The following is a 111,998-nucleotide window of genomic DNA, read 5'->3' as shown; positions in this document are numbered from 1 at the left end:
CCGGCACCGACGTCGTGGATCGCCAGGATCGGATTGGCATCGCCCTGCTGCCAGCAGTGGTTGATGACTTCCTGTGCCCGGCGCTCGATCTCGGGGTTGCCGCGCTGGACCGAGTCGAAGTCGAGCTCGGCCGCGTTGGCGCCGGTCGCCATCGAGCTCGCGGCACTGCCGCCCATGCCGATGCGCATGCCCGGTCCGCCGAGCTGGATCAGCAGCGCGCCGGCCGGAAAGCGGATCTTCTTCGTCTGGCCGGCATCGATGCTGCCGAGGCCGCCGGCGATCATGATCGGCTTGTGGTAGCCGCGCTGCACCGTGCCCTGATCGCTTTCGATCGCCTGTTCGTATTCGCGGAAGTAGCCCAGCAGGTTGGGCCGGCCGAACTCGTTGTTGAAGGCGGCGCCGCCGAGCGGGCCCTCGGTCATGATCTGCAGCGGGCTCGCGATATGGCCGGGCTTGCCGTAGCTGCCGTCGGCGGGCCACAGCGTCGAGACCGTGAAGCCGGTCAGGCCGGCCTTGGGCTTGGAGCCGCGGCCGGTGGCGCCCTCGTCGCGGATCTCGCCGCCGGCGCCGGTCGAGGCGCCCGGAAACGGGGAGATCGCGGTCGGATGGTTGTGGGTCTCGACCTTCATGAGCACGTGGCTCAGCGCATCCTGCTTCCGGTAGCTGCCCGATTCGGAAGCCGCCACGAAGCGCTCGATCTGCGTGCCCTCCATCACCGAGGCGTTGTCGGCATAGGCGATGACCGTGTGCTGCGGGTTCTGGCGCTCGGTGTTGCGGATCATCGAGAACAGGCTCTGCGGCTGCGCCACGCCGTCGATCACGAAGTCGGCGTTGAAGATCTTGTGGCGGCAGTGCTCGCTGTTGGCCTGCGCGAACATCATGAGCTCGACATCGCTCGGGTTGCGCCCGAGCCGGGTGAAGGCCTCGACCAGGTAGTCGATCTCGTCCTCGGCCAGGGCCAGGCCGAAGCGCTTGTTGGCATCCACCAGTGCGGTGCGCCCGCCCCCGAGCACGTCGACCTGCGCCATCGGCTGCGGCGGCAGTTCGGCGAACAGGTCGGCCGCCTGGTCGATCCGGGCCAGCACCGATTCGGTCATGCGGTCGTGCAGCAGGTCGGCCACCGCGGCCAGCTTGTCGCCTTCCAAGGTGGGGGCCTTGCCCAGGGCCTTGTCCAGCAAGGGCGCCTTGAGCACCAGGTGGTATTCGGTCACGCGCTCGACCCGGCGCAGCGCCAGGCCGCAGTTGTGGGCGATGTCGGTGGCCTTGGAGGCCCAGGGCGAGACGGTTCCCAGCCGCGGCGTGACGATCACCGTCGGCCCGGACCTGGCCGGTGCGGTGAATGGCTCGCCGTAGCCCAGCAGCGCCGCGTAACGCTCCTGCTCGGCCGAGTCGAGGGCGTGGTCGGTAACCACCAGATGCACGAAGCGGGCGCTCAGGCCCTCGATGCGGGGGTCGACCGGCTGCAGCCGGGGCAGCAGTTGCCGGGCCCGGAAATCGCTGAGGGCGCTGCCGCCCTCGAAGAAGCTCACCACGGGGGCGGCATGGACAGCACGATGGGAAGGCGGGTTCACGGGCAGCGTCACGTTCGGGTCGGCCGCAGGGGCCGCGTTGGGATTCATGAGAATGAGGCGAAGGCCGCTGACTGGGGCCATCCGCGCTAACCCTGAATTTTAGCGGCCTCAATGGGATAATTCCGGCCATGAGCATTACCTACAAAGACGCCGACGGCGTTGCCGGCATGCGCGTGGCGTGCCGTCTCGCCTCCGAGGTGCTGGATTACCTGACCCCCCACATCCTCCCCGGCGTGACCACCAACCAGATCGACAAGCTGGCCCACGACTACATCACGCAGGTCCAGGGTGGCATCCCCGCGCCGCTGAACTACATGGGCGCCAGCAGCACGCCCTACCCCAAGTCGATCTGCACCTCGGTCAACCACGTGGTCTGCCACGGCATCCCGAACGACAAGCCGCTCAAGAAGGGCGACATCATCAATTGCGACATCACGGTCATCAAGGACGGCTGGCACGGCGACACCAGCCGGATGTTCGTGGTCGGCGACGCCTCGATCGCGGCCAAGCGCCTGTGCGCCCTCACCTATGACGCCATGTGGCACGGCATCGTCAAGGTCAGGCCCGGCGCCCGCCTGGGCGACATCGGTTTCGCGATCCAGCGCTTCGCCGAGAGCAACGGTTTCTCGGTGGTGCGCGAGTTCTGCGGCCACGGCATCGGCCGCGGCTTCCACGAAGAGCCGCAGGTGCTGCACTACGGCCGGCCCGGCACGCTCGAGGAGCTCAAGCCCGGCATGACCTTCACGATCGAGCCGATGATCAACGCCGGCAAGCGCGAGATCAAGGAAGACGCCAAGGGCGGCCAGTACGACGGCTGGACCATCGTGACGCGCGACCACTCGCTGTCGGCACAGTGGGAGCACACGGTGCTGGTCACCGAGACCGGGTACGAGGTGCTGACGCTCTCCGCCGGCAGCCCGCCGACACCGGCCTTCGTCGACGCCCCCGCTTGAGGGGACGCCGCCTGCTCGAGGCTCCCATGGTGGATATTCCATCATTGCGCGATGCCTATCGCACGCACAAGCTGGCGCTGTTCGACCAGCTGCGCAGCGCGCGTGCGCCGACGCGCAGCGTCCACACCGTGCTGCGCCAGCTCGCCGCGCTGGCCGACGAGACCCTGACCGCCCTGTGGGACGACGCCAGCTTCGGCAACCAGCTGGCGCTGGTCGCGGTCGGCGGCTTCGGCCGCGGCGAGCTGTTTCCGTATTCCGACGTCGACGTGCTGCTGCTGCTGCCCGAGGACCATGGGACGGACATCGAGCCGGCGCGCATCGAGGCCTTCATCGGCCGATGCTGGGATGCCGGACTGGAGATCGGCTCCAGCGTGCGCACGGTCTCCGAATGCCTGGCCGAGTCCGACAAGGACGTGACGGTCCAGACCTCGCTGCTCGAATCGCGGCTGGTGATCGGCGACAAGAAGCTCTACACGGCCTTCCGCAAGAACTTCCTCGCGGCGATCGACCCGCAGGCCTTCTTCACTGCCAAGTCGCAGGAGATGCGGCACCGGCACCAGAAGTTCGACAACACGCCCTACGCGCTCGAACCGAACTGCAAGGAATCGCCGGGCGGCCTGCGCGACCTCCAGATCATCCTCTGGATGACCAAGGCCGCGGGCTTCGGCAACCGCTGGGACGATCTCGCGAAAAATGGCCTCGCAACGGCCTTCGAGATCCAGCAGATCAAGCGCAACGAGGCCTTGCTGAGCCTGATCCGCGCGCGCCTGCACGTCACGGCCAATCGTCGCGAGGACCGTCTGGTGTTCGACTTGCAGACCGCCGTGGCCGCCACGTTCGGCTATGTCGGCGAGTCGCGGCGCTTGGCCAGCGAGGCCCTGATGCGGCGCTACTACTGGGCCGCCAAGGCGGTCACGCAGCTCAACCAGATCCTGCTGCTCAACGTCGCCGAGAAGCTGCAGCCGCAGGCCGAGCAGCCGACGCCGATCAACGAGCGCTTCTTCGAGAAGGCCGGCCTGATCGAGGTCGCGAGCGACGATCTCTACCTGAAGGATCCGCACGCGATCCTCGAGACCTTCCTGCTCTACCAGAAGACCATCGGCGTCAACGGCCTGTCGGCGCGCACCCTGCGCGCGCTCTACAACGCGCGCCACGTGATGGACAGCAAGTTCCGCAACGACCCGGTCAACCATGCGACCTTCATGCGCATGCTGCTGGAGCCGCGCGGCATCACGCATGCGCTGCGGCTCATGAACCAGACCTCGGTGCTGGGGCGCTACCTGCGGGTCTTCCGCAGCATCGTCGGGCAGATGCAGCACGACCTGTTCCACGTCTACACGGTCGACCAGCACATCCTGATGGTGCTGCGCAACGTGCGGCGTTTCTTCATCGCCGAGCATGCCCACGAATACCCGTTCTGCTCGCAGCTCGCGGCCGGCTGGGACAAGCCCTGGATCCTCTATATCGCGGCGCTGTTCCACGACATCGCCAAGGGCCGCGGCGGCGACCATTCGACGCTGGGCGCGCGCGACGTGCGGCGCTTCTGCCGCCAGCACGAGATCCCGCGCGAGGATGCCAAGCTGATCGAGTTCCTGGTCGCGGGGCATCTGGTCATGAGCCAGGTCGCGCAGAAGCAGGACCTGAGCGACCCCGAAGTGATCGGCGCCTTCGCCAGGCGCGTGGGCAACGAACGCTACCTGACGGCGCTGTACCTGCTCACGATCGCCGACATCCGCGGCACCTCGCCGCGGGTCTGGAACGCCTGGAAGGGCAAGCTGCTCGAGGACCTCTATCGCCTGACCCTGCGCGCCCTGGGCGGCCGCATGCCCGATCCCGGCGCCGAAATCGAGGCGCGCAAGCGCGAGGCGCTGGTGCAGCTCGCGCTGCATGCCGAGCCTTTCGAATCCCACAAGTCCCTGTGGGAGACCCTCGACGTCGGCTACTTCATGCGCCACGACGCCTCGGAGATCGCCTGGCATGCCAAGCAGCTCTCCCGCCATGTGCCGCACGCGGGCGTGCCGCTCGATCCGCGCGCGCTGCCGATCGTGCGCGTGCGGCTGTCGCCGGTCGGCGAAGGGCTGCAGGTGGTGGTCTACACGCCCGACCAGCCCGACCTGTTCGTGCGCATCTGCGGCTACTTCGACCAGTCGTCCTTCAGCATCCTGGACGCCAAGGTGCACACCGCGAGCAACGGCTTCGCGCTCGATACCTTCCAGGTCGTGACCACCTTCATCCCCGAGCACTACCGCGACCTGATCAACATGGTCGAGACCGGCCTGGCCAAGACGCTCAGCGAGGCCGGCCCGCTGCCGCCGCCGAGCAAGGGCCGTGTGTCGCGCCGGGTGCGCAGCTTCCCGATCAAGCCGCGCATCAGCCTCCTGCCCGACGAAAAGGCGCAGCGCTGGCTGCTCAGCATCTCGGCCAGCGACCGGACGGGCCTGCTCTATTCGATCGCGCGGGTGCTGGCGCGCCACCACCTGAACCTGCAGCTGGCGAAGGTCACGACGCTTGGCGAGCGCATCGAAGACACCTTCCTGATCAGCGGGCCCGAGCTGCAGGGGCAGCGGGCGCAACTGGCGATCGAGACCGAACTGCTGGAAGCGCTGGCGGCCTGAATAGCCCCCACGCTCCCCCACTTCGTGTGGGTCGCTGCCCCCCGAGGGGGCCGCAGGCCGCCTTGGGGCGGCCCGGCGCCGGCCTAGCCTAGCCCGTGCTCAACCGTCGCTCCAGCCAGGCGCTGTAGCGCGCCAGCCCGAAGCACAGCAGCCAGTACACCAGCGCGATGAAGAGATAGCCCTCGAGGTAGAACGGCCGCCAGGTCGGGTCTCCGCCCAGCGCCAGGCCGAGCGCGCCGGTCAGCTCGAACAGCCCGACCACGGTGACCAGCGAGGTATCCTTCAAGGTCCCGACCACGCTGTTGGTCAGCGCCGGCACCACCAGCCGCAGCGCCTGTGGCAGCACGATGTCGCGCTGCACCGGCCAGCGGCCGAATCCCAGCGCCATCGCGGCGTCGATCTGGCCGTGCGGCACCGCCTGCAGGCCGCCGCGGATGATCTCGGCCAGGTAGGCGGCGACGAACAGCGACAGCCCGGCCAGCACCCGCACCAGCACGTCGGGCTGCCAGCCGGCGGGCCACAGCAGCGGCAGCAGGAAGGAGGCCATGAAGAGCACGGAGATCAGCGGCACGCCGCGCACCAGCTCGATGTAGGTGGCGCACAGCGTACGCACCACCGGCCACTGCGAACGCCGGCCGAGTGCCAGCGCCAGCGCCAGCGGGAAGGCCAGCGCGAGCCCGACCACCGCCAGCCCGATGGTCAGCGGCAGGCCGCCCCAGCGATGGGTCGCCACGCCCTCGAGCCCGAAGACGCCACCGCGCATCAGGATCACGAACGCGCCCAGCGACACGACCCACAGCGGCAGCAGCCACCAGCGCCAGCTGCGCGGCCAGGCGCTCAACAGCGTGGTCAGCGACAGCAGCGTGACCGCGACCGCGGGCCGCCACTGGTCGTCGTAGGGGTAGCGGCCGAACAGGATGGGCCGCCACTTCTCGGCGATCACGCCCCAGCAGGCGCCATGCCGCACGGCGCGGCAGGCCTGCGCATCCGGATGAAACACGGCATGCAGGACGGCCCAGTCCAGGGCGTGGAAACCTGCCCAGACGAACAGCAGCGACAGCCCCAGGGTGAAGCTCGCGCGCAGCGGCGACCCCCACAGCTCCTTGCGCCACTCGGTCGGCGGCCGCGTCGCCCCGCTCATCAGGCAACCTCCGTGCTTCGCACTGCGGTGCGAGCTTGCTTGGGGCGGCCCGGCGCGGCGCTCATCGCCAGCCCCTCAGCGCGACGCGCGCGTTGTAGCGGTTCATGGCCCACGAGATCACGAGCGACAGCCCAAGGTACACCGCCATGATCACGGCAATGCACTCGAAGGCGCGGCCGGTCGAGTTCAGCGAGGTGTTGGCGATCGACACCAGCTCCGGATAGCCCACCGCCACCGCCAGCGAGGAGTTCTTGGTCAGGCTCAGCAGCTGGTTGGTGAGCGCCGGGACGATCACGCGCAGCGCCTGCGGCAGCACCACGATGCGCAGCTGCTGCCATGGCGAAAGGCCGAGTGCCTGGGCCGCCAGCTTCTGGCCCGCCGACACGGAGACGATGCCGGCGCGCACGATCTCGGCGACGAAGGCGGCGGTATAGAGCGCGAGCGCGATCACCACCGCGAGGTATTCCGGGCTCAACGCCGCGCCGCCGCTGACATTGAAGCTGCCGCGCTCGGGCCATTCGAGGTGGCTGGGCCAGAATGCGCCCTCCTCCCGCACCGGCCAGGGCAGCGAGAGCCCTCCCTTGCTGAGCCAGACATCGGGCAGCAATTCGAGCGGTTCGGTCGAATCGGGCAACAGTTGCGTGAGCGCGAAATAGAACATCAGCAGCTGCACCAGCAGGGGCACGTTGCGGATCGTCTCCACGTAGGCGCCGCACAGGCCGCGCACCAGCACGTGCGGTGCGAGCCGGCCGATGCCGAGCAGCGTGCCGAGCACAACGGCCATCACCGCGGCAGGCATGGCGGCCCGCACGGTGTTGATCAGCCCGGCCAGGAAGGCACGCCAGAAGGGCTGGCCGGCATCGAAGTCGAGCCAGCCTTCGGAGATCTCGAAGCCCGCCGGCTGCAGCAGGAAATCGAAGCCCGAATGCACGCCGCGGCTGCGCAGCACCTCCAGCGCATGCTGGACCAGCCAGAAGACGCCGAGCGCGATCGCCGCGATCAGCAGGGCCTGCAGGGCCCAGGCGAACCAGACGGCACGGCGCCGCTCGGGCGGCCGTGCACTGCTCATCGCACCGGCAATCCGTACATCAGCCCGCCCTTGTTCCACAGGTTGTTGGAGCCGCGCGGCAGCTTGAGCACCGACTTCGGGCCGACATTGCGCTCGAAGACTTCGCCGTAGTTGCCCACCGCCTTGATGGCCCGGTAGGACCAGTCCTTGTCGAGGCCCAGCAGCTTGCCGAGGTCGTCGCCGCTGCCGACCAGGCGCTGCTGCGCCGGATCCTTGCTGCTCGCCTTGAGTTCGTCGATGTTGGCTTGCGTGATGCCGGACTCCTCGGCCTCGATCAGTGCGTTGGGCACCCACTTGGCGATCGCGAACCATTCGTCGTCGCCGCGGCGCACCAGCGGCGCCAGCGGCTCCTTGGAGATCAGCTCGGGCAGGATCACGTAGTCGTCGGGGTTCGGCGCTTCCTTGTTGCGCAGGCCCGCGAGCGCCGAGGTGTCGGTCGTGAAGGCCTGGCAGCGGCCGGCGAAGAAGGCCTTGAACGAGGCCTCGAAGCTCTCGAACACGACCGTCTTGACCGGAATGCCCTGGGCCTTGAACCAGTCGGCAACGTTCTTCTCGTTGGTGGTGCCCGACTGGGTGCAGATGGTGGCGTTCTTGAGCTGCTTGGCGCTGGTGACCTTGATCTTCTTCGGCACCAGGAAGCCCTGGCCGTCGTAGTAGGTGATGGTCGTGAAGTGGAAGCCGAGCGAGGCGTCGCGGGTCATCGTCCAGGTGGTGTTGCGCGCCAGGATGTCGATCTCGCCGGCCTGCAGTGCCGAGAAGCGCTGTTGCGAATTGAGCGGCACGAACTCCACCTTCTTGCCGTCGCCGAGCACCGCGGCCGCAATGGCGCGGCAGGTGTCGACGTCGAGGCCCGACCAGTTGCCCTGGGTGTCGGGCGCCGAGAAGCCGGCGACACCGTTGGTCACGCCGCACTTGACGGTGCCGCGCTGCTTGACGGCGTCGAGCGTCTTGCCGGCGAAGGCCGGTGCGGTGACGAGGGTCATGACAGCGGCAGCGCAAGCAAGCGCCGGACGAATGCGTTGGATCATTGGGGAAACCTCTTTTGTTCGAAATGCGGCAGCGGGCAGTTTACGGGGCGAGGCCGGGGTCTGCCAAAGAACGCGGCAAGGCAAGCATATTCAGCGAAAAGTCGTTCTTATCGACCACAATCGCGCCTGTTTTTCAAATCAGAAAGGTTTTCTCATGATCCGTTCCGACGACACCGGCAAGCTCATCCTGCGATTGGCGCTTGGCATCCTGATCCTGCTGCACGGCATCGCCAAGCTCAGTGCGGGTGTCGGCTTCATTGCCGGCACCCTCGAATCGCACGGCCTGCCGAGCGCCCTGGCCTACCTCGTCTTCATCGGAGAGATCGTCGCGCCGGTGCTGCTGATCGTCGGCGTCTACACGCGTCCGGCCGCCTGGATCACGGTCATCAACATGCTGGTCGCGATCTGGCTCGTTCACCTCAAGGACCTGGGGGTGATCGGCAAGACCGGCGGCTGGGCGCTGGAGCTGCAGGGAATCTTCCTGTTCAGCGCACTGGCGGTCGCCTTCCTGGGTGCCGGTCGCTTCAGCCTCGGCGGCAGCAGCGGCAAGCTCAACTGACCTCAGTTCTCCAAAAATGCCGGCCGGCGCAGCCAGGCCCGTTGTTGAAACACCGCGGAACCGGCTTCGCCGGGGCCGCTGGTGTTGCCCCCGGTAGGGGGTGGGCGGGCTACACGAAGTGAGCCCAACCTGGGGCGAGTTTGATCAATCGTCCGCGCCCGCATCGAGGCCTGGAAACAGAACCTCCGTGAAGCCGAAGCGCGAGAAGTCGCGCACCCGCATCGGATAGAGCTTGCCCAGCAGGTGGTCGACCTCGTGCTGCACCACGCGGGCGTGGAAGCCGCTCACGGTGCGGTCGATCGGGTCGCCGTAGGGGTCGAAGCCGGTGTAGCGGATGCTGGCGAAGCGCGGCACCACGCCGCGCAGGCCCGGCACCGAGAGACAGCCTTCCCAGCCCTCTTCTTCCTCCTCGCCGATCGGGGTGACGACCGGGTTGAGGAGCACGGTGCGCGGCACGATGGGGGCATCGGGGTAGCGCGGATTGACGGTGTCGGTGCCGAAGATCACGAGCTGCAGGTCGACCCCGATCTGCGGCGCCGCGAGGCCCGCGCCGTCGACCGCGTGCATGGTCTCGAACATGTCACGCACCAGCAGGTGGAGTTCGTCGGTGTCGAAGGCGGCCACCGGCGGCGCGATGCGCAGCAGCCGGGGATCGCCCATCTTGAGGATTTCGCGGATGGCCATCTCGGGATTATCGTGGTGACCGCGCTCGCGCAGCGCTATCTCCAGCCCCTGCTAGCCGGGGCCCCGGCCCGTCCGTAGTAGCCCGGGCGCCCATGGTAGCCAGACCGTCCGTAGAAGCCGGAACGGCCATAGTAGCCGCCGTGGTAGCCGCCGTAGTACCCCGGGCGCCCGTAGTAGCCGCGGTAGTACCCCGGCCATCCGTAGTAACCGTAACCGCCCCATCCGTAGTAGCCGTTGACATAGAGCGACGGCGACACGACGACAGGGCTCGCGTCGCCGTAGTAAGGGTAAGACGCCGCGTAGTACGGGCCCGGCGCGACGCAGCCGCCCAGCAAGGCGGCGCCACCGATCGCGATGGCGGCTGACACGGAACGAATTCGCTTCATCCGGACCTCCTGAGGTCATCTGTCCGTTCAACGGCCGGCACGCGCCGGTTGTTGACCGGACAAGCCCGAAAAACTCAGGAAAGACCCAGCGCGAGGATCTCGAGCATCCGAGCTTCGTCGATCACGGCCACACCCAGGTCGCGCGCCTTGTCGAGCTTGCTGCCGGCCTCGGCGCCCGCCACCACGTAGTCGGTCTTCTTGCTCACCGAACCGGCAACCTTGGCGCCGGCTTCTTCCAGTTTGTCCTTCGCTTCATCGCGGCTCAGCGTAGGAAGAGTCCCTGTGATGACGAAGGTTTTTCCCGCCAACGGCTTCGGGGCGCGGGCAGCGGGCTCGCTTTCCTCCCAGTGCACCCCGCAGGCGCGCAATTGCTCGACCACCTCGCGGTTGTGCGGCTGGTCGAAGAAGGTCCGCAGGCTGGTCGCGACCACCGGGCCGACGTCGTTGACCTCCAGCAACTGCTCTTCGCTGGCATCCATGATTGCGTCGAGCTTGCCGAAGTGCTTCGCCAGGTCCTTGGCCGTGCTCTCGCCGACATGGCGGATGCCCAGGCCGAACAGGAAGCGCGGCAGGGTGGTCTTCTTCGATGCCTCGAGCGCTTCGACGATGTTGTTCGCCGATTTGTCGGCCATGCGGTCCAGCCCGGCCAGGGTCGTGAAGCCGAGCTTGTAGAGATCGGGCAGCGTGCGGATCAGGTCGGCGTCCACGAGTTGCTCGACCAGCTTGTCGCCCAGCCCTTCGATGTCGAGCGCGCGCCGGGCCGCGAAATGCAGGATCGCCTCCTTGCGCTGCGCGGCGCAGAACAGGCCGCCGGTGCAGCGGTAGTCGACCTCGCCCTCCTCCCGCAGCGCGTCGGAGCCGCAGACCGGGCAGTGGTGCGGCATCGTGAACACCGCGCCGCGCTCGGCCTCGGGCCGCGCCGCGCTCTCGGGCAGCACGCCGACCACCTCGGGGATCACGTCGCCGGCGCGGCGCACGATCACGGTGTCGCCCACGCGCACATCCTTGCGCCGGGTTTCGTCCTCGTTGTGCAGCGTGGCATTGGTCACGGTGACGCCGCCGACGAACACCGGCGCCAGCTTGGCCACCGGCGTCAGCTTGCCGGTGCGCCCGACCTGCACCTCGATGGCCAGCACCTCGGTGAGCTGTTCCTGCGCCGGGTACTTGTGGGCCACCGCCCAGCGCGGTTCGCGCGAGACGAAGCCGAGCTGCCGCTGCAGCTCCATGCTGTCGACCTTGTAGACCACGCCGTCGATCTCGTAGGGCAAGCCGTCGCGCAAAGCACCGATCTCGCGATGGAAGCGGGCCAGCGCCTCGCCGCCTGCGCAGGTCCGGGTCTGCTCCGCCACGGGGAAACCCCAGGACTTGAGCGTCAAGAGGGTTTGCATCTGGCTGTCGAATCGCGGCCCGCCCTGCTCCGCCGGCGTGACTTCGCCCAGGCCGTAGGTGAAGAAGCTCAGCGGCCGCCGCCGCGCGATGGAGGGGTCGAGCTGGCGGATCGCGCCGGCTGCCGCGTTGCGCGGATTGACGAAGGTCTTCTCGCCCTTGATCCCCTTCTCGATTCGGCGCCTTTGCGTCTCGTTGAGCTGCTCGAAATCCTTGCGCCGCATGTAGACCTCGCCGCGAACCTCGAGAACAGGCGGCGCATCGCCGGGGAGCTGGACGGGCACGTCGCGGACCAGCCGCACGTTGTGGGTCACGTCCTCGCCCACCTCGCCGTCGCCCCGGGTCGCCGCCTGGACCAGCAGGCCATCCACGTAGCGCAGATTGATCGCCAGCCCGTCGAACTTGAGTTCGGCCGTGTAGTCCACCGGCGGATCGGTGTCGCCCAGGCCAAGCTCCTTGCGGATCCGGGCGTCGAACAGCGTGGCGCCCTCGGCGCTGATGTCGGTCTCGGTGCGGATCGAGAGCATCGGCACCTGGTGGCGGACCTTGACGAAGCCATCGAGCGCCTTGCCGCCGACGCGCTGGGTCGGCGAATCGGGCGTGCGCAGCTCCGGGAACTCGGTTTCGAGCGCCTGCAGGCGCTGGAACAGGCGGTCGTATTCGGCGTCCGGCAGCTCGGGCTCGTCGAGCACGTAGTAGAGATGGGCGTGCCGGCGCAGCTGCTCGCTCAACGCCGCAGCTTCGCGGGCCGCGTCCTGGCGTGTGGTCATGCGGGCTCCTAGCTGAACAATCGGCGCGCCAGGGGCGAGCCGGCCGACAGGTCGCGCGAATCGAGGGTGTCGTAGAGCTGTTCGAGGTCGACGCCGATCACGTCCATGGTCTCCTCGCGCAGCGCCTGGCCGTCGCTGTCGGTGACCACGCCGTCCATTTCGCGCGCCAGCGCTGCGGCCGCCTCGCGCATGCGCCCGAAGGGCCGCTCGCCGCGGTCGACCTGCGGCACGTCGAGGCTCAGGGTCAGCTCGCGGATCGCCGATTGGGCCGGGTCGTCGGCCAGCGCGGCCTGGGTGTCGAAAGACAGGCCCAGGATGGCGGGCAGCCCCTGCTCACCTGCGGGCAGCACCATGCGGCCAGGGATGATGCCGGCCACGAAGCCGAGGCGCGAGGCGTTCTGCTGCACGTAGCCGGGGCTCCAGGCCGCGTGGCGCGCGCGCAGCACGAAGCTCAGCTGGGCATCGTGCGAACTCGCGAACTGGTCGAGTTCGCGCGCCCGCGCCACTTCGTCGAGCATTTCCGGGAACTCGGGCGCACCGTTGAGCGCATCGGCGAAGGCCTGGGCCTTGACGACGAACTCGGAGTATTCGATCTCGTTGAGCGCGCCGGTGCGGTTGGCCATCTGCACGCCGACCTGGAAGGCGCCATAGCGCTGGCCGGCGACCGCCGGCTCCCATTCGCCGGTGAATTCGTTCAGGCCCTCGACCGCCACCGGCTTGCTGCCGGCGCGCCGGGTGGACGGCATGGCCGCGATCGCGGCATCGCCGGACGCCAGCCCGTCGAGCGACACCGGGGCGATGACGTCGATCAGCGGATCGAGGCCGCCGCGCCGATCGGCCGAAGGCGTCGCGAGCGCCGCCGGCGCCGGCAGGTCGGGGTCGAACAGCGGCTCGTGCCGTTCGTTGCCGGACACCTGGTGCGGGTCGATGTGCAGCACCGGTTCGAGTTCGCCCTTGGGCGCGGCGTCGACCTCGGCCGGCCCGCTGTCCGGCGCGTCGGGCTGGCGCGGTGCGTTGCGGCGCGACATCCAGGTGTTGTAGCCGACCACGGTGGCGAGGACCAGTCCGCCGAGGATGGCGAGGGCGACGGTGAGATTGCTCATGGACACGAAGTGAGGAGCGTGGGGGTCATCCAGGCCGGCGCCGGGCCGCCCCAAGGCGGCCTGCGGCCCCCTCGGGGGGCAGCGACACACGAAGTGAGGAGCGTGGGGGTCATCAAGCTGCCTCGACCATCGACACGGCCGACTCCATGTCGACCGCCACGATCCGCGAGACGCCCTGCTCCTGCATGGTCACGCCGATCAGCTGTTCGGCCATTTCCATCGCGATCTTGTTGTGGCTGATGAAGAGGAACTGCGTTTCACGGCTCATCGCGGTGACCAGCTTGGCGTAGCGCTCGGTGTTGGCGTCGTCCAGCGGCGCGTCCACTTCGTCCAGCAGGCAGAACGGCGCGGGGTTGAGCTGGAAGATGGCGAACACCAGCGCGATCGCCGTCAGTGCCTTCTCGCCGCCCGACAGCAGGTGGATGGTCTGGTTCTTCTTGCCCGGCGGCTGCGCCATGACCTGCACGCCGGAGTCGAGGATCTCGTCGCCGGTCATCATGAGCTTGGCGTTGCCGCCGCCGAAGAGCTCGGGGAACATGCGGCTGAAGTGCTCGTTGACGATCTTGAACGTGCCGCCGAGCAGGTCGCGGGTCTCGGCGTCGATCTTGCGGATCGCGTCCTCCAGGGTACCGATGGCTTCGTTCAGGTCGGCCGACTGGGCATCGAGGAAGGTCTTGCGCTCGCTCGCCACCGCGAGTTCGTCGAGCGCCGCCAGGTTGACCGCGCCGAGCGATGCCACCTCGCGGTTGAGCCGGTCGATCTCGCTTTGCAGGCCGGTGAGGCGCACCTTGTCGGTCTCGATCGACTGTGCGACCGCCTCGAGATCGGCCTCGGCGTCGGCCAGCAGTTGCTGATACTGCTCGAAGCCCAGCCGCGCCGCCTGCTCCTTGAGCTGGAAGTCGGTGATGCGCTGGCGCAGCGGGTCGAGCTCGCGCTCCAGCTGCAGCCGGCGCTCGTCGCTGGCGCGCAGCTTCAGCGTCAGGTCGTCGTACTGGCTGCGCGCGGCGCCCAGCGCGGTCTCGCGCTCCAGCTTGAGCGACAGCGCGTCCTGCAGGCCCGCCTGCGCCGCCGCGTCGGACAAGCGGCCCAGTTCGGCGCGGGCGCGCTCGTCTTCCTCGGCCAGCGCCACCGTCTGCTGGGTCGCGGTTTCGATCGCGCGGCTCAGCTCGCCCCGGCGCGCTTCGAGCGTGCGTTGCGCGAAGGTCGCTTCCTGGGCCTGGCGCTCCAGGCTGCGGTGCTGTTCGCGGCTGGCGGTGAGCGCGCGGCCGGCCTCGATCACGCGTTCGTCGAGCTGCGCGTGACGCTCCTGGCTGTCGGCGAGCTGCATGTCGAGCTCTTCGAAGCGCGACTCGGCGGCGACGCGCCTTTCCTGCAGTTCCTCGAGCTGGGCCACCACTTCGCCGAGGTCGTTGGACAACTGCTCGCTGCGCGCGCGGGTCTGCTCGGCCAGCTGCGACAGGCGCAGCGTCTCGACTTGCAGTTCATGCGCGCGCGACTGGGTGTCGGCGGCCTCGCGGCGCGCCGTCACGAGCCGTTGTGCGGCGTCGCCGTAGGCGGCTTCGGCGCGCGCCAGCGCGGTGCGCGACTCGTCGGCGATCAGGGTCTGGGCGCGCAGCTGGCGCTCCAGGTTTTCCATTTCCTGCTGGCGCGCCAGCAGGCCGGCCTGCTCGGAGTCCGGTGCATAGAAGCTCACGCTGTGGGCCGTCACCGCGTGACCGCTCTGGACGTAGATCACTTCGCCGGGTTGCAGCTTGTCGCGCTGCGCCAGCGCCTCTTCGAGCGTCGCGGCGGTGAAGCAGCCATGCAGCCATTCGGACAGCAAGGCCTGCTGGCCGGCATCGCCCAGGCGCAGCAGGTCCGCCAGCCGCGGCAACGTCGCCGCACCCTGCGGCACGCCGGCCAGCGGCGGGCTGTAGAAGGCCAGCTTGGCCGGCGGCGCATCGCCACCGAAGGCGCGGACCATGTCGAGCCGACTGACTTCGAGCGCGCCCAGCCGCTCGCGCAGCGCGGATTCGAGCGCGTTCTCCCAGCCCTGCTCGATGTGGATGCGGCTCCACAGTCCCTGCAGGCTGTCGAGCCCGTGCTTGGCCAGCCAGGGCGCGAGCTTGCCGTCGGTCTTGACCTTTTCCTGCAGTGCCTTGAGCGCCTCGAGCCGGGCCGAGAGCTCAGCATGGCGCGCACCTTCGGTGTTGACCGATTGCTGGCGCGTGCGCCGATCGTCGTCGAGCTGCGGCACCGTTTCCTGCAGGTCCTGCAGCCGGGCGTCGGCCTCGGCGGCCGCCTCCTGCGCGGCGGCGAGCTGCTCCTGCTGGTCGCGCAACCGCGCCTCGTCGGGCGCGGCGAGCGCGTTCTGGTCGACCCGCAGCCGCTCGGCGCGCTGGTTGAGCTGGCGGCTCTGCTCCTCGATGTTGCGCTGGTCGGCCGCCAGCACCTGGATCTGCTGCTGCACCTGCACCACCGTGGCGCGCTGGGCGTTGGCTTCGTTCTGGGCCCGCTGCTGCGCGTCCTCGAGCTCGGGCATGCGGGCGTCGTGCTCCTCGAGTTGCGCCGCCAGCAGTTCGGCCTGCTCCTCGGCGTTCACACCCTGGCCGGCCAGCGTTTCGATCTCGGTCTCGGCGTCTTCGCGGCGCGCCCCCCATTGGGCCATCTGCTCGCGCAGCTGCACCAGGCGCTGCTCGACCCGCTGGCGGCCTTCGACCACGAAGCGGATCTCGCCCTCGAGGCGGCCGACTTCGGCGCTGGCCTCGTACAGCTTGCCCTGCGCCTGGTTGACTTGGTCGCCGGCCGCGTAATGGGCCTGCCGCACGGTCTCGAGGTCGGCCTCGACGTGGCGCAGGTCGGCGGTGCGCGATTCGAGGTCGTTGATTGCGCGCTCGGCGTCGGCCTTGACCTTGGCCTGGTCGGCTTCGCTTTCGGTGCGCTTGAGGAACCACAGCTGGTGCTGCTTGCGCGTGGCATCGCCCGTGAGCGCGTTGTAGCGCGCCGCCACCTCGGCCTGCTTCTCGAGGCGCTCGAGATTGCTGTTGAGCTCGCGCAGGATGTCCTCGACCCGGGTGAGGTTCTCGCGCGTGTCGCCGAGCCGGTTCTCGGTCTCCCGGCGGCGCTCCTTGTACTTCGAGACACCGGCGGCCTCCTCGAGGAACAGGCGCAGTTCCTCGGGCTTGGATTCGATGATCCGGCTGATCGTGCCCTGGCCGATGATCGCGTAGGCGCGGGGCCCCAGGCCGGTGCCGAGGAACACGTCCTGCACGTCGCGCCGGCGCACCGGCTGGTTGTTGATGTAGTAGCTCGAGTTGCCGTCGCGCGTCAGCACGCGCTTGACCGCGATCTCCGCGAACTGGGCCCACTGGCCGCCGGCGCGGTGGTCGGCGTTGTCGAACACCAGTTCGACGCTGGATCGGCTGGCCTGCTTGCGCGTGGTGGTGCCGTTGAAGATGACGTCCTGCATCGACTCGCCGCGCAGTTCGGAGGCGCGCGACTCGCCGAGCACCCAGCGCACGGCATCCATGATGTTCGACTTGCCGCAGCCGTTGGGACCGACCACGCCGACCAGCTGGCCGGGCAGGAGGAAATTGGTGGGTTCGGCGAAGGACTTGAAGCCCGAGAGCTTGATGGAATTGAGACGCACGTCAGGTCGGCCCTAAGCCAGTTGTTTTGCCAAGGTTGGGTGCCAAGGTGTTGATTTGTAAGCAGATTCCGACGGCCGGCACCCCCAGGCCAGGCCGCCCCCTGAGGCGAGGATGATAACGTGAGGACCATGCCCGTTTCTCCTCTTTCCGCGTCTCTCGGCCGCCGCGCCTGGCTCATCGGCGGCGGCGCGGCGGCCCTGGCCCTGGCGGGCTGTGCCTCGACCGATCGCGCCGAGCCCTACGCCAACAACGAATGGCTCCAGAGCGGCGCGAACCGCATCGCCAACCTCGCGCTGCGCGACAACCTCCAGTCGGTGCGACGCGTGCAGCTGTCGCTCTACCGCCGCAATCCGCGCGAATGGCGCAAGTGGTGCGGCAGCGCCGACGAGGCGATCCAGCGCACCTGGGACGCGGTCTCGCACAACGCGCCGCTGCCCCAGCTCCAGGGCGCCTACGGCATCGACGCCATCCGGCTGGCCTTCGAAACCGCGCCCCGGCCCTACGAGGGCGACCGGGTCGCGGCGCTGGTGGTCGGCTGGGCGGCGCTGCTCAAGCAGGCCAACGGCGACACCTGGGAGCAGAGCATGCTCGACGGGGTGAACGCCGAGAACAGCTTCCGGGCGGCGCGCAATTTCGAGATCTCGCTGTGGCTGATCGGCTCCAAGACCGGGCCCGACGGCCAGCCGCTGCTGCTGGCCACCGAGATCAGCGGGCGCGGCCGGAATCTGCTGGTCGATCGCGAACTCTCCAAGGTGGTGGCGCGGCTGGACCTGCTGGCGGCGCAGGCCGACGAGAAATACCGGCGCGCCGCGCTCGACTTCAGCCAGAACTGGTTCCTGGGCAGCCTCGGGCCGTTCTTGTCGATGGTGCCCAAGTGATGGGCCCGATTCGACCGTTGGCTCGCCGCTGACAACCGGCGGCCGGCACGGCCGGGAAGGGCAAGTGGCGAGCGCCCGCGTGCAGAGATTCCCCCTTCGCCGCTAGACTCCACGCCGTGGTGCGCCGCTCGCGCACCAAACTGCTGATCGCTGAAGGCAAATGCCCCATGGCTGAGTCCCGGTCTCGACCCCTGTCGAAACACGCGCCCCGCGCGGGCAGCACACTGCGCGAACCGGTCGAGCGGCGGGCCGACCCGGGCCTGCGGCTGAACGCGCTGAGCACCACGAGCGAGGTGTGCGACCTGGTGGTCGACGAAGCCGCCCGGCTCGTTGGCGCCCAGCGCCTGCTGCTGGTGCTCGATACCGAAGCCGGCTTGCGCAGCGCCGGCGCGAGGCTGCCGCCCACTGAAGACGCCGCCGCCCTCCTCTGCGCCATCACGCCCTGGCTCGCCGACACCCGCCGCAGCCGCAAGGCGAGCCTGCGGCACGGGCCCGAGGGCGCCGAGCCGGCCGACCAGCGCTCATGCCTGATCGCGCCGCTGGTCGCGCAGGGAGAACTGTGGGGCTACCTCTATGCCGACACCGAAGGCACGCTGGGTCGCTTTGACCGCAAACACCGCGACTTGCTGGCCGCTCTGGCACGCCAGGCCGCCGGGGTCCTGGCCAATCTCCGTGTCCGCGAGAGCCTCCAGCATGAGTTGACCGAATGCAAGGGCGCGCTCATGCAGCGCACCGACGAACTCACGCTCATCAACGGGATCCAGCAAGGCATCGCGGCAAAGCTGGGATTCCAGGCCATCATCGAACTGGTGGGCGACAAGTTGCGCGACCTGTTCCACACCGGCGACCTGAACATCGTCTGGTGGGACGACAAGACCGACCTGGTCCAGGTGCTGTACCGCTACGAACACAACATGCCCCTGCCGCAGCCACCGGCAAGGCCGCTGAAGCCCGACGAGCCCATGGCGCGCATCCTGCACACGCGCCAGGTCGGCGTGGCCCATACGCGCGAGGAGCAGACCCGCGCCGGCCTCCATCCCGCACCGGGAACCGACTGGGCACATTCGATCGCCGCGGTCCCGATCATCGGCAGCGACCGCGCGCTCGGCATCATCGCGCTGCAGAACCACGAACGCGAATACGCCTTCGGGGCGCACGAGATCCGGCTGCTCGAGACCGTGGCGGCGAGCCTGGGCCTGGCGCTGGAGAACGCCCGCCTGTTCGACGAGACGCAGCGCCACGGCCGTGAGATGCAAGAGGCCCTGTCCCACCAGCGCGCCGCCGCCGAGGTGCTGCAGGTCATCGGCAGTTCGGTGGCCGACCCCGGTCCGGTGTTCGACAAGATTCTCGAGTGCTGCGAGCACCTGTTCGACGGCAGCTCCTTCGCCCTGTTGATGGTCGACGCCGAGGGGCACCTTGCGCTGACACGCTGGTTGATGACGGCAGCCGGCCGCGCCACGATCAGCGAAGAACGGCTGGCCGACCTCAGTGCGTCGATGCAGTCGAACTACCCGATGCCGCTGGCCGGCACCTCGGCCGAACTCTCCTTTCGGACCGGCGAACTCGTGGAATTCGCCGATGTGCTGAGCGATCCCGCGGCGCCGCTGGTGCTGCGTCGCAACGCCGAGCTTGCGGGAATGAGCTACGCGAACCTGGCGGCGCCACTGATCTGGGAAGGCCGCGGCATCGGCATCCTGAGCATGCAGCGCACCAGGGTCGGTCCGTTCAGGCCCAGCGAGCGTGCGCTGCTCAAGACCTTCGCCGACCAGGCCGTCATCGCGATCCAGAATGCGCGGCTCTTCAACGAGACCCAGGTGGCGCTGCACAAGGTCGAGGAGCGCACCGCCGAGCTGACCGAGTCGCTCGAGTACCAGACCGCCGTCAGCGACGTGCTGCGCGTCATCAGCGAATCGCCGACCGAAGTGACGCCGGTGTTCGAGGCCATCCTGGACTGCACCATGTGGTTGTTCGAAGGCCCGGCTTCCGCGATCTTCAGCTTCGATGGCCACCTGGTCCACCTGGCCGCGACCCGCAACTGGTCCGCGCAGGCGCTGGAAGCGGCGCGCACGGTGTGGCCGGCGCCGCCGGACCCGCGCCAGATGAACGGCCGGGCCATCCTCGAGCGACGGGCCCTCAGCACCGACGACGCGTGGTCGGATCCGGACTACGACCGCAGGCTGGCGAACAGCGGAAACCGGCGCCGGTTGATCTGCGCGCCGATGCTCAAGGACGGCGTGCCGATCGGCGCGATCACCACCGCCTGGCCGGACCCCGGCAAGACGCCGCAACGGCAGATCGACCTGCTCCAGCTGTTTGCCGACCAGGCCGTGCTCGCGATCGAGAACGTGCGGCTGATCCACGAGACCCGCGAGGCGCTCGAGCGGCAGACCGCCACGGCGGACGTGCTCCAGGTCATCAGCGAATCGATGGAAGACGCGCAGCCTGTGTTCGACAAGATCCTGGAGAGCTGCCAGCGCCTGTTCTCCGGCACGCAGCAGGGCATTTCGCTGGTCGACGACGACGGGCTGGTGCACCTGAGCGCGCATCGCGGCCCTGCCCGCGAAGTGCTCGAGCGCTTCTATCCCCGGCCGATCGTGCCCGCGGGCGCGGCCATGCCCGGCCCCGACGTCCTCCATGTTCCGGATGCGCTCGCCGCGCAGCACTTGCCCGCATTCATGCGCGAGATCGCCGAGTTGCTGGGCAACTACGCGATCATGATCGCCCCCCTGATGTGGGAGGGCCGCTACATCGGCTCGATCCACGTCACGCGCCAGCCGCCGCAGGCGTTCGCCGACAAGGAGATCAAGCTGCTGGAGACCTTCGCCGACCAGGCCGTGATCGCGATCCAGAACGCACGCCTGTTCAACGAGACCAAGGAGGCGCGAGCCGCCGCCGAAGCCACGAACGAGGCCAAGAGCGCATTCCTCGCGACGATGAGCCACGAGATCCGCACGCCGATGAACGCGGTGATCGGCATGAGCGGCCTGCTGCTCGACACGCCGCTCGACGCCGAGCAGCAGGACTACGTCTCGACCATCCGCGATTCGGGCGATGCGCTGCTGACCATCATCAACGACATCCTCGACTACTCGAAGATCGAGGCCGGGCGCATGGACATCGAGTCGCATCCGTTCGATCTGCGCGACTGCGTGGAGTCGGCGCTCGACCTGATCAGCACGCGCGCGACCGAGAAGAAGCTCGACATCGCCTATGTGTTCGAGTGCGGCGTGCCGATAGGCGTGAGCGGCGACCTCACGCGGCTGCGGCAGATCCTGCTGAACCTGCTGAGCAACGCGGTGAAGTTCACCGAGACCGGCGAGGTGGTGTTGACGGTCAGCGCCAAGCCCCAGGCGGCCGAGCGGGTCTCCCTGACCTTTGCCGTGCGCGACACCGGCATCGGCCTGTCGCCGGAGGGCATGGGCCGGCTGTTCCAGTCGTTTTCGCAGGCCGACTCGAGCACCACTCGCAAGTACGGCGGCACCGGCCTCGGCCTGGCGATCAGCAAGCGGCTGGCCGAGCTGATGGACGGAACCATGTGGGTCGAGAGCGAGGGCCCGGGCAAGGGTTCGTCCTTCTTCTTCACCATCGAAGCGTCGATCTCCGATGCGCCGCCGAGCAAGCGCCGCGTCGTCACCGGCGTGCAGGTCGAGCTGCGCGACAAGCGGCTGCTGATCGTCGACGACAACGCGACCAACCGGCGCGTGCTCGCGCTTCAGACCGGCCGGTGGGGCATGGATTCGCTCGACACCGAATCGCCGGCCGAGGCCTTGCGCTGGCTCGCGCAAGGCGAGCGCTTCGATCTCGCGATCCTCGACATGCACATGCCCGAGATGGACGGCATCGACCTGGCGCGCCGCATCCGCGCGAATCACGCCGCCCTGCCCCTGGTGCTCTTCAGCTCACTGGGCCGGCGCGAGGCCGGCGACGCCGAATCGCTTTTCAACGCCTACCTGTCGAAACCGATCCACCAGTCGCAACTGTTCGACACGCTGGTCAGCCTGCTCGCGCGCGAGTCTGTTGCCAAGCCCGTGGAGGGCGGCAGCGCCAAGCCGCAGATCGACCCGACGATGGGGGCACGCCACCCCTTGCGGATCCTGCTGGCCGAGGACAATGTGGTCAACCAGAAGCTCGCGATGCGCCTGCTGCAGCAAATGGGCTACCGGGCCGACCTGGCCTCCAACGGCATCGAAGCCGTCGAGTCGGTGCAACGCCAGACTTACGACGTGGTTCTGATGGACGTTCAGATGCCCGAACTCGACGGGCTCGACGCGACGCGGCAGATCTGCACGCTGCTCGAGGCCGATCGACGGCCGCGCATCGTGGCGATGACCGCCAATGCCATGCAGGGCGACCAGGAAATGTGCATCTCGGCCGGCATGGACGATTACCTGACCAAGCCGATCCGCGTTGATCGGCTGGTCGAAGCCTTGATCAATGTGCCTGCACGCAGGGACCGCTGACGGGGCCCATCCCTTGGCCTGGGGATGGCGGGTTGTCGACGCGGTTGCAATTTGGGCGTAAGCTAGAAAAAGGTTCTACTTGTTGCTCGCAAACCGCTTTTGTTTTGTTTTACGAACAAGAAGAGGACCGATTCAGAACCCATCGATATCGCACTGCGGAGAGCGTATGGACCTGAGAAGCGAGCACCTGGCCGACGGCGTCGAAAAGATCAGTCTGGTCGGGCGCATGGACAGCATTGGCGGGCATGACATCAACGTGCGCTTGTCCGCGCTGGTGTCGACCCGAAAGCTTCTCGCCGTCGTCGATCTGTCCGAAGTGTCGTTCCTGGCATCCATCGGCATTCGCACCCTCGTCGTCAATGCGAGGGCCCAGTCGTTGCGCGGCGGCGTGATGGCCTTGGCCAGCCCGCAGCCCCTTGTGGCGGAGGTGCTCAAGATGGCAGGCATCGATACGATCATTCCGGTGTACCCCGACGTCGATACCGCCTGCAGCGCGCTGATGGCGGGAGCCGGGAGTCGCTGATGGCCTCCTCGGACGGGGAACCGCAGGCATCCCTCATCGTCGGTAGCGAGCTGCGCGAACTCTCGCGCGTCAGCGCCTGGGTGCACGACTGGGCCGAGGGCCAACGGCTTCCGGCACGGGTCGCACTGAACCTCGATCTTTGCTCGACCGAGGTGGTCACGAACATCATGACCCACGCCTGCACCAGCGGCGCTCAGAGCATCTTCCTGCGCCTGGGTTGGCAAGGCGAAGACGTGGCACTGGAAGTCGAGGACGAGGGAAGCGAGTTCGATCCGCAGAAGGTCCCGGAACCGAGGCCACCCACGAGCATTCAGGACGCGCGAATCGGCGGCTGGGGCATCCCCATCGTGCGGCGCTTCTCCGATGGCGTGCGCTACCGCCATGAAGACGGCCGCAATTGCCTGACGCTCCTTTTCCGGGCGACCGCCCCACCCTGACCAGGCTCGACACCCCACATTCGCATCGCGGCGCCGATGTCCATGTCGGCACCCTTCAATTCACAACCGAGGAGATATGTCGATGGGAACTGCAGCCAAATCCATACCGAGCATCGATGCGCAAACCGCATTGGCGGCCCAGGCGGTGCTCGCCAGCCAACCGAACGGCGCGGGCGAGACATCCGGGGTCGACAAGATGCGCGAGTTGCTGTTCGGCAACCAGATGCAGGATTACGACAAGCGCTTTTCCATTCTCGAGGAGCGCTTTCAGCAAAGGATGCGCGACCTGGAAGCGGAGTCATCCCGCAGCCTGAGCAGCCTTGAAGGCACGATCAAGAAGCAGCTCGAGTCGGTGGCCGGCCAGTTCCGCGAGGAAAAGGACCTGCGTGCCGATGCCGACAAGGAGCTGGAGCGCAGCCTGCGGGATCACACCCAGGCACTGGAAAAGCGCCTCGCCCAGGTTTCCGACCAGCTCGCACGCCAGGAGCGCGACTTCACGGATCGCCTGAGCCACGAGGTTCAGGGCTTGCGCGAAGAGATGCGCCGGCGCCAGGACGACCAGCGCGCCACCACCGAGCGGATGTTCGCCGAGCTCAGCAACGTCAAGACCGATCGCAATCTGCTCGCCGGTCTGTTTGTCGAGATCGCCAAATGCCTGAATCAGGACGTATCGCCCAAGGGCGTCAACGCCGGCGAGCGCGGTTGAGTCGCGCAGCCAGCGCACCAGGTCAGCTCGCGCGACGCGATGCCGGGGTGGGGGCGCGGTGAACGCGCGCCTGTCGCTGACCGCGACGCGCGCGCCCGGCAGCGCTTCCGAAGAGGATACGAACAGGCGACTCGCCGGCCTTCTTCTGGAGTTGGCCCGGTGCGTCAACCCGGACGTGGCCGCGACGCTTCCGAGCCGCCTGGAGGCCGATCCGCGGATGGACGCGCTGCGCGGCGTGCTGATGGAACGCGAGCAGGTGGCGCTGGCGAGACTGCAGCAAAAGTTCGACGACCCGCGCGAGTTCGCCGATGCGGTGGGCGCCGTGCTCCCCGCCGCCTTCGTGCTGGCGACGCAGGACGAGCGCCTCGGCCACGCGATCGCGCCGACCGTCGAGCGTGCCACCCAGGCGTCCATTCAGAAGAACCCGGGTACCATGGTCGATATCCTGTATCCCGTCATGGGACCGGCGATTCGCAAGGCCATCGCCGAGACCCTCGAGGGCACGCTTCAATCGCTCAATCAGGCGCTCAAGCACAGCTTTTCCTGGCGCGGCCTCAAGTGGCGCATCGAGGCATGGCGCAGCGGGAGCACCTTCGCGGACGTGGTGCTCAAGCACACGGCCGTGTACCGGGTCGAACACCTCTTCCTGGTCCATCGCAAGACCGGTCTGCTGCTGGCGCACGTGGCCAGAGAGGACGCGACGACGCGCGATCCGCAACTGGTCTCGGCCATGCTCTCCGCGATCCAGGACTTCGTGCGCGATTCCTTCGACGAGGCAGGGAGCGGGGCCACGAGCGGCCGCAGCATCGACAGCCTGCGCCTGGGCGACTTGCTGCTGTGGTGCGAGGAAGGGCCGTCGGCCTTCCTCGCCGCCGTGATCCACGGCAGTCCGCCTGCGATGCTGCGCACCCGCCTGGGCGAGGCGCTGGCGGCCGTCCACGCCGAATGGCGCACGCCGCTCGAAGGATTCAACGGCGACGTCGAACCCTTCTCCGACGTCGGGCGACGGCTGCAACCCTGCCTGATCTCCCAGGAAGCCGAGACGCGAAAGAAGCTGACCCCGCTGTTCTGGCTGGCCCTGCTGGCGCTGCTGCTGGCGCTGGGCTACTGGATGTCCCAACGGATCATCGAACGCCAGCGCGTCGACGCCTATGTCGCGGCGCTGCAGGACCAGCCCGGCATCGTCGTGACGGGCGCCGAGCGCCGCGACGGGAAGTGGCTGGTGTCCGGGCTGCGCGACCCGCTGGCGACGCATCCGGAATCGCTGCTGGCTCAGGCCCGACTGGATCCGGCGCGCGTCGTTGGGCGCTGGGAACCCTACCAGGCGCTGCATCCGGCCATCATTCTGAAACGGCTGCAGGCGACCCTGAATCCGCCGCCCACCGTCAGCCTGTCACAGGATGCGGGCGGCATTCACGCCACCGGCAGTGCGCCCCAACGCTGGATGGACAAGGCGCGCGCCTTCACATTGACTCTTCCTGCCGGCGCTCCGAAGGTCGATCTCAGCGCCCTCCAGGACGTGCAGGATCCGGACTACGTTCGCCTGCGCGACGCCATTCAGGCCCAGCTCATTCACTTCGATTTCAGCGTCCCTCGGCCCGCGGCGGACCAGGAAGGCAAGCTCGACGCCGTGGCCGCCGACATGCGCGAGCTGGTGCAGGTGGCGCGCACCCAGGGGTTCCCGGTGAAGGTGACGATCGTCGGCCACGCCGATGCGACCGGCAAGGACACGTCGAACCTGGCCCTCAGCGTGGGCCGCGCGGAGGTCGTGCGTTCCATGCTGCGGGCCCGTGGCGTGGATCCGACCTTGCTCGCCGTGCGTGGCGCCGGCCCGCTGGAGCCGCTGCGCCCCGGCGCCAGCGAGGATGAACTGTCGATGAACCGGCGCGTGTCCTTCGGCGTCAGCACCGGCGACTGACCATGCTGCAAAAGAAGATCTGTCTGCTCGGCGCTTTCGGCGTAGGCAAGACCAGCCTGGTACGCCGCTTCGTCGACACCATTTTCTCGGATGCCTACCTGACCACGGTCGGGGTGAAGATCGACAAGAAGCTGCTGACCATCGGCACCGAGCAGGTGGCGCTGATCCTTTGGGACATCGCCGGCGAGGACGAAGTCTCGGCCGTCCGGGTGAGCTACCTGCGCGGCGCGGCCGGCTATCTCCTGGTGGTGGATGGCACGCGGCCCGAAACCCTGGACACCGCGGTGTCGATCCAGGCGCGGGTCGGCGCGGAGGTCGGCGACGTTCCCTTCGTCGCCCTGCTCAACAAGGCGGACCTCGAGGAGGATTGGACGATTCCGCCGGAACGGATCGAGCGCCTCGAGGCGGCAGGCTGGGCCTTTCGCCGCACCAGCGCCAAGACGGGCATGGGCGTCGAGGAGACCTTCCAGGAACTGGCGGCGCGCCTGGCGCGATAGCCATGCTCGACCTGCCGACGCGGATTTCCGACTCGCTGCTCCTGCTGCTCCATGCGCAGCGGGTTCTCGCGCATCTGGTCATCGATGGCTCGCAGAAGCTGACGCAGGCCGGCGGGCACCTGGCGCACTACGGCCTGGAGGGCCTCCAGCTCGGCGTCCTTGCCAGCGACCAGATCCCGTTCCTCGAAGGCCTGCTGCCACTGGCGGAGACCCCCTTCCTCATCCGCTCCATGGAAATGCCCAGCGGGCGCGTGGCGGACGTCCATTTCTTCGCCGATGACAGCACCGTCTGGGTTCTTCTGCTCGACGTGACGGCGGAATACGAGGAGGCGCGGCTGGTGCAGCAGAAGGCCTATGACATGACCTTGCTCAGCCAGCGCGAGGCCAGGCTCATCGCGCAACTCGAATCGGCCAATCAGGAACTGACGCGCGCCCATCGCGATCTCGCCGCCTCCCGCGAAGACCTGCAACGCACCCACGACCGGCTGCAGCAGGAGTTGCGCGACGCCGAGCGCTACGTTCGCTCGATGCTGCCGGCGCCGCTGTCGCAGCCATGGGTGATCGACTGGCGCTTCGTTCCGTCGACCGAACTGGGCGGCGATTCGTTCGGCTACCACTGGATCGACGAGGAGCATTTCGCGCTCTACCTGATCGACGTCTGCGGCCATGGCGTGGGCTCGGTGCTGCTGTCGGTGGCGGTCGCCGACACGCTGCGCTCGGAGGCCCTGCCGAGAACCGACTTCCGCAATCCCGGCGAGGTGCTCACCGCGCTCAACCAGGCCTACCAGATGGAGCGCTACGGCGAGCTGTTCTCCACCGTCTGGTACGGCGTCTACCACCGCGCCAGCGGACGCCTGCGCTACGCCTCTGCCGGCCATCCTCCGGCCATCCTGGTGAGCGGCCCCTGCGAAGCCGCCGGGGAGGGCCGGCCCCTGGAAGCATCGGGCCCCTGCATCGGCATCATGCCGGCGGCCAGCTACCAGGACGCGCAGTGCATCGTGCCCTCGCCTGCGCGGCTTTTCGTCTTCAGCGACGGCGCCTACGAGATCAAGAGGACGGATGGCTCCATGCTGGAGTTCTCCGCATTCCTCGAGATCCTCACCCGGCCGGTCGACGACGGTCAGTCCGAGCTGGACCGCGTTCTGGACTGGGCGCGCGAGGTGCATGGCCCCGGCGTGCTCGAGGACGATTTCACCATCATCAAGATGGTGCTTTGAGCCGAACTGCCTGCGACTTGCAAAGTAAAAAAAGCTACCTTTCAGTAGCACGCTTTTCGCGACCTGATTTACATCGAGCCGGCCCTGAATGGATTGGCTTTGAATCGGCTACGGACAGCACGAATGCGTCTTCACGCAATTGGGTTGCACCCAAACCTGCGCGGCGTCATTGGTGTAGTTAGGCATTCTTTCGAACTCCTTGAGGTCAAGCACCAATTTGGGAGCAGCGACCCCGCTCTCAACTTCAAGCAAGTGGCTGACGTTGGCAATACGCTCGCGGGCCAAGTGCATGCTCTTTTCACTTCCCCTTGCAGCCTTTGCATAAATTCCAAACTCTTGGATTCCCCCTGTTTGTTCGGCTGGGTGCGGGATTGGGCCTATCACCCGGCGCGGCGACCATGACCGACCCCAAAGCAATGCAAGGGCGACTTCCGCTGATGATGGTCGCTGGTGGCTATCTCGGCATGGACTGAGGCGCTTGGGGCGTTCGAGTTGGAGGCATCACGGGGCCAGTGGGTGGGCCGAACATAGGCTTCGTGGTCGCAGGCGGCGGGTTCGTCATGCGCGCCTCGATCTGGTCCGCTAGTTGCGCCATGAAGGTGTTGCTCGGATTCTGGTTGGACTGGAGCCGGGCGATCGCTGCCAACTTCTGCACCTGCGAATTCGGCGCCGCGTCTGCGAGCAGCGGTGTTGCGTCGGGGGTAGACAGATAGGCCATAACCTTACGAGGGTCGGTGCCCGGCTCGCTCAACTTGGCAACGATGATGTCGTCAGCGCTGCGCCCCGTCTGCTGGCTTTCGATCGCGGCGCTCGCTCGGACCCACTCCGCATAGCGCAGGGCGTCCACCCCGCCATACAAGCCGACTGTGTTACCGAATTGAGGCTCAGTGTCCCGTAGTAGCTTCGCCATGTCATCGGAGGATTTAAGAAAAGGCGCGGCATTGTAGTCTTGGCCGCTATTGAGCGCCGCCGCCAGAATATCGGAAGCGACTAGATTAGAGGACGTGCGAATTTCGGCCAGAAACTCCTTTTGCTTGTCTGGTGGCGCACTAGTAACAAGATGAGCAAGCTCACAAAAATAGGAGTCGCTATCGAGAACGCCTCTTTTCAGAGCGTCTTTTAGTACGTACTCAGTATCCGGCTGGTATTCCAGTCCGGCGTAGTACGTTACAGCGTTGGCTGCCACTTGCCTATCCGGATTTGCGACTAGATTTTTTAACTCAAGCGCGATTTCAAGGTTCGCACCGGTCGTATTTTCTCGATTGTGAAGTCCATAAAGAATAGCCGAAATCGCTATTTTTTCCTGAGTAGTCAACTTGCCTTCACGCAAGAGCCCAAGGGCTAGTCTTGCTGATTGAGGGGTCGCTGGAATTCCTTTCCCATACATCTCTTCCAGTGCGATTCTCCCTGCTATCCCCGCACCGGGCTTATAGGAGAGCAAAGGATTTTGTTCGTCGATCTTCGACGCCGCAATCGCTAGCTTGGCCTGATAGTCGGCAGCGCCGTCCGGCCGAGGAGCGGTCATTCCAGTGAACGGAGCGCCGATTTTCGTCGCCGAGATGCCGGCCTGCGATTTGTCATCTGGATACAGCGCAAAGACCAATACTCCGGCGCCACAAATGCTGCCAAGCAGCGTCCAATGAATTTTATTCATCCGAATTACCCCTTATCCCGCGTACGTCTTTAGAAGCTGGAACACGACTGTCGGAAGAACAGTTTGTCGCAAGGTGGAATTTACGAAAAAAATCCATCGGTCGTACGCCGCATTGTAGTTCATCTGAATTGGGTTTCCTTTTATATCCGTCTGACCGCCCGCGTTAGCGTTATAGATGCTGTAGATATCCAGCACGTATGTGTCACAGCGGTACTAACCCTTTCGCCCGCGTTCAGCTGCCGTTTTTGGAAGAGAAGGAGTCGCCGTAAAGGCAAGCGTGTAAGTCGCACCCAGCCTGAAAATCTGCAGCGCACGCAGATTCATGGCGTTGAAGTTATCCCACACTTGACCGGAATTGTTCGTGCAATCGGTCTCAAAGCACCCCTTGACGAAAAAAGACGGAATATTCGGATGGCCTGCACCCCAGTAGGCAGTAGGCCCCTGCGATGCCACCGCTGCTTTGAAATTATCGACTGTCACGTACTGAACGACCTGCGCCTCATTCATTACTTGATAGATGTTTTTCCCATCATAGAAGCCCAAATGCCCAGGGAAAGCAATGAAGCTCGCAAGGGTTCGCCCTACCACGTCGCCCGGCCGACTCGGCGGCGACTTAATTAGATCGGGGTCTTTTCCAATATTCCATAGGGCCTGTCCGTTCCAGTAAATTACAAGATTGCCATCATTCTGAGCCGAGAGATAGGCGCCGAGGTGATTCTGAGTAGCTGCATTCCAAAGCGGCGCCCATCCGCTGTTGTACACAACAAAATTCCCGTCCCCTTGCATCGGAGCAACGTACCCGCCTTTGCCATTGGTGTAGGAGGCCCAGCGGACTGCCCAGTCGGAAGTCCTGTAGTACACAAGATTGCCGTCACCCTGCATGATGAGTACATATTGCCGATCGTCCGAATAGATGCCTTGACCTGGATATAGGGAATAGCCCGGTGGCAGATTGGCGGCGCTGCAAAAACTGGTGAAGAATAAAAATAGGACCGTGAGCAACCTTGAAATAGACAATCTCATTCTCTCCTCCAGAGTGTAAAAGAATCGTTACTATTTCCTCCGTGCTCGCGGGATTCAATCAGATTTGTCTGAAAATTATTAGTCGGCCTTGCGAATTTCGTCTCCCGACGTGCGCGACGGCCGCACGCCGCTGATTTCTGGCCACGGCCCCCGCGAGCGGCGCGTTGGCGAGCGCGGCCAGGGCTGTTGTTGAAGGAGGCGACAGCCTAATCCCGGCAGGGGGGAGGCTCAGCGCCCGAAAGCGTGTCGGCGACCTTTCAGACAAATAATTCAGTGGCGCGCGCCGCGCTCAATCGGGCGTGCCAGATGGCTCCATGGAGTTCTCCGCATTCCTCGAGATCCTCACCCGGCCGGTCGACGACGGTCAGTCCGAGCTGGACCGCGTTCTGGACTGGGCGCGCGAGGTGCATGGCCCCGGCGTGCTCGAGGACGATTTCACCATCCTCAAGATGGTGCTCTGAGCCCGCCGGAGGTGTCGAACCAGGGCGCATCGGGATGGCGCTTGCGCCACGCCGCCGCGCTCGCATTGCTCTGGATGTGCTCGGCGAGCCGGGTGCGATGCGCAGCCGTCAAGGGCAGCGTCTTCAGCAGGCCGGGCCAGCTCGCCATGGCCTGGTCGACGCAACGGGTCACGACCTCGCTCAGCTGCTTCTCGGGAATGTCCCAGACGTTGCCGAGTTCGCGCAGCGTCCTGGGCGTCAGCAGCGTGCGCGGCGGCTGCTCGGGGAAGAACTTCAGGCCATGCCCCGCGCCCGCGAAGTACACGCCATAGGCGACGATGTCATAGGCCGGGGAAAGCTCGGGCCGGGTCTGGCCGCGCGGGTAGACGAGGCTGAAGTTCTTCAGATGCGCGTCGTAGTTGCCGAGCAATTCCGAGACCTTGATGCGGCGCAGGAGCTCGGCCACATCGGCCTCGCCCCTGGCCGAGCGCCGCTTGAGCAGCAGCCCGATCGCCGCGTAGGTGCCCAGGTACTTGTATTCCGACGGCGTGCCCGTGACCTGGGCGAAGTCCTCCATGTGCAGGCGCCGGGTCTCGGTCGGGACGTCGCGGTCGAAGCGGGACACCAGCAGGAAGTTCCGGCCGTCTTTCTGCAGCGCATACGGCAACTGGTCGGCGATCGATGACAACGGTTCCAGCGCGAACTCGCAGGTGTTCACGCCCGCCGCCGCCGCCAGCGTCAGCGAGCTGTACTCCACTTCGGGCAGTTTGTCGTACGCGCCGGTCGGCAGCTTGCCGATGAAGTGCTTCTGGTCCGAGTGCTTCGAGCGCATCACGTAGCGCCCCGGGCTTCCCAATATCAGCGCGACCTTGGGCTGGACACCCGAAATGGACGTTTGCTGGGGCGTCGGCACCTGGCCCGAACTCATTTCGTAGCTGTCGCGGCTCTGGCCGATCAGCCGGCCCAGCGCGGGCTCATCGAGCGTTTCGGCATCGGCCCGGACATCGCCTGGCAGGTCGCCGCCGCAAGCCGCGAGCAAGCCGAGTTCGTCGTTCACGTCGAGGCCCAGGTCGCCGATCAGCTGCTTGCGCAGAGGGCCTTCGGGCAGCAGATTCTGGAAGAAAGGCGGCAGACCGAACTGGCCGTCGCCCCGGTTGACGTCCAGTGCCGGGTCGAGCAGCTGGGCCACCGTGGCGGCCTCGGCCTCCGCGAGGGCCTGGGCCAACCTTTCGGCACTCCCCGAAGTGACTGGCGCGACCACGTAGAGCTGGGACAGGACCGGCCGCGCAGAGTTTTTCGCATAGTCGTCGTCGAAGCGGAAATACACCCGCCCGTCGTCGAGCCCGAACAGCGAGCCGACATCCGTCGTGCCGAGCCGGATGCGCAAGGACCGCACGATGCTCATGCGAGTACCTTCGTGCTTCGCACTGCGGCGCTCATGACGCACCGCGCCGAGGCGGCTTCGGCATCAGCCCGCTCACTTCGTCCTGCAGGCCGGTCGATTTGGTGTCGGCGCCGAACCGGGTCAGGTCGGCCACCGCCTCCGGCACGAACTGCACCTCGAGTTGGAGGCACTTGAGCAGCGCCAGCAAGGTGTTCAGCTCGACGTTGCCGCGCCCTGCTTCAAGGGCGCCCAGGGTGTTTCGGGAAATGCCGGCCTTCAGGGCCAGTTCCGAAGCGGTCATGGCGCGATCCTTGCGCGCCTGGCGCAGGAAGGTGCCGATGGCGGCGAGGGTCGTCATGTGCAGCATGCTATGCATATTAATCGAATGCAAAACATACTGTGCAAACCTGGATATCAAGCCGAGTTTTTGCATATTTTAATGAGCATATTTTCATATCACACACTTTGTTGGGCGATCCAGCCTCACCCATCTTCGGGAGGCGGCTCACGCGTCGCCTCGCTCCACTCGACCCCTAGAATGATTTTCAGTTTTCATCCCACTCTGGCAGGAACCACATGAGCTCCATCAACTTCATTGGCGGCGAAAAGGGCGGGGTCGGCAAGTCGGTCACGGCGCGGGTACTGGCGCAGCACTTCATCGACCACAGCCGGCCCTTCGTGGGCTTCGACACCGATCGATCGCACAGTTCCTTCACCCGTTTCTACGAGGGATTCGCCTCGCCCGTGGTGGTGGACAGCTTCGAGGGGCTCGACACGGTGGTGAACGGCTTCGAAACCAACCCGCAGCAGAGCGTGATCGTCGACCTCGCGGCCCAGACGCTGGCACCGCTGTCGCGCTGGATCAAGGAGTCCGACCTGTTCGACGTCTTCGCCGACCTGGGCGTGGCCGTCAATTTCTGGCACGTGCTCGACGACGGCAAGGATTCGAGCGACCTGCTGGGCACGCTGATCGACACCTTCGGCAACCGGCCGAACTACATCGTGGTGCAGAACTATGGGCGCGGCAGCGACTTCGGCCTGCTGCTCGGCTCACAGTCGCTCGGCAAGGCGACCGCGAACGGCGCCCGCGTCATCGCCCTGCCCCGGCTGCATGACGCCAGCATGCGCAAGATCGATGCGCGCAACAGCAGTTTCTGGAAAGCCGTCAACGACCGTGACGGCCCGCACGCGCTGGGGCTGCTCGAGCGCCAGCGCGTGAAGACCTGGCTGGCGACCGCCTACGCCGCCTTTGACACACTTCCGCTCTGAGTCGCGCGGCGGAACAGCAGGATCAGCAGCAGCACCGCGAAGCCGGTGAACACGATGAAGGACCAGTTCGCGATCGACAGGCCGAGGAAGGTCCAGTCGACCTGCGAGCAGTCGCCGGCACCGCGGAAGATCATCGGCAACGCGCGCTGCAACGGAAAGGTCTCGATCATTCCGTAGATGTCGCGGCCGCAGGACACCACCTCCGGCGGATGCCATTGCAGCCAGCTCTGGCGCGCGGCCGTGTAGGCGCCGCCGACGGCCATGACCAGGCCCAGCAGCATGCCCACGACCTGCAGGCCCCTGCGGCTGCTGGCCGACGCCAGGCCGGCAAAGACGGCCACCAGCACCAGCGCATAGCGCTGCACGATGCACATCGGGCACGGCTCGAGGCCGACCACATGCTGCAGGTACATGCCGAAGGCGAGCATCGCCACGCAGGCGATGCAGATCAATGCCAGGGCGCGACGCGGCGCACCAAAATACCAGTCGATCACGGTGAAACCCAATCTTCTACGAACACGCGGGCCTTGCGCGGCGTGGCGACGACCTTGTCGCCCTCGTGCAGGCCGAGGTCCCGGAACTGTTGCGCAGGGAGTTGCGCTTCGATGATGGCTCCGGACCCTGGATTATCTGGATTCGATTCGACCGGTTCTAGTTCCAGGCGCGCGATCGGTCCGACCACAATCGCGCGGCTCAAGGTCGCGACGATGCCGCTGGCGCCTGGCGCATAGCGTTCGACGCTGAGGTCGTGCGGCCGCACGTAGGCCAGCGCCTTGCCGTCGCGCAGCCCGCGCTGCTCCGGCGTGTCGAGCCGGATGCCCTCGACATGCACCTCGCCCTCATGGGCGCGGCCGTGGAACAGGTTGACGTCGCCCAGGAAGCCATACACGAACGGGCTCGCCGGGTGGTCCCACACATCCTGCGGAGATCCGACCTGCTCGATGCGGCCGCTGTTCATCAGCACCACGCGGTCGGCCACCTCCAGCGCCTCTTCCTGGTCGTGGGTGACGAAGATGCTGGTGACATGCAGCTCGTCATGCAAGCGGCGCAGCCAGCGGCGCAGTTCCTTGCGCACCTTGGCGTCGAGCGCGCCGAAAGGCTCGTCGAGCAGCAGCACCTTGGGCTCGACCGCCAGCGCCCGGGCCAGCGCGATGCGCTGGCGCTGGCCGCCGGACAACTGCGCCGGATAGCGGTCGGCCAGCCAGTCGAGCTGCACCAGCTTCAGCAGCTCGTGCACCTTGGCCTTGATCTGCGTCTCGCTCGGACGCTGGCCACGCGGCTTGACCCGCAGGCCGAAGGCCACGTTCTCGAACACCGTCATGTGGCGAAACAGCGCGTAGTGCTGGAACACGAAGCCGACCTGCCGCTCGCGCACATGGACGTCGGTGGTGTCCTCGCCCGAGAACAGGATGCTGCCCGCGCCGGCGGTTTCCAGGCCCGCGATGATGCGCAGCAGCGTGGTCTTGCCGCAGCCCGAGGGCCCCAGCAGCGCGACCAGTTCGCCCGAGGCGACATCCAGGCTGACGTCGCGCAAGGCGTGGAAATCACCGAACTGCTTGCTGACGTTTCTGATTTCGATGCTCATGGTTTTTCTCTTTCAGGGCGTCGGCCGCTCGGGCGGCAGCTCGGCGATCGCCTTCATCTCGCGCTCGTGGCGCCATTCGATGATCGACTTGATCACCAGCGTGACGAGCGCCAGGATGGCCAGCAGCGAGGCCACCGCGAAGGCGGCGACCGACTGGTATTCGTTGTAGAGCACTTCGACGTGCAGCGGCATGGTGTTGGTCTGGCCGCGGATGTGGCCCGACACCACCGACACCGCGCCGAACTCGCCCATCGCGCGTGCGTTGCACAGGATCACGCCGTAGAGCAGACCCCACTTGATGTTGGGCAGCGTCACGCGCCAGAAGGTCTGCCAGCCGGTGGCGCCGAGCACGATCGCGGCCTGCTCCTCTTCCGTGCCCTGGGCCTGCATCAGCGGGATCAGCTCGCGCGCGATGAACGGGAAAGTCACGAACACGGTCGCCAGCACGATGCCGGGCACCGCGAAGATGATCTTGATGTCGTGCGCCTGCAGCCAGGGACCGAACCAGCCCTGGGCCCCGAACACCAGCACGTAGATCAGGCCCGCCACCACCGGCGAGACCGCGAACGGCAGATCGACCAGGGTGGTGAGGAAAGCCTTGCCGCGGAACTCGAACTTGGCGATGGCCCAGGCCGCGGCAACGCCGAACACCAGGTTCATCGGCACCGCGATCGCGGCCGTGAGCAGGGTCAGGCGGATCGCGCTCCAGGCGTCGGGCTCCTTCAGCGCCTCGACGTAGGCGCCGAAACCCTTGCGCAGCGCTTCGGCCGCGACCGCGGCCAGCGGCAGCACCAGGAACAGGAACATGAAGGCCAGCGCGACGCCGATCAACGTGCGCCGGACCCAGGCCGACTCGGTGGTGCCGGCCTGGGCGCGGAGGACGGTTCTCGAAGCCGCGCTCATCGAATGACCTCCGTGCTTCGCACTGCGGTGCGAGCCCCCTTCGGAACGGCCGGGCGGGGGCTCATGCCGATGCCTCCGAGCGGCGCCGCTTCCAGCCCTGCAGCCCGTTGATGACCAGCAGCAGCACGAAGGAGATCACCAGCATCACCAGCGCGACCGCGGTGGCACCCGCGTAGTCGTACTGCTCGAGCTTGCCGATGATGATGAGCGGCGTGATCTCCGAGATCATCGGCATGTTGCCGGCGATGAAGATCACCGAGCCGTATTCGCCGATCGCGCGCGCGAAGGCCATCGCGAATCCGGTGAGAAGCGCCGGCGTGATCGAGGGCAGGATCACCTTGGTGAAGGTCTGCAGCCGGGTGGCGCCGAGGCTGGTGGCCGCTTCTTCGAGTTCCTTCTCGGTGTCTTCGAGCACCGGCTGCACCGTGCGCACCACGAACGGCAGCCCGATGAAGATCAGCGCGATCACCACGCCCGCGGGCGTGAAGGCCAGCTTGATGCCCAGCGGCTCGAGGAACTGGCCGACCCATCCGTTGCCGGCCAGGAGTGCCGTCAGCGAAATGCCCGCGACCGCGGTGGGCAGCGCGAACGGCAGATCGACCAGTGCATCGATGATCCGCTTGCCCGGAAACTTGTAGCGCACCAGCACCCAGGCCACGAGCAGGCCGAACACCAGGTTCACCAGGGCCGCGATCAGCGAGGCGCCGAAGGTCAGGCGGTACGAGGCCATCACGCGCGGCGAGGTGACCGCCACCCAGAACTGATCCCAGCTCATGCCGACGGTCTTGATCACCAGCGCCGACAGCGGGATCAGCACGATCAGGCTCAGGTAGAGCACCGAGAAGCCGAGCGTCACGTGGAAGCCCGGCAGCACGCGCCGCGACACGCCGGCGGCGCCCGCACGCGCAAGCGGCGCCGCCGCGGACGGCAGCGCCGAAGTAGCAGCACCGCTCATCGTGCCCCCACGCTCAGCGCTGGCGCGTCATCGCTGCCCCCCGAGGGGGCGTTCGCTCGCTTGAAGCGGTTCTGCGCCGAGCTCATTACTTGGCGCCGGGCGTGTAGAGCTTGTCGAACTGCCCGCCGTCGTTGAAGTGCACCTTCTGCGCTTCGCCGAGGCCGCCGAACAGTTCCTGCACCGTGAAGAGCTGCAGCGGCTTGAAGGTCGCGGCATTCTTCTTGAGCACCGCTTCCGAACGCGGGCGCAGCGCATGCTTGGCTGCAATCTCCTGCCCCTCGTCCGAGTACAGGTAGTCGAGGTAGGCCTTGGCGAGTTCGCCGCTGCCCTTCTTGTTGACCGTGCGCTCGACGATCGCGACCGGGTTCTCGGCCAGGATGCTGATCGAGGGGTACACAGCGTCGACCTTGCCCGCACCGAACTCGCGGTCGATCGACAGCACTTCGGATTCGAAGGTGATCAGCACGTCGCCGATGCTGCGCTGCAGGAAGGCGGTGGTCGCGTCGCGGCCGCCACGGGCCAGGATCGGCACGTTCTTGAACAGCTTGCCGACGAACTCGGCCGCCTGGGCGTCGGTGCCGCCCTTCTTCTTCACGTAGCCCCAGGCCGCGAGGTAGGCGTAGCGGCCGTTGCCACCGGTCTTGGGGTTCACGACCACCACCTGCACGCCCGGCTTGATCAGGTCGTCCCAGTCCTTGATGCCCTTCGGGTTGCCGTTGCGGGTCAGGAACAGCATGGTCGAAGTGGTCGGCGATGCGTTGTACGGGAAGCGCTTGGGCCAGTCCTTGGCGACCACGCCGGCGTTGGCCAGGAAGTCGATGTCGGTCGAGGTGTTCATGGTCACCACGTCGGCATCCAGGCCGTCGGCGACCGCGCGCGCCTGGGCGCTGGAGCCGCCGTGCGCCTGGTCGATCTTGACGTCCTTGCCCGTGGTCTTCTTGTAGTGCGCCACGAAGGCCGGGTTGTAGTCCTTGTAGAACTCGCGCGCGACGTCGTAGGAGGCGTTGAGCAGCGTCGACTGTGCGGAAGCCACGCCGCTGACAGCGAGCACCAGGGTGCCGATGAGGGTCTTGATTCTGGAAGTCATAGGTTCACGAAAGGTTCTAGTTCTCGGTGGGCGGCCATCAGCGTGGTCGGCTCGTCCGTCAGCGATTGGAGCAGCGCCAGGCCCAAAGGCCAGTCGCCGTGCCCGGATTCGATGTTGATGTGGCCGGCATTCTGCATCCGAACGAATTCGCTGCCCCAGGCCCGGGCATAGGCGCCCGCCAGCCGCACCGGGCAGAACGGGTCGTTGCTGCTCGCCACGAGGATGCTGCGGTAGGGCAGCTTGGCGAACGGCACGGGAGCGAAATCGGTGAGCGCGGCGCGCCGCTCGGGGTCGGCCGGCGCCACCAGCAGCGCGCCGCCGATGCGCGCCGCGGCCGCCTCCGGCAGGTGCGTGGTGGCGATGCAGCCGAGGCTGTGGGCGACGATCACCACCGGGCCCGGGCACTCGACCACCAGCCTCTCGAGCGCGCCCACCCAGGCGGCCCGGCTCGGCGTGATCCAGTCGTCCTGCACCACGCGCACGGCGCCCTGCATCCGCTCGGCCCAGAGGCTCTGCCAATGGCCGGGGCCGGAATCGCGCCAGCCCGGCACGATGACAATGGTCGGCTTGGTCACGCAGGCTTATTTGTTCGGCTGCGGCGTCAGGCGCAGGTACGGGCGCACCGCCTTGAAGCCCTTCGGGAAGCGCTCGGCCAGTTCGGCCGGGTCCTGCAGGCTCGGGATGATGACGACGTCGTCGCCGTCCTTCCAGTTCACGGGCGTGGCCACCTTGTGGCTGTCGGTCAGCTGCAGCGAATCGATCACGCGCAGGATCTCGTCGAAATTGCGGCCGGTGCTCGCCGGGTAGGTCAGCGTGGTGCGGATCGTCTTCTTCGGATCGATGATGAAGACGCTGCGCACGGTCGCGGTGGTCGACGCGTTCGGATGGATCATGTCGTACAGGTTCGCCACCGTGCGGTCGGGGTCGGCCAGGATCGGGAAGTCGACGGTGGTGTTCTGCGTCTCGTTGATGTCGCCGATCCATTCCTTGTGCTTGTCCGCCGGATCGATGCTGATCGCGATCGGTTTCACGCCGCGCTTGGCGAATTCGCCCGACAGCGCCGCAGTCTTGCCCAATTCGGTGGTGCACACCGGTGTGAAGTCGGCGGGATGGGAGAACAGCACCACCCACGAATCGCCGGCCCACCGATGGAAGTCGATCGCGCCTTCGCTGGAGTCCTGGGTGAAATTGGGGGCGGTGTCGCCGAGTCGCAGGGTGGCCATGTTCGTTGGTTCTTGCTGGGATGGGCCGCCATTCTGCAAACCATCGCTTAAATGACAAACGAATATCTACTTGTTTGAATATGAGCTTTTGGACATAAGCGTCTTATTCCGCGAGGTGGTGCGGCTCGGCGCCGTCCAGGTTTTCGACCAGGAAATCGATCAGACGGCGCACCGCCGGCACCAGGGCGCGCCGCGCGGGGAACACGGCGTGGCAGACCCCGGGCGCCGGCCCCCAGCCCGGCAGCACCTCGAGCAGCTTGCCGGCATTGATTTCCCGGCGGCACATGTAGTCGGGCAGCACCGAGGCGCCGGTCCCCTGCACCACCGCGAACTTGAGCGTCAGCAGATCGTCGGCCACGTAGCGCGGCGTGTGGGTGTGGACGAGCACCTTGCCGTGGGGGCCCTCGAGCCGCCAGCTGGCGCGGCCATCGCCGGTCGACATCGCGACGGTGTCGAGCTTTCCCAGGTCCGCCGGCGTCGCCACCGGTCCCTGGCGCTGCAGCAGATCCGGGCTCGCCACCAGGATGCCGCGGCTGACGCCGAAGTTCTTGGCCACCAGCGTCGCGCTGTCCTCGATCGCCGGGCGCACGCGCAAGGCGAGGTCGACCCCCTCCTCGACCGGGTCGACCGGCCGGTTCAGCACGCGCATCTCGACCCGGACTTGCGGATTGCGCCGAAGGAACTCGGGCAGCAGCGGACCGACGCTGCTCTGCGCCAGCGTGACCGGACAACTCAGGCGCACCGTGCCGCTCGGCTCGGTCTGGATCTGTGCGACCGCCTCGGACGCCGCCTGCGCCGCGTCGCGCATCGCGGCGCAATGCTTGAGGTAGATCTCGCCCGCCGGCGTCAGCGACAGCCGCCGGGTGCTGCGCTGCATCAGCTGGACACCGAGCTGGGCTTCGAGCTCGGCCACCCGCCGCGACAGGCGGGACTTGGGGATGCCGAGCGCCCGGCTGGCGGCCGCGAAGCCGCCGCGCTCGGCCACTTCGGCGAAGAACACCATGTCGTTCAGGTCTTGCACGGGGTGACTGTCCTATATTTGGAACGAAGTAAGCCATTTTTACAGACTTATCATTCAATCGCCACAAAAATAGAATACTCCCAACGCCGACCGATTTCAGTGCCGGCGCTTTCAAGGAAAGCATTGATCATGAAGCTCCTGCACGTCGATTCCAGCGTCCTCGGTGGCCATTCCGTCTCCCGCCAACTCACGGCCGAAGTGGTGGCCGACTGGCGCAAGCTCCACCCGAACACGACCGTCGATTACCTCGACCTCGCGGTGGACACCCCCAACCATTTCGGCGCCGATGCGCTCGGCATCAAGGTCGGCGTCCAGGCCGAGCCCACCGAAGCCCAGCGCCGCGAGAACGAAGTCTCCGAGCGCCTGGTGAGCCAGTTCCTGGCGGCCGACGTGATCGTCGTCGGCGCCCCGCTCTACAACTTCACGGTGCCGACCCAGCTCAAGGCCTGGATCGACCGCCTGGCGCAGACCGGCCGTACTTTCAAGTACACCGACAAGGGCCCCGTCGGCCTCGCCACCGGCAAGACCGTGATCGTGGCTTCGAGCCGCGGCGGCATGTACTCGACCAGCGAAGGCGGCCAGGCGATGGAGCACCAGGAGAGCTACCTGAAGGTGGTCTTCGGCTTCTTCGGCATCACCGACGTGCGCTTCGTGCGCGCCGAAGGCGTCGGCATGGGCGATGCGGCCAAGGCTGCGGCGCTCGCCGCCGCGCGTGCCGACATCGCGGTGGCGACCGGCCAAGCGGCGAATCAGGACCAGGCCACCCTGGCGGCCTGATTCGGATCGGACGCCTTGCGCGTCCGCATGAAGGAAGGGGCGGTCCGCATCGAGCGGCCCGCCCCTTTCGGCTTTTACTTCCCCGTGTGGGTTTTGATCCAGGCCACGTACCTGTCGACCCAACCCTGCAGGAACTGCTTGCTGCCTTCGGCGATGTGGCCCTTGTCGTCGAACAGGCCCTCCTTGTTCTGCAGGAAGACTTCGGGCTGGCCGAGCGTCGGCACGTCCAGGTAGGCCAGGATGCCGCGCAGATGCTGTTGCGCCACGGCGGTGCCGACGGCGCCGACCGACACGCCGACCACGCCCGCCGGCTTGCCGGCCCAGGCGCTCTGGCCATAGGGCCGCGAGGCGTTGTCGAGTGCGTTCTTGAGGACGCCCGGAACCGAGCGGTTGTATTCGGGCGTGACGAACAGCAGGCCGTCCGCCGCGGCGACCTCGGTCTTCAGTCGCTTGACCGCAGGCGCCTGGTTGCCGTCTTCGTCCTGGTTGTACAGCGGCAGGTCGTCGATGCGCACATGCTCGAAGGTGAAATCCTCGGGCGCAAGGTGCGCAATGGCGAGCGCGAGCTTGCGGTTCAGCGAATCCTTGCGCAGGCTGCCGATGACGACGGCAATTTTTTTCTGGCTCATGAAGACTCCTAGAGAGCGGGTTGAGGGAATGGGACGATAGCTCAGGGCCCGCGCCGCTGCGGCGCATTCTGCAGGCTGGCCTGCGACACGCTGGCCCCGGGCGGCACGTCGTCGGTGATCCAGACGTTGCCGCCGATGGTCGCGCCCTTGCCCAGCGTGACTCGGCCGAGGATGGTCGCGCCGGCATAGATCACGACGTCGTCTTCCACCACCGGATGGCGCGGCAGTCCCTTCTGCAGATGGCCTTCGACGTCGGTCGGGAAGCGCTTGGCGCCGAGCGTGACGGCCTGGTAGATGCGCACCCGCTTGCCGATCACGGCGGTCTCGCCGATCACGACGCCCGTGCCGTGGTCGATGAAGAAGCCGGCGTCGATGCCGGCGCCCGGATGGATGTCGATGCCGGTCTGGCTGTGCGCAAGTTCGGCCACGATGCGCGCGAGCAGCGGCAGGCCCAGGCGATAGAGCTGGTGCGCGAGGCGGTGGTGGATCATCGCCAGCACGCCCGGGTAGCAGAGCAGCACCTCGTCGACGCTGCGGGCCGCAGGATCGCCCTGGAAGGCCGCGAGCACGTCGCCGTCGAGCAGGCGCCGGATGCCCGGCAGCGCTGCGGCGAACTCGCGCACGGCGCTGCCGGCCTGGGCGTCGATGTCCTCGATGGCGCGCGGCTGCTGGCGCGCCGTGTAACGCAACTCCAGCGTGGCCTGGGCCAGCAGCGAATTCAGCGCCGAATCCAGCGTGTAGCCGACGTAGAAATCCTCGCTCTCGTGGCGCAGGTCGGGCGGCCCGAGCCGCATCGGGAACAGCGCGCCCTTGAGCGATTCGACGATCCGGGCCAGCGCATCCCGCGAAGGGAACTCACGACTCCCCGGCTCTCGGGAGCGCCGCTGCAAATCGCGCCATTCGTCGCGCGCTTCATGCAGCGCGCTGACAATGGCATCGACATCGAACAAAGACATGCGAACTTCTCCTGTCGTGGGGCTCCGACGATGCACCATCGCGCAAGACCCCACGGCGGCCGGGTTTCTTGCCGTCAGAACTGCTTCCTCACTCTGGGCCCATCGATTTCTGCCAATGTGGTGAGAGGAATCTCTTTCCCCCTGACGAACTTCCAGTAAACGATCGACATCAGGGCGATCCACACGACCCCACCGTATAGCGCTGGCCGGGAGGCTTCGTTGACACCGAGCAGGACAATGGTGCCGACCAGGAAGCCAATGGCAGTCACCGGCGCGACGGGCCACCATGGCACCGGGAACTCGAGCCCCTTCACTTCCTCCTTCGACATTTTCCTGCGCATGCAGTAGTGCGACAACAGGATCATCAGCCACACCCAGACCGTGGCGAAAGTCGCCATGGCGGCGACGATGAAGAACAGTCCTTCAGGATAGAGCCTGTGCAGCACCACACCGAGCAGCAGGGTCGCGAGCATCACGATCACGGGGATGACGGGCACACCGGTCCGTGAAACGGTGCCAAGCGCGTCGGGCGCATGCTTGTGCTTGGCCAGGCCATACATCATTCGGGCGGCGCCGAACAGATCGCTGTTGATCGCCGATACCGCGGCGGTGATCACCACCACGTTCAGGATATGGGCGGCCGAAGAGACGCCGATGCTGCCGAAGATCTGTACCAGCGGGCTGCTCGCACCGGTGATCTCGTTCCATGGGTAGATCGACATCAGGACGAACATCGTGCCCACGTAGAAGATCAGGATCCGCGATGGAACGCTGTTGATCGCACGGGGGATGGTCTTTTCCGGCGCCTGTGCCTCGGCGGCGGTCAGGCCGATGATCTCGATGCCGCCGAAGGCGAACATCACCACAGCGAACGCCGAGACGAATCCGAACAAGCCATTCGGGAACCAGCCGCCGTGCGACCACAGGTTCGAGATGCCCGTGGCCGCATTCCGGACCGCAGTGCCATCGGAATCCGTCGAGGTGAAACCGAAAAAGATGATCCAGGCCCCGCCAACGATCATCGAGCAGATCGCGACAACCTTGATCAGCGACAACCAGAACTCCATCTCGCCGAACATCTTCACCGCACAAAGGTTCAGGCCGGCAATGATCAGTGTGATGCCGAGCGACCATATCCACGGCGGAACGTCCGGAAACCAGAGCCCCATGTAGATCGAGAACGCAATCACGTCCGCGATGCAGACCAGCACCATCTCGATGATGTAGGTCCAGCCGGTCAGGAAGCCCGCGAGCGGGCTCATGTAGTGGCTGGCATAGCCGCCGAAGGACCCGGGAAGCGGCTTGTGGAGGATCATCTCTCCCAGTGCCCGCATCACGATGAAGACCGCGGCGCCGGCCAGCAGGTAGGCGAAGATGACCGAAGGCCCCGCCAGTTGAATCGCTTTGGCAGAGCCGTAGAAAAGCCCTGTGCCGATGGCCGAACCCAGCGCGATGAACAGGATGTGGCGGCGATTCAGCCCCTGCTTCAACTCTTTGTCTTGTGTAGCTCTCATTTTTTGTTTCTCCCTTTGTTGACTCACAGTGCGGATCAGACAGTGCGCATAGGCTTCCTTTCGATTCGAAGTGGACAGAACGCCGGGTGCGGGGGGCGCAACGGCTGCGCCGAGTTTCATTTCAATGGATATACATGTATATACAGGTTAACCCGGAAGAAGAATCCGAACGAGACTCTCCTCCTGCGCGTTGCCTTCGTGGACCGGGGCTCAGAGCTTGGCGATCGACACCTCGGTCGACTTCACCAGCGCGACGACGTCGGAGCCGGGCTTGAGTTGCAGCTCGTCGACGGACCGCGTGGTGATCACCGAGGTCACGATGCCCCACGCGGTTTCGACGTCGACTTCGGAGACGACATCGCCGCGAATGATCTCGCGAACTTTGCCCTTGAACTGGTTGCGCACATTGATGGCCTGGATGGACATGGAAAACTCCTTCGGGTTGATGGGGAAAACAACGGGGTCAGACGGCCCAGCGCAGCACGTGCGCAGGTCCGTCGGCCCAACGGGTGTCGTTGGCGGGTTCGGCTTCGCCTTCGTCAGGCTTCTGCAGCACGCGGTCGAGGATCCGCTTCTCGATCGCCGCGAAGGCCGGATCGCCCTGCGACCGTGGCCGTGCCAGCGCGATGTGTTCATCGAGCGCGATGCGGCCGTCCTCGATCAGGATCACGCGATCGGCCAGCGCCACCGCTTCCTGCACGTCGTGCGTGACCAGCAGCGCGGTGAAGCGGTGGCGCAGCCACAGGCGCTCGATCAGGCGATGCATCTCGATGCGGGTGAGCGCGTCGAGCGCACCCAGCGGCTCGTCGAGCAGCAGCAGCCGCGGCTGGTGCACCAGCGCCCGGGCCAGCGCGACCCGCTGGCGCTGGCCGCCCGACAGACGTGCCGGCCACTCGCCGCGGCGCTCGGCCAGGCCCACCTGCGCCAGCACCTCCTCGCCGCGCGCCCGGCCCGCCTCGGGCAGGCCCAGCGTGACGTTGTCGAGCACGCGCCGCCACGGCAGCAGGCGCGCTTCCTGGAACATGATCCGCGTGTCGTCGTGCAGGCCGTCGATGGCCTGGCCGTCGACCTGCAGCGAACCTGCCGTGGCCTCTTCGAGACCGGCCACCAGGCGCAGCAAGGTGCTCTTGCCGCAGCCGCTGCGGCCCACGATCGCGATGAACTGGCCGGGTTCGATGGCCAGCTGCGTGTTGCGCAGCACCTCGCGCTCGCCGTAGCGTTTGCTCAAGGATCTGATGTCGAGGCGGACACCGCCTGCATCGCCGGCGTGTGTTTGCTGAAGCAGCGCACTCATTTATTCACTCCGTAGGCCGGATGCCAACGCAGCCACCAGCGTTCAAGACCGCGTGCGAACAGGTCGGCCAGCTTGCCGAGCAGCGCGTACAGCAGGATGCCCACCAGCACGATGTCGGTCTGCAGGAACTCCCGCGCATTCATCGTGAGGTAGCCGATGCCCGACTGCGCCGAGATGGTCTCGGCCACGATAAGGATCACCCACATGAGGCCCAGCGAGAAGCGCAGACCGACCAGGATCGAGGACATCGCGCCCGGCAGGATCACTTCCCGGTAGAGCTGCCAGCGCGTGAGGCCGTAGGTGCGGCCCATCTCGATCAGGTGCGGATCGACATTGCGGATGCCGTGGAAGGTGTTGAGGTAGACCGGGAAGAACACCGACACCGCGATCAGGAACAGTTTGGCCGATTCGTCGATGCCGAACCACAGGATCACCAGCGGGATCAGCGCCAGCGCCGGAATGTTGCGCACCATCTGCAGGGTCGAGTCGAGCAGCGTCTCGGCGAATCTCACCGAACCGGTCAGGAGGCCCAGCGCGAGCCCGAGTCCGCCGCCGATCACCAGCCCGATCAGCGCCCGTGCCGCGCTCACCTTGACGTGGGTCCAGAGTTCGCCCGAGGCCGTGAGCCGCCACGCGGCCTTGACCACGTCGATGGGCGCCGGCAGCACGCGGGTGGAGAGCCAGCCGAGCGACGACGCAGCCTGCCACGCGACGACCAGCGCGACGGGCACCAGCCACGGGACCAACCGCCGGGCGACGCCGATGGCGAAGCCCCTGACGGCATCCAGCGAGGGCGCGGCCACGGGCAAGGCCTGTACTTGTTGATTCATGCGTGTCCTTCAGCTCTGGGAGACGAGCCGCGAAGGCGCATCGAGATTGGCGACCACTTCGCCGAATGGCCCGCCCGGCCCCGGGCCCGGCAGGCCCGGGCGGTGCTTGCGCGGCAGCAGCGGGAACACCAGCTCGGCGAAGCGATAGGACTCCTCCAGATGCGGGTAGCCCGAGAGGATGAAGTGGTCGATCCCGAGCGCTGCGTATTCCTCGATGCGCGCCGCGACGGTCTTCGGATCGCCCACCAGCGCGGTGCCTGCGCCGCCGCGCACCAGCCCGACGCCGGCCCACAGGTTGGGGCTGATCTCGAGCTCCGCACGGGTGCGCCGGGCGCCGCCGGCGTGCAGCGCGGCCATCCGGCGCTGGCCTTCGGAATCCATGCGCGCGAAGGCGGCCTGGGCGCGGATCACAGTCTGGTCGTCGACCCGGCTGATCAGCGATTCGGCGGCCCGCCAGGCTTCGTCCTCGGTCTCGCGCACGATCACATGCAGGCGGATGCCGAACTTCACCGCCCTCTCCTTGCGATGGGCGCGCTCTCGCACGTCGGCGATCTTCTTCGCCACCTCGGCCGGCGGTTCGCCCCATGTGAGGTAGGCATCGACCTGCTCGGCCGCCAGGTCGTGCGCCGCAGCCGACGAGCCGCCGAACCATACCGGCGGATGAGGCTTCTGGACCGGCGGGAACAGCAGCTTGGCGCCCTTCACGCGCAGGTGCTCGCCGTCGTAGTCGAAGCTCTGGCTGTCATGGCTGCGCGTGATGATCTCGCGCCAGATGCGGATGAACTCGGCCGACTGCGCGTAGCGTTCGGCATGGCCGAGGAACACGCCGTCGCCCTCGAGTTCGGCCTGGTCGCCACCGGTCACGAGGTTCACCAGCAGGCGCCCGCCCGACAGCCGGTCGAAGCTCGCGGCCATGCGCGCGGCCAGGCCCGGCTGATGCAGCCCGGGCCGCACCGCGACCAGGAACTTGAGCCGCCGGGTCGCACCGATCAGGCTCGAGGCGATGACCCAGGGGTCTTCGCACGAGCGGCCGGTCGGAATCAGCACGCCTTCATAGCCGAGCGAGTCGGCCGCGCCGGCGATCTGCTGCAGGTAGTCCAGGTCGACCGCGCGCGCGCCCTCGGTGGTGCCGAGGTAGCGGCTGTCGCCGTGGGTGGGCAGGAACCAGAAGATTTGCATGGGAATTCTCAAGTCTTAGTCAGTTGAGGACAGAGCAAAAACTGCTGCGCAGTTTCTTGGTCTGTCCCGCAAGGTCTCAGGACGTGCCCGCGGCCGCGGCGTCGAGCAGGTTGATCTTCTTGGGGATCAGCCCGAGCGCGAGGAAGGTGTCGGCGATCTGCTGCTGCTCGGCCAGGATCGCCCTGGTGATCGGGCCGGTGCCGAACCGGGTGCGCGACACCGAGAGCTCGACCACCGGTTGCGGCAGGCCCCACAGCGCCGCGAGTTCGGCCGCGAAGGCACCCTTGTTGGCCTGGGCCCACTGGTCGACCTTGTCGAGCTCCTCGATCAGGATCTTGATCACGTCGGTGTTCCTGCCGGCATAGTCGAGCGACGAGAAGTAGAAGGCCCGGTTGCCCACCACGCCGGCCGCGTCCGCGAGCAGCCTGGCGTCGAGCGTCTTCTGCGCCGCCGCGAGGAACGGATCCCAGATCACCCAGGCGTCGATCGAGCCTTTCTCGAAGGCCGCGCGTGCATCGGCCGGCGGCAGGAAGACGACGTTGACGTCGCCATAGGCGAGGCCGTGCTTCTCGAGCAGCTTGACCAGGAAGTAGTGGACATTGCTGCCCTTGTTGAGCGCGACCTTCCGGCCCTTGAGGTCCTTGACCGACTGGAGGGTCGAGGCCTTCGGCACGATCACCGCTTCGGATTGCGGACGCGGCACGGTCGCCGCCACATAGGCCAGCGGGGCGCCCGCGGCCTGCGCGAAGATCGGCGGCGCCTCGCCGACATCGCCGAAGTCGATCGAGCCGACATTCAGCGCTTCGAGCTGCACCGGCCCCGCGGTGAACTCGGTCCACTTGATGCTGACGCCCAAGGGCGCGAGGCGTTTCTCGAGCGTGCCGCGGCCCTTGAGCAGGCTCAGGTTGCCCTTCTGGTTGCCGATGCGCAGCGTGCGCGCGGGAGCCTGGGCGAAGGCGGCGAACGCCGGCAGCGCAGCGGCTGCGGCTGCGCCCTGGATCAGTCGTCGGCGGATCGATGAATGCGAGGTCATGGTGATGCTTTCGTTCGGAGGGCAGGAGTTACAGGGGAGCAGCCGTGGTCGCGAGGAAGCCGGTGATCAGCGCGACCGCGGCCACCACCAGCAGGCTGATCGCGAGGTCGGCCAGGATCCAGCGCAGCGGGCGCGAATCCTGGATGTCGTCGGTGAAAACGGGCGGCATGTGCTTCTTTCAGGCAAAGGAAGTCCCGCGCCGCTGGGCGGCGAGTTCGTTCGGGACGGGGTTCTGGGTGAAGGGGCGCCGCGCAGGACGCCAGGCGCGTCAGACGCTACATCGCACGCGCGCGAAGTCGATCGCCTCGAAGCCCCAGGCCGGCGGCAGCCTGAGCCCCTCGCTCGCCAGCGTCTCGACCGCGTCGTCGAGGCGCTGCGCGAGCTCGGCCTGCAGCTGGTAGGCGCCCTCGGGCTGCAGCGTCACCTGGCCGTCGGTCGCATAGACGCCCGGAAGGATGTGCCGTGCCGCCAGCGACTGCAGCACCGGGCGCAGCGCATAGTCGAGCGCCAGCATGTGATGCGGACTGCCGCCGGTGGCCAGCGGCAGCACGGTCTTTCCCTTCAGCGCGGTCTGCGGCAGCAGGTCGAGGAAGACCTTGAGCACGCCGCTGTAGGCCGCCTTGTAGACCGGCGTCGCGATCACGACCACATCGGCGCGTCGCAGCTGGTCGACCGCATGCTGCACCGACGGGTGCGAGGCCTCGCCGAGCAGCAGGGCATGCGCCGCGAGTTCGCGGATCGCGAGCCGCTCGACCGGCACATGCCGCTCGGCGAGCCGCGCGGCCACCGCATCGAGCAGCACCGCCGAACGCGAGGGCGCTGAGGGACTGCCGGCAATCAGGAGAACGGACATCGTGGCCTTGCGCGTGCGTTACTTCTGCTTGCTCAGGTAGATCTGGTCGAAGGACCCGCCGTCGGCGAAGTGCGCCTTGTCGGCCTTGGCCCAGCCGCCGAAGGCCTCGTCGATCGTGAACAGCGTGAGCTTCGGGAACTGCGTCGCGTACTTGGCCTTCGCCTTGTCGGAGGTCGGGCGGTAGTAGTTGCGGCCCGCCACATCCTGGCCCTCGTCCGAATAGAGGTACTTGAGGTATTCCTCGGCCACGGCGCGCGTGCCCTTCTTGTCGACCACCTTGTCGACCACGGTCACGGTGGGTTCGGCCAGGATGCTGATCGAAGGCACGACGATGTCGAACTTGTCGCGGCCGAATTCCTTCAGCGCCAGGAAGGCCTCGTTCTCCCACGCGAGCAGCACGTCGCCGACGCCGCGCTGCACGAAGGTGATGGTCGAGCCGCGCGCGCCGGTGTCGAGCACCGGCACGTTCTTGTAGAGGCTGCCGACGAACTCCTTGGCCTTGGCCTCGCTGCCGTACTTGCGCTTGGCGAATTCCCACGCTGCCAGGTAGTTCCAGCGCGCGCCGCCCGAGGTCTTCGGGTTCGGCGTGATCACCTGCACGCCCGCCTTGGCCAGGTCGTCCCAGTCCTTCAGGCCCTTGGGGTTGCCCTTCTTCACAAGGAAGACGATGGTCGAGGTGTAGGGCGCCGAGTTGTGCGGCAGGCGTTTCTGCCAGTCGGGCTTGACCAGGCCGCCGTGCGTGACCAGCGCGTCGGTGTCGCCGGCCAGGGCCAGCGTGGCGACATCGGCGTCGATGCCGTCGATGATCGAGCGCGCCTGCTTGCCGGAGCCGCCGTGCGACTGCTTGACCGTGACGTCCTGGCCGGTCTTGGCCTTCCAGTACTTGGCGAAGGCCTGGTTGTAGTCGACGTAGAGCTCGCGGGTCGGGTCGTAGGAGACGTTGAGGAGTGTCACGCCCTGCGCGAACGACGGCATTGCCGTCAGGGCGATGCTGGCGGCAGCGGCGGCGCCGAGGGAAAGCTTGATAAAGTCGCGGCGAAGGCGCATGGTCTTGTGCTCGTAAATGGCATAAAGCTGAAGCCACGTATTCTGGATACGGCATATGGAATCGAGAACGACCGAGTTCTCAGTTCCAAATAACGAAATCAACTAAGACATCCACAAAGGCATCCAAAATGGCACGTATGGTCCAGTGCATCAAGCTCGGCAAAGAGGCCGAAGGCCTCGACTTCCCGCCCTACCCCGGCGAGCTCGGCAAGCGACTGTGGGAAAACGTCAGCAAGGAGGCCTGGGCCGCCTGGCTCAAGCAGCAGACCATGCTGGTCAACGAGAACCGCCTGAACCTGGCCGATGCGCGCGCCCGCCAGTACCTGGCGCGGCAGATGGAAAAGCACTTCTTCGGTGAAGGCGCCGACGTCGCGCAGGGCTACGTGCCGCCGCCCGCCGCCTGAGCCTTTCGGGTTTCCGTCCCCATGGCCGAGCCCGTCGATTGGCGCGCCGACGGCAATCCGCGCAGCGCGCGATTCGACGACATCTACCACTCCGAAAGCGGCGCACCGGCGCAGGCCCGGCAGGTGTTCCTGGGCGGATGCGGCCTGCCCGCGGCCTGGGCCCGCCAGCCGCAATGGCGGATTCTCGAAACCGGATTCGGTTTCGGACTCAGCTTCCTGACCAGCTGGCAGGCCTGGCGCGAGGATCCCGAGCGCCCGCGCCTGCTGCACTTCGTCTCGATCGAGGCCTTCCCGGTCTCGCGCGACGATCTGCTGCGCGCCGCCACCGCCTACCCGGAGCTTCTTCCCCTGGCCGAGTCGCTGGCGGCGCAGTGGCACGGCCTGCTGCCCGGCTTCCACCGCCTGTCGTTCGACGAAGGACAGGTGCTGCTGACGCTGTGCATCGGCGACGTCCAGCCCATGCTGCGGGCCCAGCGTTTCGAGGCCGACAGCATCTTCCTGGACGGCTTCAATCCCCAGCGCAATCCGGCCATGTGGTCGGCCGACACGCTCAAGGCGGTGTCGCGCTTCGCCCGGCGCGGCACGCGGCTCGCCACCTGGACGATTGCGCGCGCGGTCTGCGACACGCTGGCGCAAAACGGCTTCCAGCTCACCAAGGCGCCCGGCCTGCCGCCCAAGCGGGACCGCCTGCAAGGCGTGTTCGAGCCGGCCTGGCAAATCCGGCAGCGCGGGCCCGGACCGACCCAGCCGGCGACGGCTGGCCGTTGCGCGGTCATCGGCGCCGGCCTGGCCGGCGCGGCGGTCTCGGCCAGCCTGGCGCGCCGGGGCTGGGAGGTGCAGGTGCTCGAAGCAGCCGATCATCCGGCGGCCGGCGCATCCAGCCTGCCGGCCGGGTTGCTGGCGCCGCATGTCTCGCCCGACGACGCTCTGCTCTCGCGCCTGACGCGCGCCGGCATTCGCGCCACCTGGCAGCAGTTGGCGCAGTGGCTGGTGGAAGGCTCGGACTGGCGCGCGAGCGGCGTGCTCGAGCGGCGGGCCGCCGGCGACGATCGCCTGCCGGCCGGCTGGTCCGCCGAAGGGCCCAACGAGTCGTGGCATGCCGGTGCGGACCGGCTTCGCGCGTCAGGCCTGCCGGCCGGTTCCGCGGCCCTCTGGCATGCGCGCGCCGGCTGGGTCCGGCCGGCGCGGCTGGTCGAGACCTGGCTCGCCCGGCCCGGCATCCGCGTGCAGACCGGCTGTCGCGTGGCACGGATCGAGCGCATCGGCACCGACCGCCCGCAATGGGCCCTGCGTGACGCGAGCGGCAAACTGCTGGCCGAGGCCGACCGGGTCGTCATCGCGGCCGGCTTCGAGAGCCGCGCGCTGGCGCCCGACTATCCCCTGCAACCCGTGCGCGGCCAGGTCGAGTGGGGCCGCATGACGGGCGACCTGCGCCTGCCCGACGCGCCGGTGAACGGCGACGGCCACCTGATCGCGGGCGTGCCCGGGGCCGGGGGCGCCCTGTGGTGCGCAGGCGCCACCTTCGACCGCGACAGCATCGATGCCTCGCCGCGCGCCGCCGACACCGCCTTCAATCGCGAGCGGCTGGCGCGGCTGCTGCCCGAGGCCGCGGCGCAGCTCGATCGCGCATTCGCGGACGGCGCCACCCAGGCCTGGACCGGCGTGCGCTGCGCCTCGGCGGATCGACGGCCGCTGGTGGGCCCGCTGTCGCCCGAACTGGCCGACGGCATCTGGCTCTGCACCGCCCTCGGCTCGCGCGGACTCAGCTTCGCGGCGCTGTGCGCCGAGCTGCTTGCCGCGCGCTGGCACGGCGAGCCATTGCCGCTGCCGCTCAAGCTGGCGCAGGCGCTGGACAGCGTGCGAGCGGTCGATCAGAGGTTGGCCAGCGCCATGTAGTCGAGCAGGGTCGAGCCGCCCAGCGTCGCGAAAGGCAGCAGCACGGCCTTCAGCAGCGGCTGTTGCCAGAACGGCGCGAAGGCGCCTTCCTGGAGCCCCTCCACCCGCGCCTGAAGCAGCTTGAGCTGCTCGACCGTCGGTTCATCGGCAGCCGGCGACGTGCTCGAAACGAGGTCGGCGCGGCCGGCATGGGCCCGCATCAGCGCATCCCGGATCTGGTCGAGCGCGCTGCGGCGCGAGGCCTCGGCCCCCAGCCTCAGCGCCAGCGCACAGCCCACCGCGATCGCCGCACCCGCGGCGGCCAGCACGATGGTGCTGGTCGGCATGAACCAGTCGTCGAAGGCGGCACTGCGCGACAACAGCAGCAGCGACAGAACGATGAACGGGAAGTAGATCAGGCGGGTGACGCAACGCGTGCGCAGCGCAATGAACCGAAGGTCGATCCAGCTGTCGAGGAACTCGCTGGGAATGCCGAGTCGGCGCTGGAAGGCTTCCTTGGTGGAAGTCGGCCAGTTGGCTGCCTGCTGGCGCAGGCCGGTGACGAAGCCGACACACAGCGTGGTGGCGTCGACCACGAAGAACTCCAGGTAGTACATCGCCACCACGGCCGGGACCAGCAGCGCCCTGTGCACCTGGCGCGAGAGCTCGCCGCGCTGCGGCACGAACAGGTCTTCGCCGAGGGCCTGCATCAGCAGCCAGCTCAGGCCCAGCATCAGCGCGACGAAAACCGTGGTCCGCACCAGCCGCGCGCTCAGGCGGTTCTGCACGATGTGCCGCTTCCAGAAGTCGAGCGCCACCGCCGGCATCCCAAAGCCCGGCAGGGTCTGCGGCGCCGATCGGGGCACGAACTCGAGCCAGAACATGCACAGCAGCCGCTCCCACCAGGGCAAGCCGGCATCGACCGCGCGCTGCTCGGCCACCAGCTCGCGTCGCGTCGGGCCCAGGCGAAACTGGCCGCTGATCTCGTCGAGATTGCGGTCCAGCATGGTCCAGCCGCGCAGCAGCAGGTAGAGACACAGCAGCAGCGCGAACAGGCGGATGCCTTCGGTGGGCCAGAGGCTGATGCCCTCGAAAGCCACCAGCGGCTTGCCGTCGCGCGTCAGCCAGTCGGCGAAGGGCAGCCACTGCGACGCCAACCACCAGGGCAGCGCGAACTGCAGCAGCCCCAGTGCCAGGGCGAGCGCACCGTACCGCAGCAGCCGCCCGGGCGGACCCGCGGCGCCGGCGACGAAGCCCGCCAGTGCGCGCCGCGCCGCGCGGCTGAGCCACAGCGCGGGTGCCCACAGCGCCAGCAGCGCCGCGCTCAGGATCAGCGCCAGCATCGCTCGGCGAGGCTCCGGATAGCGCGGCGAGCCCGGTGGATGGATGTGCTCGCAACTCATCCAGTCCCGCTCCCTGCACGGCTTGACCTGGGCCTCGCCGTCGCTGAAGTCGAAGGCCATGGTTCGCCCGATCTCGAAGATGCGTGGTGTGTCGAACCAGCTGCTCCTGATGTCCGCCTGGGTCACCGATCGGCGGGCGCCGTCGTCGTGCGCCGCCGAGAAGCCGGCACGCTGCGCATCGTCCATCGCGATGCGTGTCGAGAAGAAGGCCGAGGTCTGGTAGCTGTCGCGAAACGGCGGTGCACCGCCCTGCAGCCGGCTGTCGAGACTGAGTCCGAAGTTCGATACGACGATCAGGTTCCGGCTCCAGGCCTGTTCGCGCGGATGCAGGAAGCGGGCGTCGAGATCGGTGGTGAAGAAGATCGCGTTGGGAAACTCGGGCTGCAGGGCCTGCAGCACCAGCAGCTTGTCGTGCACGTCATTGCCAAGCACCCCGATCGCGCGCAGGCCGCGTCCGTCGGGACTGGACTTTCGCACCCTCCGGTCCTGCGCATGCATCTGCACGGCCAGCCGGCGCAGGTAGTCGAACTGGCTCTGGCCTTCGGCGCGCTCGACGAAGGTGCCGTCCTTGCGGCGGGCCGCATCCTTGTCGTTCGGCGCCGGCTTGCCGTTGTCGCCGGCACCCGCGGCGCTGTCGGTGCCGCCGGCGGCAGGCAACTGGCCATCGAGCCCGCGCACGTAGTTGAAGCGGTCGACGCAGAAGCCCGGCTCGCCCTTCTTCGCCATGAAGGCGCGCCGAAGACTGCGACCGTACAGCGTGTCCCATTCGGCGACCACCGCGATGTGGCTCGGCGAGCCCGGCTGCGCATCGCCCTGGGGACGGCAGGTGGCCGCGTAGCCGCCCGCGATCTCGGCGCCCTCGTTGGCTTCCAGCGGGCGCGCGACCAGGCCGCGGCGCACCAGCTCGCCGACCAGGCTGGAGACCAGTTGCTGGTCGCTGCCGATGGTCCTGACCAGCGACACGCCCTTGGCCGCCAGGAAGTCGGACAGGTTCGATTGGCCGTCGTCGTCGGCCTTGTTCTCCAGCAACGTGCCGTCGGGCACCGTCGCGTAGTGCGAGTAGTAGCTGACCCGCTTCAATCCGAACGATGCGGGCTGGAAGTCCCGCGCCACCGTCTCCTCGACCATCGCCTTGAGGCCGTCCGACCCCCACGGGCCGAGCACCCGCCAGTTCACCCGCGCCGGCTCGAACGCGCGGGTCAGGTCCTTCATGCGTTGCAGCGGATGGTCGGCGAAGGCCTCGCTCTGCAGCCACATCACGAGCACGGCCGGGCGGGGCCGGTCGCCCTCGCGCGGGCGCATGTCGGCGGCGGGCTCGAACCACTCGTAGGGCACAGCCTCCTGCAGGCGGGTCATCGCCGAACTCGCGGGCGGCGGTATGAAGTAGCCCAGATGCTCGTTGTCCACGGGCGCATAGCCGCTGACGTTGAGGCCGGCCAGCACGGCATAGCGCGTACGGCGACGACTTTCCACGCTGTCCGAGTACGGACCGCCGCCGAGCATGACGGCGAGGATCTCCACGCCCTCGCGGCCCCGGACGGCCTCGGCCAGTTTCTCCGCGCTGCGCTGCTGCGCTTCGTCTTCGGCCGTCTTGGGCGGCATCTTCTTGCGGGCCTCGGCCCGCCCCTTGGCAACGGCGCCGAAGGGGTCCTGCCACAGGCGCGCATCGATGTCCTGCAGCGAGAAGTGCTGTTCCATCCGCTGATCGCCCGCCGGCGGGCGATGGGTCTCCAGCGGGATCTCGCGCACGAACAGTGCACCGGTGGCCAGCAGCAACACGGCGATCAGGCCGTTTCCGGAGAGCCCTCCGGCGCCGGATTTCGACTCCTTGTCCATGCGGCCCCCTGTCTCGCTGCCCGGGATGCGGCAGGCCTGCTCATTTCACACCCTGGTCCCGGTCCGACGCATCCCCAAATGGAACGAAAACGCCGGCGCGGCCACAATGTCCCATGGTCATCCAGTACAACATCACCCACACCACCGTCTACCGCTACCGGACGCCCGTCACCTTCGGGCTGCATCGCGTGATGTTCAGGCCGCGCGACAGCCACGACCTGCGGGTGCTCGCGACCGACCTGGAAGTCAGCCCCAAGGCCTACGTGCGGATGATCCAGGACCCGCATTCCAACTCGGTGGCGCTGGTGCAGCCGATGGGCGAGGCGACCGAGCTGCGCATCGTCTGCTCCTTCACCATCGAGCACGTGCCCGCGCGGCTGGATGAACTGGCGCTGGAGCCTTCGGCGGAACTGCTGCCCTTTGCCTATTCGCTACAGGACCGACTCGATCTCGAGCACTACCTGCGACCGCACCACGACGACCCCGACGGCACGCTGATCCGCTGGGCGCACCAGTTCCTCCATACCGACCAGCCCAACAGCACGCGCGAGGTGCTGACGCGCATGAACGCGCACATCGGCCAGAGCCTGGGCTATGTCGCGCGCGACGAGGAAGGCACGCAGACACCGCTGCAGACACTGGCGCTGGGCAGCGGCAGCTGCCGCGACTACGCGCTCCTGATGATGGAGGCCGCGCGCCGCCTGGGCGTCGCGACACGCTTCGTGTCGGGCTATCTCTACGACGCGGCACTCGACACCGGCGAAGCGGAGCCGGGACAGGCAGTCACCGGTTCCGGCAGCACGCATGCGTGGCTGCACGCCTACCTGCCGGGCGCCGGCTGGATCGCCTTCGATCCCACCAACAATCTCATGGGGAGCACCCAGTTGATTCGCGTCGGCGTCGCCCGCGACCCGGCCCTGGCGGCGCCGATCTCGGGCAGCTGGTACGGCGACGCCGAGGCCTATGAGGGGCTGGAGGCGAGCGTGGTGGTGCGGCGAGTGACGAGCTGAGCCCCCGCAGGAAGCGTCGCTTGCAGGCGCCTCATGACATTCGCGTGTCGGTCGCATGAAGCTTTCATGAAGTTGCCGGCACGCGAATTGCGTTGCCGTGGGCGGGCCGGGCCGCCGGATTCGGAATTAGGATCCACCCCAGCCAACAAAAACCGCACGTCCCGTGCGCCACAACGCCTGAGGAGGGCCCATTGAAGATCGTTCCCATTGACCTTGCCTTGCAGGGTGGCGGTTCACACGGTGCATTCACGTGGGGCGTTCTCGATCGCATGCTGGAGGAGCCATCGGTGCGTCTCGACGGCATCTCGGGCACCTCGGCGGGCGCGATGAATGCCGCCGCACTGGTGTCCGGCCATGCGGCGGGCGGCGCCGAGGGCGCCCGTGAATCGCTTGACAAGTTCTGGCGCGGCGTTGCCGATGCGGCCAAGTACAGCCCATTCAAGCGGGGCTGGATCGACATGATCACCGGCACCTGGAGCCTCGAGAACTCGCCGGCCTTCATGGCCGCCGAGCTGGCGACGCGCCTGTGGTCGCCCTACGACCTGAATCCGCGTGGCATGAATCCGCTGCGCGGCATCCTGGCCGAGCTGATCGACTTCGACCGCCTCGCGGCCTCGCCGATCAAGCTTTTCGTCACCGCGACCAATGTGCGCACCGGCCGCGGCCGGGTGTTCCGCAATGCCGAAATGACGCCCGAGGTGCTGATGGCGTCGGCCTGCCTGCCGACGATGTTCCACGCGGTCGAGATCGATGGCGACCCTTACTGGGACGGCGGCTACTCGGGCAATCCGACGATGACGCCGCTGATCCGCGAATGCCAGGCGAGCGACACGATCCTGGTCCAGATCAACCCGATCGAGCGGGCGGGCGTGCCGCGCAGCGCGAGCGAGATCAACGACCGGCTCAACGAGCTGTCGTTCAACTCCCCTCTCTTGAAGGAACTGCGCATGATCGCCCTGCTGCGCCAGGTGGCGGACCCGGGCAAGGGCGAAGGCGCGGCCTGGGCCCGCATGCGCATCCACCGCGTCGCCACCGACGCGATGCTCGAACTTGGCGCCTCGTCGAAGATGATTTCGGAGTGGCCCTTCCTGTGCAAGCTGCGCGACGAAGGTCGACGGTCGGCGCAGGCGTTCATCGACGCACACAAGGGCGACATCGGGAAGCGCTCGACGCTCGATCTCGACGCTCTGCTCGAAGGAGTCTGAACGATGGGACTCCTTGGCATCTTCCTCGGCCTGGGTCTGCTGATCTGGCTCTCGTACCGCGGCTGGAGCGTGCTCGTGCTGGCACCGGCGGCCGCGCTGATCGCCGCCCTGTTCGCCAGCGAACCGCTGCTGGCGCACTGGACTCAGACCTTCATGGGCGCGGCGGCCGGTTTCCTGGCCCAGTTCTTCCCGCTGTTCCTGCTCGGCGCCGTCTTCGGCAAGCTGATGGACGACAGCGGCTCGGTGCAGACCATCGCCCGCTTCATGACCGAGAAGCTGGGACCCAAGCGCGCGATGCTCGCCGTGGTGCTGGCCGGCGCGCTGGTCACCTACGGCGGCGTCAGCCTGTTCGTCGCCTTCTTCGTGCTCGCACCGATGGCGCAGGCGCTGTTCCGCGCCGCCGACATACCGGCGCGCCTGATGCCGGCCGCGATCGCGCTGGGCACCTCCACCTTCACCATGTCGGCGCTGCCCGGAACTCCGGCGATCCAGAACGCGATCCCGATGCCCTTCTTCGGCACCACCGCCTTCGCGGCGCCGGGACTGGGCGTGATCGCCTCGGCCATCATGCTGGGCTTCGGCATGTGGTGGCTGCGGCGCGCCGAGTCCCGCGCGCGCGCCGCCGGCGAGAGCTTCGGCACCCTGACGTCGGACGCGCACATCGATGCCGCCGTCGATCCGGTGGTGCGAGAGCGCGCGACCACGGCCGGCAGCTTCGACCCGGCCGAGGTCCGGCACGGCGAACACGGCGCCGGCCAGCCCGGCATCGTCGTGGCGCTGGCACCGCTGGTGGTGGTGGTGCTCGTGAACCTGCTGATGGCGCTGGTGGTGCTGCCGAGCATGGACACCGATTTCCTGGCCGAGCCCCGCTTCGGCGGCATCAGCCTGGCCAACGTGGGCGGTGTCTGGGCGGTGCTGGTGGCGCTGGCCGCGGCGATGGCGGTGCTGGTCGCGCTCAACTGGAAGCGCCTGCCCTCGCTGCGCGCCACGGTCGACGCCGGCGCCAATGCCTCGGTGCTGCCGGTGGTCTGCGTCGCCAGCCTGGTGGGCTTCGGCGCCGTGGTGGCCGCGATGCCGGCCTTCGAGATGGTGCGCGAATGGGTGCTGGGCATCGGCGGCGGACCGCTGGTGTCGCTGGCGCTGTCCACCAACATCCTGGCCGCCCTCACCGGCTCGGCTTCGGGTGGCCTGACGATCGCGCTCGACGCGCTGGGCGGCACCTTCATGCAGCTGGCCGCCACCACCGGCCTCGATCCGGCGCTGATGCACCGGGTCGCCGTGATCGGTGCCGGCACGCTCGACAGCCTGCCGCACAACGGCGCGGTCGTGACGCTGCTGGCGGTCTGCGGCACCAAGCACCGCGAGAGCTACTTCGACATCGTGATGGTCGGCATCGTCGGCGCGCTGATCGCACTGGTCGCCGTGATCGTGCTCGGCTCGGCCGTCGGCTCGTTCTGAGCCGCCGGCTCAGCTCACTTGCCGCTGCAAGCCGGCGAAGTGCGGCTCCGGCGGGGCCGCGAGGCGGCGCGCATAGGCCGCCTCGGCCTCCTCCAGCGCTTCGCAGAGGCGGTCGAGCGCCCGGATGTCCTGCACGCCCGGCGGCACCCCGCTGCCGCACATGAAGTCGCCGAGCGACTCGATCATCGCCTCGCGCGCGGCTGCCACCGCCAGCCGGCAGCGCACCGTTTCGCCCCGCAGCCTGGCCAGTTGACCTCTTTTCGACCGATGCACGGCATCTCCCCGGTTGTTATTCGACGACTTCGGAAGCGACGAACCTTAGGGCCTGGGCGGCGCCGGGTCCATATGACTTAGGCCCTATCCACTCCGCGCAGTCGCAATCCGATTCAATCGGCGGCCAGGCTGCGCGACGCTGCTGCTGAATGCTCGGGACCTCCGGCGGGGGGCTAACATCCGGGCCCGAAAGCAGGCCCCGTGAAACCCCAGAACTTCGACTTCCACCATCCGCTCGCCTTCTGGGCCGGCTGTGTCGCCATCATCGGCGGCGTGCTTGCGCACCTGCCGATGTTCATGATGGGACGAAACACCGGGTATCAGATGGTCGGCATGGAAATGGACGCCACCATGCTGACCGGCATGGCGATGATCCCGTTCGGCGTGCTGCTCGCGGCCTATGGCCTGATGCCGCGGATCGCCGGCATGCGCAAGAGCCTGCACGGCGACAGCCACCTGCAGTTCCACGTGGCCGACGGCGTGCCGCTCAACCGCGAGCACTGGAAGCTGGTGCTCGTGCTGGTGGTTGCGCTGGCGGTCGACGTGCTGAAACCGGCCACGCTGGGCTTCGTCATGCCGGGCATGACGCACGAATACGAGATCAGCCGCGAGCGCGCCGGCGTGCTGGCCCTGGTGGCGCTCACCGGCACCACCGTCGGCTCGGTGCTCTGGGGCCGGCTGGCGGACCTGTTCGGGCGCCGCTCGGCGATCCTGCTGTCGGCCCTGATGTTCATCGGCACCGCGATCTGCGGCGCCATGCCCAGCTTCGAGTGGAACCTCGTCATGTGCTTCCTGATGGGCGCATCGGCCGGCGGGCTGCTGCCGATCACCTTCACGCTGATGGCCGAGACCGTGCCCGCGGCGCACCGCGGCTGGCTGCTGGTGGCGTTGGGCGGCATCGGCACCTCGGCCGGCTACCTGCTGGCGGCCGGCTCGGCGGCCCTGCTGGTGCCCGAGTTCAGCTGGCGCGCGCTGTGGCTGCTCGGCCTGCCGACCGGCCTGCTGATCGTGTTCCTCGGCCGCTACATCCCGGAGTCGCCGCGCTTCCTGTCGAATGCCGGGCTGGCCGACGAGGCCCGCGCCGTGCTTGCCCGCTTCGCAGGCGGGCAGCCGTCAGGCACTGGCGCCGCGGTCGCCGCCGCGGTGGTGGCCGAGGAGGAGGTCCCTGCCGGCGGCATCGCCCAATTGCTGCGCGGGGGCCACGCGCGCGTCACCTGGGGCCTGGCGGTCTGCGGCGTGGCCTGGGGACTGGTCAACTTCGGCTTCCTGCTGTGGCTGCCGACCAACCTCGGCAGCATGGGCATGGACGCCAGCGCCGCCAGCGCGCTGCTGGCCCGCTCCGCCCTGCTCGCCCTCCCCGGCATCGCGCTCGTGATCTGGCTGTACCACCGCTGGAGCAGCATCAAGGCGCTGGTGCTCTTCATCGGCCTGACGGCCGCCACGCTGCTGGTGTTCTTCGCACTCGGCCTGGCGCAGGTGCATTCGGCCCTGGCGATGGTCGTGACCACCGCCCTGCTGCTGGTGAGCTCCAGCGGCGTGATCGCGATGCTGATCCCCTATGCGGCCGAGATCTACCCGGTGCACCTGCGCGGCACCGGCTCCGGCGTCATCGCGGCCAGCTCGAAGTTCGGCGGCATCCTCGGCGCCGGCTTCGGCGTCGCCGGCGTGTTCGAGCACTTCACGGCCTCGGCGCTGCTGATCGCGCTGCCGATGGCCGTGGCCGCCCTGATGCTGGTGCGCAGCGGCATCGAGACCCGCGGCCGGCGGCTCGAGGATATCCAGGCCGCCTTCGCGGCGGCACGAAGGCCGCTCCCCTGACATCCGGACGCGCGCGTCCCTGGCTTCGCTCGCCTTCCGACCCGGGTTCGCCTTATCCGGAAAAGCCGCCGGATCGCCCCGAAACCCGCATGGCGACTGGTGAATATGCTTATCCGCATAAGGCGCGAACCAAAAAATAGTTTGTTTCCATAAGCCTCGCTTTTACATTCCTCGCTCGCTTCGACGGGCGGTGGACGCACCGCTTTCCAGCTACTGACACACGATGTACCAATACACAGATTTCGACCGCCAGTTCGTGCACCTGCGTGCCGCCCAGTTCCGCGACCAGCTCGAACGCTGGCAGTCGGGCAAGCTCGCCGAGGACGAATTCCGACCGCTGCGCCTGCAGAACGGCTGGTACGTGCAGCGCTATGCACCGATGCTGCGCGTGGCCGTGCCCTATGGCGAGTTGTCGAGCCGCCAGCTGCGCGTGCTGGCGAAGATCGCGCGCGTCTACGACGAGCCCGAGGCCGAGGTCTACAAGAACGCGCTGGCCACCCAGGGCAAGCTCGGCACGCACAAGCTGCCGACGCACTACGCCCACTTCACGACGCGCCAGAACGTCCAGTACAACTGGATCCCGCTGTCGAAGTCGGCCGACGTGATGGACCTGCTGGCAACGGTCGACATGCACGGCATCCAGACCAGCGGCAACTGCATCCGCAACATCACGAGCGACGAGCGAGCCGGCGTCGCGGTCGACGAGATCGCCGACCCGCGCCCGTTCGCTGAAATCATGCGGCAGTGGAGCACGCTGCACCCCGAATTCGCCTTCCTGCCGCGCAAGTTCAAGATCGCGATCACGGGTGCCACCGAGGACCGGGCCGCCACCGGCTGGCACGACGTCGGCCTGCACCTGATCAGGAACGCGGCCGGCGAGCTGGGCTTCCGGGTCCAGGTCGGCGGCGGCATGGGCCGCACGCCGATCATCGGCACCGTGCTGCGCGAGTTCCTGCCGTGGAACCAGATCATGAACTACCTCGAAGCGGTGGTCCGGGTCTACAACCGCTACGGTCGGCGCGACAACATCTACAAGGCCCGCATCAAGATCCTCGTGAAGGCCGAAGGCCAGCGCTACATCGATGACGTCGAGGCCGAGTACAAGCAGGTGATCGAGCACGACGGTGCGCCGCACACCATCACCCAGGCCGAGCTCGACCGCGTGAGCGCCTCCTTCGTGCCGCCGACACTGGCGACCCGCGTGTTCCGCAGCGCCGAGGAGACCGATGCCGACCTGCGCGCCCAGGCCGCCGACGACGTGATGTTCGCGCGCTGGCTGCAGCGCAACGTGGCGCCGCACCGCAATCCCGCGCTGCGCGCGGTCACGCTGTCGTTCAAGCGCCTGCTGCAGGCGCCCGGCGACGCGTCGGCCGACCAACTCGACACGGCGGCCCTGCTGGCCGACCGCTTCAGCGCCGGCGAAGTCCGCGTCACGCACGACCAGAACCTGCTCTTGCCCTGGGTCCATGCGGAAGACCTGCATGCGCTGTGGCTGGCGGCGCGCGAGGCCGGCTTCGCGAGCGCCAATGTGCACCTGCTGACCGACATGATCGCCTGCCCCGGCGGCGACTTCTGCGCGCTGGCCAATGCACGCTCGATCCCGATCGCCGAAGCCATCACCGAGCGCTACCAGGACCTCGACGAACTCGACGACCTCGGCGAGATCGATCTCCACATCAGCGGCTGCATCAACTCCTGCGGCCATCACCACAGCGGCCACATCGGCATCCTCGGCGTCGACAAGGACGGCAAGGAGTGGTACCAGGTCACGCTCGGCGGCTCCGACGGCTCCACGCTCAGCGGTGCGGCGCAGGCCGGCAAGGTGGTCGGCCCGTCGTTCTCGGCAGCCGAAGTGCCCGACGTGATCGAGGCCGTGCTCAACACCTACCGCGACACCCGCGAAGCGGGCGAGACCTTCATCGACGCGCTGCGCCGGGTCGGCATCGAGCCCTTCAAGGCCGCCGCCAATGGCGCACGCTTCAAGGTCGAGGAGGTGGCCGCATGAACAAGACGCTTCGACTCATCGCCGCCGAGGACCACGTCGACAACGGCGAGCCGAATGTGCTGCAGCTGCCCAACGACGCCGACCCGCTCGCGATCGAGGTGTGCCTCACGGACGTCGAGCGCATCGACCTGAACTTCCCGAAGTTCACCGACGGCCGCGCCTACAGCCAGGCCTTCCTGCTGCGCCGCCGCCTGGGCTTCCAGGGCGACATCCGCGCCACCGGCGACGTGCTGATCGACCAGCTGGTGCAGATGCAGCGCACCGGCTTCTCGAGCGCGGTGCTGAAGGAAGGCGTCGACGCCTCCGCCGCACAGCGGCAGTTCGACCGCTTCGCCGCCTTCTACCAGGGCGACGCAGTGCAAGCCACCCCCATCTTCAAACGGGCATGAAACCCACCCCCGTTGCTTGCTCACTGCGTGTAGCCGCCTCCCCCCTCAAGGGGGCAACGCCAGCGGCCCGGCAAAGCCGGTTCCGCGGCGTTCCCCGAAAAGACTGATATGAACGCCATCTCGCTCTACGCCAAGCCCTCTGCCGATTTCGACGACAAGCTCGCCGAGAGCGTGGCGCTGCTGCGCGGCGCAGCGACCGAATTCGCGCCGATCACGCAGGCCTCCAGCCTCGGCGCCGAGGACATGGTCGTGACCGACCTGCTGCACCGCTTCCAGGTGCCGGCGGGCGTCTTCGTGCTCGAGACCGGCAAGCTGCACGCCGAGACGCTGGACCTGCTCGACCGGCTGCAGGTGCATTACGGCCGCCAGGTCGATGTCTACCGTCCGATCGAGGCGGATGCCGCCGCCTTCGTCGCCGAGAACGGCGAAGAGGCGATGTACCGCAGCCTCGAACTGCGCAAGGCCTGCTGCCACATCCGCAAGATGGAGCCGCTCGAACGCGCGCTGGCCGGCAAGCGCGGCTGGATCACCGGCCTGCGGCGCGAGCAGTCGGGCGCCCGCGCCGAGGTCGAGTTCATCGAGGAGCAAGCCGAGCGCGTCAAGGTCAACCCGCTCGCGCGCTGGACCTGGGGCGACGTCTGGCACTACATCTCGTTGCACGAAGTGCCCTACAACCCGCTGCACGACCAGTTCTATCCGAGCATCGGCTGCGCGCCCTGCACGCGGGCCGTGACCCTGGGCGAGGACTTCCGCTCGGGCCGCTGGTGGTGGGAGCAAGAAAGCGCCAAGGAATGCGGCCTGCACGTGGCGGCCGACGGCAGCCACGAAGGCGAGGAGCCCGCGGCCTTCGAACCCTTGTCCGCAGTCTCCGCCGTCTCTCCACTGCCGAACCGCGCCATCCCCATCCGTGCCATCCCGAACTGAACCCCGCCTCATGAACGCCCGTACCGAACCCGATCTGCTGCTGCCGACCACGCAGTCGCTCACGCGCCTGTCCAACACGCAGCTCGATGCGCTCGAGGAGGAAACCATCTTCATCCTGCGCGAGGTGGCGGCGTCCTTCGAGCGGCCGACGTTGCTGTTCTCGGGCGGCAAGGATTCGCTGGTGCTGCTCAAGTGCGCCGAGAAGGCCTTCGGCATCGGCCGGATTCCCTATCCGCTGCTGATGATCGACACCGGCCACAACTTCCCCGAAGTGACGGCCTTCCGCGACGCCCGCGCCAGGGAACTCGGCGCCGAGCTGATCGTGCGCAACGTCGAGGACTCGATGAAGCGCGGCACGGTGCGCCTGGCCCATCCGGAAGAGTCGCGCAATGTGCACCAGTCGGTCACGCTGCTCGAAGCCATCGAGGAGTTCCGCTTCGACGCGTTGATCGGCGGCGCCCGCCGCGATGAAGAAAAAGCGCGCGCCAAGGAGCGCATCTTTTCGCACCGCGACAGCTTCGGCCAATGGCAACCGAAGGACCAGCGCCCCGAGTTGTGGACGCTCTTCAACACGCGTCTCGCACCGGGCGAACATTTCCGCGTGTTCCCGATCTCGAACTGGACCGAGCTCGACGTCTGGCAGTACATCGACCGCGAGCGCATCGCCCTGCCCTCGATCTACTACACGCACAAGCGCGAAGTGATCGAACGCCGCGGCCTGCTCGTGCCCGTGACCGCACTCACGCCGCCGCGCGACGGCGAGCAGGTCGAAGTGCGCGACGTGCGCTTCCGTACCGTGGGCGACATCACCTGCACCTGCCCCGTGGACAGCCTCGCAGCCCATGCGGCCGACGTGGTGATCGAGACGCTGGCGGCGGACGTCAGCGAACGCGGGGCCACGCGGATGGACGACAAGACTTCCGAAGCCTCGATGGAAAAGCGCAAGAAAGACGGGTACTTCTAGCTCGCCCCCAGGTTGGGCTCACTGCGTGTAGCCCGCCCACCCCCTACCGGGGGCAACACCATCGGCCCGGCGAAGCCGGTTCCGCGGTGTTTCACGAACAGGACAGCGCATTGCAGAGAATGAATATGAACGCGACGATTTCAACCCTTGAACAGCATGCCGAGACCGGCGCCGCATTGCGCTTCATCACCTGCGGCAGCGTCGACGACGGCAAGAGCACCCTGATCGGCCGCCTGCTGGTCGACAGCAAGACCGTGCTGCAGGACCAGCTGGCCGGCGTCCAGCGCGGCGGCGAAACCGATCTGGCCCTGCTGACCGACGGCCTCTCGGCCGAGCGCGAGCAAGGCATCACGATCGATGTCGCCTATCGCTACTTCTCCACGGCGCATCGCAAGTTCGTGATCGGCGACGCGCCAGGCCACGAGCAATACACGCGCAACATGGTCACGGCCGCATCCAGCGCCGACGCCGCCGTGGTGCTGGTCGACGCCACCAAGCTGGCCTGGGCCGCCGAGGTCGGCGACGGCGAAGTGGTCAAGCGCGACCTGCTGCCGCAAACCCGCCGCCACACGCTGCTGTGCCATCTGCTGCGCGTGCAGTCGATCGTCTTCGCGGTCAACAAGCTCGATGCGATCGACGACGCCGAACTCGCGTTCGAGCGCATCGCCGCCGCGCTCTCGAATTTCGCCGAAGCCGCCGGCGTGCAAGTGGCCGCCACGGTGCCGATCTCGGCGCTCAAGGGCTGGAACGTGGCCTCGCGCCATCCCGCCTGGGCCGGCTACGAAGGCCCCAGCCTGCTCGAACTGCTCGAGCAATTGCCGGTCACCGCCCAGGACGAGGCCGTCCCCTTCGCCTTCCCGGTGCAGTGGGTCGAGAAGTTCTCCGCCTCGGCCGACACCTCGCGCGGGCGCCGCGTGTTCTGGGGCCGGGTCGCCAGCGGCCATGTCGAGCCCGGACAGCGCATCACCGTGCTGCCGAGCAACCAGCACGCCACCGTGGCGCAGGTACTGAGCCACACGCGCGATCCGAAGGCCGTGCATGCGGGTCACAGCGCCGGCATCGTGCTGGACCGGGAACTCGATGTCTCGCGCGGCGACTGGCTGCTGGCGCCCGACGCCTTCGAGCCGGTTCGCGAGATCACCGCGACCGTCGCCTGGCTCGACGACGAGCCGCTGGTCGCTGGCCGGGTGTACTGGGCGCTGCAGGGCCACCGATGGGTCAAGGCCAAGGTGGCGCGCATCGTCGACCGGCTCAATATCACGACCCTCGATGCCGAGCCCACGGAGCGGCTCGAAGCCAATGCCATCGGTGACGTGGTGCTGGCACTGCAGCAGCCGCTGGCCGTGCTGCCTTTCACGCAATCGCGCGCTTTGGGCTCGCTGATCCTCGTGGACACCGCTTCCCATCGGACCTCCGCCGCAGTGCTCGTGCGGCCCGCCGCCACAAAGGCCTAAAATTCGGGGTTTCCCCGATCATTCCCCTCGCTTGCCAAGACCATGACCCACGTCGTCTCCGAATCCTGCATCCGCTGCAAATACACCGATTGCGTCGACGTCTGCCCGGTCGACTGCTTCCGTGAAGGGCCGAACATGCTGGTGATCGACCCCGACGAATGCATCGACTGCGCGGTCTGCATCCCCGAGTGCCCGGTCAACGCGATCTACGCCGAGGAAGACCTTCCGGCCGACCAGCTGGCCTTCATCAAGCTCAACGCCGAACTGGCGCTGGCCGACGGCTGGAAAAGCATCACCAAGCGCAAGCCGGCGCTGCCCGACGCGGAAGAGTGGAAGGACAAGACCGGCAAGCTCTCGGAGCTGGTGCGCTGAAGCATGCGCCCCCCACGCTTCGCGCTGCCTGTCATCGCTGCCCCCCGAGGGTGCCGCAGGCCGCCTAGGGGCGGCTCGGCGCCGGCCTGATGCCACCGGTCGAAACCGACGCGCTGATCATCGGCGCCGGACCGGTCGGCCTGTTTCAGGCCTTCCAGCTCGGCCTGCTCGAGATCTCCTGCCACATCGTCGATGCCCTGCCGCGTGCCGGCGGCCAATGCGTCGAGCTCTACGGCGACAAGCCGATCTACGACATCCCGGGCACGCCGATGACCACCGGACGCGGACTGGCGGAATCGCTGCTGCAGCAGATCGCACCGTTCAAGCCGCAATTCCATTTCGGCGAGCAGATCGCGACCCTCGCCCGCCAGCAGGATGGTCGGCTGCTGCTGGCCACGTCGCGCGGCAGCTCCTTCCTGGCCAAGACGGTCTTCATCGCCGCGGGCGTCGGCGCCTTCGTGCCCAAGCGCATCGCCGTCGAGGGCATCGAGCGACTTGAAGGCACCAGGCTCTTCTACCACCCCGACACGCTCGATCGCTTCGCGGGGCAATCGCTGATCGTCCAGGGCGGCGACGAGGCCGCGCTCGACACCGCGCTCGCGCTCGCGCCCCTGGCGAAGAAGGTCACGCTGCTCCACCGCCGCGACGTCTTCCAGGCCGACGAGCAAACGCTGCGAACACTGCGCGAGCGCATCGCAGCCGGCGCGATCCACCTTCAGATCGGCCAGCCCATCGGCTTCGATGACACGCAGCTCCAGGTCGCCACGCCGGACGCGCAGACCGTGGCGCTGCCCTTCGACGCCTTGATCGGCTGCCTCGGCATCTCCCCACGCCTCGGACCGGTCGCTGAATGGGGCCTGGCGCTCGAGCGCAAGCAGGTGCCGGTCGACACCGAGAAGTTCGAGACGCGCGAGCGCGGCGTCTTCGCCGTCGGCGACATCAACACCTACCCCGGCAAGAAGAAGCTCATCGTCTGCGGCTTCCATGAGGCCACGCTGGCGGCCTGGGGCGCCACCGCGATCGTCTTTCCCGACAAGGCGATTCCGCTGCAATACACCACCACCAGCACGCGGCTGCACACGCTGCTCGGCGTCGCGCACTGACCTTCGGCTGCGGCCGGCGCTGCCACTTCGATGGCGCGGATGGCGTCCTCGCCTCGAGGACGACGATCGCATCCCCCGGTTCTAATTGCTCGCCGCCCCGATACGCAGGTGCTGCGGCGCGACCTGCGTGGTGGCGGTGCCCAGGTCAACGGGCTCTTCATCAGCGAAGAAGTTGTACACCAGCGTTCCGACCGCCACGAGGATCACGGCGACCACACCCCAGCGAAATGCAATGTCACTGGCGCTCTCGCCCATCTCTGCCTGCTCGGATTTCATGGCGATCCTCCATCCTGACGAGGTCGAAGGCGTGAAGCTACGCCTGACCGTTGCAAAGGTCTGTCGGACAAGAGCGCAGCGCGCTGTCGTGAAAAAAGCGCAAGGCCACTGCCGTTGCCTGCGCGGCGCTCGGGCGAGGTGCGCGCCGCTCTATCCCGGCGAAGCGGCTGCCGACCGGCGCCATTCAAGACGCAGTCTGATGGGGGAACGCCTACATCAAGACAAATCGAAAACCTATGCGGGCCTCCCTGCGTTGAGGCCATACATCGATTGCTGGGCTTTGCACACCCGCCGGTAGCCCCAGCCATCCCGGCATGGAGAAACTCATGGCTTCTGATGTCATTTCTTCCGACCGCGTGGAAAACACGAAGGTCTACAACGTCACGGGCGACAAGCTCGGCACGATCGACGACCTCATGATCGACAAGGTATCAGGTCAAGTGCGTTATGCCGTCTTGGAGTTCGGCGGTTTCCTGGGAATGGGAACGGATCGCTATCCCATTCCATGGAGCATCCTCAAGTACGACACATCGAAGGATGGCTACGTGGTTCCGCTTGACAAGGCCCAGCTGGAAGGCGCGCCGCGCTATTCGACAGATGTCGTGCCTGACTACGACGAAATCTACCGGGCGAACGTCGACAAGTACTACGGCTCCTAGCCGCTTTGGGCCTGCGACACGTTGTTGAGAACCCGCCCCGCGCACGCCCGGCGGGTTCTTTTTCGTACGGCGCCAGATTGCAACTGCTGCGTGAACTGCATTTCAAAACGCGACCCCTTCAGAGCCCGCGCAGACGCGGGCTTTTTTCGTCCGGAACTACAATGCGCGCATTCGCTGGGGGTGCTGGCCCGATCACTCGGGCCGGCTGAGATCACACCCTTTGAACCTGTTGTGCCACTGAGTGACTTTGGTGACTTGAGGTAATCCTCGCGCAGGGAAGCTGGTCCGGCGGCCGCCACGTTTCTCGCGCGGCGGTTCTGCTGCCGGCCTCGCCCACCTGCCAAACAATTTGCATGGGAGCAAATGGATGGCAAGAACGAACGACCCGACTGCGCCGCCCGGGGCCAATGAGGCACTGACGCCGCTGCGCGAATCCAGCCGCGTCTTCCAGTGGCACGACCACATGGCGCTGTGGTTCAGCCTCGGCGTCGGTCTGCTGGTGATGCAGATCGGCGCCTACCTGGTACCGGCGGTCGGAACCCGCGACGCCGTGCTCGCGATCGCGCTGGGCTCCTGCATCGGCGCCGGCCTGCTGGCCTGGACCGCGCGGCTGGGTTGCGAGAGCGGGCTGGCCAGCGCCGGGCTGATGAACGCAACCTACGGCAGCGCCTTCGCGCGCCTGCCGGTGATGCTCAACATCGTGCAGCTGATCGGCTGGACCACCTTCGAAATCGTGATCATGCGCGAAGGCACCCAGGCGATCGGCGGCCAGGCCTTCGGCGGGTCGCTCGGCGGCCCCCTGGGCACGGTGCTCACCACGCTGCTGTGGGGCGCGGTGCTGCTGGCCCTGCTCGCAGGCTCGATGGTCAAGCTGGTGAGGCGCTTCGTGAGCCGCTTCGGCCTGCCGCTGGTGGCGCTGTCGCTGGCCTGGCTGACCTGGCAGTTCGCGACCCGGCTCCATGCCAAGGGGCTGGAGGCTTTCTGGTTGCGGCCCGGCGACGGCAGCATGGGCATGTTCGGCGCCCTCGACCTGGTGATCGCGATGCCGGTCTCGTGGCTGCCGCTGGTGGCGGACTACGCGCGTCACGGCAAGCGCAGCACGGGTGGTCTGGGCGGCGCCTTCAATGGCACCTGGATCGGCTACGTGCTGGCCAACATCTGGTGCTATGCGCTCGGCGTGATGGTGGTGAGCGTCGCCGAACCCGGCACCAACCTGGTCGCGGCCCTGCTGCTGGCGCAGGGGGGCCTGGTGGCGCTGGGGCTGATCCTGATCGACGAACTCGACAACGCCTACGGCGACGTGTACTCAGGCTCGGTCTCGGCCCACAGCCTGCAGCCGCGCTGGAGCGTGCGCCGCTGGGGCCTGCTGCTGGCCTCGATCTGCATCGCCTTCGCACTGGTGCTGCCGATGCACTCGCTCGAACCCTTCCTGCTGCTGCTGAGCTCGGTCTTCGTGCCGCTCTACGGCGTGATCCTCGGACGGCTCGGCACCGGCAACGCACCGGTGCCGGTCGGCACGCGCCGCGTGGACCTGCCGGCGGCCGCGATCTGGATCTCCGGCATCGCGATCTACCACGCCTGCGCGGCCTGGGCCCCTCAGTGGGGCTCGGCGCTGCCGACCCTTGCGATCACCTTCGCGCTGGGCTGGATCACGCGCCAGTCGACGGCAGGCGGACGCTCGGCACTGGCGCAAAGCCGTGGTTGAGGGGACCGTGCCCCGCGCCGACTTTCACATCCGCCCCCGCCGCCATGGCGGCGACCACGTAGCCGCGCGCGCGCTCCACCGCCTGCGACAGCGCGAATCCGAGCGCCAGATGGGCGGCGATGGCCGACGACAAGGTGCAGCCGGTGCCGTGCAGGTTGCGGCTCTGGATGCGGGTCGAGGCCAGCTGCAGCCGCTCGCCGTCGGCCTCGGCCAGCAGGTCGACCACGTCGTCGCCCGGCAGGTGGCCGCCCTTGAGCAATACCGCGTTGGCACCGAGTGCGAGCAGTTCGGTGGCTGCATCGTCGAGCGCATCGACGCCGTCGATGGCATGGCCGATCAGCAGCGCCGCCTCGTCCAGGTTGGGGGTCACGACGGCCGCCCGCGGGAACAGTTCGCGCACCAGCACGGCCACCGTCTCGGCGGCGATCAGGCGGTCGCCGCTGGTGGCGACCATCACCGGATCGAGCACCACGTTCGGCAGCTTGTAGTGGTCGATCGCCCAGGCCACGACCTCGACGATCTCGGGCGCGTGCAGCATGCCGAGCTTGACCGCGTCGACGCCGATGTCCTCGACCACCGCCTGGATCTGCGCTTTCAAGAAAGCCGGCGGCACGCCATGGATGCCCGACACGCCGAGCGTGTTTTGCGCCGTCAACGCAGTGATCGCGGTCATGCCATAGCAGCCGAGCGCCGAGAAGGTCTTCAGGTCGGCCTGGATGCCGGCGCCCCCGCCGCTGTCGGAACCGGCGATCGAGAGTACGCGTGCGTAGCGAGAGAATGCAATGGTCATGTCCAAAATTATCGAGCAGGAAGGCTCCCCCCCAGGTTGCCCGCACTTCATGTCGGGCGCCCACCCCCCGCCGGGGGCAACACCGGCGGCCCGGCAAAGCCGGTTCCGCGGTGTTCCTGGAACGGGCAGCGAGATGGCGATGCATGAAGCACTGCCCTTCCGCTCAGCCGCCGTGCTCGGCGCCGGGCTCATGGGGCGCCTGCTCGCGCTGACGCTGGCGCAGGCGGGCTGCGAGGTCGACCTGTTCGAGGCCGGCGGACCGGAGGCCGAAGGCGCGGCCGCGCGGGTCGCCGCCGCCATGCTCGCGCCGCTCGCCGAATCGGCCGTGGCGCCGCCCGCCGTGGTCCGAATGGGGCACTACGCACTCGACCGCTGGCCGGCGTTGATCGCGCCGCTGGCCGCGCCCGTGTTCTTCCAGCGCGAGGGCACGCTCGTGCTGTGGCACCGCCAGGATGCCGCCGAGGCCGCCCGGCTCAAGCGCGTGCTCTCGCACACCGGCGAGCTGGTGCCCGAGCTGCCCGCCATGCAGGTGCTCGACGCTGCCGGCATCGAGGCCGCCGAGCCTTCGCTGGGCCGGCGCTTCGCGCAGGGCCTGCTGCTGCCCGATGAAGGCCAGCTCGACAACCGCGCGCTGCTCGCCTCGTTGCTCGCCACCTTGCAGGTACTGCCGAAGGTGCGCCTGCACTGGCATTCGCCGCGCACCGTCGACGACTTCGCGCCCGGCGGGCCGGGCCAGCCCGAGCGCGTGATCGACTGCCGCGGCCTCGGCGCCAAGCCGCAGTGGAATGCCCTGCGCGGCGTGCGCGGCGAAGTCATCCGCGTGCACGCACCCGAAGTGACGCTGCGCCGGCCGACGCGCCTGGTGCATCCGCGCTATCCGCTCTACATCGCGCCCAAGCCCGACCACCTGTTCGTGATCGGCGCGACCGAGATCGAATCGGACGACATGTCGCCGGCCAGCGTGCGCTCCACGCTCGAACTGCTGAGCGCCGCCTACGCAGTGCACAGCGGCTTCGCCGAAGCGCGCATCGTCGAGATCGCGACCCAATGCCGGCCGACCCTGCCCGACAACCTGCCGGCCGTGCGCCAGTTGCGCCCGAAGGTGATGCAGATCAACGGCCTCTACCGCCACGGCTTCATGATCGCGCCGGCGATCCTCGACGTCGCAATGGAACTGCTCGCGACCGATTGCTCCGCGCTCGCCGGCCGCTTCGGCCTCGCGACCCGCCTCGAATGACATCCATGAACCTCCGGATCAACGACACGCCCTGCACGCTGCCTGCCGACGCGAAGGTGGTGGACGCCCTCGCGCTCATCGACGCCAAGCCGCCGTTCGCGGTGGCCGTCAACCGCCAGTTCGTGCCGCGTTCGAACTACGCCTCGCATGCACTGCAGGCCGACGACCGCATTGAAGTGATCCGCCCCGTGACGGGCGGCTGAAAGAGAAGACCATGACCCTTGCCTCCGCCAACGACCCGCTCGTCCTCTACGGCCAGAGCTTCCAGAGCCGACTGCTGCTGGGCACCGCGCGCTATCCATCCCCCGACGTGCTCGAGGCAGCCGTCCGGCGCGCGCAGCCCGCGATGCTCACGGCGTCGCTGCGCCGCCAGACCGCGACCCCGAACGGCAGCGGCAGCGACAACGGCTTCTGGGACCTGCTGCGCCGGCTCGGCGTTCCGGTGCTGCCCAACACGGCCGGCTGTCACAGCGTGCAGGAAGCCATTGCCACGGCCCAGATGGCGCGCGAGTTGTTCGACACGCCCTGGATCAAGCTCGAACTGATCGGTGACGACTACACGCTGCAGCCCGACACGCTGAACCTGGTCGACGCCGCATCGCAACTGATCCGCGACGGCTTCCAGGTGCTGCCCTACTGCACCGAGGACCTGGTGCTGTGCCAGCGCCTGGTCGATGTCGGCTGCCAGGCCGTGATGCCCTGGGCCGCCCCGATCGGAACCGGCCGCGGGCCGGTCAATCCGTATGCCTTGCAGGTGCTGCGCGAGCGGCTCGCGGTGCCGCTGCTGGTCGATGCCGGCCTCGGCCTGCCGTCGCATGCCTGCCAGGTGATGGAGTGGGGCTACGACGGCGTGTTGCTCAACACCGCGGTGGCGCTGGCGCAGGACCCGGTCGCAATGGCCGGCGCGTTTGCCGATGCCGTGCAAGCCGGTCGCTGCGCGCATCACGCCGGCGCGATGGCGGCGCAGGATTCGGCCCAGCCGAGCACGCCGGTGCTGGGCACGCCGTTCTGGCATCACGCGTCTTCCCAATGATCCCGATGACCGACTCCCCTTCCATCGCGCGCGCCATCGTTGCGGCGCATGGGTCGCGCTTCGGCGAAGCGCCGAATGCAACCGCATCGTTCTCCTCGGACGACGTGCTCTACCAGGGCGTGAAGCAAGCCTGCGCAACGCTGGGTTTCATCGACATCGACGCCGAGTGCCTGGCACGCGCGTGGCGGGCGCAGACCGATCGCAGCGGCAGCTTCGATCCGCAAGCCTGGCCCGAATCGGCAGCCGATTTCGGGATGCGCCCCTTTCCGCCGACGACGCGCGACGATGCGTTTCCGCCCTGCCCGACGAAGCTCGGCCTCTATGCGGTACTGCCCGATGCGCAGTGGGTCGCACGCATGGCGCGCGCCGGCGTGCCGACGGTGCAGTTGCGCTTCAAGTCCGACGATGCAGCAGCCATCGAGCGCGAGGTGGTCGCGGCGGTCGAGGCGGTGCGCGGCACCGGCGCCCTGCTCTTCATCAACGACCATTGGCGCAGCGCGATCGCGGCGCGCGCCTACGGCCTGCATCTCGGACAGGAAGACCTCGATGCGCTGACACCCGAGGAACTGAAGACGATTCGGGCCTCCGGCCTTCGCCTGGGCGTCAGTACCCACGGCTACGCCGAGATGGTGCGCGCCGATGGCGCCAGCCCGAGCTACATCGCGATGGGCGCGGTGTACCCGACCACGCTCAAGCGGATGGCCACCGCACCACAAGGCATCGCGCGACTTGCCGCTTACGCGCGCCTCATGCACGGCTATCCGCAGGTCGGCATCGGCGGCGTCGACGAGCAGCGCATGCCCGAGGTGCTGGCGACCGGCGTCGGCTCGGTGGCCGTGGTGCGTGCCCTTGTGGCCGACCCGGAACCCGAAGCGGCGGCGGCCCGCTTGATGGCGCTCTGCATCGGCGCTTGAGCCCCCGCGCGTCACGACCCTCAAAAAAAGTTGAAGAAAAATATCGATTCGATCGGCGTCGACCAAAGAGCCCAAAAAAGGACGCTATAATCTGAGGCTTGTTCCTCGATAGCTCAGTTGGTAGAGCGCCGGACTGTTAATCCGTAGGTCCCTGGTTCGAGCCCAGGTCGAGGAGCCACTACACGCCGCAAGGCCACTGGATGCCCCGCTACTCAAAAGGTAGCGGGGCATTTTCGTTTGTGGCGCCTTATTTGGCAATCGCCAAATATCCAGTGTTATGAGCCTCCGCGAAGAAGGCCGTCCAGCCCCTGGGCTACTTCGACAGGGCGTGGCGATCAGGGATTTGGATTGACCGATGAATTTGACTGACGAAATGCTCGTGGCCGCGATGAAGGAAGCGATCAAGCAGGGCCTGGTGCCGAAGCATGCGGCCGACGAAGAGGCATACCTGAAGTACTGGCAGGCCGTCGAAGCGGTCGTGCGCGCAACGCTGGAGGCTGCCATCCGTTCCCGGCTGGAGGAAGACTCCGCCACGTAGGCTATGCAGCCGCGCAGGGACCACCAATGCGGCGGTCGATTGGGGTTCTCCACCAGCCCCGTGGACAGCCCTGTGGAAAACTGCATGCGAAACGTCGGGAATCGACTCCAGATGGGGCTTCCAACGCGATGCCTCAAAAACAGGCACTGTGGCGCCCGGACCGATTCGACTTGCGATGAGGTGATAGACCACGTCGTCCTCTCGGGGCCTTGTACGCGGGCTTGCGTCCGCGCACACTTGCGGCAGACCTCAAGGCCTGGAGGACTTGCAAGATGAAGCAGCACCCGGTCGCGGTCGTCGCGGATGGAGCGGTGAGCCATCCCTCTCCGGCGAAGAAAAGACCCTGCATCAAGCTGTCGCGCAATGGGCCCTATCTGGTCACCGTCGACGACCTGACAAACTCGAAAGGGGAGCGGCTCGATGGGTCGCACGGCATCGCGTTGTGTCGTTGCGGCGCGTCGAAGCGGAAGCCTTTTTGTGACAGCTCTCATATCCGCATCGGGTTTTCGGACGAGCGGCGCCCGGACCACACGCCTGATGGAGCCGTGGACTACCCAGGCGCCGCCATCGTCGTGAGTTTCAACCGTCTTCAGTGCTCGGCGTCGGAGCGGTGTGCGAAAGCCCTGCCGCTGGTCTTCCGCGAAGGGCGAACGCCCTGGATCCAGCCGGATCAGGCAGACGCGGACACCCTCATCGAGGTCGTTCGACGCTGCCCATCGGGCGCGCTTCGATACACACGCGATGGCCAATCCGGACCCAATGACGTGAATGCCCCGAGCATTCGTATCGCACGAAACGGCCCCTATGAAGTTCAGGGCTTTGATCTTGACACCGAGGCTTGGAGCGAAGGCGCCTCGCGTGAGCGCTTTACCCTGTGTCGCTGCGGCGGATCGAAGAACAAGCCGTTCTGCGACGGTACGCACCGGAGCATCGAATTTCAGGACGACGACAACTGAATGGTCGACGGCTTGCCATCGCTTTCAGAACAGGGATGGCTGCGGAGGGTCCTTCCTGACGCGCCCCGCCTTGGCCTTCGGCTCCTTGGGCGGCGGCGGTTCCGCCGTCATGGCCAGACGCTCGGCCGGGTACTGGTTCATGAAATCCATCGAGCGTTGCGCCGGTGCGTCGAGCCACTCTCCGTACTGCGCCTGCGGCAGGATCACGACCATCCGCTTGTCCTGCTGTTCGGGCGGCCGCTTCAGGTCCGGCCGGTGCATGAGCCGGAACAACGCGTGGTGGTCGGCATTGATCGTCAGCATGGTGAAGCTCAACTCCCAGGCATCCGTCTCCGGATTCCGCCACGGCGCCCACAGACCGGCCACGCCGAGCGTCTCGTCGTTGGCCGCGGTGAACCGCGTCGGGATGAAATCACCCGTGCGCCAGTCAGGCTCGTAGATCGCCTCGCACGGCACGATGCAGTGTCGGGCCTTCGCCCAGGCGTTCTTGAAGCTCGCCAGTTCGCGGACGGTCTCGGTGCGTGCGTTGTAGGTTTGAAGGCCGTACTTGGCGTCCTTCGCAAAGCCGGGCAGCAGCCCGAAACGCGCCTCCACCAGCTCGAAATCCGGCACGGCCTCATCGCCCGATCCGCGCTCGGGCGGCCGGCGGATGATCGGCGCCATCTGCGTGGGGTAGATGTGCAGGCCTCCAGGCGGCGGCTCCCAGTCGGGGGGCAGCGTGATCCCGAAGTGTTTTTCGATCTGCTTGCGGCGCTTCTCGGCCTGGTAGTGGCTGCACATCGGCAGATTGTGCTACTCCAGCAGCGGTTCGAGGCCGGGGGCCTTGTCGACCTCGGAGGGCTTGTAGAGTTTGTGCTGCGCCGCGGGTCCAATGGCGTCCGTGACCACCGCAAGGCGCCAGGGATCCCCTCGCTTTGCGCAGGCGCGCTCTTCGCCCGTGAGCTGGAAGCCTGCCATTCCTGCGGCAGTGCCCTTCACCGCGAGCTTGAGCAATGTGGCGCCCTTCTTGTCCGACACCTCGATGTCGTAGCCCAGCTTCTGACCGGCCACGTTCTCGGTCTTGTAGCCGTAGCCCGCGAAGTGACGCGTCAGGTAGTCCATCGCGGCCGCCTGCACCTCTTCTCGTGATGCCTGGCCAGATGGGGCTTCGGGCGCCGCGGCCGGAACGCTGCCCCGCGCCCGTGCGGCCAGCATGTCTTCTTCGGTCGGCAGCCACCCGCGCGGGCCGCGGACCAGGACCGCGATCTTCTGCTCGGGATCCCACGTCGCGATGTGCCACTCCTGGTCGTCCGGCACCCGCATCGAAACCTTGGCAGCCTTGTCGGTCTCCAGATCGGAAATAGCGACCCGGTTCGTCTGCAGGACAATCCTCAACCCCTGGCCCGCGTCCAGCGAGCGCTTGAGCAATTGGAGCCGGTCCTTGGCTCGCTGGATTTGCAGCGCACTTCGCTCGCCGCCGGCCAGCCGATGCTGCGTATCCAGGGACTCGAGATAGAACCATCGCCCGCCGGCTCCGATGCTCACGAACTCCGCCCACATGGTGGCGATGACGTTGTCGCCCGTTGCCAGCCAGGCGTGTTCGGACGCCTTCTCGCGCGCATCGAACACACCCATCTTGGCAATGATTTCGACGGGTGTGCGCTTCTCGCCCAGCAGGCGTTTTTCGTTGATGACCGCAAGTACCGCGGGGTCGACTTCTTTGTCCATTCGGAAGAATTCAAGTGTGTTGTGACCGCTTCAAGTATGCCGCGAAGCGCAGTGCAACTCTTCAGCAAATCCGCCATGGGGGATTTGGCGAGATCGCCAGAGTTGCTGTATACGGTGAGGCTGCTTTGGCGTACAAATACGCCGCAATCCAAGGAGTCAACATGCCTGCTTGCAGTCGTTCCGTGGCGGTCGCCATCGCCTTCGGCGCCATCGTCGGTGGTTGCGCCAACTACCAGCCCCCGGCAGTATTCGCCGGCTTCTCCTCGCCGCAGGTGTCGCGCACCAGCTGCATCGACGCCGTCTCCCGCGAGTACAAGGTGCCAAGGGCAAGCGTGACGCCGACCAGCGACGCGAGCACCATGAGGGAAGGCTTCTACGTCGTCACCCTCAGCATCGGAGCCGGACAACCGGCGATCAACTGCACCGTCAACGAGAACGGCGTCGTCTCCGACGTGATTCGCGCGCGCTGAGCGCCGCCCGTGGGGCCGGAGACCGGGTCAGTTCGCGAGCCTGGCTTCTTCTTGGAAGCCAGGATCGAACGATGGGTTCGACGCGAGAATCGTTCGATGCGACGACTTCTTGCGATTCTCCTGCTCACCCTGCCTCTTGCCATCCACGCCGCGCCGCAGACTTGCCTTGTCGTGGGCGTTTCGGACGGCGACACGCTCAAGGCGCGCTGCGGCCCGGGCGGACGCTACAGAGCGATCAAGGTCAGGCTCAACGGCATCGACGCGCCCGAGCGGCGTCAGCCCTTCGGCGAGCGCGCCAAGCGGGCCATGTCCAGCCTGGTCTACATGCGAGAGGCCGAACTCGACTGCATCGATGTCGATCGCTACGGACGCAGCGTCTGCAAGGTGATGGTGGCACCTGCCTCGGCGCCAGGCGGGCCCAAGACGCTGGACGCGGGCCTCGCGATGGTCACCCTCGGGATGGCCTGGTGGTACCGGACCTATGCCCGCGAACAAACGGCCCAGGAGCGCGGACAGTACGAGTTTGCCGAGGCGCAAGCCAGGGCGAATCGTGTCGGGCTCTGGCGCGATGCCGACCCGATGCCGCCGTGGGAGTGGCGCCACGCTGAGCGCGGCGATTGACGCACCGAGCCCGACTCAGTCCCGATCGCCGCGGTCATCCCAATCCCGGCGATGGTGATGCCGATGGCGCCAACGTCCGCCCGGTTCGTAGTAGCCCTGCACAGGTGGCCCGTAGTACACCGGCGCCGGACGGTCATACACCGGCGGCGGGTTGTAGTACGCAGGAGGAGCCGGCTGATAGTAGATCGGAGCCGGGCGCGAATAGACCGGTGCCGGCTCGTAGTACACGGGCCCAGGCTCGGCCACGCCGATCGACACACCGGGCACGTTGACGCCGACCGACCAGTTGACCTGGGCATTGGCCGACGCAGCAGCGAAAAGTGCACCGGCGGCCACGACACCGGCAGCAGCCCGTTTGAAGAAAGCAGATCGATCGACGTTCAAGGAGATTCCCCAGATGACGAGGGCGAAAATCGCCCCCTGTGCAGCACACAACGTGCGCCACCTCCAAGGGGCCTACGTCCACACGGTGAAGATGGTTGCCGAACGTGACAGCGGCAACCTGCGCAAGCGCCTTGACATCCGGCTCACCGGCTTGCGAACACCGGCACCGGGCAGAATCGGCGCATGAAAAAACGCCATGCAGCCGCCGTCGCCCTCCTCCTGCTCCTGGCTCTTGCGGCCTACTGGTACTGGTCGCCCTTCCTGGCCGTTCGCCAGTTGCAGCAGGCGGCGCAGCGTGCAGACGCTGAAGCCTTCAATGCACACGTCGACTATCCGAAGCTCCGCGAAAGCCTCAAGGGCCAGTTCTCCGTCCTGCTCGCGCAGAAGCTGGGTGCGCCCGGTGATGCGGGCAATCCGTTCGCAGCGCTGGGAAGCCTGATCGGGACCGGATTGGTCAATCAGCTGGTGGATGCGATGGTCCGGCCTGAAACGGTCATGGCCGCGATGCAAAACGGGAGGCTGGGCAAGGCGCCTTCCAAGCCCCCGGCTGCACCGACGCCTGCCGGCACGCCGGGCCCTGCAGGCGACGCCGCGCCCGAGAAGAAGGAGAAGGCCCGCTGGGTCATCGACCGCCAGGGCGCCAGCCAGATGACGGCCTATGCGGTCGATCCCGCAAAGCCCGACGAAACGAACGCCGATCGGCTGGCCCTGGTGTTCGAGCGCAGCGGCTTCGTCGACTGGAAGCTCACGGACATCCGGATGCCGGCGTCGACCTTCAGGAAGTAGTCCGGCGCACCCCAGGTCGGCGCCAGGCGTCCCCGTGGCGTGCGATCCATACGAAGTGGGGCCGCGTGAGGTCCCTCACGGCAGCGGCACGCCGCGTATCGTGTCGAGCGACTTCTTGATCTGATCGGCCATCTGGCGCTGTAGCGGTGACGGGTCCCGATGACTGAGCAGGTCGATCAGCCAGCCTCCGGCAACCAGGATCGCCAATGCGCCAAGGGTCAAGACCTCTGAGTCCATGCTGTGCTCCTGCAATCGTCAAGGGTCGGACTGTGCGCCAGAAATGCGCGTGCGGGCATCCTCCAAACGGAGGGTGTTGCCATCCGATCGGCGTTCGAGCTTGTTCCTTTCTTCCACGCCATCGGCGGGGCGAGGCTCAGGGTTTCGCGCCGAGCCTTTGCAAATCGATGTCCGTCAGCCGGCCCGGCACGGTCACGAGCCGGAGCGCTTCCGCAGGAGCGATCGGACCGTCCTGCGACAGGAAGCGGATCTGGTAGCCGCCGATCTTGACCTCGTCGCCGTTGCGCAGCACGACGGATTCCATCCGCTCGCCATTCACGTAGGTTCCGTTGTGGCTCTCCAAGTCGCGCAGCGTGAGCGCGTCGCCCACGGCCTCGAACACGGCATGGGAACGGCTCACGAGCGGGTTGTCCAGCACCAGGTCGCAGCTGTCGGCGCGACCGATGACGAAGGGGGTGTTCGTCAGGTTGACCTGCCTGGCCGAGCCATTCTTCTGCAGCACGATCAGTCTTGTCATATCCATGTCCTTTGATTGCTCTGAAGGCGGTGCCCCCTTCCGGCCTATGCCGCTTTGGGGGTGCCCTGCCCCCTTCGGAGAGATTGGCGAAAGAGCGGCAGCCGCGTACCTTCAGGATCATGCAACATCCCTTCACGCTCGCTGCCAGGTTTCTGCTGCCGTTCGCGGCGGTCGGCTTCCATCGCAGGTCCCCGGCGCGCAGCATCGCGCCGACACCGCCGCGGCTGGTGCTGCGTGGCCTGTCCCAGCAATGCACCATCCGCTCGCAGGCGGCGCGGGTGATCGCGGTCACGGCGCTGCATTTCGACGCCCGGGACCACTAACTTCCAGCGCGCTACAAGACCGAGTGGTCGGTCGTGAACATGCAGGAGTCCGGATCGTCGGACATGACCGCCGAATTGCCCAAGTCCGGCGAAGCGCTTTCGCCGATGCTCACCGGCGTCTTCGGCTTGCCGAACGGAGCGAGGCCTTGCAGCACGCGAAGTGCCGAGGCCCCCTGGATCAGGGCTTCCGAATAGTCCGGAACCCCTTGTGTCGAACAGTCGACAGGCCGGAATCCCAGGCATTCCTCGGACTCGGCCTGGACTGCTTCCATCAGAACCCAATGGAATTCGTTGGGCTCGAGTTCAAGAACAGTCAGTGCAATATCGCGAAGTGCCACCGGGAAACCCCTTATTCAGTTGTTGCCGGATTGTTACTGTTCGGTGTTTTTCATGCCAAGGCACTTTTGCACGGTGCCTTGACGATGAACCCGCGAACCGGCACTTTGTCGCACTTGGGCCCGCTACGCGCGGACCTGCTTCAGCCCAGGCGCACCGGCACGAAGATCTTGTTGCCGTCGCGCTGGATCAGCAAGGCCACCGACTTGTCGGCCTTCGCCACCACCTCGCGCACCTGCTCGATGCTCTTCGCCGGCGTGCCGTTGATGGCCAGCAGCACGTCGCCGGTCTGGACCCCGGCCAGCGCCGCCGGGCCGCCGACATCCGCGATCAGCAGACCGCCGTCGACGGCGGCCTCACGCTGCTCCTGCGGCTGCAGCGGGCGCAGTGCGAGGCCGAGCTTGCCCTGGTTGGCGCCACCCTCCTCGTTCTTCGCCACGGTGGCCGACTTCTCGGCCGCGTCGCCGAGCTTGGCGGAGATTTCTTCGCGCGCGCCCTGGCGCCAGATCTCGAGCGTGATCTTGCTGCCCGGCTTCTTCTGTCCGATCAGCGCCGGCAGGTCGCCCGAAGCGACGATGGATTCGCCGTCGACCTTGCGGATCACGTCGCCCGAGCGCAGGCCGGCCTGGTCGGCCGGGCCGCCCTTCTCGACGTTCGACACCAGCGCGCCTTCGGGCTTGTCCAGCTTGAACGAATCGGCGAAGGCCTGGTTCACTTCCTGCACCGCGACGCCGAGACGGGCATGGGTGGCGCGGCCGGTGGCGACGATCTGGTCCTTGACCTGCATCGCGACCTCGATCGGGATCGCGAACGACACGCCCTGGTAGCCGCCGCTGCGGCTGTAGATCTGCGAGTTGATGCCGACCACCTGGCCGCGGGTGTTCAACAGCGGGCCGCCCGAATTGCCGGGATTGATCGCGACGTCGGTCTGGATGAAAGGCACATAGCCGTCATCGGGCAGCGAGCGGCCCTTGGCGCTGACAACGCCGGCGGTCACGGTGTTCTCGAAGCCGAACGGCGAGCCGATCGCGAGCACCCATTCACCGGCCTTCAGTTCCTTGGTGTTGCCCACGGAGAGCACCGGCAGGTTCTTGGCCTCGATCTTGATCACGGCGACGTCGGTCTTGGGGTCGGAGCCCAGCACCTTGGCGCTGAACTCGCGGCGGTCGGTCAGCTTGACCGTGACTTCCTTGGCGTCCTTGACGACGTGGGCGTTGGTCAGAATGATGCCGTCGGCGCTCAGGATGAAGCCCGAGCCCTGGCCGCGCACCGGGGTCTCGCGCTGCGGCTGCTGCTGGCCGCGCGGGCCCTGGCCGCCGCCGAAGCGGCGGAAGAACTCGTACATCGGATCGTCCGGGTCCATCTGCGGGCCGCCCTGCGCGCCGGCGGTCTTGGTGCTGCCGGTGACGCTGATGTTGACCACCGCCTGGCCGTCGCGCGCGGTGATGGTGGAGAAGTCGGGCATGGTCACCACCGGGGCGGTGGTGCCGGCGACGGCAACAGGTTGCGCCGGCGGCGCGGCCACTGCACGGGCGCTGGTGTAGGCGCCGGTACCGACGGCACCGATCACGCCGGCGGCTGCCAGCGAAAGCACGAGCGCGCGGGGCGAGGTCAAACCGGTTTTCATCAGGAATCCTTTCGAGTGTTGGAAGAGAGCACGAAAGGAATGTCGGGCCGGACCCTTAAAAAGGGCTTAAAGCTCGCCCCCAGGTTGGCTCACTTCGTGTAGCCGCCCACCCCCTACCGGGGGCAACACCGGCGGCCCGGCAAAGCCGGTTCCGCGGTGTTTCACCAACGGGCCTGGCTGCGCCGGCCGGGTCCACGCTCCGCGTCGGCCTGGAGTTAGCTCAGTTCGGAAAGTGCACCAGAACGCGCAGGCCGCCGAGGGGGGAGCGGTCGAGCGACACGGTCGCGGCGTGAAGGTCGGCGATCGACTTGACGATCGCCAGACCCAGGCCGCTGCCGGGGGCCTGGGCTTCGCCCACGCGATAGAAACGATCGAGAACGCGCTCGCGCTCGCTCTCGGGCAAGCCGGGTCCGCTGTCTTCCACGCTCAGCTCGATCCCGCCCGCACCGGCCGCGATTCCGAGGTCGACGCGACCGCCGGGAGGCGTGTACTTGACCGCGTTGTCGAGCAGGTTGCGCAGCAAGGTGCGCAGCGCTTCGGGCTGGCCCTGCACCGTGGCCGGGTCGGCCCGCGCGATGCCGATATCGATGTCGCGCGCCTGCGCCGCGGCCACGACGTCGGAAATGGCCAGGCGTGCCACCTCGGGCAGGCTGACGCGTTCCGGCTGCGCCCCGGCTGCCGCGCTGGCCTCGTGGCGCGCCAGCGCCAGCATCTGCTCGACCAGCCGCGTCGCACGGTCGATGCCGGCCGCCAGGCGGGCCACGGCGAGTTCGCGGGTCGCGTCGTCGCCCGCCCGCTGCAGGCCCTGGACCTGGAGCTTGAGCGCCGCCAGCGGGGAGCGCAATTCGTGTGCGGCATCGGCGACGAAATGCTTCTGGGCCTCGAAGGCCTGGCGCACACGCACGAACAGCAGGTTCAATTCGTGCACCAGCGGACGCACCTCCTCGGGCAGGTCGCCTTCGCTGAGCGGCGACAGGTCGTCGGCCTGCCGTGCGGCCACCTGCCGGCGCACGCGCGCCACCGGCGCCAGCGAGCGGCTCACGACCCACCAGACGACCAGCATCAGCAGCGGCGCCGCCAGCACGATCGGGCCGACGGTGCGCAGCGCCAGCGTGCCCGCCATCCGGCGGCGCGCCGCCATGTCCTGCGCGACCTGGATCACCAGTGCGCCGGTCGCCAGCGAGAACACCCGGTACGTGGTGCCGCGCGCCTGCACGTTCGAGAAGCCGAGCACCGCGCGCTGCGGCAGCGCGGCCTGGGCCGCCGATTCGAAGATCCGGATGCCGTCCAGCGTCCAGACCTGGACGATGAATTCGAAGTTCTCCTCGCCGCCGCCAAGGCCGCCGACCGCGGAACTGGGCGGCAGCCCGGCCCGCAGCGACAGTGCCATCTGACGCATGTGGTGATCGAAGATGCCGTCGGCCTCCTCCAGCACCGCGCGGTAGGCCACGAAGGCCTGCGTGCTGGCCGCGAGCACGATCGCCGCCAGCAGGAACCACAACAGGCGCGCCCTCAGCGATTTCATGGGCCCCCACGCTCTGTGCTGCACTTCCTCGCTGCCCGCCGAAGGGATGCTCGCTGGCTTGGGGCGGCCCGGCCCGGCGCTCGTCATTCCTTGGGCACCATGTAGCCCACCCCGCGCACGTTGCGGATCAGGTCGGCACCGAGCTTCTTGCGCAGCCCGTGCACGTAGACCTCGACCGCATTGCTGCTGATCTCGTCCTTCCAGCTGTAGAGCTTCTCCTCGAGCTGGGCGCGCGACAGCACCATGCCGGGCCGGGCCAGCAGCGATTCGAGCACCGCCCATTCGCGCGCCGAAAGCAGCACCGGCCGGCCGCCCACCGTGACCTCGCGAGTGGCCGGATTGACGCTCACGCCCATGTGTTCATAGACCGGCTCGGCCCGACCCGAGGCGCGCCGCAGCAGCGCCCGGATCCGCGCCAGCAGCTCGTCGAGGTCATAGGGCTTGAGCACGTAGTCGTCGGCGCCGGCATCGAGCCCCTCGATGCGCTGCTGGACCGAGTCGCGCGCGGTCGCGATCAGCACCGGCATGCGCTGCTTGCGGGCGCGCAGGGCGCGCAGCACGTCCAGGCCGTCGCGCCGCGGCACGCCGAGGTCGAGAAGCACCAGGTCGTATTGCTGGGTGCGCAGCGCGGTGTCGGCGGCGTCGCCGTCCTTGACCCAGTCGACCGCGTACCGCTCCGCGCGCAGCAGGTCGAGCACGGCTTCGCCGATCATCACGTCGTCTTCGAGCAGCAGCAGTCGCATGGTTCATTGATCCGCGTTGGGCTGCCGAGATGGTAGCGGCTCACAACAGCGCCCGGACCTCTCGCGCCGCCTCGAACAGGAGCGGCAGCAGGTCGCGGCGCAGGGCCTCCTCCTGATGCCGGCCGCCGGACAGCACCACGTTGAGCGCCGCCACGGTGCGCCCCTGCATGTCGCGCAGCGGCACCGCCAGCGCCTGCACGCCGAGTTCGTGTTCCTCGCTGGCGAAGCAGAAATCGTCCTTGCGCGCCTGCGCGATGCGCTGTCGCAGCAGGCGCACCTCGGTGATGGTCTGGGGCGTCAGTCGCGACAGCCGGCGGGCCTTGAGCCACTGCGTGAGCTCGGCCGGGCTCAGCGCGGCCAGCAGCACCCGGCCGGTCGAGGTCGCATGGGCCGGCAGCCGGGCGCCGAGATGCAGGCCATAGGCCAGCACGCGCGTCGGCGCTCCGTAGCTGCCGCTGCGCGCGACGATGACCACTTCCTCGCCGTCGAGCACCACGGCCGAGAACGACTCCTGCGTCTGCGCCGCGAGCCGGTTCAGGGTCGGCTGCAGCGCCCGCGGCAGCCGCGACGAGGCCAGGTAGCTGCCCGAGAAGCGCAGCACCTTGGGCGCCATCCAGAAGTAGCTGCCGTCGGTCTCGAGGTAGCCCAGGTGGGCCAGCGTCAGCAGGTGCCGCCGGGCGGCCGCACGGGTCAGGCCAGCGCGCTCGGCCGCCAGGGTGGCGTTGAGCCGCTGGCGCTCGGTGTCGAAGCTCTCGAGCACGGCCATGCCCTTGGCGATGCCCTCGATGAAGTCTGCTTTTGCAATGGTCATGGAACGAACTGTTGCGCGATCATCGCGCAGGTGGTTTCATGATCGCACAGAGCCGCGCATCGCGGCGCCCCGGATCGGCCTGACCGCCCTACGCTTGCCCGACCGCAACAGGAGACACGCATGCGAACACAAGTCGCCATCATCGGCGCAGGCCCCTCCGGCCTTTTGCTCGGCCAACTGCTCTACAAGGCCGGCATCGACAACGTCATCATCGAGCGCCAGACCGGCGACTACGTGCTGGGACGCATCCGCGCCGGCGTGCTCGAGCAGATCACGATGGACCTGCTGGCGCGCGCCGGCGTCGACGCGCGGGCCAAGGCCGAGGGGCTGCCGCACGAGGGCATCGAGCTGCTGTTCAAGGGCGCCCGGCACCGCATCGACATGCACGGCCTGACGGACGGCAAGCAGGTCACGGTCTACGGCCAGACCGAGGTGACGCGCGACCTGATGGAGGCGCGCCAGGCCGAAGGGCTCACGACGATCTACAGCGCATCCTCGGTCAGCCTGCACGACTTCGACGGCGCCCGGCCCCGCGTGCGCTACGAGAAGGACGGCGCCACGCACGAGATCGAATGCGACTTCATCGCCGGCTGCGACGGCTACCACGGGGTCAGCCGCGCCAGCGTGCCGGCCGAGGCGCTTCACACCTACGAGAAGATCTACCCCTTCGGCTGGCTCGGCGTGCTGGCCGACGTGCCGCCGGTGTCGCACGAGCTGATCTACGCCAACACCTCGCGCGGCTTTGCCCTGTGCAGCATGCGCAGCGCCTCCCGCAGCCGCTACTACGTGCAGGTGCCGACCGAGGAGAAGGTCGAGAACTGGAGCGACGAGGCCTTCTGGAACGAGCTGCGCCTGCGGCTCGACCCGGAAGCGCGCGAACGCCTCGTGACCGGGCCTTCGCTCGAGAAGAGCATCGCGCCGCTGCGCAGCTTCGTCGCCGAGCCGATGCGCTTCGGGAGCCTCTTCCTGGCCGGCGATGCGGCCCACATCGTGCCGCCCACCGGGGCCAAGGGCTTGAACCTGGCGACCGCCGACGTCGGCTACCTGTCGCGCGCGCTGGAGATCTACTACCGCGAGAAATCGGCCTCCGCGCTCGACCGCTACTCCGATCTCTGCCTGCGCCGGGTCTGGAAGGCCGAGCGCTTCTCGTGGTGGTTCACCTCGCTGATGCACCGTTTTCCGGACACCGGCGAGTTCGGCCAGAAGATCCAGGAAGCCGAGCTCGACTACCTGGTGCACTCCCGCGCCGCCTCGACCTCGCTGGCCGAGAACTACGTCGGGCTGCCGCTCGAGGACTTCTGACACGCGGCGGCGTCAGGCCGCCTGCATCAAACGCCAGATCCGGTCCGGCGTCAGCGGCATGTCCAGGTGCGGCGCCCGCCCGGCCATGCCGTTGCGCGCCAGGGCGTCCGCGACTGCGTTCACCACCGCCGGCGTGGCGCCGATGGTGCCGAGCTCGCCGACGCCCTTCACGCCCAGCGGGTTGTTCTTGCACGGCGTCGACTCGTCCATCTCCATGCGAAACATCGTGTCGATGATGTCGGCGCGCGGCGCCGCGTAGTCCATCAAGCTGCCGGTCAGCGGCTGGCCGGTCTCGGCGTCGTAGACCACCCGCTCGCACAGCGCCTGGCCGATGCCCTGCACTGCGCCGCCTTCGAGCTGGCCGCGCACGATCAGGGGATTGACCACGCGGCCGACATCGTTGACGGAGGCGTAGCTCAGCACGCTGATCTCGCCGGTCGGCGGATCGAGTTCGACTTCGGTGATGTGGCAGCCGTTGGGCCAGGTCGGGCCCGAGACGGTGCTGGTCGAGTCGACGAAGATCTCCCCTTCCGGCTGCTTGCCGGCCAGCGTGAACAGGTCGAGCTGAAGGTCGGTGCCCGCCACCTTGAAGACACCGGCGGCGTAGTCGATGTCGGCGGCGGCCACCTCGAGTTCCTTGGCGGCCAGTTCACGGCACTTGTCGATGGTGCGCTCGGCGCCGACCCGCACCGCCGAGCCGCCGGTGAACAGCGAGCGCGACCCGGCGCTGCCGAAGCCGTCGCCGCGGTCGGTGTCGCCCAGCACGATGTGCACCTGCTCGATCGGCACGCCGAAGGCGTCCACCACCAGCTGCGCCAGCGTGGTCGCGATCCCCTGTCCCATGGCGTTGACCGCCGAGAACACCTCGATGATGCCGTCGGGCCGCACCGAGACCGTGACGCGTTCCTCGAACACGTTGCCGCCGGTCCATTCGAGGAAGGTGGCGATGCCGAGGCCTCGCACCCGCCCCTGCTTCTTCGATTCGGCGGCCCGGGCCTCGAAGCCCTGCCAGTCGGCCAGCGCCAGCGCCTGGTTCATCACCGATTCGAAGGCGCCGGTGTCGTAGACCTGCTTCATCGGGTTGGTGTAGGGCATCTGCTCCGGCCGGATGAAGTTGCGCCGGCGCAGTTCGATCCGGTCGATGCCGGTCTGGCGCGCGGCCTCGTCCATCAGCCGCTCGATGGTGTAGATCGCCTCGGGCCGGCCGGCGCCGCGGTAGGCACCGGTCGGCGCGGTGTGGGTCAGCACTGCCTTGAAGTGGAAATCGATGGTCTGGATGTCGTAGACGCTGGTCTGGACCCAGGGGCCGATCAGGAGCTGGATCGCGACCCCGGTACCGGTCGCGTAGGCGCCGACATTGGCGTGGGTCTTGATGCGCAGGCCGAGGATCTTGCCGTCGGCGGCCAATGCGAGTTCGGCCCGTGCCTCGATGTCTCGGCCATGCGAGGTCGAAATGAACTCCTCGCTGCGATCGGCCACCCACTTGACCGGCCGGCGCAACGCCCGCGCCGCGAAGGCGATCGCGAGGTCCTCGGGATAGGCGCCGGTCTTCATGCCGAATCCGCCGCCGACATCGCCCACCACCACCCGCACTTTTTGCTTCGCGAGACCGAGCGCGTCGCATACCGAGTCGCGCACACCCGAGGGCATCTGCGTGCTCATGCGGATCGTGATCCGGTCGGAGGCGGCATCGAAGTCGGCCAGCACGGTGCGCGGCTCGATCGTGAGCGCGACCACACGCTGGTTGACGACGTCGAGCGCCACCACGTGGCTGGCCTTGGCGAAGGCCGCGGCGGTCGCCTCGGCGCTTCCGTGGCGCATCTCGGCGGCGATGTTGCCGGTGGCCGGTTCCCAGACCTGAACCGCGCCTTCGGCGATGGCGCCCTGGAGGTCGACCACCATCGGCAGCGACTCGTAGTCGACCATCACCGCCTCGGCCGCGTCGCGCGCCTGCGAAGCCGTTTCGGCGATCACCATCGCCACCGGCTCACCCACGAAACGGACCCGGTCGAGCGCCAGCACATGGCGCGGCGGCGTCGCGCAATCGGCGCCGTCGGCGCGTTTGAAGGCCGCGGCGCCCGGCATCGGCTTGACGCCGGCCCGGGCCAGATCGGCGCCCGTGAAAACGCCCACCACTCCAGGCATGGCGGCGGCGGCCGCAGTGTCGACCGACGCCAGCCGGGCGTGCGGATACGGGGAACGCACGAAACACAGCCAGGTCTGGCCCGGCAGGGTGAAGTCGTCGGTGTAGCGGCCGGTGCCGGCCAGCAGCTTCTCGTCTTCCAGCCGCCTGACGGCCTGGCCGCTGCCGAAGCGCATGGGGTTCGTGTCAGTAGTCACCGTGGTCCTTTGTCTTGATCATTTCTTCGCAAGCGCGACAACGACTATATGGGCTTCCGGAGCATTCGGCATGCGGCCATGCCGAGAGCCTCGAAGCCGTGTATACCTTCGACCATGCAACTGCCCTGGCTCGACCCCGGTGACCCCCTGCCCGATGCCGCCCTCGCCTGGGGCGAATCCGACCCCGTGCCCGGCCTGCTGGCGGCCGGCGGAGGACTGGATGTCGCCAGCCTGCTGCAGGCCTACCGCAGCGGCATCTTCCCGTGGTTCAGCGAGGGCCAGCCCATCCTCTGGTGGAGTCCCGATCCACGCATGGTGCTCGATGTCTCGCGCTTCGCGCTGCACCGGTCGCTGCGCAAGACGCTCGAGCGCTTCCGGCTCGCCGGGGGCTGCGAGATCCGCATCGACCATGGCTTCGAAGCCGTGATCTCGGCCTGCTCGAAGGCCCCCCGGCCCGGCCAGTCCGGCACCTGGATCCTGCCTGAGATGGTGGCCGCCTACACCGCACTGCACCGTGCCGGACATGCCCACAGCGTCGAGACCTGGATCGACGGCGAACTCGCGGGCGGCCTCTACTGCGTCGCGATCGGGCGCGCGGTGTTCGGCGAATCGATGTTCACGCGCCGGCCCGATGCCTCCAAGATCGCGCTGGCGGCGCTGGTCGCGTTCTGCCGGCGGCACGGGCTCGCGATGATCGACTGCCAGCAGAAAACCAGCCATCTCGCCAGCCTCGGCGCCCGCGAAATGCCGCGCGAGGACTTCGTGTCGCACGTCGCCCACGCCCGCGCGCTGAGCGCCCCTCGCTGGCGCTTCGAGCCCGTATACTGGACCGAACTCCTGCCTGCGCGAACCTCCTTCCCGACGTGACGCACCTCAAGGATCTCCCGCTCCACACGCTGCAGTTCTACGCAACGGCGCCCTATCCGTGCAGCTATCTGCCGGACCGGCAGGCACGTTCGCAGGTCGCCACGCCCAGCCACCTGATCCACAACGACGCCTACTCGGACCTGGTGCTGAACGGCTTCCGGCGCAGCGGCATGTTCACCTACAGGCCCTATTGCGACGGCTGCAGCGCCTGCGTGCCACTGCGCGTGCTGGTCAACGAATTCAAGCCCACCCGCAGCCAGCGCCGGGCCTGGTCGCGCCATGCCGGCCTGCAGGCACGGGTGCTCAAGCTGTGCTTCGTGCCCGAGCACTACCAGCTCTACCTGCGCTACCAGAACGGCCGTCACTCGGGCGGCGGCATGGACCACGACAGCATCGACCAGTACACCCAGTTCCTGCTGCAGAGCCGGGTCAACTCGCGGCTCGTGGAGTTCCGCGAGACGCTGCCGGACGGCAGCGCCGGCGCGCTCAAGATGGTGTCGATCCTCGACGTGCTGAACGACGGGCTGTCGGCGGTCTACACCTTCTACGAGCCCGAGCCGGGCGCGGGCTATGGCAACTACAGCGTGCTGTGGCAGATCGACCAGGCACGCCAGCTCGAGTTGCCTCACGTCTATCTCGGCTACTGGATCGAAGGCAGTTCCAAGATGACCTACAAGGCCCGCTATGCACCGCATGAAGTGCTGATCGACGGGCGCTGGCAGGCACCCAACCATTTCACCAAGTAAAATGGCGACCGGCCTCCAACCGCGTTGCACATGAGAAAACCACAATCCGACGTTCCAGCCACGCCCGTGATCCAGGTCATCGAGCGGATGTTCTCGCTCATTGACGTGCTGGCGTCCCGTGAAGAAGCGATTTCCCTCAAGGAGATCAGCGAAAAGACGGGGCTGCACCCATCCACCACCCACCGGATCCTCAACGACCTGGCGGTCGGCCGTTTCGTCGACCGTCCCGAGGCCGGCAGCTACCGGCTCGGCATGCGCCTGCTCGAACTCGGCAACCTGGTCAAGGGGCGGCTCAACGTGCGCGACGCCGCGCTGACGCCGATGCGCGAGTTGCACAAGCTGACCCAGCAGCCAGTGAATCTCAGCATGCGCCAGGGTGACGAGATCGTCTACATCGAGCGCGCGTACAGCGAGCGTTCCGGCATGCAGGTGGTGCGCGCCATCGGCGGCCGCGCCCCGCTGCACCTGACCTCCACCGGCAAGCTGTTCCTGGCGGCGGACGAGCCGCAGCGCATCCGCAGCTATGCCACCCGCACCGGGCTGGCCGGCCACACGCGCAACAGCATCACGCAGCTGCCGGCGCTGGAGCGCGAGCTGTCGAAGGCCCGCCAGTACGGCATCGCGCGGGACAACGAGGAACTCGAGCTCGGCGTGCGCTGCATGGCCGCCGGCATCTACGACGATCAGGGAAAGCTGGTCGCCGGGCTGTCGATCTCGGCACCGGCCGACCGGCTGGACGAGGGCTGGCTGCCGAAACTTCAGGCCACAGCCAACGAGATCTCCAGCGCGCTCGGCTTCAAGGCCGACCAGCCGGCGGCCGCCTGAGACATCGCGGGACAGACCAAGAAACTGCGCAGCAGTTTTTGCTCTGTCCTCAACTGATCAGAAGACCCCCCGCTCCCCCCCGCCCTCAGCTCGCAGCGTGCGCGAAGCTCTGCTGCAGGCCGGGGTTGCTGCGGGAGGTGGCTTCGACCCAGCGGCGAACGCGTTCGGCGTCGCCGATGCGGCTGAGCTTGCCGGCCGAATCGAGGAACACCATGATCAGCTTGCGGCCGGCGATCTTGGTCTGCATCACCAGGCATTGACCGGCTTCGGAGATGTAGCCGGTCTTCTGGACGCCGATGTCCCAATCCGGGCTCTTGACGAGCCGGTTGGTGGTGTTGAACTGCAGCACGCGGTTGCCGACTTCCACCTGATATTCCGGCGAGGTCGAGAGCTGACGCACGGTGGCGTCGGCATAGGCGGCGTTCACCAGCAACGCCAGATCCTGGGCGCTCGACTGGTTGCGGCTCGAGAGGCCGGTCGGCTCGACGTAGCGCGTGTCCTTCATGCCGAGCATCTTGGCCTTGGCGTTCATGACGCTCACGAACGTGGCCAGCCCGCCGGGATAGGTGCGGCCCAGGGCATGGGCGGCGCGGTTCTCGCTCGACATGAGGGCCAGGTGCAGCAGTTCGCCACGCGGCAGCATGGTGCCGATGTTCAGGCGCGAGCGGCTTCCCTTCTCGGTGTCGACATCGTCCTGCGTGATCGTGATCAGTTCATCCGACGGCAGCTTGGCCTCGCTGATCAGGAGACCGGTCATGAGCTTGGTCAGCGACGCGATCGGCAGCACCGCATGGTCGTTCTTGCTGAACAGGACTTCCTGGGTGTCCTGGTCGATCACCAGGGCCACGCTGGACTTCAGGTCGAGCGCGTCTTCCGTGCTGTGCAGCCCGGCCATCTGGCCGAAGGATTGGCGCGCCGGCGCGGCTTCCGTCACACGGACCACCGAGCGGCGCTGCACGGCGACGACGGTCCGGCCGTTTTTCTGCCGGATCGATGCGACCACGTTGCGCCCGCCACTCACCACCTTGTCGGCTTTGTCAACCTTCGCGACTTGCCTGGAACCCGCCTCGCGCTTCGAAGCCGCTGCTTTTCGCTTCGCATCCTCGCTCACCGACGTCTTCTTGGAAGCTTTCTTCGATTCCGTCGCGGCGTTCGCGCCGGGCAAGAAAAACGCCGTGGCGCAGAGCACGACGGCGGCGAGGCGAAGGGCGGGAAGGAACCGCTGGCTGGAAACTCGGTAGGAACGGGCTTCAGGCATTTAATATTCTCCAGCGGCGACAAAAGGTCACCACAGTGTATCGAAATCAAAAAAGACACGCAATATCAGTTACTTGCACCCTCTTCTTCAATCGAAAACAAGGAGCACCGTAAAACCTAACCTTGTGCAGCAACTCTCTCAGCTTGGCTCTGTAACTTGTTGAGAGCACTTATGTATGCTTTTGCCGACGCGACCACGATGTCGGGGTCGGCACCGACCCCGTTGACCACCCGGCCGGCATTCTGCAAGCGCACCGTCACCTCCCCCTGGCTCTCCGTCGATCCGCTGATCGCATTGACCGAATAAAGCACCATTTCGGCCCCGCTCTTGACATGGGACTCGATCGCCTTCAGTGACGCATCCACGGGACCGTTCCCGTCGGATTCGCCGGTGACCTCTTTGCCCTGCACAGTGAACACGATCCGCGCGTGGGGGCGCTCACCTGTTTCACTATGTTGCGACAAAGATACAAAGCCGAACTGCTCAGCAACGTGCGAGAGTGCCTCGTCGCTGACAAGCGCGAGGATGTCTTCATCAAATATTTCGCTCTTGCGGTCGGCGAGCTCCTTGAAACGCGAGAACGCGGCGTTGATGTCGGCCTCGCTCTCCATCTCGACGCCCAGATCCTGCAGCCGCTGCTTGAAGGCGTTGCGGCCGCTGAGCTTGCCCAGCACGATCTTGTTGGCGCTCCAGCCGACGTCCTCGGCGCGCATGATCTCGTAGGTGTCGCGGGCCTTCAGCACGCCGTCCTGGTGGATGCCCGAAGCATGGGCGAAGGCGTTGGCGCCCACCACTGCCTTGTTCGGCTGCACCACGAAGCCGGTGGTCTGGCTGACCATGCGGCTGGCGGCCACGATGTGGCGCGTGTCGATGCCGACATCGAGCCCGAAGTAGTCCTTGCGGGTCTTCACCGCCATCACGATCTCCTCGAGCGAGCAGTTGCCGGCGCGCTCGCCCAGGCCATTGATGGTGCATTCCACCTGCCGGGCGCCACCGATCTTCACGCCGGCGAGCGAATTGGCCACCGCCATGCCGAGGTCGTTGTGGCAGTGGACCGACCAGACGGCCTTGTCGCTGTTCGGGATGCGCTCGCGCAGCGACTTGATGAAGTTGCCGTACAGCTCGGGAACCGCATAACCCACGGTATCCGGTACGTTGATGGTGGTCGCGCCCTCGTGGATGACGGCTTCGATCACCCGGCAGAGGTAGTCGGGGTCGCTGCGATAGCCGTCCTCGGGGCTGAACTCGACGTCGGCCACCAGGTTGCGCGCGAAGCGCACCGCGAGGCGGGCCTGCTCGAACACCTCGTCGGGCGTCATGCGCAGCTTCTTCTCCATGTGCAGCGGCGAGGTCGCAATGAAGGTGTGGATGCGCCCGTTGGCCGCGCCCTTGAGCGCCTCGGCCGCGCGCGAGATGTCGCGGTCGTTGGCGCGCGACAGGCCGCACACGGTCGAGTCCTTGATCGCGTGGGCGATCGCGCTGACCGCGTCGAAGTCGCCATTCGAGCTGGCCGGGAAGCCGGCCTCGATGACATCGACCCGCAGCCGCTCGAGCTGGCGCGCGATGCGCAGCTTCTCGTCCTTGGTCATGGAGGCACCAGGCGACTGTTCGCCGTCGCGCAGGGTGGTGTCGAAAATAATCAGTTTGTCGGCCATCGTGGATCTCCTAGGCGGGTTCAGCCATCGATTGTGCGCTGTGCGCGCCCTGGGCCCGCGCCCGGGCCAAGCCCGACACGACGGCCTTCAGCGAGGCGGAAATGATGTTCGCATCGACGCCGACGCCGAAAAGGGTGATCGATTCGTCGACACGCAGTTCGAGGTAGGCCACCGCCTGGGCGTCGGCGCCGGCGCCGATCGCGTGCTGGTGGTAGTCGATCACGCGGATCGCGTGCCCGGTGGCGCTGGCCAGGGCATGGATGAAGGCGTCGATCGGTCCGTTGCCGCGGCCTTCGATGGCGCGGATTTCTCCTTCCCACGGCAGGTCCGCGCGCAGCAGCACCGAGGCGCCGGCGCCCTCGCCCTGCTCTTCGAGCACGCGGTGCTGGGGTCCGGCTGCGTCGCGCAGGCCGTACTCGCGCTCGAACAAGGCATGAAGATCGGCCGCGGTGAGCTCCTTGCCGGCGACGTCCATCACGCGCTGCACGGTCTGGCTGAACTCCATCTGCAGGCGGCGCGGCAACTCGAGGCCGTATTCGCTCTCCAGCAGGTAGGCGATGCCGCCCTTGCCGGACTGGCTGTTGACACGGATCACGGCCTCGTAGCTGCGGCCGACATCCTTCGGATCGATCGGCAGGTAGGGCATGTCCCAGAGGTCGCCCTCCCGGCGGGCGCCGAAGGCCTTCTTGATCGCATCCTGGTGCGAGCCCGAGAACGAGGTGTAGACCAGGTCGCCCACATAGGGGTGGCGCGGGTGCACCGGCAACTGGTTGCAGTGCTCGACCGTGGCCCGGATTTCGTCGATGTTCGAGAAGTCGAGTTCGGGCGAAACGCCCTGGGTATAGAGGTTGAGCGCGACGTTCACGAGGTCGAGATTGCCGGTGCGCTCGCCATTGCCGAACAGGCAGCCTTCGAGGCGGTCGGCGCCGGCCATCAGCGCGAACTCGCCGGCGGCGGTGCCGGTGCCGCGGTCGTTGTGCGGGTGTACCGAGAGCACGATCGCTTCGCGCCGCGCGAGGTTGCGGTGCATCCACTCGATCATGTCGGCGAAGATGTTCGGCGTCGAATGCTCGACCGTCGACGGCAGGTTCACGATGCACTTGCGCTCGGGCGTCGGCGCCCAGACCTCGGTCACCGCATCGACCACCCGCTTGGAGAACGCAAGGTCGGTGCCCGAGAACATCTCGGGCGAATACTCGAAGGTCCAGTGCGTGTCCGGCTGCTTCGCGGCCAGCTCACCGAACATCCGCGCGTGCGTGGTCGCAAGTTCGACGATCTGATCCTCGTCCATGCCGAGCACCACGCGACGCATCACCGGCGCCACCGCGTTGTACAGGTGCACGATGGCACGCGGCGCGCCCTGCAGGGACTCGAAGGTGCGCGCGATCAGCTGGTCTCGCGCCTGCGTGAGCACCTGGATGGTCACGTCGTCGGGGATGCGGTCTTCCTCGATCAACTTGCGCACGAAGTCGAACTCGACCTGCGAAGCGGACGGGAAGCCCACCTCGATTTCCTTGAAGCCAATCGCCACCAGCGTCTCGAACATCTTCATCTTGCGGGCGATGTCCATCGGCTCCACCAGCGCCTGGTTGCCGTCGCGCAGGTCGGTCGACAACCAGATCGGCGCGCGGGTCAGCACGGCGTCGGGCCAGGTGCGGTCCTTCAAACCGATCGGAGCGAAGGCGCGGTACTTGCGATTGGGTTGCTTCAACATCTTGGATTTCTCGCTGTGGTTGGGAGTGTCCACCAGCAACCCCAAACAAAACGGCCCGTTGCTGGTGCGAACGGGCCGTGGTGAGGGATTTGCGCGCGCGCTCTACCGTCTCCGCCCGAAGGGGATCAGTAGTAGGGCCAGCGAAATCTTGTTCATGAGAGCGGGGAATATAGCACACCCCCAGGTTGGCTCACTGCGTGTAGCCGCCCACCCCCTTGCAGGGGGCGCAGGCAGCGGCCCGGCGAAGCCGGTTCCGCGCCTGCCCACCAACAGGCGTGCTGCGCTGCGCGCAGCCGCCAAAGGCCGAAGAAGCGGAGTAAGTTTGTCGCGGCCGGCGCAGCCAGGCCCGTTCGTGAAACACCGCGGAACCGGCTTCGCCGGGCCGCTGGTGTTGCCCCCGGAAGGGGGTGGGCGGGCTACACGCAGTGAGCCCAACCTGGGGGCGAGCCAGCTACTCGAGCTAGTTATGCAATCCGCGTTCGTCGGGCTCGTCGGTCGAGATGCTGATCACGCTCACCTGCTGACCCTTGGCCTTGCGCCAGGCATAGACCACGTAGCCGCTCAATCCGTAGGCGACGAAGACCCCGAACAGCACGGTCGGAGGATGGATGTTGATGACCGCGATGCCGAGCGCGATCAAGACGATCACCGCGAAGGGCACGCTCTTCTTCATCTGGATGTCCTTGAAGCTGTAGAACGGCGCGTTGGTCACCATCGAGAGCCCGGCATACAGCGTGAAGCCGAAGGTGATCCAGGTGATCTGGTTCCACGAGAGGTACAGCACCTCGCCGCCGCGCTTGCCCCATTCGGTCATGAGCCAGATGAAACCCGCCACCAGCGCCGCCGCTGCGGGCGACGGCAGTCCCTGGAACCAGCGCTTGTCGACCACGCCGGTGTTGACGTTGAAGCGCGCCAGTCGCAGCGCCGCGCAGGCACAGTAGACGAAGGCCGCGATCCAGCCCCAGCGGCCCAGGCCCTTGAGCGACCATTCGTAAGCGATCAGCGCGGGCGCGGCGCCGAAGGACACCATGTCGGACAGCGAATCCATCTGCTCGCCGAACGCGCTTTGGGTGTTGGTCATGCGGGCCACGCGGCCATCGAGGCTGTCGAGGATCATCGCGGCGAAGACGCCGAGTGCCGCAAGGTCGAAGCGCGCATTCATCGCCATCACGACCGAATAGAAGCCGCCGAAGAGCGCCGCCAGCGTGAACAGGTTGGGCAGGATGTAGATGCCCTTGCGGCGCTTGCGCGTGGGCACCTCGTCGGGAAGCGTGTCGTCATGCATAGGGTCGGCCTCCAGCGCAGAAGGGGCTCGGGTACGGGGCAGGACGGGGGGTGGCAAACATCGGTGGCAGTGTAGTTCAGGCGCAACGCGCGCCTCCATGAAAAAGGGCCACCGCGTGGTGGCCCTTCTGGCGTCGGAAGGCTCCGATCAGTTGCGGGTCTGGTCGACCAGCTTGTTCTTCTTGATCCAGGGCATCATCGCGCGCAGTTGCTCGCCGACGACTTCGATCTGATGCTCGGCATTGATCCGGCGACGGCTGATCAGCGCGGGCTGGCCGGCGGCGGCTTCGAGCACGAAGCTCTTGGCGTATTCGCCGGTCTGGATGTCCTTCAGGACCTGCTTCATGACCTTCTTGGTCTCTTCGGTGACGATGCGCGGACCCGTCACGTACTCGCCGTACTCAGCGTTGTTCGAGATCGAGTAGTTCATGTTGGCGATGCCGCCTTCATAGATGAGGTCGACGATCAGCTTGAGCTCGTGCAGGCATTCGAAGTACGCCATTTCGGGCGCGTAGCCGGCTTCCACCAGCGTCTCGAAGCCGGCCTTGATCAGTTCGACCGTGCCACCGCACAGCACGGCCTGCTCGCCGAACAGGTCGGTCTCGGTTTCTTCGCGGAAGTTGGTCTCGATGATGCCGGCCTTGCCGCCGCCGTTGGCGGTGGCGTACGACAGCGCCAGGTCACGCGCCTTGCCGCTCTTGTCGGCATGCACCGCGATCAGGTGCGGCACGCCGCCGCCCTGGCTGTAGGTGCTGCGCACCGTGTGGCCGGGCGCCTTCGGAGCGACCATCCAGACGTCGAGGTCGGCGCGCGGCTGCACGAAGCCGTAGTGCACGTTGAAGCCGTGTGCGAAGACCAGCGAAGCGCCTTCCTTGATGTTCGGTGCGACGTCGTTCTTGTAGACGCTGGCGATCTGCTCGTCGGGCAGCAGGATCATGACCACGTCGGCGGCCTTCACCGCGTCGGCCACTTCGGCGACCTTGAGGCCGGCCTTCTCGACCTTGGGCCAGGAAGCGCCGCCCTTGCGCAGGCCGACGACGACCTTCACGCCACTGTCGTTCAGGTTCTGCGCGTGCGCATGGCCCTGGCTGCCGTAGCCGATGATCGCAACCGTCTTGCCCTTGATCAGGCTCAGATCGGCGTCCTTGTCGTAATAGACCTTCATGAGAGTGCTCCTTCGTTGATTCGGTGGGTGTGGATGAGGGGTTCAGACGCGCAGGATGCGCTCGCCGCGGCCGATGCCGCTGGCGCCGGTACGGACGGTCTCGAGGATCGCGCCGCGATCGATCGCCTCGAGGAAGGCGTCGTTCTTGCCGTGGTCGCCGGTGAGCTCGATGGTGTAGCTCTTGTCGGTCACGTCGATGATGCGGCCGCGGAAGATCTCGGCCATGCGCATCATTTCTTCGCGCTCCTTGCCGACCGCGCGCACCTTCACCATCATGAGCTCGCGCTCGGTGTAGGCGCCTTCGGTCAGGTCGACCACCTTGACGACCTCGATCAGCCGGTTCAGGTGCTTGGTGATCTGCTCGATCACGTCGTCCGAGCCGGCGGTGACGATGGTCATGCGCGAGAGGCTCGGGTCCTCGGTCGGCGCGACGGTCAGCGATTCGATGTTGTAGCCGCGGGCCGAGAACAGGCCGACGACGCGGGAGAGTGCACCGGGCTCGTTCTCGAGCAGCACGGCAATGATGTGTTTCATGTCAGCAGGACTCCTCTTTTCGCCGCCCTCCCCCGCGCACGGTAATGCGCGGGCTCGACAAGCGATTGAATCGTCCGGAAAAAAGTTAAAGAAGGAACCGAGTCCGCGCAGCGGACCGGCTTATCGTCTGTTACAAATCCTCGGATCCCAGCAGCATCTCGGTGATGCCCATCCCCGCCTTGACCATCGGGAACACGTTCTCGGTCGGGTCGGTGCGGAAATCCATGAACACGGTGCGGTCCTTGAGCTTGCGCGCCTCGCGCAGCGCCGGCTCCACGTCCTGCGGGCGTTCGATCAGGAGGCCGACATGACCGTAGGCCTCGGCCAGCTTCACGAAGTTGGGCAGCGCGTCCATGTAGCTGTGGCTGTAGCGGCCCGAATACTCGATCTCCTGCCACTGGCGGACCATGCCGAGGTAGCGGTTGTTGAGCGAGCAGATCTTGATCGGCGTGTTGTACTGCAGGCAGGTAGAGAGCTCCTGGATGCACATCTGCACCGAGCCTTCGCCCGTGATGCAGAACACCTCGGAGTCAGGCTTGGCCAGCTTGATGCCCATCGCGTACGGAATACCCACGCCCATGGTGCCCAGGCCGCCCGAATTGATCCAGCGGCGCGGCTCGTCGAAGCGGTAGTACTGCGCGGCCCACATCTGGTGCTGGCCGACGTCGGACGTGATGTAGGTATCGGCATCCTTGGTCATGTTCCAGAGCGTCTCGACGACGTACTGGGGCTTGATCACATCCTTGTTGCCGCGGTCGTACTTGAGGCAGTCCTTGCCGCGCCATTCCTCGATCGTGCTCCACCAGCTGGCCAGCGCCCCGGCGTCGGGCCGGACCGTGCTCTCGCGGATCATCGAGATCAGCTCGGTCAGCACGTCCTTGACGTCACCGACGATCGGGATGTCGACCTTGACGCGCTTCGAAATGCTCGAGGGGTCGATGTCGACGTGGATGATCTTGCGTTCGTTCTGCGCGAAATGCTTCGGGTTGCCGATCACGCGGTCGTCGAAGCGCGCGCCCACGGCCAGCAGCACGTCGCAGTTCTGCATCGCGTTGTTGGCTTCGATGGTGCCGTGCATGCCCAGCATGCCGAGGAACTTGCGGTCGCTGGCCGGATAGGCGCCCAGACCCATCAGCGTGTTGGTGACCGGGTAGCCGAGCATGTCGACCAGGGTGCGCAGCTCGTTGGTGGCGTTGCCGAGCAGCACGCCGCCACCGGTGTAGATGTAGGGGCGCTTGGCCGTCAGCAGCAGTTGCAGCGCCTTGCGGATCTGGCCGCCGTGGCCCTTGCGCACCGGGTTGTACGAGCGCATCTCGACCTTGTCGGGATAGCCGCTGTAGGGGGTCTTCTTGAAGGAGACGTCCTTGGGCACGTCCACCACCACCGGGCCCGGACGGCCGCTGCGTGCGATGTGGAAGGCCTTCTTCATCGTCATCGCCAGATCCTTCGGATCCTTGACGAGGAAGTTGTGCTTGACGATCGGCCGCGTGATGCCGACCGTGTCGCATTCCTGGAACGCGTCGAGCCCGATCGCCGCCGTCGGCACCTGGCCCGAGATGATCACCATCGGGATCGAGTCCATGTAGGCGGTGGCGATGCCCGTGACCGCGTTGGTCAGGCCCGGCCCCGAAGTGACCAGCGCGACACCGACGTCGCCGGTGGCGCGGGCGTAGCCGTCGGCCGCGTGGACGGCGGCCTGCTCGTGGCGCACCAGCACGTGCTGGATGGTGTCCTGCTTGTAGAACGCGTCGTAGATGTAGAGAACCGCGCCGCCGGGATAGCCCCAGACGTACTTGACGCCTTCGGCCTGCAGTGCCTTGACCAGCACTTCGGCGCCCATGAGTTCTTGGGGTTGATTGCCCATCCCTGAGGATGCGGCTGCTGCGGAAGCGAGTTCCGCCTTCGAGATTTCCATGATGAACCTTTGTGTTTTTTCGGGAACGAAAAACCTTGGGTGCCCCTTCGCCAGCTCTTTTGAAGCCGCGTCAGGACTTGAGGCCACAGCCATGGGCGTATCTGTATACCGCCGGACCGTGACCCGTTTGCCTTTTGACTTGCAAGGCGAATTATGACACCGGATCGGCGCCTCGCGGCTGGCCCCGGGCCCGATCCGGGCGCAGAGGCATAATCCGCGCGACAAAAAGACAAACGTCCCAGAGACACCTCCCCACGCGGCGCAGTTCCCCTGCGCCGGATTCGCTTGGCCACTGAACAAGAACTTTCCGATTTCCTGAAGAGCGTCGAAAGACGCGCTTTCAAGCGTTCCGTCTACCACGTGCGGGACGAGGAAGCGGCGCTCGACATCGTCCAGGACAGCATGATGAAGCTGGCCGAGCACTATGGCGACAAGCCGGCCAACGAGCTGCCGATGCTGTTCCAGCGCATCCTGTCGAACTGCACGCTCGACTGGTTCCGCCGGCAAAAGACGCGGCGGGCGCTGTTCTCCAACCTGAGCGACTTCGAATCGATCGACGACGACGGCGACTTCGACCTGCTCGAGCACGTCCAGTCCCCCACCGACACGCGCGAGACCGAGAGCGCCGAAGACACCACCCGAAGGGCCCAGATCTTCCACGAGATCGAGGAGCAGATCGCCGCTCTGCCCGGGCGTCAACGCGAGGCCTTTCTGATGCGTTACTGGGAGGACATGGACGTCGCCGAGACGGCCGCTGCGATGGGGTGCTCCGAAGGGAGCGTCAAAACCCATTGTTCGCGGGCCGTGCACGCCTTGAGCAAGGCGCTCAAAGCCAAGGGAATTTCGCTATGAACACACCAAACACTGCCCCGCCAGGGTCCGCCGTTGCCTTCGAAGAGCAATTCGGTCGCCGGGTCGCCGCGCGCCTGTCTGCCGGCAATCTCGAACTCTCGCACGAGGTCGGCGAACGCCTGCGGGCCGCCCGCGTGCAGGCGGTGGCGCGCCGCAAGACGGAGCCGCAGTTCAAGTCGGCGCCGGCGGTGGTCTCCAGCGGACGGGCAGCGGCCCTCGGCGGTGGCTGGTGGACCCGCATCGGCTCGGTGCTGCCGCTGGTGGCACTGGTCGCGGGCCTGATGGTGATCAGCGTGATCCAGGAAGAACGCCGCACCAACGAACTGGCGGAAGTCGACTCCGCGCTGCTGACCGACGACCTGCCGCCGGCTGCCTACACCGATCCCGGCTTCGCGCAGTTCCTGAAGACCAGCGACGCTGCCGAGCGCTGATTCCCCGCTTCGAATGCTGCGTTCTCTCCTCCCTTGCGCACAGGCGCTCCAGCCGGTGTACGCCTCGACGTCGGCAGCCCCTATCTGGCTCGCCGCGCTGCTGACGCTGGGCGGCTTCGGGCTTGTGGCCGCCACGCCTGCCGGGGCGCAGCCCCTCAAGGCACAGACCCAGGCCACCAAGCCCCCGTCCAAGCCGACCTGGCGCGACCTGAGCGCCCGCCAGCAGCGCGCGCTGGAACCCCTGGCCTCCAGCTGGGACGAGTTGACCGAACCACATAAGCGCAAATGGCTCGTGATCGTGCGCGATTACGCAGAAATGTCGACCGCAGACCAGGAAATCCTGCATAGCCGCATGAAGGAATGGTCCAAGCTGAGCAACCGGGAGCGCGCTCAGGCCCGCCTGAATTTCGCCGATGCGAAGCAAGTGCCCGCAGATGAACGCAAGGCCAAATGGGAGGCCTACCAGGCACTCAGCGACGAGGAAAAGAACCGTCTCGCGGCCAGCGCCAGCCCGAAGGTGACGCCGGGTGCGGCCGCCACGATCCGGCCGGTGCCGGCGCAGAAGCTGGCGCCGGTGCCCTCGGCCGGTGCCGATGGCCAGCATGCGCCGCGAATTCTGCTCGCTCCGCCGCCGGCCGCCGCACCGCCGGTGGCAACAGCGCGTCCGCCGGGCCCGGCGCCCTCCTCCGCCCCGGTCGCCGCCGAAGCGCAGGTGCCGCCGCCTGCCGCGAATACACCTGCCGCGGAGCCTCCGGTCACCCCGACGCCACCGGTTCGCTTGACCGAGCAACCCTCTTCGGCGCCCTGATCGGACACATGGCCTCCAGTTCCCCCGGCAACGCCGGATCCCACCCGGCCGCGGCCGGAGACTCCACCGCTCGACAACCCATGCACCTGGCCGCGCCCGGCCTCTGGCGCCGCATGGCCTGCTGGCTCTACGAGGGCATGCTGCTGTTCGCGGTGGTGTTCGTCGCCGGCTGGCTCTTCAGCACCCTGGGCCAGATGCGCGACGCGATGGATTCGCGCCGGCATCTGCTGCAGGCCTTCCTGTTCGTGGTCTTCGGCGTCTATTTCGTCTTCTTCTGGGCCAAGGGCCAGACGCTGGCCATGAAGACCTGGGGCATCCGCGTGGTCGATCGTCATGGCAAGGCGCTGACCCAGGGGCGCGCGCTGCTGCGCTACCTGCTGAGCTGGGTCTGGTTCCTGCCGCCGCTGGCCGTCATTGCCCCCTTCAAGCTCGGCGGCGGCGAAGCCTCGGTGCTGATCCTCGGCTGGGTCGCGGTCTGGGCCCTGCTTGCCCGCTTCCATCCCGAGCGCCAGTTCTGGCACGACGCCTGGGCCGGCACCCGCCTGATCGCCTCCAGGCCGATGAGCCGGCGATGAGCGGCACCGACCCCGCCAATCCGCAGGCCCTGCGGCGCGGCCTGACCCGCGTCTGGCATGCGGCGCTGATCTCGGTGAATGGTTTTCGCGCCGGCTGGCGCGAGGCCGCTTTCCGCGAGGAAGTGCTCTGCGCCATCGTGATGATCCCGGCCGCCTTCTGGGTCGGCCGCAGTTGGGTCGAGGTGGCGCTGCTGGTCGCCACGGTGATGCTGGTGCTGATCGTCGAGCTGCTCAACAGCGCGGTCGAAGCCGCCATCGACCGCATCGGCCCGGAATGGCATTCGCTGTCGAAGGCCGCCAAGGACCTCGGAAGCGCTGCCGTGCTGCTGTCCATTTTGCTGTGCAGCGGCGTCTGGATCGCGGCACTGTGGCAACGCTTCACATAAGCGCGGCATCATTGCGGGATGACTCCCTCTTTTTCGATATGCGTGTATTGCGGCTCGCGCCCCGGCGAGCGACCTGAATTCACGACCGTGGCGCAAGCGGTCGGCCGCTGGATCGGCGAGCGCGGCGGACAACTGGTCTATGGCGGTGGCCGGACCGGCCTCATGGGCACCGTGGCCGAGGCCACGCGTGCAGCCGGCGGCCGCGTGGTCGGCATCATCCCGAAAGCCCTGGTCGACAAGGAACTCGCCAACCGCCAGAGCGACGAACTGCATGTGGTCGACACCATGCACGAGCGCAAGGCCATGATGGGCGAACGCGCCGACGCCTTCCTGGCGCTGCCGGGCGGCATCGGCACCTTCGAGGAACTGTTCGAGATCTGGACCTGGCGCCAACTCGGCTACCACGACAAGCCGGTCGGCATCCTCAACGTCGGCGGCTATTACGACGGCATGCTGGCCTTCCTGGCCAACAGCGTGCGCGAAGGCTTCATGAACGACTGGCAGATGGACCTGGTGCGCACCGGCACCGACACCACCGCCCTGCTAGAAGCCCTGGCCGAAGAGGCCAGCCGTCACCCCAAGGGGGACAAACTCGCAGAAGTCCTTTGATCGCGCGGGGGCCGGCGCAGCCAGGCCCTCGTTGGTGGGACACCGCGGAACCGGCTTCGCCGGGCCGCCGGTGTCGCCCCCGGTAGGGGGCGGGCGCCCGGACACGAAGGGCCGGGCAACCTGGGGGCGAGCTTATACAGCCGCTTCGTCTTCTTCGCCGGTGCGGATGCGCACGACGCGCTCGACGTTCGTGACGAAGATCTTGCCGTCGCCGATCTTGCCGGTGCGCGCGGCGCTGACGATGGCGTCGACGCAGCGTTCGACGTCCGCCTCGTTGACCACCACTTCGACGCGCATCTTGGGCAGGAAATCGACCACGTACTCGGCGCCGCGGTAGAGCTCGGTGTGACCCTTCTGTCGGCCGAAGCCCTTCACTTCGGTCACGGTGAGCCCGGTGACGCCGACCTCGGCCAGGGCCTCGCGCACGTCATCGAGCTTGAACGGTTTGAGGATGGCGGTGATTTGCTTCATACGGTCTTTCTTCCGGCGGTTTCGTTGAACTTGCTGGTGATAGGGTAGCGCCAATCCTTGCCGAAGCTGCGATGGGTGACGCGGATACCCACCGGCGCCTGGCGTCTTTTGTACTCGTTGATCTTGATCAGGCGGGCCACCCTCTCGACCACGGCGCGCTCGTAGCCCGCCGCGATGATCTCGTCGATGCCCTCGTCGTCTTCCATGTAGCGCGCCAGGATGCCGTCGAGGATGTCATAGGGCGGCAGGCTGTCCTGGTCGGTCTGGTCGGGCCGCAACTCGGCGCTCGGCGGCCGGGTGATGATGCGCTCGGGGATCGGCTCGGCGCCGGTGCCGTACGGATCGTGGGCATTGCGCCAGCGCGCCAGCGCGAACACCGTGGTCTTGAGCAGGTCCTTGATGACCGCGAAGCCGCCCGCCATGTCGCCGTACAGCGTGCAGTAGCCGGTCGCCATCTCGCTCTTGTTGCCGGTGGTCAGCACGATCGAGCCGAACTTGTTCGACAGCGCCATCAGCAGCGTGCCGCGGATGCGGGCCTGGAGGTTCTCCTCGGTCGCGTCCTCGGCCAGGCCCTTGAATTCCTCGGCCAGCACGCCCCGGAACGACTCGAAGGTGTGCTTGATCGACATCTCGTCGTAGCGCACGCCGAGACGCTTGGCCATTTCGCGCGCATCGATCCAGCTGATGTCCGCGGTGTAGGGCGAAGGCATCATCACCGCGCGCACGCGGTCGCGTCCGAGCGCATCGACCGCGATCGCCAGCACCAGGGCCGAATCGATCCCGCCGGACAGCCCGAGGATCACGCCGGGAAATCCGTTCTTGCCGATGTAGTCGCGCACGCCCACCACCAGCGCATCCCAGAGCTGAGCCTCGGCGTCGCGCGGGGCGGCAATGGCTGCGCCGCTGCGCGCGAAGCCGACGCCGGCAGCGCGGCGTTCGAGCTGTGCGAAGACCAAGCGCTCCTTGAAGCTCTCAGCCTGCAGCGCCGTTGCGCCATCGGCCTCGAGGGCGAAGGAGGCGCCGTCGAACACCACTTCGTCCTGGCCGCCCACCAGATGGGCATAGACCAGCGGCAAATTCACCGTCCTGGCGCGCTCGGCCATGCGCACGATGCGCTCGCCTTCCTTGCCGACATGGAAGGGCGAGGCATTGATGACCGCGAGGACCTCGGCGCCGGCCTCCTTCGCGAGTCGGGCCGGCGCGTCGAACCAGGCGTCCTCGCAGATCAGCAGGCCGACCGAGACGCCACCGGCCTCGAACACGCAGACGCCCTCGCCCGGCGTGAAATAGCGGCGCTCGTCGAACACCTGGTAGTTCGGCAGTTCGCGCTTGGCATAGGTGTCGAGAACGCGCCCCTCGCTGAGCACGCTGGCGGCGTTGTGGCGCAACTGCACCGCGACCGAGCGGCTGCGCAGGCTGCCGCCCGTGGGATGCCCGACCACCACCACCATGCCGTCGAGATCGGCCAGTTCGGCGGCGACGGCGCGCACCGCGTCGTCGCAGGCGGTGACGAAGGCCGGGCGCAGGAACAGATCCTCGGCCGCATAGCCGCAGATCGACAGTTCGGGCGTGAGCAGCAGGCGCGCGCCCTGGCCGTAGGCGTCGCGCGCCGCGTCGACGATCTTGCGCGCGTTGCCGGCGAGATCGCCCACCACGAAATTGAGCTGTGCGATGGCAAGTTTCAGGGTCATATCAGAGCAGGAAAAGGGCTGGATGATTATGTCATCGGGGCCTGCCGCTCGCGCCGACGGCCGGGGCCCGGCGGCCGCGCGCCGTACGGCCGGCCTCGGGCGGCGTGCCCTGTTACCCTCGGAGGGCGATGCGCCCAGGTTCCTCTTTCGCCAGCTTCTTCGACTCCGTGCGTCCCAGGCCTCAGGGCCAGGCCTACCTGCTGCTCGTGTGCACCACCCTGATCTGGGGCGCCAACGCCGTGGCCGCGCGGCTGGCGGTGGGCGAGGTGTCGCCGATGATGCTGACCTTCTCGCGCTGGATCGTCTGCTGCGCGGCGCTGGCCATCACCGCGAGGCAGCAGATCGCCGAGCACTGGCGCACGCTGCTGCCGTCCTGGCGCTCGATCACGCTGATGGGGGCCCTCGGCTTCACGGGCTTCAACGCGCTCTTCTATGCGGCGGCCCATCACACGACGGCGATCAACATCGCGATCATCCAGGGCACCATTCCGGTGCTCGTCCTGATCGGCAGCTTTTTCTTCTTCGCCACCCGGATCACCGCCCTGCAGATCGTCGGCGTGGTGCTCACGCTCGGCGGCATCGCGGTCGTGGCCTCGCGCGGTCAACTCGCGCTGCTGGCCAACCTGGCCTTCAACATCGGCGATGTCTGGATCGTGGTCGCCTGCCTGCTGTATGCCGGCTATGCCCTGGGGCTGCGGCGACGCCCCGCGGTGCCCGCGATCGTTTTCTTTGCGGCGACCGCCGCGGTGGCCTGCGTGGTCTCGCTGCCGCTCGTCGCCGCGGAGATCGCGCTGGGGCAATTCTTCATCCCGACCGGCAAGGGCGTGGCGCTGGTGCTGTTCATCGGGCTCTTGCCCAGCTTCATCTCGCAGGTCACCTTCATCCACGCCGTGACGCTGATCGGGCCGGCGCGCGCCGGCGTATTCCTCAACCTGGTGCCGATCTTCGGGCCGCTGCTGGCCGTCCTCATCCTCGGTGAACCACTGTCGGCCTATCACGCGGTGGCGCTGGCCCTGGTGCTGGGCGGCATCTACATCGCCGAGTCCTTCGGGGCCGGCAAGCGCAAGACGGAACACCCTTGAGCACTCCGATCGTCCGCATCCACCGCTCGCCGGCCGAGATCGACCCGGCGGCCTGGGACGGCCTGCTGGCCTCGCAGTCCGCCCCCTCCCCCTTCATGCGCCATGCCTACCTGTGCGCCCTGAACGCCAGCGGCTGCGCCTCGCCTGCGAACGGCTGGACGCCGCAGTTCATCACGCTGTGGCGCGGCAAGCGGCTCGCGGCGGCCTGCCCGCTCTACGTCAAGGACCATTCCTACGGCGAGTACGTCTTCGACTGGGCATGGGCCAACGCCTACCAGCAGCATGGGCTGGCCTACTACCCCAAGGCGGTCGCCGCCGTGCCGTTCACGCCGGTGCCGGGCGCCCGCCTCCTGGCGCTCGACGCGGAAAGCCGCTTGCTGCTGGTGCAGGCCGCGGTCGCCTGGTGCAAGGAGGAAGCGCTGTCCTCGCTGCACCTGCTGTTCGGCGCCGACGAAGACATCGCCGCCTGCGCCGAAGCCGGACTGATGCTGCGCCACACCATCCAGTTCCACTGGATCAACAAGGCCCCCACGCTCGGCACTGACGTGTCCTCGCTGCCCCCCGAGGGGGCGCGTTCCGCCTTGGGGCGGCCCGGCGGCGGAACCACGGCCCCCACGCTCGGCACTGACGTGTCCTCGCTGCCCCCCGAGGGGGCGCGTTCCGCCTTGGGGCGGCCCGGCGGCGGAACCAGCGCATGGAAGGACTTCGACGCCTTCCTCGCCAGCCTGTCGCACGACAAGCGCAAGAAGATCCGCCAGGAACGCCGCAAGGTGCACGACGCCGGGGTGAGCTTTCGCTGGTCGCGCGGCACGGACATCAGCGGTGCGGACTGGGATTTCTTCTATCGCTGCTACGACCGCACCTACCGCGAGCACGGCAACCCGCCCTACCTGAACCGCGACTTCTTCCACCGGATGGCCTCCGACATGCCCGAGGCCTGGCTGCTGTTCATCGCCGAGCGCAAGGGCCGACCGATCGCGGCCAGCCTGATCGCGCTGTCGGCCGGCCTCGGCGGCGCCGACGACTCGCCGGCGCCGCTGATCGCCTACGGCCGCTACTGGGGCGCGCTCGAGCGCGTGGACTGCCTGCACTTCRAAGCCTGCTACTACCAGCCGCTCGCGTGGTGCATCGCGCACGGCGTCGGGCGCTTCGAGGGCGGCGCGCAGGGCGAGCACAAGATGGCGCGCGCGCTGATGCCGGTGCGCACCACCAGTGCGCACTGGCTGGCACACCCGTCCTTCGCCGACGCGGTGGAGCGCTTCCTCGAGCGCGAAGGCGCGGGCATCGAGAGCTACCTGGACCACCTGGGCGAACGCAGCCCGTTTCGCCACGACGAATGAAGGCTTGGGCGGCGCAGGGACAAGCGGCCCCCTTCTATACTCCGCGCCGATGTCCCGATTGCACCGATTCTGGTTCCTGCTCGCGCTGCTGCTGCCCCTGCAGCTGACCTGGGCCAGTGCCAGCGCCTACTGCGCTCACGAGAGCAATCCGGGCCACGCGACACACATCGGGCATCATGGCCACCTTCATCAGGCCGACCCGCAGAAGGCCGCCTCGGGCCAGGGTCTGCTCGACAACGACTGCGGCGCCTGCCACGCGTCCTGCGCGCTGCCGCTGCCGGCATCGGACGGTTCGACCCACGCACCCGACCTCAGGCCAGGGCGCGCGTCGGCGCCGCCGCAGCACTACCTGTCCGCGCAGCCGCGCGCACCCGACCGGCCTCAGTGGCCCCGTCTCGCTTGACCGGCGAGACGCGCAACACACATCCCCGTTTCCGTCCCGCCGAATCCTCTGGTTCAACCCTCATGAGATTCGATGCGAAGACTTCTATGGCCGCTCGGGCTGGCGGCCGCCTTGTCCAGTCCCTTCCACGTCCAGGCCCAGCCTGAGACTTCTTCTTCAACTTCCCGCAGCCACGATCCTGCGAATGCGCTGACCCTGGCGACGGCCTCTGCCCTCGCGGAGGCCTACAGCCCGAGCGTGTCGGCGGCCCGCCGCGAGGTCGAGGCCAGCGAAGGCGAGCGGCAGCAGGCCGGCCTGCTGCCGAATCCGGAACTGGCCCTGCTGGTCGAGGACGAGCGCCAGGCCTTTCGAACCACGACCACCCAGCTCAACATTCCGCTCGAGCTCGGTGGCAAGCGCGCCGCGCGTGTGGCGGAAGCCGAGCGCACGACCAACCTGGCCCGCGCCGCGCTGGCCGGAGCGCAGGCCGATCTGCGCGCCGAGCTCGTCGCGGCCTTCTTTCGCGTGCTGGTGGCGCAAGAGCGCGTGACGCTCGCGGCCGGTTCGGCCGACCTCGCCGCCCGCGGCGCCGAAGTCACGGCCCGCAGGGTCACGGCCGGCAAGATCTCGCCGGTGGACGAAACCCGAGCGCGGGTGGAACAGGCCAACGCCGCGCTGGAACTGGCCGATGCGCAAGCCGAACTGCAAACCGCGCGACAGGCTCTGGCCTCGTTCTGGGGCAGCCCCGAACTGGCCTATGCCCAGGTGCGCGGCGACCTCGATGCCTGGCCGGTGCGGCCCGGGGTGCAGCAGCTGCTGGCCGAACTCGAGTCCTCGCCCGCGTTGACGGCGAGCCGGCTCGAATTCGAAAGACGCCAGGCCGGCGTGGACG

At 67.3% G+C, this 111,998-nt stretch carries 110 protein-coding genes and 1 tRNA gene (2 of these 111 only partly in view); 55 read left to right on the top strand and 56 right to left on the bottom strand.

The window, feature by feature from the left end; all coding sequences use genetic code 11:
• Positions 1-1,619, bottom strand: the 5' portion of a protein-coding gene (purL, locus tag AC1DYK_RS01120) for a phosphoribosylformylglycinamidine synthase (protein WP_478164582.1). Its footprint begins 2,467 nt before the window's first position; only the first 1,619 of its 4,086 coding nucleotides appear in the window; it begins with the start codon at positions 1,617-1,619; the stop codon falls past the left edge of the window.
• A gap of 80 nt (positions 1,620-1,699) precedes the next feature.
• Between purL and map the strand changes: the two genes are divergently transcribed.
• Both map and AC1DYK_RS01110 read left to right on the top strand, forming a co-directional pair.
• On the top strand, positions 1,700-2,524 hold the full coding sequence (gene map / locus AC1DYK_RS01115; RefSeq protein ID WP_478164581.1) for a type I methionyl aminopeptidase: 825 nt from the start codon (positions 1,700-1,702) through the stop codon (positions 2,522-2,524).
• Positions 2,525-2,550: 26 nt separating this feature from the next.
• A complete protein-coding gene (locus AC1DYK_RS01110; protein WP_478164580.1) occupies positions 2,551-5,139 on the top strand; it encodes a [protein-PII] uridylyltransferase in 2,589 nt (862 codons plus the stop codon).
• An 88-nt stretch (positions 5,140-5,227) separates the two neighbouring features.
• On the opposite strand, the gene AC1DYK_RS01105 is transcribed toward AC1DYK_RS01110, so the two are convergent.
• The 3 genes from AC1DYK_RS01105 to AC1DYK_RS01095 all read right to left on the bottom strand — a co-directional run bounded on the left by AC1DYK_RS01105 (position 5,228) and on the right by AC1DYK_RS01095 (position 8,377).
• Positions 5,228-6,280 carry an amino acid ABC transporter permease gene (locus AC1DYK_RS01105; RefSeq protein WP_478164579.1) on the bottom strand — a complete coding sequence of 351 codons (1,053 nt, stop codon included), beginning with the start codon at positions 6,278-6,280 and terminating at the stop codon, positions 5,228-5,230.
• Between the two features lie 61 nt (positions 6,281-6,341).
• Positions 6,342-7,349 carry an amino acid ABC transporter permease gene (locus AC1DYK_RS01100; RefSeq protein WP_478164578.1) on the bottom strand — a complete coding sequence of 336 codons (1,008 nt, stop codon included), beginning with the start codon at positions 7,347-7,349 and terminating at the stop codon, positions 6,342-6,344.
• Positions 7,346-8,377 carry an amino acid ABC transporter substrate-binding protein gene (locus AC1DYK_RS01095; protein ID WP_478164577.1) on the bottom strand — a complete coding sequence of 344 codons (1,032 nt, stop codon included), beginning with the start codon at positions 8,375-8,377 and terminating at the stop codon, positions 7,346-7,348. The genes AC1DYK_RS01100 and AC1DYK_RS01095 overlap by 4 nt, the downstream gene beginning before the upstream one ends.
• A 154-nt stretch (positions 8,378-8,531) precedes the next feature.
• On the opposite strand from AC1DYK_RS01095, the gene AC1DYK_RS01090 reads away from it, so the two are divergent.
• Positions 8,532-8,936: a DoxX family protein gene (locus tag AC1DYK_RS01090; RefSeq protein ID WP_478164576.1), complete on the top strand. Its 405-nt coding sequence runs from the start codon at positions 8,532-8,534 to the stop codon at positions 8,934-8,936.
• Between the two features lie 144 nt (positions 8,937-9,080).
• On the opposite strand, the gene def is transcribed toward AC1DYK_RS01090, so the two are convergent.
• The 5 genes from def to smc form a co-directional block, all read right to left on the bottom strand.
• Entirely contained in the window at positions 9,081-9,620 is a 540-nt protein-coding gene (gene def / locus AC1DYK_RS01085; protein ID WP_478164575.1) for a peptide deformylase, read from the bottom strand.
• Between the two features lie 35 nt (positions 9,621-9,655).
• A complete protein-coding gene (locus AC1DYK_RS01080) occupies positions 9,656-10,006 on the bottom strand; it encodes a hypothetical protein (RefSeq protein ID WP_478164574.1) in 351 nt (116 codons plus the stop codon).
• Between the two features lie 74 nt (positions 10,007-10,080).
• Positions 10,081-12,162, bottom strand: coding sequence for an NAD-dependent DNA ligase LigA (gene ligA, locus AC1DYK_RS01075; protein WP_478164573.1), 2,082 nt, complete (start codon positions 12,160-12,162; stop codon positions 10,081-10,083).
• 8 nt (positions 12,163-12,170) lie between these two features.
• Complete coding sequence (locus tag AC1DYK_RS01070) at positions 12,171-13,265, bottom strand: cell division protein ZipA C-terminal FtsZ-binding domain-containing protein (protein ID WP_478164572.1); 1,095 nt, start codon at positions 13,263-13,265, stop codon at positions 12,171-12,173.
• A 112-nt stretch (positions 13,266-13,377) separates the two neighbouring features.
• Positions 13,378-16,893 (bottom strand): chromosome segregation protein SMC, encoded by a 3,516-nt coding sequence (gene smc / locus AC1DYK_RS01065; RefSeq protein WP_478164571.1) that lies wholly within the window; start codon positions 16,891-16,893, stop codon positions 13,378-13,380.
• Between the two features lie 129 nt (positions 16,894-17,022).
• Between smc and AC1DYK_RS01060 the strand changes: the two genes are divergently transcribed.
• The 8 genes from AC1DYK_RS01060 (at position 17,023) to AC1DYK_RS01025 (ending at position 27,530) form a co-directional block, all read left to right on the top strand.
• A complete protein-coding gene (locus AC1DYK_RS01060; protein WP_478164658.1) occupies positions 17,023-17,772 on the top strand; it encodes a hypothetical protein in 750 nt (249 codons plus the stop codon).
• 167 nt (positions 17,773-17,939) lie between these two features.
• On the top strand, positions 17,940-22,232 hold the full coding sequence (locus AC1DYK_RS01055; RefSeq protein WP_478164570.1) for a GAF domain-containing protein: 4,293 nt from the start codon (positions 17,940-17,942) through the stop codon (positions 22,230-22,232).
• A gap of 166 nt (positions 22,233-22,398) precedes the next feature.
• The gene (locus AC1DYK_RS01050; protein WP_478164569.1) at positions 22,399-22,755 is read left to right on the top strand and encodes an STAS domain-containing protein; all 357 of its coding nucleotides are present in this window, start codon (positions 22,399-22,401) and stop codon (positions 22,753-22,755) included.
• The gene (locus AC1DYK_RS01045; protein ID WP_478164568.1) at positions 22,755-23,192 is read left to right on the top strand and encodes an ATP-binding protein; all 438 of its coding nucleotides are present in this window, start codon (positions 22,755-22,757) and stop codon (positions 23,190-23,192) included. Before AC1DYK_RS01050 ends, AC1DYK_RS01045 begins: the two co-directional genes overlap by 1 nt.
• Before the next feature lie 82 nt (positions 23,193-23,274).
• Positions 23,275-23,898, top strand: coding sequence for a hypothetical protein (locus AC1DYK_RS01040; RefSeq protein ID WP_478164567.1), 624 nt, complete (start codon positions 23,275-23,277; stop codon positions 23,896-23,898).
• 175 nt (positions 23,899-24,073) lie between these two features.
• The gene (locus AC1DYK_RS01035) at positions 24,074-25,816 is read left to right on the top strand and encodes an OmpA family protein (protein ID WP_478164566.1); all 1,743 of its coding nucleotides are present in this window, start codon (positions 24,074-24,076) and stop codon (positions 25,814-25,816) included.
• A 2-nt stretch (positions 25,817-25,818) separates the two neighbouring features.
• Positions 25,819-26,313, top strand: a complete 495-nt coding sequence (locus AC1DYK_RS01030) for a Rab family GTPase (RefSeq protein ID WP_478164565.1) — start codon at positions 25,819-25,821, stop codon at positions 26,311-26,313.
• A gap of 2 nt (positions 26,314-26,315) precedes the next feature.
• Entirely contained in the window at positions 26,316-27,530 is a 1,215-nt protein-coding gene (locus AC1DYK_RS01025) for a PP2C family protein-serine/threonine phosphatase (protein WP_478164564.1), read from the top strand.
• A 454-nt stretch (positions 27,531-27,984) separates the two neighbouring features.
• On the opposite strand, the gene AC1DYK_RS01020 is transcribed toward AC1DYK_RS01025, so the two are convergent.
• Together AC1DYK_RS01020 and AC1DYK_RS01015 are read right to left on the bottom strand one after the other, a co-directional pair.
• Positions 27,985-29,184 (bottom strand): hypothetical protein, encoded by a 1,200-nt coding sequence (locus tag AC1DYK_RS01020; protein ID WP_478164563.1) that lies wholly within the window; start codon positions 29,182-29,184, stop codon positions 27,985-27,987.
• A gap of 213 nt (positions 29,185-29,397) precedes the next feature.
• Positions 29,398-30,207, bottom strand: coding sequence for a hypothetical protein (locus AC1DYK_RS01015; RefSeq protein ID WP_478164562.1), 810 nt, complete (start codon positions 30,205-30,207; stop codon positions 29,398-29,400).
• A gap of 314 nt (positions 30,208-30,521) precedes the next feature.
• Between AC1DYK_RS01015 and AC1DYK_RS01010 the strand changes: the two genes are divergently transcribed.
• Positions 30,522-30,668 carry a hypothetical protein gene (locus AC1DYK_RS01010; RefSeq protein WP_478164561.1) on the top strand — a complete coding sequence of 49 codons (147 nt, stop codon included), beginning with the start codon at positions 30,522-30,524 and terminating at the stop codon, positions 30,666-30,668.
• Here the strand turns inward: AC1DYK_RS01010 and AC1DYK_RS01005 are convergent.
• Both AC1DYK_RS01005 and AC1DYK_RS01000 read right to left on the bottom strand, forming a co-directional pair.
• Positions 30,652-32,052, bottom strand: coding sequence for a type II toxin-antitoxin system HipA family toxin (locus AC1DYK_RS01005; RefSeq protein WP_478164560.1), 1,401 nt, complete (start codon positions 32,050-32,052; stop codon positions 30,652-30,654). The genes AC1DYK_RS01010 and AC1DYK_RS01005 overlap by 17 nt on opposite strands.
• Before the next feature lie 31 nt (positions 32,053-32,083).
• A complete protein-coding gene (locus AC1DYK_RS01000) occupies positions 32,084-32,464 on the bottom strand; it encodes a helix-turn-helix domain-containing protein (RefSeq protein WP_478164559.1) in 381 nt (126 codons plus the stop codon).
• 143 nt (positions 32,465-32,607) lie between these two features.
• On the opposite strand from AC1DYK_RS01000, the gene AC1DYK_RS00995 reads away from it, so the two are divergent.
• Positions 32,608-33,300, top strand: a complete 693-nt coding sequence (locus AC1DYK_RS00995; protein ID WP_478164558.1) for a P-loop NTPase family protein — start codon at positions 32,608-32,610, stop codon at positions 33,298-33,300.
• On the opposite strand, the gene AC1DYK_RS00990 is transcribed toward AC1DYK_RS00995, so the two are convergent.
• The 8 genes from AC1DYK_RS00990 to AC1DYK_RS00955 form a co-directional block, all read right to left on the bottom strand.
• On the bottom strand, positions 33,270-33,794 hold the full coding sequence (locus tag AC1DYK_RS00990) for a disulfide bond formation protein B (protein WP_478164557.1): 525 nt from the start codon (positions 33,792-33,794) through the stop codon (positions 33,270-33,272). The two genes, AC1DYK_RS00995 and AC1DYK_RS00990, sit on opposite strands and share 31 nt — an antisense overlap.
• Positions 33,791-34,885, bottom strand: coding sequence for a sulfate/molybdate ABC transporter ATP-binding protein (locus AC1DYK_RS00985; protein ID WP_478156742.1), 1,095 nt, complete (start codon positions 34,883-34,885; stop codon positions 33,791-33,793). Before AC1DYK_RS00985 ends, AC1DYK_RS00990 begins: the two co-directional genes overlap by 4 nt.
• A gap of 12 nt (positions 34,886-34,897) precedes the next feature.
• Positions 34,898-35,788: a sulfate ABC transporter permease subunit CysW gene (gene cysW, locus AC1DYK_RS00980; protein WP_478164556.1), complete on the bottom strand. Its 891-nt coding sequence runs from the start codon at positions 35,786-35,788 to the stop codon at positions 34,898-34,900.
• A 61-nt stretch (positions 35,789-35,849) separates the two neighbouring features.
• Positions 35,850-36,743, bottom strand: a complete 894-nt coding sequence (gene cysT / locus AC1DYK_RS00975) for a sulfate ABC transporter permease subunit CysT (protein WP_478164555.1) — start codon at positions 36,741-36,743, stop codon at positions 35,850-35,852.
• An 85-nt stretch (positions 36,744-36,828) separates the two neighbouring features.
• On the bottom strand, positions 36,829-37,830 hold the full coding sequence (locus AC1DYK_RS00970; RefSeq protein WP_478164554.1) for a sulfate ABC transporter substrate-binding protein: 1,002 nt from the start codon (positions 37,828-37,830) through the stop codon (positions 36,829-36,831).
• Positions 37,827-38,405, bottom strand: coding sequence for an RBBP9/YdeN family alpha/beta hydrolase (locus AC1DYK_RS00965; protein ID WP_478164553.1), 579 nt, complete (start codon positions 38,403-38,405; stop codon positions 37,827-37,829). Before AC1DYK_RS00965 ends, AC1DYK_RS00970 begins: the two co-directional genes overlap by 4 nt.
• Before the next feature lie 6 nt (positions 38,406-38,411).
• Entirely contained in the window at positions 38,412-39,053 is a 642-nt protein-coding gene (locus tag AC1DYK_RS00960) for a peroxiredoxin (RefSeq protein WP_478164552.1), read from the bottom strand.
• 103 nt (positions 39,054-39,156) lie between these two features.
• Complete coding sequence (locus AC1DYK_RS00955; RefSeq protein WP_478164551.1) at positions 39,157-40,074, bottom strand: LysR family transcriptional regulator; 918 nt, start codon at positions 40,072-40,074, stop codon at positions 39,157-39,159.
• Between the two features lie 129 nt (positions 40,075-40,203).
• Here AC1DYK_RS00955 and AC1DYK_RS00950 point away from each other — a divergent pair, with 129 nt between their 5' ends.
• Positions 40,204-40,851, top strand: coding sequence for an FMN-dependent NADH-azoreductase (locus AC1DYK_RS00950; protein ID WP_478164550.1), 648 nt, complete (start codon positions 40,204-40,206; stop codon positions 40,849-40,851).
• Positions 40,852-40,925: 74 nt separating this feature from the next.
• Here AC1DYK_RS00950 and AC1DYK_RS00945 read toward each other — a convergent pair whose 3' ends face one another.
• From AC1DYK_RS00945 to AC1DYK_RS00895, 11 genes are all read right to left on the bottom strand, one after another.
• Positions 40,926-41,480, bottom strand: coding sequence for an NADPH-dependent FMN reductase (locus tag AC1DYK_RS00945; RefSeq protein ID WP_478156747.1), 555 nt, complete (start codon positions 41,478-41,480; stop codon positions 40,926-40,928).
• Positions 41,481-41,521: 41 nt separating this feature from the next.
• Positions 41,522-42,436, bottom strand: coding sequence for a serine O-acetyltransferase EpsC (gene epsC / locus AC1DYK_RS00940; RefSeq protein ID WP_478164549.1), 915 nt, complete (start codon positions 42,434-42,436; stop codon positions 41,522-41,524).
• 74 nt (positions 42,437-42,510) lie between these two features.
• The gene (locus AC1DYK_RS00935; protein ID WP_478164657.1) at positions 42,511-43,950 is read right to left on the bottom strand and encodes an amino acid permease; all 1,440 of its coding nucleotides are present in this window, start codon (positions 43,948-43,950) and stop codon (positions 42,511-42,513) included.
• A 210-nt stretch (positions 43,951-44,160) separates the two neighbouring features.
• Complete coding sequence (locus AC1DYK_RS00930) at positions 44,161-44,376, bottom strand: TOBE domain-containing protein (RefSeq protein ID WP_028250350.1); 216 nt, start codon at positions 44,374-44,376, stop codon at positions 44,161-44,163.
• 37 nt (positions 44,377-44,413) lie between these two features.
• Positions 44,414-45,244, bottom strand: coding sequence for an ATP-binding cassette domain-containing protein (locus AC1DYK_RS00925; protein WP_478164548.1), 831 nt, complete (start codon positions 45,242-45,244; stop codon positions 44,414-44,416).
• On the bottom strand, positions 45,241-46,074 hold the full coding sequence (gene ssuC, locus AC1DYK_RS00920) for an aliphatic sulfonate ABC transporter permease SsuC (protein ID WP_478164547.1): 834 nt from the start codon (positions 46,072-46,074) through the stop codon (positions 45,241-45,243). The genes AC1DYK_RS00925 and ssuC overlap by 4 nt, the downstream gene beginning before the upstream one ends.
• Before the next feature lie 9 nt (positions 46,075-46,083).
• Entirely contained in the window at positions 46,084-47,253 is a 1,170-nt protein-coding gene (gene ssuD / locus AC1DYK_RS00915; RefSeq protein ID WP_478164546.1) for an FMNH2-dependent alkanesulfonate monooxygenase, read from the bottom strand.
• A gap of 76 nt (positions 47,254-47,329) precedes the next feature.
• A complete protein-coding gene (locus AC1DYK_RS00910; protein ID WP_478164545.1) occupies positions 47,330-48,286 on the bottom strand; it encodes a sulfonate ABC transporter substrate-binding protein in 957 nt (318 codons plus the stop codon).
• Positions 48,287-48,314: 28 nt separating this feature from the next.
• Positions 48,315-48,455, bottom strand: coding sequence for a hypothetical protein (locus AC1DYK_RS00905; RefSeq protein WP_478164544.1), 141 nt, complete (start codon positions 48,453-48,455; stop codon positions 48,315-48,317).
• A 99-nt stretch (positions 48,456-48,554) separates the two neighbouring features.
• Positions 48,555-49,139, bottom strand: a complete 585-nt coding sequence (gene ssuE / locus AC1DYK_RS00900) for an NADPH-dependent FMN reductase (protein ID WP_478164543.1) — start codon at positions 49,137-49,139, stop codon at positions 48,555-48,557.
• Between the two features lie 18 nt (positions 49,140-49,157).
• Entirely contained in the window at positions 49,158-50,186 is a 1,029-nt protein-coding gene (locus AC1DYK_RS00895; RefSeq protein ID WP_478164542.1) for a sulfate ABC transporter substrate-binding protein, read from the bottom strand.
• Between the two features lie 128 nt (positions 50,187-50,314).
• Between AC1DYK_RS00895 and AC1DYK_RS00890 the strand changes: the two genes are divergently transcribed.
• Both AC1DYK_RS00890 and mnmC read left to right on the top strand, forming a co-directional pair.
• Entirely contained in the window at positions 50,315-50,590 is a 276-nt protein-coding gene (locus AC1DYK_RS00890; RefSeq protein ID WP_478156751.1) for an oxidative damage protection protein, read from the top strand.
• Between the two features lie 21 nt (positions 50,591-50,611).
• Positions 50,612-52,486: a bifunctional tRNA (5-methylaminomethyl-2-thiouridine)(34)-methyltransferase MnmC2/FAD-dependent 5-carboxymethylaminomethyl-2-thiouridine(34) oxidoreductase MnmC1 gene (gene mnmC, locus AC1DYK_RS00885; RefSeq protein WP_478164541.1), complete on the top strand. Its 1,875-nt coding sequence runs from the start codon at positions 50,612-50,614 to the stop codon at positions 52,484-52,486.
• Here the strand turns inward: mnmC and AC1DYK_RS00880 are convergent.
• Complete coding sequence (locus tag AC1DYK_RS00880) at positions 52,462-55,704, bottom strand: hypothetical protein (RefSeq protein WP_478164540.1); 3,243 nt, start codon at positions 55,702-55,704, stop codon at positions 52,462-52,464. The genes mnmC and AC1DYK_RS00880 overlap by 25 nt on opposite strands.
• 113 nt (positions 55,705-55,817) lie before the next feature.
• Between AC1DYK_RS00880 and AC1DYK_RS00875 the strand changes: the two genes are divergently transcribed.
• The 3 genes from AC1DYK_RS00875 to AC1DYK_RS00865 all read left to right on the top strand — a co-directional run bounded on the left by AC1DYK_RS00875 (position 55,818) and on the right by AC1DYK_RS00865 (position 59,377).
• Positions 55,818-56,714, top strand: a complete 897-nt coding sequence (locus tag AC1DYK_RS00875; RefSeq protein WP_478164539.1) for a transglutaminase family protein — start codon at positions 55,818-55,820, stop codon at positions 56,712-56,714.
• A gap of 191 nt (positions 56,715-56,905) precedes the next feature.
• A complete protein-coding gene (locus tag AC1DYK_RS00870) occupies positions 56,906-57,919 on the top strand; it encodes a patatin-like phospholipase family protein (RefSeq protein ID WP_478164538.1) in 1,014 nt (337 codons plus the stop codon).
• A 3-nt stretch (positions 57,920-57,922) separates the two neighbouring features.
• Positions 57,923-59,377: a GntP family permease gene (locus AC1DYK_RS00865; RefSeq protein WP_478090728.1), complete on the top strand. Its 1,455-nt coding sequence runs from the start codon at positions 57,923-57,925 to the stop codon at positions 59,375-59,377.
• 9 nt (positions 59,378-59,386) lie between these two features.
• Here AC1DYK_RS00865 and AC1DYK_RS00860 read toward each other — a convergent pair whose 3' ends face one another.
• Positions 59,387-59,650 (bottom strand): hypothetical protein, encoded by a 264-nt coding sequence (locus AC1DYK_RS00860; protein WP_478164537.1) that lies wholly within the window; start codon positions 59,648-59,650, stop codon positions 59,387-59,389.
• Positions 59,651-59,851: 201 nt separating this feature from the next.
• Between AC1DYK_RS00860 and AC1DYK_RS00855 the strand changes: the two genes are divergently transcribed.
• The 8 genes from AC1DYK_RS00855 (at position 59,852) to AC1DYK_RS00820 (ending at position 68,679) form a co-directional block, all read left to right on the top strand.
• Positions 59,852-61,468: an MFS transporter gene (locus tag AC1DYK_RS00855; RefSeq protein WP_478164536.1), complete on the top strand. Its 1,617-nt coding sequence runs from the start codon at positions 59,852-59,854 to the stop codon at positions 61,466-61,468.
• 223 nt (positions 61,469-61,691) lie between these two features.
• On the top strand, positions 61,692-63,473 hold the full coding sequence (locus AC1DYK_RS00850) for a nitrite/sulfite reductase (RefSeq protein WP_478164535.1): 1,782 nt from the start codon (positions 61,692-61,694) through the stop codon (positions 63,471-63,473).
• Positions 63,470-63,862, top strand: coding sequence for a DUF934 domain-containing protein (locus AC1DYK_RS00845; protein ID WP_478091370.1), 393 nt, complete (start codon positions 63,470-63,472; stop codon positions 63,860-63,862). Before AC1DYK_RS00850 ends, AC1DYK_RS00845 begins: the two co-directional genes overlap by 4 nt.
• Before the next feature lie 108 nt (positions 63,863-63,970).
• Complete coding sequence (locus AC1DYK_RS00840; RefSeq protein ID WP_478164534.1) at positions 63,971-64,786, top strand: phosphoadenylyl-sulfate reductase; 816 nt, start codon at positions 63,971-63,973, stop codon at positions 64,784-64,786.
• Positions 64,787-64,796: 10 nt separating this feature from the next.
• The gene (gene cysD, locus AC1DYK_RS00835; RefSeq protein ID WP_478164533.1) at positions 64,797-65,750 is read left to right on the top strand and encodes a sulfate adenylyltransferase subunit CysD; all 954 of its coding nucleotides are present in this window, start codon (positions 64,797-64,799) and stop codon (positions 65,748-65,750) included.
• A gap of 125 nt (positions 65,751-65,875) precedes the next feature.
• Positions 65,876-67,204, top strand: coding sequence for a sulfate adenylyltransferase subunit 1 (locus AC1DYK_RS00830; RefSeq protein WP_478164532.1), 1,329 nt, complete (start codon positions 65,876-65,878; stop codon positions 67,202-67,204).
• A 42-nt stretch (positions 67,205-67,246) separates the two neighbouring features.
• Positions 67,247-67,576 (top strand): ferredoxin FdxA, encoded by a 330-nt coding sequence (gene fdxA / locus AC1DYK_RS00825; protein ID WP_478164531.1) that lies wholly within the window; start codon positions 67,247-67,249, stop codon positions 67,574-67,576.
• 89 nt (positions 67,577-67,665) lie between these two features.
• Complete coding sequence (locus tag AC1DYK_RS00820) at positions 67,666-68,679, top strand: NAD(P)/FAD-dependent oxidoreductase (RefSeq protein WP_478164530.1); 1,014 nt, start codon at positions 67,666-67,668, stop codon at positions 68,677-68,679.
• 81 nt (positions 68,680-68,760) lie between these two features.
• Here AC1DYK_RS00820 and AC1DYK_RS00815 read toward each other — a convergent pair whose 3' ends face one another.
• Complete coding sequence (locus AC1DYK_RS00815) at positions 68,761-68,955, bottom strand: hypothetical protein (protein WP_478164529.1); 195 nt, start codon at positions 68,953-68,955, stop codon at positions 68,761-68,763.
• Between the two features lie 326 nt (positions 68,956-69,281).
• Here AC1DYK_RS00815 and AC1DYK_RS00810 point away from each other — a divergent pair, with 326 nt between their 5' ends.
• The gene (locus AC1DYK_RS00810) at positions 69,282-69,614 is read left to right on the top strand and encodes a PRC-barrel domain-containing protein (RefSeq protein WP_478164528.1); all 333 of its coding nucleotides are present in this window, start codon (positions 69,282-69,284) and stop codon (positions 69,612-69,614) included.
• A gap of 367 nt (positions 69,615-69,981) precedes the next feature.
• Entirely contained in the window at positions 69,982-71,319 is a 1,338-nt protein-coding gene (locus AC1DYK_RS00805; RefSeq protein ID WP_478164527.1) for a purine-cytosine permease family protein, read from the top strand.
• On the opposite strand, the gene thiD is transcribed toward AC1DYK_RS00805, so the two are convergent.
• Complete coding sequence (thiD, locus tag AC1DYK_RS00800; protein ID WP_478164526.1) at positions 71,264-72,109, bottom strand: bifunctional hydroxymethylpyrimidine kinase/phosphomethylpyrimidine kinase; 846 nt, start codon at positions 72,107-72,109, stop codon at positions 71,264-71,266. The genes AC1DYK_RS00805 and thiD overlap by 56 nt on opposite strands.
• 139 nt (positions 72,110-72,248) lie before the next feature.
• Between thiD and AC1DYK_RS00795 the strand changes: the two genes are divergently transcribed.
• From AC1DYK_RS00795 to AC1DYK_RS00765, 7 genes are all read left to right on the top strand, one after another.
• On the top strand, positions 72,249-73,346 hold the full coding sequence (locus tag AC1DYK_RS00795) for an FAD-dependent oxidoreductase (protein ID WP_478164525.1): 1,098 nt from the start codon (positions 72,249-72,251) through the stop codon (positions 73,344-73,346).
• Positions 73,347-73,351: 5 nt separating this feature from the next.
• Positions 73,352-73,549 (top strand): sulfur carrier protein ThiS, encoded by a 198-nt coding sequence (thiS, locus tag AC1DYK_RS00790; protein WP_478164524.1) that lies wholly within the window; start codon positions 73,352-73,354, stop codon positions 73,547-73,549.
• An 11-nt stretch (positions 73,550-73,560) separates the two neighbouring features.
• Positions 73,561-74,379: a thiazole synthase gene (locus AC1DYK_RS00785; RefSeq protein WP_478092600.1), complete on the top strand. Its 819-nt coding sequence runs from the start codon at positions 73,561-73,563 to the stop codon at positions 74,377-74,379.
• A gap of 5 nt (positions 74,380-74,384) precedes the next feature.
• Positions 74,385-75,293 (top strand): thiamine phosphate synthase, encoded by a 909-nt coding sequence (locus AC1DYK_RS00780; RefSeq protein ID WP_478164523.1) that lies wholly within the window; start codon positions 74,385-74,387, stop codon positions 75,291-75,293.
• 102 nt (positions 75,294-75,395) lie between these two features.
• A tRNA-Asn gene (locus tag AC1DYK_RS00775) sits at positions 75,396-75,471 on the top strand.
• Positions 75,472-75,648: 177 nt separating this feature from the next.
• Positions 75,649-75,831 carry a hypothetical protein gene (locus AC1DYK_RS00770; RefSeq protein WP_478164522.1) on the top strand — a complete coding sequence of 61 codons (183 nt, stop codon included), beginning with the start codon at positions 75,649-75,651 and terminating at the stop codon, positions 75,829-75,831.
• Positions 75,832-76,103: 272 nt separating this feature from the next.
• Entirely contained in the window at positions 76,104-76,787 is a 684-nt protein-coding gene (locus AC1DYK_RS00765) for a CDGSH iron-sulfur domain-containing protein (protein WP_478164521.1), read from the top strand.
• A 24-nt stretch (positions 76,788-76,811) separates the two neighbouring features.
• Here the strand turns inward: AC1DYK_RS00765 and AC1DYK_RS00760 are convergent, their stop codons facing one another.
• Positions 76,812-77,567 carry an SOS response-associated peptidase gene (locus tag AC1DYK_RS00760; RefSeq protein ID WP_478164520.1) on the bottom strand — a complete coding sequence of 252 codons (756 nt, stop codon included), beginning with the start codon at positions 77,565-77,567 and terminating at the stop codon, positions 76,812-76,814.
• A 12-nt stretch (positions 77,568-77,579) separates the two neighbouring features.
• A complete protein-coding gene (locus tag AC1DYK_RS00755) occupies positions 77,580-78,494 on the bottom strand; it encodes a protein NO VEIN domain-containing protein (RefSeq protein ID WP_478164519.1) in 915 nt (304 codons plus the stop codon).
• Between the two features lie 161 nt (positions 78,495-78,655).
• On the opposite strand from AC1DYK_RS00755, the gene AC1DYK_RS00750 reads away from it, so the two are divergent.
• Both AC1DYK_RS00750 and AC1DYK_RS00745 read left to right on the top strand, forming a co-directional pair.
• Positions 78,656-78,964: a hypothetical protein gene (locus AC1DYK_RS00750; RefSeq protein ID WP_478164518.1), complete on the top strand. Its 309-nt coding sequence runs from the start codon at positions 78,656-78,658 to the stop codon at positions 78,962-78,964.
• A 96-nt stretch (positions 78,965-79,060) separates the two neighbouring features.
• Positions 79,061-79,585, top strand: coding sequence for a thermonuclease family protein (locus tag AC1DYK_RS00745; protein ID WP_478164517.1), 525 nt, complete (start codon positions 79,061-79,063; stop codon positions 79,583-79,585).
• A gap of 15 nt (positions 79,586-79,600) precedes the next feature.
• On the opposite strand, the gene AC1DYK_RS00740 is transcribed toward AC1DYK_RS00745, so the two are convergent.
• Positions 79,601-79,921, bottom strand: a complete 321-nt coding sequence (locus AC1DYK_RS00740) for a hypothetical protein (protein ID WP_478164516.1) — start codon at positions 79,919-79,921, stop codon at positions 79,601-79,603.
• 19 nt (positions 79,922-79,940) lie between these two features.
• Between AC1DYK_RS00740 and AC1DYK_RS00735 the strand changes: the two genes are divergently transcribed.
• Entirely contained in the window at positions 79,941-80,156 is a 216-nt protein-coding gene (locus AC1DYK_RS00735) for a hypothetical protein (protein ID WP_478164515.1), read from the top strand.
• Entirely contained in the window at positions 80,153-80,755 is a 603-nt protein-coding gene (locus AC1DYK_RS00730; protein WP_478164514.1) for a DUF2939 domain-containing protein, read from the top strand. The genes AC1DYK_RS00735 and AC1DYK_RS00730 overlap by 4 nt, the downstream gene beginning before the upstream one ends.
• Before the next feature lie 75 nt (positions 80,756-80,830).
• Here AC1DYK_RS00730 and AC1DYK_RS00725 read toward each other — a convergent pair whose 3' ends face one another.
• Positions 80,831-80,992 (bottom strand): hypothetical protein, encoded by a 162-nt coding sequence (locus tag AC1DYK_RS00725; protein ID WP_478091973.1) that lies wholly within the window; start codon positions 80,990-80,992, stop codon positions 80,831-80,833.
• Positions 80,993-81,128: 136 nt separating this feature from the next.
• Positions 81,129-81,509, bottom strand: coding sequence for an FHA domain-containing protein (locus AC1DYK_RS00720; protein WP_478164513.1), 381 nt, complete (start codon positions 81,507-81,509; stop codon positions 81,129-81,131).
• Positions 81,510-81,628: 119 nt separating this feature from the next.
• Here AC1DYK_RS00720 and AC1DYK_RS00715 point away from each other — a divergent pair, with 119 nt between their 5' ends.
• Entirely contained in the window at positions 81,629-81,832 is a 204-nt protein-coding gene (locus AC1DYK_RS00715; protein WP_478091976.1) for a hypothetical protein, read from the top strand.
• Between the two features lie 11 nt (positions 81,833-81,843).
• Here AC1DYK_RS00715 and AC1DYK_RS00710 read toward each other — a convergent pair whose 3' ends face one another.
• From AC1DYK_RS00710 to AC1DYK_RS00690, 5 genes are all read right to left on the bottom strand, one after another.
• A complete protein-coding gene (locus AC1DYK_RS00710) occupies positions 81,844-82,170 on the bottom strand; it encodes a hypothetical protein (protein WP_478164512.1) in 327 nt (108 codons plus the stop codon).
• A gap of 140 nt (positions 82,171-82,310) precedes the next feature.
• The gene (locus tag AC1DYK_RS00705; protein WP_478164511.1) at positions 82,311-83,795 is read right to left on the bottom strand and encodes a Do family serine endopeptidase; all 1,485 of its coding nucleotides are present in this window, start codon (positions 83,793-83,795) and stop codon (positions 82,311-82,313) included.
• Positions 83,796-84,015: 220 nt separating this feature from the next.
• Entirely contained in the window at positions 84,016-85,320 is a 1,305-nt protein-coding gene (locus AC1DYK_RS00700) for an ATP-binding protein (RefSeq protein ID WP_478164510.1), read from the bottom strand.
• Positions 85,321-85,403: 83 nt separating this feature from the next.
• On the bottom strand, positions 85,404-86,063 hold the full coding sequence (locus AC1DYK_RS00695) for a response regulator (RefSeq protein WP_478164509.1): 660 nt from the start codon (positions 86,061-86,063) through the stop codon (positions 85,404-85,406).
• Between the two features lie 40 nt (positions 86,064-86,103).
• Positions 86,104-86,874: an IclR family transcriptional regulator domain-containing protein gene (locus tag AC1DYK_RS00690; protein WP_478164508.1), complete on the bottom strand. Its 771-nt coding sequence runs from the start codon at positions 86,872-86,874 to the stop codon at positions 86,104-86,106.
• Positions 86,875-86,994: 120 nt separating this feature from the next.
• Between AC1DYK_RS00690 and pobA the strand changes: the two genes are divergently transcribed.
• Positions 86,995-88,176 (top strand): 4-hydroxybenzoate 3-monooxygenase, encoded by a 1,182-nt coding sequence (gene pobA, locus AC1DYK_RS00685; protein WP_478164507.1) that lies wholly within the window; start codon positions 86,995-86,997, stop codon positions 88,174-88,176.
• A 12-nt stretch (positions 88,177-88,188) separates the two neighbouring features.
• Here the strand turns inward: pobA and AC1DYK_RS00680 are convergent, their stop codons facing one another.
• Positions 88,189-90,516, bottom strand: coding sequence for a xanthine dehydrogenase family protein molybdopterin-binding subunit (locus AC1DYK_RS00680; RefSeq protein ID WP_478164506.1), 2,328 nt, complete (start codon positions 90,514-90,516; stop codon positions 88,189-88,191).
• 114 nt (positions 90,517-90,630) lie between these two features.
• On the opposite strand from AC1DYK_RS00680, the gene aat reads away from it, so the two are divergent.
• From aat to AC1DYK_RS00665, 3 genes are read left to right on the top strand one after another with little or no spacing between them, the layout of a single operon-like run.
• A complete protein-coding gene (aat, locus tag AC1DYK_RS00675; protein WP_478164505.1) occupies positions 90,631-91,383 on the top strand; it encodes a leucyl/phenylalanyl-tRNA--protein transferase in 753 nt (250 codons plus the stop codon).
• Positions 91,380-92,129: an arginyltransferase gene (locus AC1DYK_RS00670; protein ID WP_478164504.1), complete on the top strand. Its 750-nt coding sequence runs from the start codon at positions 91,380-91,382 to the stop codon at positions 92,127-92,129. Before aat ends, AC1DYK_RS00670 begins: the two co-directional genes overlap by 4 nt.
• A 30-nt stretch (positions 92,130-92,159) precedes the next feature.
• Positions 92,160-92,954 carry an IclR family transcriptional regulator gene (locus tag AC1DYK_RS00665; protein ID WP_478164503.1) on the top strand — a complete coding sequence of 265 codons (795 nt, stop codon included), beginning with the start codon at positions 92,160-92,162 and terminating at the stop codon, positions 92,952-92,954.
• Between the two features lie 85 nt (positions 92,955-93,039).
• On the opposite strand, the gene AC1DYK_RS00660 is transcribed toward AC1DYK_RS00665, so the two are convergent.
• From AC1DYK_RS00660 to AC1DYK_RS00630, 7 genes are all read right to left on the bottom strand, one after another.
• The gene (locus AC1DYK_RS00660) at positions 93,040-94,212 is read right to left on the bottom strand and encodes a serine hydrolase (protein WP_478164502.1); all 1,173 of its coding nucleotides are present in this window, start codon (positions 94,210-94,212) and stop codon (positions 93,040-93,042) included.
• Between the two features lie 116 nt (positions 94,213-94,328).
• Entirely contained in the window at positions 94,329-95,867 is a 1,539-nt protein-coding gene (locus AC1DYK_RS00655; RefSeq protein WP_478156766.1) for a 2-isopropylmalate synthase, read from the bottom strand.
• Positions 95,868-95,877: 10 nt separating this feature from the next.
• Positions 95,878-97,581, bottom strand: a complete 1,704-nt coding sequence (gene leuA / locus AC1DYK_RS00650; RefSeq protein ID WP_478164501.1) for a 2-isopropylmalate synthase — start codon at positions 97,579-97,581, stop codon at positions 95,878-95,880.
• Between the two features lie 460 nt (positions 97,582-98,041).
• On the bottom strand, positions 98,042-98,866 hold the full coding sequence (gene pssA, locus AC1DYK_RS00645) for a CDP-diacylglycerol--serine O-phosphatidyltransferase (RefSeq protein ID WP_442283128.1): 825 nt from the start codon (positions 98,864-98,866) through the stop codon (positions 98,042-98,044).
• 147 nt (positions 98,867-99,013) lie between these two features.
• Entirely contained in the window at positions 99,014-100,030 is a 1,017-nt protein-coding gene (ilvC, locus tag AC1DYK_RS00640; protein ID WP_478164500.1) for a ketol-acid reductoisomerase, read from the bottom strand.
• A gap of 42 nt (positions 100,031-100,072) precedes the next feature.
• On the bottom strand, positions 100,073-100,564 hold the full coding sequence (ilvN, locus tag AC1DYK_RS00635; RefSeq protein WP_076998466.1) for an acetolactate synthase small subunit: 492 nt from the start codon (positions 100,562-100,564) through the stop codon (positions 100,073-100,075).
• Between the two features lie 130 nt (positions 100,565-100,694).
• The gene (locus AC1DYK_RS00630) at positions 100,695-102,479 is read right to left on the bottom strand and encodes an acetolactate synthase 3 catalytic subunit (protein WP_478164499.1); all 1,785 of its coding nucleotides are present in this window, start codon (positions 102,477-102,479) and stop codon (positions 100,695-100,697) included.
• A gap of 285 nt (positions 102,480-102,764) precedes the next feature.
• Between AC1DYK_RS00630 and AC1DYK_RS00625 the strand changes: the two genes are divergently transcribed.
• From AC1DYK_RS00625 to AC1DYK_RS00600, 6 genes are read left to right on the top strand one after another with little or no spacing between them, the layout of a single operon-like run.
• Entirely contained in the window at positions 102,765-103,331 is a 567-nt protein-coding gene (locus tag AC1DYK_RS00625; protein ID WP_478164498.1) for an RNA polymerase sigma factor, read from the top strand.
• On the top strand, positions 103,328-103,762 hold the full coding sequence (locus AC1DYK_RS00620) for a DUF3619 family protein (RefSeq protein ID WP_478164497.1): 435 nt from the start codon (positions 103,328-103,330) through the stop codon (positions 103,760-103,762). The genes AC1DYK_RS00625 and AC1DYK_RS00620 overlap by 4 nt, the downstream gene beginning before the upstream one ends.
• Before the next feature lie 13 nt (positions 103,763-103,775).
• Positions 103,776-104,570 (top strand): DUF3106 domain-containing protein, encoded by a 795-nt coding sequence (locus AC1DYK_RS00615; protein ID WP_478164496.1) that lies wholly within the window; start codon positions 103,776-103,778, stop codon positions 104,568-104,570.
• An 8-nt stretch (positions 104,571-104,578) separates the two neighbouring features.
• Positions 104,579-105,145 (top strand): RDD family protein, encoded by a 567-nt coding sequence (locus AC1DYK_RS00610; RefSeq protein ID WP_478164495.1) that lies wholly within the window; start codon positions 104,579-104,581, stop codon positions 105,143-105,145.
• On the top strand, positions 105,142-105,531 hold the full coding sequence (locus AC1DYK_RS00605; RefSeq protein WP_478164494.1) for a diacylglycerol kinase: 390 nt from the start codon (positions 105,142-105,144) through the stop codon (positions 105,529-105,531). Before AC1DYK_RS00610 ends, AC1DYK_RS00605 begins: the two co-directional genes overlap by 4 nt.
• An 18-nt stretch (positions 105,532-105,549) precedes the next feature.
• Positions 105,550-106,140: an LOG family protein gene (locus AC1DYK_RS00600; RefSeq protein ID WP_478089722.1), complete on the top strand. Its 591-nt coding sequence runs from the start codon at positions 105,550-105,552 to the stop codon at positions 106,138-106,140.
• 132 nt (positions 106,141-106,272) lie between these two features.
• Here AC1DYK_RS00600 and AC1DYK_RS00595 read toward each other — a convergent pair whose 3' ends face one another.
• Positions 106,273-106,611, bottom strand: coding sequence for a P-II family nitrogen regulator (locus AC1DYK_RS00595; protein WP_286368035.1), 339 nt, complete (start codon positions 106,609-106,611; stop codon positions 106,273-106,275).
• A complete protein-coding gene (locus AC1DYK_RS00590; RefSeq protein ID WP_478164493.1) occupies positions 106,608-108,302 on the bottom strand; it encodes an NAD+ synthase in 1,695 nt (564 codons plus the stop codon). Before AC1DYK_RS00590 ends, AC1DYK_RS00595 begins: the two co-directional genes overlap by 4 nt.
• Before the next feature lie 167 nt (positions 108,303-108,469).
• Between AC1DYK_RS00590 and AC1DYK_RS00585 the strand changes: the two genes are divergently transcribed.
• From AC1DYK_RS00585 to AC1DYK_RS00570, 4 genes are all read left to right on the top strand, one after another.
• The gene (locus AC1DYK_RS00585; protein WP_478164492.1) at positions 108,470-109,384 is read left to right on the top strand and encodes a DMT family transporter; all 915 of its coding nucleotides are present in this window, start codon (positions 108,470-108,472) and stop codon (positions 109,382-109,384) included.
• On the top strand, positions 109,381-110,724 hold the full coding sequence (locus tag AC1DYK_RS00580) for a GNAT family N-acetyltransferase (protein WP_478164491.1): 1,344 nt from the start codon (positions 109,381-109,383) through the stop codon (positions 110,722-110,724). The genes AC1DYK_RS00585 and AC1DYK_RS00580 overlap by 4 nt, the downstream gene beginning before the upstream one ends.
• Before the next feature lie 49 nt (positions 110,725-110,773).
• Positions 110,774-111,127, top strand: a complete 354-nt coding sequence (locus tag AC1DYK_RS00575) for a cobalt-zinc-cadmium resistance protein (protein ID WP_478164490.1) — start codon at positions 110,774-110,776, stop codon at positions 111,125-111,127.
• Positions 111,128-111,199: 72 nt separating this feature from the next.
• Positions 111,200-111,998, top strand: the 5' portion of a protein-coding gene (locus AC1DYK_RS00570; RefSeq protein ID WP_478164489.1) for a TolC family protein. Its footprint extends 476 nt past the window's final position; the window shows 799 of its 1,275 coding nt (coding positions 1-799); its start codon is at positions 111,200-111,202; its stop codon lies off the right edge, out of view.

Source organism: Variovorax sp. P2_H12 (assembly GCF_056403395.1).
Note: the sequence above shows the minus strand (reverse complement) of the source record. Positions and strands in the feature narration are given on the sequence as shown.

Coding starts and splice junctions, on each gene's coding strand:
- map (WP_478164581.1), top strand. CDS start 1,700: ATGAGCATTACCTACAAAGACGCCGACGGCGTTGCCGGCATGCGCGTG.
- AC1DYK_RS01110 (WP_478164580.1), top strand. CDS start 2,551: ATGGTGGATATTCCATCATTGCGCGATGCCTATCGCACGCACAAGCTG.
- AC1DYK_RS01105 (WP_478164579.1), bottom strand. CDS start 6,280: ATGAGCGGGGCGACGCGGCCGCCGACCGAGTGGCGCAAGGAGCTGTGG.
- AC1DYK_RS01100 (WP_478164578.1), bottom strand. CDS start 7,349: ATGAGCAGTGCACGGCCGCCCGAGCGGCGCCGTGCCGTCTGGTTCGCC.
- AC1DYK_RS01095 (WP_478164577.1), bottom strand. CDS start 8,377: ATGATCCAACGCATTCGTCCGGCGCTTGCTTGCGCTGCCGCTGTCATG.
- AC1DYK_RS01090 (WP_478164576.1), top strand. CDS start 8,532: ATGATCCGTTCCGACGACACCGGCAAGCTCATCCTGCGATTGGCGCTT.
- def (WP_478164575.1), bottom strand. CDS start 9,620: ATGGCCATCCGCGAAATCCTCAAGATGGGCGATCCCCGGCTGCTGCGC.
- AC1DYK_RS01080 (WP_478164574.1), bottom strand. CDS start 10,006: ATGAAGCGAATTCGTTCCGTGTCAGCCGCCATCGCGATCGGTGGCGCC.
- ligA (WP_478164573.1), bottom strand. CDS start 12,162: ATGACCACACGCCAGGACGCGGCCCGCGAAGCTGCGGCGTTGAGCGAG.
- AC1DYK_RS01070 (WP_478164572.1), bottom strand. CDS start 13,265: ATGAGCAATCTCACCGTCGCCCTCGCCATCCTCGGCGGACTGGTCCTC.
- AC1DYK_RS01060 (WP_478164658.1), top strand. CDS start 17,023: ATGCCCGTTTCTCCTCTTTCCGCGTCTCTCGGCCGCCGCGCCTGGCTC.
- AC1DYK_RS01055 (WP_478164570.1), top strand. CDS start 17,940: ATGGCTGAGTCCCGGTCTCGACCCCTGTCGAAACACGCGCCCCGCGCG.
- AC1DYK_RS01050 (WP_478164569.1), top strand. CDS start 22,399: ATGGACCTGAGAAGCGAGCACCTGGCCGACGGCGTCGAAAAGATCAGT.
- AC1DYK_RS01045 (WP_478164568.1), top strand. CDS start 22,755: ATGGCCTCCTCGGACGGGGAACCGCAGGCATCCCTCATCGTCGGTAGC.
- AC1DYK_RS01040 (WP_478164567.1), top strand. CDS start 23,275: ATGGGAACTGCAGCCAAATCCATACCGAGCATCGATGCGCAAACCGCA.
- AC1DYK_RS01030 (WP_478164565.1), top strand. CDS start 25,819: ATGCTGCAAAAGAAGATCTGTCTGCTCGGCGCTTTCGGCGTAGGCAAG.
- AC1DYK_RS01025 (WP_478164564.1), top strand. CDS start 26,316: ATGCTCGACCTGCCGACGCGGATTTCCGACTCGCTGCTCCTGCTGCTC.
- AC1DYK_RS01020 (WP_478164563.1), bottom strand. CDS start 29,184: ATGAATAAAATTCATTGGACGCTGCTTGGCAGCATTTGTGGCGCCGGA.
- AC1DYK_RS01015 (WP_478164562.1), bottom strand. CDS start 30,207: ATGAGATTGTCTATTTCAAGGTTGCTCACGGTCCTATTTTTATTCTTC.
- AC1DYK_RS01010 (WP_478164561.1), top strand. CDS start 30,522: ATGGAGTTCTCCGCATTCCTCGAGATCCTCACCCGGCCGGTCGACGAC.
- AC1DYK_RS01005 (WP_478164560.1), bottom strand. CDS start 32,052: ATGAGCATCGTGCGGTCCTTGCGCATCCGGCTCGGCACGACGGATGTC.
- AC1DYK_RS01000 (WP_478164559.1), bottom strand. CDS start 32,464: ATGCAAAAACTCGGCTTGATATCCAGGTTTGCACAGTATGTTTTGCAT.
- AC1DYK_RS00995 (WP_478164558.1), top strand. CDS start 32,608: ATGAGCTCCATCAACTTCATTGGCGGCGAAAAGGGCGGGGTCGGCAAG.
- AC1DYK_RS00985 (WP_478156742.1), bottom strand. CDS start 34,885: ATGAGCATCGAAATCAGAAACGTCAGCAAGCAGTTCGGTGATTTCCAC.
- cysW (WP_478164556.1), bottom strand. CDS start 35,788: ATGAGCGCGGCTTCGAGAACCGTCCTCCGCGCCCAGGCCGGCACCACC.
- cysT (WP_478164555.1), bottom strand. CDS start 36,743: ATGAGCGGTGCTGCTACTTCGGCGCTGCCGTCCGCGGCGGCGCCGCTT.
- AC1DYK_RS00970 (WP_478164554.1), bottom strand. CDS start 37,830: ATGACTTCCAGAATCAAGACCCTCATCGGCACCCTGGTGCTCGCTGTC.
- AC1DYK_RS00960 (WP_478164552.1), bottom strand. CDS start 39,053: ATGGCCACCCTGCGACTCGGCGACACCGCCCCCAATTTCACCCAGGAC.
- AC1DYK_RS00950 (WP_478164550.1), top strand. CDS start 40,204: ATGAAGCTCCTGCACGTCGATTCCAGCGTCCTCGGTGGCCATTCCGTC.
- AC1DYK_RS00945 (WP_478156747.1), bottom strand. CDS start 41,480: ATGAGCCAGAAAAAAATTGCCGTCGTCATCGGCAGCCTGCGCAAGGAT.
- epsC (WP_478164549.1), bottom strand. CDS start 42,436: ATGTCTTTGTTCGATGTCGATGCCATTGTCAGCGCGCTGCATGAAGCG.
- AC1DYK_RS00935 (WP_478164657.1), bottom strand. CDS start 43,950: ATGAGAGCTACACAAGACAAAGAGTTGAAGCAGGGGCTGAATCGCCGC.
- AC1DYK_RS00930 (WP_028250350.1), bottom strand. CDS start 44,376: ATGTCCATCCAGGCCATCAATGTGCGCAACCAGTTCAAGGGCAAAGTT.
- AC1DYK_RS00925 (WP_478164548.1), bottom strand. CDS start 45,244: ATGAGTGCGCTGCTTCAGCAAACACACGCCGGCGATGCAGGCGGTGTC.
- ssuC (WP_478164547.1), bottom strand. CDS start 46,074: ATGAATCAACAAGTACAGGCCTTGCCCGTGGCCGCGCCCTCGCTGGAT.
- ssuD (WP_478164546.1), bottom strand. CDS start 47,253: ATGCAAATCTTCTGGTTCCTGCCCACCCACGGCGACAGCCGCTACCTC.
- AC1DYK_RS00910 (WP_478164545.1), bottom strand. CDS start 48,286: ATGACCTCGCATTCATCGATCCGCCGACGACTGATCCAGGGCGCAGCC.
- AC1DYK_RS00905 (WP_478164544.1), bottom strand. CDS start 48,455: ATGCCGCCCGTTTTCACCGACGACATCCAGGATTCGCGCCCGCTGCGC.
- ssuE (WP_478164543.1), bottom strand. CDS start 49,139: ATGTCCGTTCTCCTGATTGCCGGCAGTCCCTCAGCGCCCTCGCGTTCG.
- AC1DYK_RS00895 (WP_478164542.1), bottom strand. CDS start 50,186: ATGCGCCTTCGCCGCGACTTTATCAAGCTTTCCCTCGGCGCCGCCGCT.
- AC1DYK_RS00890 (WP_478156751.1), top strand. CDS start 50,315: ATGGCACGTATGGTCCAGTGCATCAAGCTCGGCAAAGAGGCCGAAGGC.
- mnmC (WP_478164541.1), top strand. CDS start 50,612: ATGGCCGAGCCCGTCGATTGGCGCGCCGACGGCAATCCGCGCAGCGCG.
- AC1DYK_RS00880 (WP_478164540.1), bottom strand. CDS start 55,704: ATGGACAAGGAGTCGAAATCCGGCGCCGGAGGGCTCTCCGGAAACGGC.
- AC1DYK_RS00875 (WP_478164539.1), top strand. CDS start 55,818: ATGGTCATCCAGTACAACATCACCCACACCACCGTCTACCGCTACCGG.
- AC1DYK_RS00865 (WP_478090728.1), top strand. CDS start 57,923: ATGGGACTCCTTGGCATCTTCCTCGGCCTGGGTCTGCTGATCTGGCTC.
- AC1DYK_RS00850 (WP_478164535.1), top strand. CDS start 61,692: ATGTACCAATACACAGATTTCGACCGCCAGTTCGTGCACCTGCGTGCC.
- AC1DYK_RS00845 (WP_478091370.1), top strand. CDS start 63,470: ATGAACAAGACGCTTCGACTCATCGCCGCCGAGGACCACGTCGACAAC.
- AC1DYK_RS00840 (WP_478164534.1), top strand. CDS start 63,971: ATGAACGCCATCTCGCTCTACGCCAAGCCCTCTGCCGATTTCGACGAC.
- cysD (WP_478164533.1), top strand. CDS start 64,797: ATGAACGCCCGTACCGAACCCGATCTGCTGCTGCCGACCACGCAGTCG.
- AC1DYK_RS00830 (WP_478164532.1), top strand. CDS start 65,876: ATGAACGCGACGATTTCAACCCTTGAACAGCATGCCGAGACCGGCGCC.
- fdxA (WP_478164531.1), top strand. CDS start 67,247: ATGACCCACGTCGTCTCCGAATCCTGCATCCGCTGCAAATACACCGAT.
- AC1DYK_RS00820 (WP_478164530.1), top strand. CDS start 67,666: ATGCCACCGGTCGAAACCGACGCGCTGATCATCGGCGCCGGACCGGTC.
- AC1DYK_RS00815 (WP_478164529.1), bottom strand. CDS start 68,955: ATGAAATCCGAGCAGGCAGAGATGGGCGAGAGCGCCAGTGACATTGCA.
- AC1DYK_RS00810 (WP_478164528.1), top strand. CDS start 69,282: ATGGCTTCTGATGTCATTTCTTCCGACCGCGTGGAAAACACGAAGGTC.
- AC1DYK_RS00805 (WP_478164527.1), top strand. CDS start 69,982: ATGGCAAGAACGAACGACCCGACTGCGCCGCCCGGGGCCAATGAGGCA.
- thiD (WP_478164526.1), bottom strand. CDS start 72,109: ATGACCATTGCATTCTCTCGCTACGCACGCGTACTCTCGATCGCCGGT.
- AC1DYK_RS00795 (WP_478164525.1), top strand. CDS start 72,249: ATGCATGAAGCACTGCCCTTCCGCTCAGCCGCCGTGCTCGGCGCCGGG.
- thiS (WP_478164524.1), top strand. CDS start 73,352: ATGAACCTCCGGATCAACGACACGCCCTGCACGCTGCCTGCCGACGCG.
- AC1DYK_RS00785 (WP_478092600.1), top strand. CDS start 73,561: ATGACCCTTGCCTCCGCCAACGACCCGCTCGTCCTCTACGGCCAGAGC.
- AC1DYK_RS00780 (WP_478164523.1), top strand. CDS start 74,385: ATGACCGACTCCCCTTCCATCGCGCGCGCCATCGTTGCGGCGCATGGG.
- AC1DYK_RS00770 (WP_478164522.1), top strand. CDS start 75,649: ATGAATTTGACTGACGAAATGCTCGTGGCCGCGATGAAGGAAGCGATC.
- AC1DYK_RS00765 (WP_478164521.1), top strand. CDS start 76,104: ATGAAGCAGCACCCGGTCGCGGTCGTCGCGGATGGAGCGGTGAGCCAT.
- AC1DYK_RS00760 (WP_478164520.1), bottom strand. CDS start 77,567: ATGTGCAGCCACTACCAGGCCGAGAAGCGCCGCAAGCAGATCGAAAAA.
- AC1DYK_RS00755 (WP_478164519.1), bottom strand. CDS start 78,494: ATGGACAAAGAAGTCGACCCCGCGGTACTTGCGGTCATCAACGAAAAA.
- AC1DYK_RS00750 (WP_478164518.1), top strand. CDS start 78,656: ATGCCTGCTTGCAGTCGTTCCGTGGCGGTCGCCATCGCCTTCGGCGCC.
- AC1DYK_RS00745 (WP_478164517.1), top strand. CDS start 79,061: ATGCGACGACTTCTTGCGATTCTCCTGCTCACCCTGCCTCTTGCCATC.
- AC1DYK_RS00730 (WP_478164514.1), top strand. CDS start 80,153: ATGAAAAAACGCCATGCAGCCGCCGTCGCCCTCCTCCTGCTCCTGGCT.
- AC1DYK_RS00725 (WP_478091973.1), bottom strand. CDS start 80,992: ATGGACTCAGAGGTCTTGACCCTTGGCGCATTGGCGATCCTGGTTGCC.
- AC1DYK_RS00720 (WP_478164513.1), bottom strand. CDS start 81,509: ATGACAAGACTGATCGTGCTGCAGAAGAATGGCTCGGCCAGGCAGGTC.
- AC1DYK_RS00715 (WP_478091976.1), top strand. CDS start 81,629: ATGCAACATCCCTTCACGCTCGCTGCCAGGTTTCTGCTGCCGTTCGCG.
- AC1DYK_RS00705 (WP_478164511.1), bottom strand. CDS start 83,795: ATGAAAACCGGTTTGACCTCGCCCCGCGCGCTCGTGCTTTCGCTGGCA.
- AC1DYK_RS00700 (WP_478164510.1), bottom strand. CDS start 85,320: ATGAAATCGCTGAGGGCGCGCCTGTTGTGGTTCCTGCTGGCGGCGATC.
- AC1DYK_RS00695 (WP_478164509.1), bottom strand. CDS start 86,063: ATGCGACTGCTGCTGCTCGAAGACGACGTGATGATCGGCGAAGCCGTG.
- AC1DYK_RS00690 (WP_478164508.1), bottom strand. CDS start 86,874: ATGACCATTGCAAAAGCAGACTTCATCGAGGGCATCGCCAAGGGCATG.
- pobA (WP_478164507.1), top strand. CDS start 86,995: ATGCGAACACAAGTCGCCATCATCGGCGCAGGCCCCTCCGGCCTTTTG.
- aat (WP_478164505.1), top strand. CDS start 90,631: ATGCAACTGCCCTGGCTCGACCCCGGTGACCCCCTGCCCGATGCCGCC.
- AC1DYK_RS00665 (WP_478164503.1), top strand. CDS start 92,160: ATGAGAAAACCACAATCCGACGTTCCAGCCACGCCCGTGATCCAGGTC.
- AC1DYK_RS00660 (WP_478164502.1), bottom strand. CDS start 94,212: ATGCCTGAAGCCCGTTCCTACCGAGTTTCCAGCCAGCGGTTCCTTCCC.
- AC1DYK_RS00655 (WP_478156766.1), bottom strand. CDS start 95,867: ATGGCCGACAAACTGATTATTTTCGACACCACCCTGCGCGACGGCGAA.
- leuA (WP_478164501.1), bottom strand. CDS start 97,581: ATGTTGAAGCAACCCAATCGCAAGTACCGCGCCTTCGCTCCGATCGGT.
- pssA (WP_442283128.1), bottom strand. CDS start 98,866: ATGCATGACGACACGCTTCCCGACGAGGTGCCCACGCGCAAGCGCCGC.
- ilvC (WP_478164500.1), bottom strand. CDS start 100,030: ATGAAGGTCTATTACGACAAGGACGCCGATCTGAGCCTGATCAAGGGC.
- ilvN (WP_076998466.1), bottom strand. CDS start 100,564: ATGAAACACATCATTGCCGTGCTGCTCGAGAACGAGCCCGGTGCACTC.
- AC1DYK_RS00630 (WP_478164499.1), bottom strand. CDS start 102,479: ATGGAAATCTCGAAGGCGGAACTCGCTTCCGCAGCAGCCGCATCCTCA.
- AC1DYK_RS00620 (WP_478164497.1), top strand. CDS start 103,328: ATGAACACACCAAACACTGCCCCGCCAGGGTCCGCCGTTGCCTTCGAA.
- AC1DYK_RS00615 (WP_478164496.1), top strand. CDS start 103,776: ATGCTGCGTTCTCTCCTCCCTTGCGCACAGGCGCTCCAGCCGGTGTAC.
- AC1DYK_RS00610 (WP_478164495.1), top strand. CDS start 104,579: ATGGCCTCCAGTTCCCCCGGCAACGCCGGATCCCACCCGGCCGCGGCC.
- AC1DYK_RS00605 (WP_478164494.1), top strand. CDS start 105,142: ATGAGCGGCACCGACCCCGCCAATCCGCAGGCCCTGCGGCGCGGCCTG.
- AC1DYK_RS00600 (WP_478089722.1), top strand. CDS start 105,550: ATGACTCCCTCTTTTTCGATATGCGTGTATTGCGGCTCGCGCCCCGGC.
- AC1DYK_RS00595 (WP_286368035.1), bottom strand. CDS start 106,611: ATGAAGCAAATCACCGCCATCCTCAAACCGTTCAAGCTCGATGACGTG.
- AC1DYK_RS00590 (WP_478164493.1), bottom strand. CDS start 108,302: ATGACCCTGAAACTTGCCATCGCACAGCTCAATTTCGTGGTGGGCGAT.
- AC1DYK_RS00575 (WP_478164490.1), top strand. CDS start 110,774: ATGTCCCGATTGCACCGATTCTGGTTCCTGCTCGCGCTGCTGCTGCCC.